The organism is Psychrobacter sp. NPDC078929 (assembly GCF_050267985.1).
Classification (GTDB): Bacteria; Pseudomonadota; Gammaproteobacteria; order Pseudomonadales; family Moraxellaceae; genus Psychrobacter.
Genome location: NZ_JBNNFX010000011.1, coordinates 1 through 108,119, shown reverse-complemented (window position 1 = coordinate 108,119; position 108,119 = coordinate 1). Strand labels below are relative to the sequence as shown.

Here is a 108,119-nt window from a genome sequence, read left to right as displayed (position 1 = left end):
TTTGCGATAATCTAGGGAGTAAGTCATGGTTATTTATTGTGGTAATCGTTTAGTTGATTTATTTTATAACATTTTTGTGGTCAGGTGACTATATTGGCTGAAGTGATAAATAGTTTTATAGCTTAAAAACTACCGATACGATTTTAAATCAAAGTGATTAATTAAACACACGTTTATTAAATTATTTTCTATACAAACCAAATTAATTATTGACTTTAATTTTTAAATCGTTATTATTATCTCATTGATTTATATTGCTTATCTTTCATAAGCGATAAATCGTTTCAATTAACCTGCTATTGTCGCCCTGACATTGGCCACAACCTATGGAGGAATCATCGTGTCCTATATAACTACCAAGACGTTTTTAGAGATTAAATGTGTAAACCACATGACAGCAATGACACCTTCGAAAAGGTTTGGCTAAATTTTTATATAAGCTATTGAGTGATATCCCATCTATCGATATCAACGAATAGCTTTCTGTATCTACTTGCGCTATCTCTTTTCTAGGTCTACTGTGCCAAATTTGCTTTGCGATTGTGCTAAGCTATATTGCACCTGCTGTTATCTGTTTACCTAACATTTTTCTTTACCGTTACTGCCAATGAATCGTTTCAGGCTATGATTTAGCTAAAGCTTTTCTATGCGTATAATATTTACGCTGTGGCCGACGGTTTTGATCTATATTATATTTCTTTAAAATGTCCATAATAAATTAGCCATGAATTTTTATTGATTTTTTAATTAATAAGAATACGGTTTTTTATTGCCTAAATTTTATAATTTCATTTCTTATTAAACGTTTCGTTTAATTGAGATAGATAAGTAATGTCTAAAAATTATAAAAAATGGTAATTATAAAAAATGCATGGTTATAAAATAATAAAATGGAAGAAATAAATAATGAGCATTCAATTAGTATTAAATAAAAATAGTAAACATGGCGTACCTGTCAAGATTTACACCTCTGATATCGAGCAAGGCGCGATGCAGCAATTACGTAACTTGGCTCAGCTAGAGTTTGTACACTCGCATATTGCGGTCATGCCTGATGTGCATGTTGGCAAAGGTGCAACCGTTGGTAGTGTGATTCCGACCAAGTCTGCCATTATTCCTGCGGCGGTCGGTGTGGATATCGGCTGCGGTATGAACGCGGTACGCTTGTCACTTACGGCAAGCGATTTGCCCGATAGTTTAAAATCACTACGTTTGGTGGTCGAGCAACAAGTACCAGTTGGCTTCAATATGCATAAGCAAATCCAAGCCAAAAATTCAACGCTTGATCCACTAGGTAAACGCCTAAAACCGATTACTGATAAACACCCAGGTTTACTTAAAATGCTTAAAGGTTTTGAGCGTACGTGGGCAAAGCAGTTGGGAACACTCGGCGGTGGCAATCATTTTATTGAGCTGTGCTTGGATGAGAACAATGATGTCTGGGTCATGCTGCATTCTGGCAGTCGCGGCATCGGTAATTGTATCGGACAGTACTTTATTAACCTTGCCAAAAAAGAATGTCAATCGCGCTTTGGTCATGTACCAGATCGAGATTTGTCTTATTTCGCTGAAGGGTCTGATAGTTTTGCTGATTATGTCGAAGCAGTGGGCTGGGCGCAGGACTACGCGTTAGAGAACCGCCGTGAGATGATGCGTCTTGTCATTAAGTCTTTACAGTCGCCACAAGCGGGATTACCACGGTTTCAGCTGACCAAAGAAGCCATCAATTGTCATCATAATTATGTCAATGAAGAGGTGCATTTCGGTGAGCAAGTCTATGTGACGCGTAAAGGCGCGATCAGTGCTTATGAAGGTGAGCTTGGTATTATTCCAGGCTCTATGGGCGCAAAGTCTTTTATCGTACGTGGTCTGGGCGAGGCGGAATCGTTTTGCTCATGTTCACATGGCGCAGGACGACAGATGAGCCGTGGTAAAGCCATGCGAGCGTTCACCATTGATGAGCTAAAAGCGCAGACGGATGGTGTCGAATGTCGCAAAGATAAAGGCGTCATCGATGAGATACCCGGCGCTTATAAAGACATCGATGAAGTGATGGCCAATCAAACGGATTTGGTTGAGGTGGTGCATACGCTTAAGCAGGTCATGTGTATTAAAGGCTAACGAATAAAAACATAGCGAGTCATGACGGTGTCAATCGAGCTAAATGTACTAAGTGTACTATTTGCGCTCGAGTTCCTAGTCGTGACCTCACTATGCTGTCATTCGAATATATAAAACAGATTTAGAGTTATTAAAAATATAGGCAAAAATATGAGCTTAAAACAAACCTTAAAAAAGGCCAAACAGATTGAACGACAGTTAGATCAACAGGCTGAGACAGGTGTACAGCAATCGCTAAGCACTATCAAGCCACGTAATTATTTGGCACTTGATCCACTATTAAGAAAAGGTGGTATTCACGAAAAGGAAGATATCGACATCGTCCGAAAAAAACGTCGCCGCGAGACCAAGCAACAGTTACGGAAGACAGATTGGTTATCAGAATAGTGATAGTTAATATTCACGCACAAAAAAGCCGTTCGCTATTATAGTGAACGGCTTCTTTATTCTTGCTCAAACTTATAACTTAACCATTGTTACCTTAACTACTAGGCCAATACTTCGATTAGCTCACCTTTCACCATGTGCGGACTGACGAAATCAGTAATACGTACGCTCACAAGTTTACCCAATAGCTCATCCATTTTCTCAACATCGTGAGGGAACATAACGGTACGAGTGTTATCTGCCGTACCGATTAAGCAGTCAGGATGACGGTTGGCAACTTGTTCAACCAAAACGCGAGTAGTGGTACCGACCATCTCATGCGTTTTGGCAAGTGTCGAGTCAATGATGACTTTTTGGAATTCAGCCAAGCGAGCTTTTTTGGTGGTGAAGCTCACATCATCTGGCAACTCAGCGGCTGGCGTGCCTGGGCGCTTAGAGTAGATAAAGCTGTAAGAGTGATCGAAGTTCAACTCTTTCGCCAAGTTTAAGGTATCTTGGAAGTCTTGATCAGTTTCACCAGGGAAGCCAATGATAAAGTCGCTCGACAAGTGAATATCTGGACGAATGGCTTTTAGCTTATTAATCTGATTGATATAAACGTCAATCGTATGGTTACGTTTCATCGCTGCCAAAATTGCATTTGAGCCACTCTGAACCGGTAGATGCAAGTGCGATACTAGCTCTGGCAATTGTGCATACGCGTCAATGATATCATCAGTGAACTCTAGCGGATGGCTAGTCGTATAGCGAATACGCTCGACACCGTCGACATGCGAGACATAATGTAACAGCTCAGCGAAACGGCAAATGCTGCCATCGTCTTTTTCGCCGCGATAGCCATTGACGTTTTGGCCCAATAGGTTGATTTCACGGATACCTTGGGCAGCGAGGCTGTCAATCTCAGCCAATACGTCATCAAGTGGGCGTGACAATTCTTCACCGCGGGTATAAGGCACCACGCAGAATGAGCAATACTTTGAGCAACCTTCCATAATAGAGACAAAGGCTTTGTAGCCTTCTACTCTTGGCTCTGGCAAAAAGTCAAACTTCTCAATGCTAGGGAATGACACATCAATCGTACCAATACGATTTTTAGGTGCGATTTCACGTTGCTCATTTGATTGGTCATATAGTTCTGGCAGGCGATGCAAGGTTTGCGGGCCAAATACCATATCGACATAAGGCGCACGCTTTTGAATATTATCGCCTTCTTGTGAAGCGACGCAGCCACCAACGCCAATGACAAGGTCAGGGCGTTTTTCTTTTAGTTTGCGCCAGCGGCCCAATTCCGAAAAGACTTTTTCTTGCGCTTTTTCGCGGATAGAGCAGGTATTCATCAGTAGTACATCGGCCTCATCGATATCATGAGTGACTTCCATACCATGCGAATCGCCGAGCACGTCTAGCATTTTGCCAGAGTCATAGACATTCATCTGACAACCTTGGGTCGTGACAAAGACCTTTTTTGTCGCTGCTTTTTCGACAGGCGCTTGGGCTGAACTTGCTCCTTTGAGTGCAGTGACAGCACGTGCGGTGACAGTCGTCTCAGCAACAGCATCGTCATCGATGCGGGGATTGAATACAGTAACACTCATAAGGATAAGTCCATGATTGACCAAAAATATAGCGGAGTAGCCGATTAACAGGTGGCGTATTTTATCACAACCCTGTGCCAATGTGAAAAATTAGCACGAGCGATAGGTCCTCAATATGATAAATAATTCATAGCAGTATCAATTATTTACTGTCGTTCGTATTACTATTCATAAAAACTGCGGCTCATTATCACTTCTATGTTACACCGTGCTGTCCTATTTATTAACAAAAGGTAAAGGAGATAGTTGAAAGCACAATGAGTATAGTATGATGATTGCTATACCCTTGGCGGTACTTAGCGAACCGTTATTCACATATTTGTAGAGATATCATAAAGAGAGTCAGTATGACAAAGTTGCGTGTTGCGCATAGCATCAAGGATGAAGAGTCTATCAGTCAAAAACACGCGTCAAAGCGAATCACAGTAGGTATGCTACGGTTGAGCGCGTTGAGCGTGGCAACAGCGGTCAGTGCACTTGGTGTGTCACAAGTCGCTTGTGCCGAGTTGACCTGGGGCGATGAGGAAAGCTATCAACAAGAAAGTAACTATCAACAAGATTATCAGCAAGACAGTAGTATTGACTCATTTATGGCAGCCGCTATCGCCGCAGATCGCGGTGATGTAAGTGCGCTCTATAACTATGAGCAAGTCATGAGTGGTGGTCTATTTGCCATGTATCCGACCTATTGGCGTATGAATCTAGATCTCAATTCACAAAGTTCAGCAGCTGTCTCGCAGTTTGTGCGTCAGTATCCAGATACGGTTATGGCTGAGAAATTGGTGGCTGATTTTGCGGAGACCAAAGCAGGATCGAATGATTATGCCTCGGTTAGACAGGTAGCCAATTTGATTACCAATGCCGATGCCAGTGAGCGCTGTGCGGTTGCGCTTGGGTTTAATAATGGCGGTGATACCATGCGTGCTATGGCAGCCAAATCTGATGTTTGGCTAACCACTAAAAAGCAAACAGCATTGTGCGATCAGCTAGCGATGGAGATGAACAACAACGCGCTGATTAGTAATCAAGATCGTGCAGCTCGTCTGAAACGTATGTTACGTAAAGGCAAGACAGGCGATATTATGGCATTGTCATCACGCCTTGGTACGCCAATTGCTTATTCGGCGCTCAGTGAAATTCAGCTAAACCCATCTTCTTTCTTTAGCCGTTTTGGTCGTGAGCCTGCTAGCCAAACCAATCAATACCTATATATGTACGCAATCGGCCGTATGGCTGATAAGTCTTATCGTGAGGCAGCGTTACAGTTAGACTTTGATATCAAACAAGACAATCAGCGCGCGGTCAGATTGTTGAATGATGAAACACGACGCTATGCTTATCGTACGCTTGGCGTTCAGCGTATGAATCATAACACTGACGATGGCTTTAACGCTGAAGCAGTGGATTGGTTCCGCAACAGTTTAGACAATGACTTTAATTTTGAAGAAGCTGAAGACTACGCGATGGCAGCGATTCGCTTTGGTCGTTGGGATGATGTGGTAGAAGCTATCTCAAAAATGGACGGCGAAACGCAAAAAGAAGCCCAGTGGCAGTATTGGCTAGCTCGTGCGTATGAGCAGTCAAGCGATAGTAGCAAGCGCAATACGTCCAAAAAAATGTATCAAAACTTAGCAAAAAGTAATGACTACTATGGCCTGATGGCAAAAGACAAAATAGGGCAGCGTTTCGATGCTAGCCGTTTAGGCGGTAGTAATTTGCCTAATGTCAGTACCGCTGACCGCACGCGCGTCATGCAAGATGCCAACTTTGCCCGTGCGTTTGCGTTATACAACTCTGAGGCCAGTCGTGCTTATGCCAACCGTGAGTGGAACTGGGCAGTGAAGCAAGCTCGTGACAATCGTGATGACAATTTAATTATTGCCGCTGCTCGTCAAGCCTATGATATGGGCTGGCTCGATCGCGCGATTTATGCGGTTGATAATACTGATAGAGTGGATAGCTTAGCACTTTCGCATCCGATGCCGCATCAAAGCGCAGTCGTACGTTATAGTGAGTCAGCGGGTATTGATCCAGCATGGGCATACGGTATTATGCGTCAAGAAAGCCGTTTCGTATCCTCTGCGCGCTCAAACGTAGGCGCGAGTGGATTAATGCAAGTTATGCCTGATACTGCAAAATATATCGCTCGTAACCTAGGTGAGACGTATAGTGCGAGCCGTGCTAACAGCGGTGATACCAATATTCGCTATGGTACGTGGTATATGGGTGATATTTTGGGCAAGCTTAATTATCAGCCAGTATTGGCAACCGCGGGCTATAATGCTGGTCCCAATAACGCCAAACGCTGGCAGCCAGTTTATGGCTCACTTGCCGCAGATCAGTATGTAGAGTCGATTGCATTCCCTGAGACACGTAACTATGTCAAACACGTGATGGAAAACGCCACTATTTATAGCAGTCTGTTGGGTCGTGGTCAGCCGATTACTCAGCGTATGGGTACGGTGCCAGCTGGATTTTAATCACTGAACTTGCATTTGATAAACCACTAATGATTTATTGTTAGTGGTTTATTTTTATCTGCTAATTTGCTTTGTCAATTGATCAACTCTGATGTGCTCAGGCAGCACTCATCTGGCTAAGACAAATTTTACAGTCTTTATCCTTCAGTGCTTTATCAACATTTATCGAGATTCCTGACGATGTCGTCAACGTTTACGTTTTTGCTATAGATTAAAAAAAACGTTTTGTTACCATTGCCTTAATGGGAAACCCTATTTTTCAGTCTTGTTCTTAGGTCAATACGTGTTTTATGTATCGCGTCTAATGATTTAAGTTATAGCCTATGTCTTATCATTGCTAACTAACTGCCTTCAGTCCTATGATCAAAAAATATTTTAGTCTGTCTACGTCGCCAAAAACCAAATATTCATTATCTAATCGGATATGCTTTTTATCGAAGGCAAATACAAAGACAGATACAAACCTGAGCAACAAGGCTGCTAACTCTATGATGCGATTGCGTGCAGGTTTGGCTAGCAAACACCGTGTAGGTAGTACTAAAGCAACGATGAGCTTCGGCGCTTTAATACTTATACAAGGCGTTATACTGCTACCAGCACAGGCGGCTAGCACGGTTAAGACTGGTCAGCGCGTATTGATGATTGAGATGACCCCAGCATTATGTAATATGCAGCCAACGCGGGCACGTATGCGTCAGTGTTTAGAAGGGTATTCATTGACCGTATCTGGTCTGGATATGGGATATGGCGAGCGCTGCGGTCGTGGTAGTGAGCCACGTCTCACCCCGCTACAACTAAAAGTCGTTAACCGAATCATGCCTGACACAACGGTACGTAGCCAAACGTGGCAACGTTACGGAGCCTGTAGTCCGCTTAGCGCTAGCAGTTACTTCCGCCAAATTACCAATTATGCAGGCGGATTGAAATTACCGAACGAGTTAAATACGGGTAATAGTTATACCGTTTCCAAATCACGATTTATCAGTCAAATGACCCGTCTCAATAGTGGTATGTCATCAAACAGTGTGGATCTCATCTGTCAAGAAGGCAGCCGTCGCCAATCGATACTTACTGATATACACGTGTGTTATGAAGGTAGTGATTTTGGCACTTGTCATGACGTTATAGACAGCTGTGGCAGTAAATTTATCATTTCAGGTGGACGATAGCCTTTACTTAGTTACCTGCTCAAACTTCTTTTTTGATACCATTTTTCATTTCACTTAGCCCAACTTAATAGTGCAAATTGCCTATTTTGACCATTGTATCTACGTATAATACAGTGAAAATATGCTTTAGTTATCATGTACTGAAACCCTCTAGCGCTTTATTCGTAAGCGCTTAGCCTCTATAGAGCTCCTCTCGTATAAAATGTAACAATATAATCCCTGACGGGTCTATGACTGTATCTAGACGGTCACTGCGATGAAGTGCTACACTAGCTCTCGGTTTATACATGCTGCTATGCGGCAAACAAGTCGATATCTAAAATGATAATCGTTCATTAGAATTATCTAATAATTAATTAGGGAGTATTCAATGTCAATGAAACAGCCTTTACGTGTTGCCGTCACTGGTGCCGCTGGTAATATCAGCTACGCGATGCTATTTCGTATTGCATCTGGCGAGATGCTAGGTAAAGATCAGCCAGTTATTTTGCAATTACTTGAAATTACGCCAGCTCTTGACGCCCTAAAGGGTGTGGTCATGGAACTAGAAGACTGTGCATTCCCATTGTTGGCTGGTATCGTCCAAACTGACGATGCTAATGTCGCATTCAAAGATATCGATTATGCTTTACTGGTTGGTGCACGTCCTCGTGGCCCAGGTATGGAGCGTAAAGATTTGCTAGAAGCCAACGCTGCGATTTTCTCAGCACAAGGTAAAGCATTGAACGAAGTCGCTAGCCGTGATGTAAAAGTATTGGTAGTCGGTAACCCTGCCAACACCAACGCACTTATCGCTCAGCGCAATGCGCCAGATCTTGATCCACGCAACTTCACTGCAATGACTCGTTTAGACCACAACCGTGCTATGGCGCAGTTGGCTGGTAAGACTGACAGCACTGTAAATGACGTGAAAAAAATGATCATCTGGGGCAACCATTCGTCAACTCAGTATCCAGATCTAACTGCTTGTACGGTAAACGGCAAGCCTGCTCTAGATTTAGTTGATCGTGAATGGTACGAAGCGACTTATATCCCAGAAGTACAACAGCGCGGTGCTGCGATTATTAAAGCTCGCGGTGCATCATCTGCGGCTTCTGCTGCCAACGCTGCTATCGCACACATGCGTACGTGGGCGCTAGGTACTGATGAAAATGATTGGGTATCTATGGGCGTTTACTCAAACGGCGAATACGGTATTGCTGAAGGTTTGATCTATTCATTCCCATGCACATGCACTAACGGTGACTGGTCTATCGTAGACGGCGTTGACGTATCATCAGATTTCTCGAAAGAGAAAATGGCTGCCACTGAGCAAGAGCTTAGTGAAGAGCGTGATGCGGTAGCACACTTACTACCATAAGTTTGCTTTGAGTATGATCAGTTCTTAGTCAAAAAAAGCCTTCTGAAATATGAGGGCTTTTTTGTGTCTGTCTGAACCAGTTTCATGATTTTTTATCGTGAATTGGCTAAATGGATAAAAATTTGCCATTAACACAATTGATAACGTTAGATAAACGTTGATTAACAGCTTTTTAAATAAAGCTTGCTACAATAATTAAGTCAATTTGAATAATAACTAATTCACAATATTTAAGGAAAAATTATGTTGGGTGAACCAGAATATAATATGAATGAGCTATTTGCTCAATTGGGTCTTGATAACACTGACGAAGCGATTGATAACTTTGTCGAAAATAACCCATTATCAAGCGAAGAAAAGTTAACTGAAGCAAGCGTTTGGACGGACAACCAGCGCATGTTTTTGCAAGAAGAATGGCAAAAAGACGCAGCATGGGTTGAAGTCATCGATGACTTGAACGTGCGTATGCATCCCGATGCCTAAAAACCTGTAATGTAACCAATGAAATATAATTAATAAAAAGCCCCATGATATTGATATTATCGTGGGGCTTTTCTATGCGGATGATGTGAGGTTAGCTAAACCTTAAGCTTGTTTTTTACGCCACTCAAGTAAATCAGCGACATCTTGATGAATACCAGCCTTTAACGCCTCTAAGCCTTCATAACGGCGCTCACCATGCAAAAAGTGTAAGAAGCGTACTTGCAAATTCAATCCATATAAATCAGCTTGCAGTTCTGGGAAATGGACTTCTAAGCGCCAATCACTGCCTTTATTCACCGAAGGTCTGATACCGACACTGGCGGTTCCAAACAAACTATGTGCTCGCAGCCCTGCAATACCTATCTTGTCGTCAGTTGCATGCTTGCTCAAACCATTCGCTATGACATTTCCATCGTCGTCTAGGCTGACCACATCGACTGCAAAGATACCGTGCAAAGCCGGTTTTATTCGCTGCAAATCGATATTGGCGGTAGGGAAGTTCATAGTACGACCTATCTGATCGCCACGGACGACGGTTCCTGTGATGGCATAGTCACGACCAAGTAACCTGTTTGCCGCTTGAATGTCGCCTGCCAATAATAAATCACGAACGCGAGTAGAGCTGATACGTGCAGCGTCGTTATCGATAATATCGATACTGCCGCTATCAATGCGATCGTTATTAGTATGACCATCAGTGACCGTATGCAGGTTAGTCACATCCAAACCATAATCACGCAAAAACTGACTGTCGCCAGTACGGTCATGGCCGAAGCGAAAGTCATCGCCCAGCACCAACGCTTTTACGTTCAAACGCTTGGCTAATATATCGGCAAATGCTTGTGCTGATAGCGAGCGAAATTCTGTATCAAAACCTGCTACGATCAATGTTTCAACACCATATTCTGCCAGCAGTGCTTGCTTCTCTGCCAGATTGGTCAGGCGTGCAGGCGCTTTAGCAGGTGCAAAAAACTCGCGTGGCTGCGGCTCAAATATCATGACCGCCGCACCCAAATTTTGGGTATGTGCAATCTCACGAACTTGGGCTAGCATGGCTTGGTGACCAAGGTGCACACCGTCGAAATTGCCGATAGTGAGCACGCAAGATGCCAACTCTACTGGGACAGTGTCCGTAGATGAAGAATGTGGCGACGAAATCAGTTGCTCAAGAAAATAGGTTTTCATAAGTTTTCAGCTATGATGAGACCAAATAAAAAACGAAAAAACACATCTATGCTTAAAATTGATGTGTCTAAAACCAGCCATTATAAAGTAAAATAGCCACACTAACATCCTATAGTCTACGTGTAATGCAAGTATGGCACGTAGGGTAGCTATTCTTTATTGCCAATGATGCTAATAGTAATCCTAACAACAATCTCGACAACGATGGAGATCTTATGTCTGCTGCTGCCTTGAATACCATACCAACCGACCTATCGACATATCAGCTTACCGATCAGTTCGTTGTGCAGCGTGCAAGTAAAGAAGATTTAGCAGAAGTCTTAGCCATTTATAATCAAAGCATACCGGGCAAACAAGCAACAGCCAATCTTGCATTGGTTACGCTAGAGGAGCGTGCCGCTTGGTTTGAAGAGCATTTGGATAGCGCAACCAGACCGATATATGTAGTCAAAGCACTATCATCAGATGATGTAGATCAAACAAAGGCACCGATAGTCGCATGGGGCAGCTTTAGCGATTTGTACGCACGTACGGCCTATCACATCAGTACCGAGATTAGCATCTATCTAAATCAAGATTATCAAGGCAAAGGGTTAGGCAGTTTGCTGACCCGTTGGATGTTGACGCAAGCACCAAGCCTAGGTATTCGAAATATCATCGCCCTTGTCTTTGCTCATAACCATCCAAGCTTAGGATTGTTCCGTAAGCTTAGCTTTGAACAATGGGGTTATATGCCCGAAGTTTGCGATATGGAAGGGTTTATCGCTGATGTTGTGATGCTTGGCAAAGCAGTCACGTCAGACGATATTTTAGATAAAGCACCTGAAACAATTTAACTTAAAACGCTCTAACCTAAAATCTTCCATTGACCTTCTATCTTCTGTAGCTGGTAGGTCAGTGGTGCAGGTTCGCTCTGTCTTTTTAGCATCAGCTCGCCAGTAATGGTGGCACGAGTTTTGTCATCATTGTATTTGGTATCAGTAATCGTAACGCCATCCACCGTTTGCTGAAACGCAGACTGAGTATTGGCAAGCTCTTCTTCGAAGTTTGCCATATCGACTTGGTAATATGACGCCGCATCTTTCACGTCACCGTAATATAAGCTGTTTAGGGCTTGCTTGACAGTATCTTCTGGCGTACCGGCTTGAGTCGGATTAGTCACTAGGCTTTTCTGTTTGGTCGCATCGGTGACTGGATTAATGTTATCACTATCAATTGCTGTCTTATTTTCAGCGCTATCTGTAATTTCGCCTGTTTCGCTAGCACTTTCAGCAATCTCTGCTTGGTCAGTCGTATCATTGTCCAATGAAACGTCTTCCGAGGTATCAACAGTCGCTGCCACATCTTCATTATCGGTAGCAGTTTCAGCCGACTCATTATTGCTACAGCCGCTAATAAGTAATCCAGTGCTTAGTACACCAGTTGCTAGCAAAATTGGTAAGCGCTGAAAGATTGGCTGTTTCGTTGTCATATCAAACCTCAAATGTCATTTATTCATTAATGATCTATTATGACAATTATCAGCAGCGAGCATTGTCATTTCTCATAACAGGCTTGTTTTGGTTTCGTAAGCCTGCCATGAGTTTGCTTATACTTTATCCTAGCCGTGCTTTAGCTGACGCGGACGGAACCCAGTTGCTAGCAATACAACACCGTAAACCAGCGCTCCGATGGCACACATAATGATCAGTGCGACGATACGTTGCCACTGAGCCTCATCGGTAGGAAAGTAAGGCAGCATAAAATAAAGCACGCCAATCATAGAGCCAGTCGAGATAGCAAATTGCGTAAATAGCTTTTTCCAATGTGGACCGAAACGGAAAATATCACGCTTATGTAAGAAGTAATATAGCAAGCCTGCGTTTACAAAAGCAGCGCCAGTCGTAGCCAATGCCAGACCACCATGTAGTGGTATCTCTAAAAAGTAAAATATCCCGATAAAAATAACACTAAAAATCATATTAGCGATGACAGAAATGATGCCGATTTTTACAGGGGTTCTGGTGTCTTGACGCGCAAAAAATGCAGGGGCAAAAATCTTAATGAGCATAAATCCTAAGATACCACCTGCCATACTACGTAAGGCCAGTGAACTCATTTGGGCATCACGTAAGGTAAACTCACCGCGTAAAAATAGTGCTTGCATCAATACATCTGCCAGTACAAATAAGGCAGCCGAGGCAGGCACACCGACCAAGATGATAAGACGTGCTGCCCAGTCGATGGTCTTTTTGAAACTGACATCGTCCTTTTGAGCTTCGCTTTTTGATAGGCTTGGTAATATGACGGTACCAATTGCCACACCAATCAGACCTAATGGTAGCTCGCTCATACGTTCAGCTGCATAGAGCCAAGAGACGGAACCGCCAATCATTAACGAGGCAAAGATGGTGTTTAATAGTAAATTAATCTGAGTAACAGAAACACCAAAGATAGCAGGTAACATCAACTTTAAAATCCGACGAACACCTTCGTGCTGAAAATCAATCTTTGGTGCGACAAGCAGCTTTTGTTGCCAGAGCTGCGGCAGTTGAATCAAAAACTGTAGCAAACCTGCGATAGCAACGGCATAGCCAAGCGCCATGATGGGTGTATCAAACATTGGCGCAAAAATCAGAGCACCACCAATCATACACAGGTTCAATAACACGGGCGCAAAGGCGGGTGCGGCAAAACGACCGTAGCTTTGTAGAATACCACTCGCAAAGGCTGTCATAGAGATGAATAGCAAATACGGAAAGGTAAGACGCAGTAATTCAGCAGTGATGGCAAACTTGTTGGGTTGATCGGCAAATCCAGGGGCAAACAATGTCACCACCCAAGGTGCGATTAAGATGACCACCACCGTAAGCATCGATAACACTAGCAATAATGCACCCGAGGTTCGACTGACCAAAATCTGCACTTGTTGCAAGCTGTACTTTTCTTTGTATTCGGACAGTACCGGCACGAAAGCTTGGCTAAACGCACCTTCTGCAAACAGTCGTCGTAAGAAGTTTGGGATTTTGAAGGCGACTAAAAAGGCATCCATCAAACCACCTGCACCAAAAACCCCTAGCAATACAACATCACGTACCAAACCTAAAATACGCGATAACATGGTCATACTGCTGACCACCATGGTTGAACGAAATAACCGACTTTTTGCCATGAGAACCTATCTTGCTAAGTTGTATATTGAGTTATGTGCCGATGTGATATGGATGAAAAACTGACGAATTATATCACTTTCACCATTGAGATAAATGGATTGAGTGTGGAAATCACTTATGTGACGGTGCATCGTTTTTCATTGCATCAGTAACTAACTGGCGCAACCTTGCCCATTCAAAATAATCACCAGGGTCAGTCTTACGCCCAGGCGCGATATCGCTATGGCCTGTCAAGTGGCGGCGTGTTTTGGGGTAGGCCTTATAAATGGCGGCAATTACTTTGGCTAGCTGCTCATATTGAGCAGAGGTGAAGGACACAAAATCCGACCCTTCGAGCTCGATGCCAATGCTATAATCATTACATTCAGGTCGACCCAAGTAGCTAGACCGCCCAGCATGCCACGCCCGTTCGTTGAAATTGACGAACTGAGTGATAGCGCCATCACGTTCGATAAATAAATGCGCTGATACTTCTGCACCTTTAATTGTTTGAAAGTAAGGATGAGCATCCCAGTCTAATTGATTGGTAAATAATGCTTTCACGTAATGCGTACCATTAGTGTCGCAGGCACCAAATTCATTCGGTGGTAGACTAATATTGTGTACGACAATAGCGTCAATACTTAAACCTTTTGGCCTTACATTGTAATTGGGTGAGGCCAGCCAAATGGCTGCCGATAGTAGACCATCTTTGATAGTCATTGACGACGTAGATGATGAGTTTGGCAATGATGCAGGCATAATGCTCTCTTTTTATACTAGTATTGATAATGGTGTGATAAAAATCTATCTAAATAGTTAAATGATAGTGGGCGACGTGTATGATTTTCTGACCCAGCAACTTTAATAACGCTGATAGCGTATGAATAATAACGTGCGAGATTTTACCTCATGTCTATAAAACTGACGTCCATACCTATCGATTGTACGCTAATGCCCATTGGCCTGCGAGCACGTCTACCATTGGCTGTAGCAGGGTTGCTGCTCTCGGCTCAAACACAGGCATTTCTACCAACGCCCCTGTCCGTCCTTGAATCAGATGCATTGTCACCTGACGCATCTAGCATAGCACCTACTAGCACAGCACCTACTTATTCTAATTCAGATGCATTATCCGAGCCGGATAATATTAATAGTGCTGAACCTAATATTCAAAATAGTACTTTATCTGAATCAAGCTTAAAGACAGAGCAGCTACTATCAACATGGCGGCAGCAAGTAAAAGCAGACAAGTTGGCACAGCATACAACATGGCGACGCTTGTTGTATTTTTACGATGATAAAAACAGTGTATTGGGTAAAAAGAAAACAGAGAGTTTGGTTGATGATTCGAGCTTTTTTTTAAGTAAAAATGGTCAACGAGATTCAGGTGCAGAGTTGGATGCGATGCTCGCAGCACTTGCACAAGAGTTGGCGTCATCATCAGCAACTGATAACGACCAAGCCAAAACTGATACCAATAATAATTCTGTCTTATGTCGTTTTCCAGCACGAGTGGCATGGTTGACAGAGGTGCTAGCGATCGATGCTGCAAGTCTCTCGTCTGAGTGTCCTGAGCTAGATGAGTGGATGTCGACATTGGCGCCTGAGCAGCTGTCTATCATGTTTGCGCAGGAGTACTTGGACAATCCGCTCTCTGCATTTGCTCATACATTACTACGCATTGACTCAAAAGCGAGTATCGCCAATCCAAACCAAATTGATAAGGCTTATGCGCTGAACTATACGGTAGACGGTGATCCAAACGACAGTTTTCCAGTCTATGCTACCAAGTCAATGATTGGTAGCTACAACAGCGCTATCGAAATTGACCCATATCCAGAGATGCTAGCGAAATACCTGCAAGATGATGAACGTGATACGTGGACATATCAGTTGAGCTTGACACCAGCGGAAGTGCAGCAGATTATGCGTCACGTTTGGGAAACCAAAGCGTTAAAGATGCCGTATTATTTCACTACGGATAATTGTGCTTCTGAGATTCTGCGTCTCATTGATGTTGTCCGCCCGCAGCAAAATCTATTGAGCCAGCTGTCTTATGCTGTCGTGCCTTCTGATGTGATTCAGCTATTAAATAATGAGCAGTTGCTGGCAAGTACCACTTATACGCCTGCTGATAATACTTTGCGTCAAGCTCAGCTCAATGAGAAAAAACAACAGCGCGCGCAGTTGGGCTATCATAATAGCGCCAAACAAACCGTGAATGAAATTAAGTCTGCGCAGCTCAACCCTGTATCGAGCATGTCAGATGATGGGCAAACACTACTCAAGCGTCAAATCGACGTATCGGATAATAATCCGATAGACAGGCATCCGCTACAGTTGGGCACGATAGGTATAGGGCAGCGTGGTGACAATGACTATATGGATATTGGGTTTCGAGCGGGATTTCATGATACGCTTGACCACGCTTCAGGGTATCCACAGTTTTTTAATTTAGAAGGGCTGGCTGCGACATTACGATTGTATGACACAGATGATAATAAGCCCAACCAGCCAGACAGTGTGGTCTTGCAAAACGTCACTTTGATTCGTGGCCGCTCTTTTAACCCTGTTAATGCTGCCAAAAAAGGCAAGATTTGGGGCGCAAGTGTCGAAGCGACGCGCGTGAATGATGGCTCGCAAGCCGAGGGTCGGGATCATTTAGTTGGGAGCGTTGGCTATGAAACTGGCTGGTCGTGGGCGTTCGGTACACCTAGTGCTGGTACTGGTGAGATGCCGCCACAGCTATGCTATGCCCTATTATCAGGGAAAGGGCAAGCCGGGCGCGGGATTAATAAAGGTTTTCGCGTAGGCGCAGGCGTGAATGCTGGCTGCCGTTATCAGATTAACAATCAGTTACGCGCGCAGGCTGAATTGCAATTGCCATATTGGTATCATGGCAGCAGTGATGACTCTAACGTTCGCGGTCATTACTGGCAGCCGATCTCAAGCTTAGGTCTGCAATACGATATCGATAAAAAACAAGCATTACGCATCAATGCCAACTACGATTGGCAAGATCGCGTCGATGCCAATGACGATGTGCAATTGTCATACAGACGCTATTTTTAAGGATATAAAATGAGTACGCAAAATTTACTGATTATCGGACAAGGTGATATTGGCCTACCAGTGACCAATAAACTCGGCCAAGATGGCTATTGTGTGACTGGGCTGGCTCGTAGTGAGCGCGAATACTATGATTTGGTAGATAGTGCAGATTTTTTGCAGGCTAATGCGTTGACTTTGACTGCTGAGCAGCTACAAGCATTTACTCATATTGCGATTATCGTCACCCCTGACGAGTATTCAACCAGCGGTTATCACGACAGTTATCTAGCGATTAGTCAGCATTTGGCAACGCTTGCGGATAAGCTAACCAGCCTTGTGCGCGTGGTTTTTATTTCCTCAACGGGTATTTACGGGCAGGATAGTGGCGAATGGATTGATGAAGATACTGTGCCTATTACCCCTGAGCGCGAAGCTTCCAAAGTGATATTGCAAGCAGAACAAGCGCTGCAACAAGGCTTCGGTGATAAAGCCATTATTATTCGCCCCAGTGGTATCTACGGTCGCGAGCGCTTAATGCGACTACGTAAGGCTCGTGAGCCAAATAAAGATCCAGTGCCAGCTGAGCATTGGAGCAACCGTATTATGGATCGCGACTTGGTCAATATCATCGCCAAAGTGTTGACGATAGAGACACCAAAACCTGTCTATCTAGCGACGGACTATAGACCTGTTACTACGTTTGAACTAGGGGTTTGGCTTAGTGAGCAGGTTGGCGAGACACCTCCTACTATTGATAATACAAAAACCTCAGTGACAGGAAAACGCTTGCACAGCAACATTCCGTTAGCTTGGCTTGATTATGCTGATTGGCAGACAGGCTACCGAGATATTTTGAATTATCAAGAGTAAGCCTTTAGAGCTGAGCCCTAAAGAGTAAAATAGTCCTTGGTATAATCGTTCTTATTTATTTTATAGTTTATGGAGATTTCATGTCCCAGCCTTCTACTTCTGATGACCGTTTGTCTCATGCTAATCTGGCAACAGAAGGCGGGCAGCTGGCAGAAGGTCACGTCCAAAAAAAGGCTGGTCAATCGTCTATGCTAGCTGATTCGCAGCAACCTGCGATCGTACATCCTAACTTTGATCCCAAACAATCTCCTCTTGACCCTGCCAGACCATTAAGTGATATTCCTGAGCCTGCTCGTCGCCTAAATGGTCAACTGCGTAGGCTCTACGGTAACTCGACTCGGTTCTATCAGCCCAATGCAGACAGTTTGTCAAAGTGGTCGCTGATTGCTTCAGAAGCGCTGGCTGAGCATTTATCATTGCTGAATGCGGCACAGCTTATCGAATTGCCGGATAGCTTTTATCAGAATCATAGTGAGCAGCCGTTAATATCGACATTATCAGATATGACATTATTAGATATGTCGGATATTCAACAGGCGATTCGCGCTTATCCAAAACTGAACCGTTATGGGTTTTTGCCTATTGATAACTCTACAGTGACTGAATCAGATAACGATTCAAACAACGATTCAAACAATGACAGCAAGGCTCAAAATTCTGCATTATTATCTATGCGCGCATTGACCAAACGCTATAATCCTGATGAGCTACTCAACAGTCTGTATGCCGATGATTGGCAAGTGATACTACAGCCGCAGCAGTTTGAAACAGGCGAGGGTAGTTTGGCCACGGATATTATGGCATGTAGCGTGGCTGTCCATGCGCTAAAGCAATGTAGTACCCGTAAGAGTATCAATCATAGTTATAGCGCCGCAGAAATTTGTCAGTATGTGCGTAGCTATTTGCTGAGTCAAATCGTTTGTGAGCCATCGCAGCGCCACGCATATCGTCAGATTCGACTATTTGCTGGCCATATTATTGTTGCCGCTTATCATTTGGGCTGGGAGATACAAGTCCGAGCAGATGGACAGAGCTATTTTAATATCTCGTCGCGTAGTGGTTTGCTGACTCGCTATGCCAATATGCAGGATTATGAGATCAATGGTTGGTCAAGCTGATCAATAATGCGTACAATAATGCAAATTTTTTGCCCCCTCTTTTTGCTGATAGGAATGTCATAATGTCTCATGTAACACGCCCTCAAGACCCTACATTTTCATCTCATCAATTTATTCAACTGGCTCTCGACAACCAAGTGCTAAAGTTTGGTGAGTTTGTCCTAAAGTCTGGTCGTATCAGTCCGTACTTTTTTAATGCAGGCTTGCTTGCGACTGGTGAGATGTTGTCACTGCTAGCACGCGGCTATGCAGATGCCTTAGCTGAACAAATAAGTGCGGCAAATAATGGCGGTAATGAGCAAGAACTGGTTATCTTTGGTGCGGCTTATAAAGGCATTCCTTTTGTCGCAGCGACGGCGCAAGCGTTATGGCTACATCATGGCATCAATGCCAAATGGGGCTATAACCGTAAAGAAGCCAAAACTCACGGCGAAGGCGGCAATTTGGTCGGTGCTGACGTAACTGGCAAGGCCGTTTGGGTGCTCGACGATGTCATCACAGCGGGTACAGCCATGCGCGAAGTGGTCGATATTTTAGAGCAAGCAGGCGCAAGCGTTGCTGGTATTCTCGTCGCACTTGATCGTAAAGAAAAAGGTCAAGCAGATCACTCTGCTATTCAAGAGCTTGCCGCGACACTAGAAGTGCCCGTACGTGCATTGGTTGATATTGATGACTTGATCAGTTATTTGGCCGATGACCATGGTGCACGAAACGGCCAGCATAAAGACGCGACCCAGTTAGCCAAAATGCAACACTACCGTGAGCAGTACGGCGTATAGTTGGGCACTGATGTTGTTTAGTAGGTGTGTTTCATATTAATAATATAACGTAAGTGAGTTTTATCATGAGCCAACAAAAACAAGAAAAGTCGCTAAAAATACTCGTTATTATGGATCCTATCGAGCGGGTCAATTATAAAAAAGACACCAGTCTTGCTATGATGTGGGCCGCTCAAGACCGTGGCCATCAGCTCGGTTATTGTCAGATTCATGACCTGTGGTTGGACCGTGGTCAGTTGATGGTTGATACGCAGCCACTGACAGTAAAGCGTGATCCTGCAGATTTCTATACATTGGGTGATAAAAGCACAGGGCCAGTCGCCGACTATGACGTGATTTTGATGCGCAAAGATCCACCGTTTGATATGCGCTTTATCTATGCCACTTATATGCTTGACCATGCCAAAGCAGCAGGCGTGCTCGTAGTCAATGACCCACAGGCGATTCGCGACTGCAATGAGAAGTTATTTGCGACGTGGTTTAGCGATTATATGAGCCCAACGATTGTGACTAGCAAACAAGCACACATTCGTAAGTTTATCGCTGAACAGCAGGACGTCATCGTCAAGCCACTAGATGGTATGGGCGGCACTGGTATCTTTCGTTTAACCGCTGATAGCCCAAACATCGGAGTGACGTTAGAGATACTGACTGAGCTTGAGACTTTGCCCATTATGGCGCAGCGTTATTTGCCAGAAATCAAAGAGGGCGATAAACGAGTATTGATCGTCGATGGAGTCGTGGTAGATTATAGTTTGGCTCGTATTCCAACCAAAGGCGAGACCCGTGGTAATCTAGCAGCTGGTGGTAGCGGTGTTGCCATGCCATTGACTGATATTGAACGTCAAGTAGCAGAAGTTGTGGCACCAATCGTCAAAGAAAAAGGCCTAATGTTCGTTGGTCTAGACTTGATCGGTGGACGTATCACTGAGATTAACGTTACTAGCCCAACATGCGTACGTGAGATTGATGACCAATGCGGTACAGATATCGCGACCGACTTTATCATGGCGATTGAGAATAAATTTACTGCGTAGCTTTAGCTATACTCAGGAAAGTTTTGAGTTCAGGAATATTTTGACTACGTAAAACCCATATTTTGAGGTATTGTTAGTCATTGGATTTTCTTATCGTTTACTAGTATTACACGACGCCAAGCTATGACCGATCATGGCTTGGATTTTTGTTATTTTTGCTGCATAAAGTACTGTATATAAGACAATGATTTCCTCTATACTATGCGGGCTTTGGCTAGGTCATTATTTTTCATAATTGTCACTGCAGCAGTGAGATAAACCCTTCATATAAATAAAGTAAAGATAGGCAGGCGTTCATGAAAACACCGCATATATTGATGATGGCAGCTGGTACGGGCGGGCATGTTTTTCCAGCGCTTGCAGTGAGCGACGAGCTGACCCAGCGCGGTGCGGTGATTCATTGGTTGGGAACGCCAAACGGTATGGAAAATGGTTTGGTTGAGCCGACAGGTTATCCCTTTCATGCTATTAATATGCAAGGGCTTCGTGGCAAAGGTGTTGGTCGATTATTGAAGCTACCAATGACTCTGCTAGCTGCGACGATGGCAGCCGTAAAAGTGATTCGCAGTAATCAGATTGACGTGGTCGTTGGGTTCGGTGGTTATGTCACTGCACCTGGCGGTATCGCTGCGCGTATGACTAATACGCCTTTGATTATCCATGAGCAAAATGCCATCGCTGGCATGAGTAACCGCTACCTATCTAAACTGTCGACCAAAACCTTACAAGCGTTTGAAAATACCTTTGCCGATAGTCAGCAAGATGCCAAGCTTGAGACAGTGGGCAATCCTGTACGTAATGCCATTACTGGTGTCGCAGAGCCAACCATACGCTACGATGTAAATGACAGTTCACCACTTAAACTGTTGGTAGTCGGCGGTTCACTTGGCGCTCAGGTATTAAATGATACAGTACCAAAAGCATTAGCATTACTAGATCAACCATTTGAAGTCCTACACCAGTGTGGACGCAACAATGAAGCAGCCACGCAAGCAGCTTATAGCGCACAAAACCTAAACAACCATCAGTTTACTGTACAGCCCTTTATCAATGATATGGCTGCAGCTTATAACTGGGCAGACATCATTGTTTGCCGCGCAGGTGCATTGACCGTGACCGAGATTCAAAACGTCGGCATCGCCGCTATTTTTGTACCACTACCGCATGCAGTGGATGATCATCAGACGGCTAATGCGCGCACGTTGACCTCTCATGATGCTGCAGTTTTATTGCCACAGTCAGAGCTAACTGCCAAAAGTCTCAGTGACGAGCTTGGCGTACTCAATCGAGAGAAGTGCTTGGCAATGGCTAAAAAAGGCCATGCATTGGCCAACCGTAGTGCGAGTAAGCAAGTTGCTGACATCATTTGGCAAGCGCTATAGTCTGTCGCTCATACCCCTTATTTGAATTTACTAAGTTTTATTGACCTTTAATAAAGAGAGATCCTTATGCCTACCTCTGCGAAAGCTCTACCTAAGCGTTTGATTGAAATACCAGAAATGCGCCGCATTCAGCATTTGCATTTTATCGGTATTGGTGGCTCAGGCATGTGCGGTATCGCTGAGGTGATGAACAATCAAGGCTATCAGGTCAGTGGTTCTGACATCGCAGAAAGCTTGGTGACTAAGCGTCTCCAGCAAATTGGTATTGAGATATCGATTGGCCATGACTCTAAAAATATTGCCAATGCTGACGTCATAGTTGTTTCATCAGCGATTGATCGTAGCAATCCTGAGGTAAAAGCAGCACTTGAAGCTCGTCTGCCAGTGGTACGCCGCGCCGATATGCTTGGTGAGCTAATGCGCTATCGTCATGGTATCGCGGTTGCTGGCGCGCATGGCAAAACGACAACGACGAGTTTGCTCACCACAATGATGGCAGAGGGACAGCTAGATCCTACTTATGTCATTGGCGGTAAGTTAAATGCGTCAGGCAAAAATGCGGCATTGGGTAGCAGCCGTTTCTTGGTAGCAGAGGCTGATGAGTCTGATGCATCGTTCTTGTCATTGCATCCGATGGCGGCGATTGTGACCAACATCGACCAAGACCATATGGAAACCTACGAGAACAGCTTTGATAAATTAAAAGCCGCCTATATCCAGTTTCTACAAAATATGCCGTTTTACGGTTTGGCAGTGGTCTGCGGTGACGACCCTGAACTATATGCAATGATCGATGATATCGGTCGTCCAGTGTTGACCTTTGGTCTAGAGCCGTTCAATGATGTGCAAGCTGTAGACTTGGTAACGGAAGGAACCAAAACTCATTTTACCGTACTGCGCCGTGACCGTGAGCCATTACGCCTAACGTTGAACATCCCTGGTACACATAATGTCTATAACGCTCTTGCTGCTATTACGATGGCGACCGATGAAGGCGTTGATGATGCAGCGATTGAGCGTGCCTTGCAGAAATTTGAAGGCGTGGGTCGTCGTTTTGAGCAGCACGCTTCTGTCGATATCGATGATGGTAATGTCTTATTGATTGATGATTATGGTCATCATCCAAAAGAAGTCGATGCGACCATCAAAGCCGCTCGTCAAAGCTTCCCTGATCGTCGTTTAGTGATGCTATTTCAGCCACATCGTTACAGCCGTACCCGTGATTGCTACGATGATTTTGTAGAAGTGCTATCGAGCGTTGATGAGCTATTATTATTAGATGTTTATTCAGCAGGGGAGAGTCCGATTACGGGCGCTGATACCAAGTCACTAGCGCGTAGTATCCGTTTGCGCGGTGAAGTTGAACCGACTATTATTGATAAAGACAATCTTGCACCTGTCATGCAGCGTTTATTGAAAGCCAACGACATGCTGATTACCCAAGGCGCTGGTAATGTCGGGCAGATTGCTATCGATTTGGCTGCCAATAACCTTTATATTAAGTAAGCTAAAATTTAGGGATGATCCTCATGACAACTGATAATAAAGACAATAATAGCATTCAAAATACAGCTACCAATGATACATCTGTAGACACGACGACTCATGTAAAAGATGCCAGTCAGTTTGGCAAAGTAGCCGTTATTTATGGTGGCAGTAGCAATGAGCGCAGCGTGTCTTTAGACAGTGGTGCGGCAGTATTACAAGCGCTCCAAAACCAAGGCGTTGATGCCACTCATTTTGATCCAAAGCATCAAGACATTACTGAGCTACGCAAATTCGACCGCGTGTTTAATGTGTTGCATGGTCGTGGCGGCGAAGATGGCTTGTTGCAAGGCGTATTACAGTGGTTTGATATACCGCAAACTGGTTCAGGGATTCTAGCGTCTGCACTAGGTATGGACAAAGTACGTACCAAACAACTGTGGCAAGGTTGCGGCTTATCAACTGCACCATTTGCATTATTGACGGCTGATACTGACTGGCAGCAAGTGGTTAACATGCTAGGTTTGCCACTTATCATTAAACCAGTTCATGAAGGTTCAAGCATTGGCATGACTAAGGTTAATCATCTTGATGAGCTGCCTGCCGCTTATGCAACTGCAGTGGAATGTGGTGATGCGGTAATGGCTGAGCGCTGGATTACAGGTCGCGAATTTACGATTGTTATTATCGATGACGAAGCCTATCCAGTTATTCGCCTTGAGCCTGCCGACATTACTAACTTCTATGATTTTGAAGCCAAGTATAATCGTAACGATACCAGTTATTACATTCCCTGTGGATTGAGCGCTGCTGATGAAAAGCACCTGCAAGATTTAAGCCTTGCAGCATTTCGTGCAGTAGATGCAAAAGGCTGGGGGCGTATTGACGCTATGCAAGACGAAGCAGGCAATTTTTGGTTGCTCGAAATCAATACCGTACCAGGTATGACCAGTCACAGTTTGGTGCCGATGGCGGCCAAAGCTCGTGGATTAGATTTTGATGCACTATGCTGGCACATTTTGGCACAAACGCTATAACTGTCAAATCAACTAAATTGAGCAGATAGTGATGACTCTTTGTGTCACTAGAGCTGCTATACCACAGCTTCATGTAAACTTGTGTAAATTCGCTGCTGCTAGTCAGTGTTTGGCTATTGTTTAACAATAAAATACGTTAATATTGTAAGAATAGGTCTATTTCGGTGATATTTATGTTGTTTTGTGAATACAACTGATAACTTATTCATAATTTAAGAAAAATGTTACGTTTAAATCAACGTAATCGCTGTATATAAGCTATATTTTTAATAAAATTTGATAACATATCGACTTAATAAGCTTCTGCCAAAAATACGCAGATTTATATCAATAAATAGCATGATCAGTTTTATGCAAATATAGGGACAAAGGTCGTTATGGCTCAAACTGTCAACGAGGTAACTGACTTGATGAGTGATAAAGCCGGTCGCCCAAAATCTAAGATCCAAATACCGGCAACGGTAAAGTATCTATTTATGATACTGGTCTTAGGTTTGCTAGTGCTAATATTAATGATGGGCGGCAAAGCGTTACGTGATGCACCGCCAGCAAATATTTATGTCAGTAATCAAGGTTTGTCTGCTGCTCAATATCGCTCATTGCAAGATGTGATGGAACAACAACAAGTAAGTAGCTTCTTTACTTCTGATTTGCAAGCATTGCGCGACATCACGATGGGCTTAGCTTGGGTAGACCAAGTGAGTATCTCTCGTGATTGGCAACGCGGCATCGTCATCAATGCATTACCCAAGCAAGCAGTTGCTAATTTTGGTACAGAACGTTTGGTCGATGCAAAAGGCGCTGTATTTGTTCCTGCTGATAGTAGAGATTTAACACAAGAACGTTTTGCGACCTTACAGGGTGAGATGTCTCAAGCGCCAGTTATTATGCAACAAATGCAGCAGGTCAATGATTGGTATGCACCGCTTGGTATGCAGGTCGAAGATATCATTCTGTCACCGAGAATGACTTGGCTAATCCGCTTTGACAATGGATTACGTGTGATTGTAGACAATGAAAATACGGCGCAAAAACTACTGAATTTAAGCCAGCTGCTTGGCAATCAGTTAAGTACGCGTCGAAATGAAATACAGTCTGTAGATTTACGATATAAAAATGGCTTTACCATCGCTTGGAACGTGACACAGAGTGCTGAATCAGAATAGCCTAAGTAAGCACTACATCTATAGATAACCGATGTGGTCTAATACGGTTTATTTAGTTTGAAGAAAATATATACAACATCATAGCGTATTAGTAACGCTTTTTTTAATGATTTAATAGAAGAGCATCACTTGCTCTTCTATTTAGCGATAATTTGTCTGGTACCATGAAAAATAATGAAAATCTGGTTGTTGTCCATCTAAGTGCCACGGCAGTATATGTCGTCATAGGCAATGTTGTCTCTGCAAAAGACATTCGTATTTTGGGCGTAGGACAAGTTAAAAACAGCGATTTTTATCAAGGTCAAATAAAGCATCGTGAACGTCTGCAAGGTGCTATCAAACAAGCTATCCAAGAAGCAGAAGACACCGCTAACTGCCGTGTACATAGTGTTTGGTTAACGCTTGCGACCCCTGAGCTATCTAGCAAAAACAGTGCTGGAGAGGTCAAAGTAGAAGATGAAGTTGTACGTGCCAAAGACATGGTACAAGCATTGGCCAATGCAAAGTCGCGTGATTTATCATCTGACTATTATTTGATGCATTGCTGTCAGCAAGGTATTTATGTCGATGAGCAAGACTTTATGGTGGATGATGTCATCGAAATGATGGCACACAATATCACCGTGATGTACCACATGATGATGATGCCTGTTGCCAGCCGTCAGAATATCCAAAAACTATTGCAAAGTTGTGACGTCGGCATTGATCATATTGTTTTTGATGCAGTGACCAGTGCTGAGTATAGTTTGATGACTGAGGAACGCCAGCAAGGCGTTTGCTTAGTAGATATCGGTGCTAGTACGACCAGCATTTGTGTGTATAAAGAGAATAAGTTGATTTTTACACACTGTATAGCAACAGGCAGTCATGAAGTGACAATGGATATTTCAGCTGATTTTGGTATTTCCATGATTGAAGCTGAAAAGCTGAAGAAGTCTCATGGTACAGCTGATGTTAATAGTGTCGATCCAAGCGCCTTCTTTTTATTCAAGCCTCAAGGCTCGGGCGACGAAATTAATATTGGTATCTATAACTTGGCACGTATTATTGAAGCTCGTTACGTTCAGATATTTACTGAAGTAGCGCGTCAATTACACGAAGCAGGTTTGATAGGCTATATCGATAAAGGGATTGTGTTGACTGGCGGCGGTAGTACGATTAAAGGTATGATACCCTTTGCCAAAAAGCTACTAAAAATGCCTGTCGTACTGACCAATACTCATCCTGCTATCAGTGCTTATAATCATTTTGATAATGATGAGTCGTTTAAGCTATTAAATAGTCAAGTGAATGACCGTGCTTATCAGACGGCTTTTGGCACATTGTTATATAGTCAGAGCGAGCAATTCCGCCGTAGCGAAAAAAGTGAACCTGAAGCGATTCAAAACAATCGAGTATCAGGCGTATTTCGGAGTGCGGGTCAACGGTTTGCAAATGTTTTAAAGAAAATACTATAGATTCGTTTAACCTCATATCTAGAGCATCCATACATTATGGAATGTCTCTAAGTTAGTTAAGCAAAAAAAATAGAGCAATATTGCGAATAAATTAGTTTTAAAAATAAAGTATTAAGTGATAATGACATATTATTGTCTATACTGATCGATTTTAGCCATACCCTGTTTTATTTAAATACATTTATATATAGTATGTCGATAGCGCGCCACATGAGTGCGTTACTATGTATCGACTTACACGCTATCTGCAACTGGAGAATCTTTTTTATGTCAAAATACACCATGCCAGATGATAATCAGCTTCAAAACAATGGCCAAGCAAGCTTCACTGTATTCGGTGTTGGTGGCGGCGGCGGTAATGCAGTTGAACATATGGTACAGCAAGGCATCAGAGGCGTAACGTTCGTTTGTGCCAATACAGATAAACAAGCGCTAGATCGTCTTACTGCACCGCACAAACTGCAACTGGGTGCAAAAACGAACCGTGGTCTAGGGGCAGGCGCAAATCCAGAAGTGGGTCGTGAAGCAGCAGAGAGCGAAGAAGAAGCGATTCGTGCATTGCTTGAGCACTCAGATATGGTGTTTATCACTGCTGGTATGGGCGGCGGTACTGGTACAGGCGCAGCGCCAGTTGTTGCTCGTATTGCGAAAGAAATGGAAGTGCTGACCGTTGCGGTTGTGACCACACCATTCAAATTCGAAGGTGGTAAGCGTATCAAAGCTGCTAAAGCAGGTATTGAGCAGCTGACTAACTTTGTCGACTCAATTATCACGATTCCAAATGATAAGTTGATGAGTGTATACGGCAACATCTCTATGCAAGATGCTTTCAAAAAAGCGGATGATGTATTGCTGCATGCTGTTCAAGGTATTGCGGAAACCATCGCTAGCGAAGGTATGATCAATATTGACTTTAACGATATCCGTACGGCGATGACTGCGAAAGGTCATGCGATGATGGGTATTGGCCGTGCCAGCGGTGATGATCGTGCACGTCAAGCGACTGAAAAAGCCATCAGATCACCACTACTTGATGATTTGCGTTTAGAAAATGCAAAAGGTCTACTGGTTAACGTTATTTCTTCAGAGTCATTGTCACTAGATGAAATGAGCAAAATCAGTGCAATAGTCGAAGAAATTACTGATATTGACGACGCTCATATTTTCTACGGTTCTGTGATTGATGAAAAAATGGGTGACGACTTACATGTAACTGTCATCGCAACTGGCTTAACGTTAGATGAAAACGCAGGTCAAGAGCCAGAAGTAGTAGAGCAGCCAGTACCTTCTGTTAATAGCACGCAACCTGTCGATCCTAATGTGCATACCAGCGCTTTAAACAGTCAGAAGCAGTCTCAAGCTCAGCAGTATCAAGATAGCGTTGCACGTCCTAGTGCAAGTGCACCTCAAGAGCAGCCTAAGACGAAAACAAACAGTATTCAGGACTATTTAAAGCGTCAACAGAATAAATAGTAATTCTAATTTACTGTAAGTAAGAAAGAGCCAGCGTTTCAACGCTGGTTTTTTTGTGTTTAAAGAAAGATGAACCGTTTCTATAAGAAAAGTCATGACAGTTTTCTATGTAATCTATATGTATATGACTGTCGAAAATTATGTGAGTCTCACTTTTTTATAGCATTAGATAGACCATATAAAGTAAAAATCAGCAATAGGAAGTTGACGATAAGTGTTATCAATCAAGGAGATAAGAAAATTAGCGCTTTTTATATATAGCGAATAAGGGGTCGGTAATGGTACACTATGTCAATTGTAACAAAATATGTGAGAAGACAACCATGAACCAAAGAACCATAAAAACAGCAATAGCCGTTACGGGTACTGGTCTACATAGTGGTCAGCCTGTTGACTTGGAGTTTCATCCACAGCCAATTGACACTGGTATTGTTTTCGAGCGCTCTGACATAGAAGGTAGTCAATCAATTCCAGCGAGTGCGTTTTTAGTACAAGACACGATGATGTCATCAAACTTAGTGTTTGGTGGTACGCGAGTGGGCACGGTTGAGCATCTGCTTAGTGCCATTGCTGGTCTAGGAGTGGATAACCTATTGATTCGTGTCTCTGCTTCAGAGATACCAATTATGGATGGTAGCGCTGCGCCTTTTGTTGCGCTCTTACTAGATGCAGGATTTTGTGAGCAAGAAGCGGCCAAGAAATTCATTAAAATTATACGGCCAGTACGAGTGAAGCTAGAAGATAAATGGGCAGAGCTACGTCCTTATGAAGGGTATGAATTAAATTTCGAAATTGATTTTGATCATCCTGCATTTGATAAGAACTTTCAGCATGCACAGTTGCAGTTCTCTACACAGAACTTTATCGAACAATTAAGCACTGCGCGTACTTTTGGATTTTTACGTGATATAGAAGCACTACGTCAAAATAACTTAGCACTTGGCGGCAGTATGGAAAACGCCATCGTTATCGATGATGCCAACATACTTAATGCCGAAGGCTTACGTTTTAACGATGAGTTTGTTCGTCATAAAATTTTAGATGCTTTGGGAGATTTACATCTGATTGGCTACCCAATTTTAGGTCGTTTTAATGCCTATAAATCTGGTCATGCTCTAAATAATTTATTAGTACGTGAAATACTGTCTAACGAAGATAACTTTGAAATTGTAACTTTTGATGACAATGTAACCTGTCCTATCGAGTATTTACCGCTTAATGATTTGGTTATTGAAGGATAAATACAGGAATATACAGGAAGTATCGAAACATTTACGCAATATTACATAGGAAGCCCATAATTACATTTATATAATATGCTATATTTTGAATATATTATCTATATGATTATATGAATTTTCTGTTAAGGCATATAATACCAAAGCTGTAGATGGTTTTTAAATCCTTCGTTAGCTATATCCATGATCTGGATGTAACTAACGGAGGATTTTTTTTATCTGATACATTACAAAAATCCATCTTTATCAATGCCATCACCTGCTCTTATTTACATAACTTTACATTTAATGGTCGGTATTTTTAATGATTAATCAAACGCAAAAGAGCTTTTTTGAGATTTTCATCAGTGGTGACATGCTCTGCGGCCTGTGATATAGTCCGTTTTGTGTTCTGGCTAAGCGCCTGATTTTCATTGGCTTTACGAGAATTTGGCAAGTGCAGTGATGATGTTGATGATTGTTTGGATGAATAATTATTGGCAGAGCTTTTAGCCACAACGACGCGAATTTGCTTGAGTTGTTTAAATGTAATTGACTGCTCTGTTAGTATTTGCAAATACGAGCTATGTAAATAGCGAATATGATTTGCTGCTGTCATTGAGTTAACACTTAATATCAACTGCTCAGGTGTTAAGCCTACAACCCAACAGGTGTTGAGTATTTCTTCAGGTAGGCAGTCTACCAATAGCTCTTTTATCTCGTTGGTTGCTTCTATATATAGTCGCATGTTGTTAGCAAGGGTTTGAGGTAGCGCGCTACCAGCAAATGCTTGATGATCTATAAGCTGGGCAAGCCGATTAGGTTGTTTTTTTGACATCGTAAGTACTCATCTAATAGGTGACAAACTCGATACTCATAACAGACATGCTAAAAGCAATATATAGCAGATGGCTTATAAGATAGTTGACTAGGTGGGAGGTACTACTGGCACTAGTCACTATTTGAAAAGAATGAACCGTTGTAATAGGGATTTTATCACGTCTATTTGATGATTATATCCTCTAAATTAATTGATGCTTCGTTACGGATGACGAGCAGACTTGTATTAACAATAGGTAGTAAATTTATGAAACAAGCTTTATTAATTTTGTCAGTATTGGGAATGGGTATCGCACAGACGAGTGGTGCTGCCGAAACAACCTTTCAACCAAATAATACCTTGAGTCATACCATCACAAATATTTCTACTTCTGCGAACTATGGTTCTAGTCGCAACATCTATAGCACTAACAGTGGTGCCCATGTATATAGCAACGATGAGATCAGTCAAGCAATTGACAACCTAAGCGCTCATGCTAAGCAAAAAGAATATCAGCTCGCTTCACTGACCAGTCGTTTGTCTTACGAACAGCGTCAGCAGCAAGCAAGCCGTGTACCTGACCGCAACTCTGCTCCTGCTATTGCAGCAGCAAATGCCTCTCGCGTCGCTCTATCTAGAAGCTCTGGTTACTGTGCTCGCTATGTACGTAAAGCATTACAATCAGCAGGTTATGAATTTACGCCTAACCCTTCAGCCTATCAGTACGCCTCTCGTGGCACGCTAGCCCAAGCTGGCTTCACCAAGATCAGTAACGACATGGCACCACAAGTTGGTGATGTTGTTGTCTATAACCGCACGTCAAGCCGTCCACACGGTCATATCCAGATTTTTGATGGCAATGATTGGGTATCTGATTTCCGTCAAAACAGCATCAGCCCATATAGCGGTAATTACAGCTATACGACATGGCGTGACTCGCAGTATGTTGATGATGCATCAGATCGTGGTATCTACCTTGCGATGGCTGACAAATAAACATCGGTTAAATGAAGTAGGTATCAGTTAAATAAGACTAAAGTTTTCTCCAAACTCAGTAATGCTCTTTATGACATTACTGGGTTTTTTTTGTGCTTGAAAAGGGGACGCCTAAGTGAGTACAGCTCATATAACCAAATCAAAGCTCGAAATTTGGCCAATAGTCGCGATTGTGAAAATCAGGCGGAGAGGCATGGCCTGACGCGAAGTATAAATCAGTTTCGCCAAACCATAAGATGACGCAAGGATGTATTTGTTCGATCCTCATGTTTGCAACAGCATATTGTTGATTCGGCAATTGAGTTATAGGAAGGCTAAAGCTACGCTCATAATGAGCAGGTGTCTGCACCACCGTTGGAGTGCTAGATAACGGGTTCTCCCCTGATCTATCTGCTAGCTCCTTACAGTTACGCCAATTAATAGATGCGCGTGTGGTGCCGTCGGTCTCATACAATGGTACTGGCGGTAGTGCCGCAGGGTTACGATAGCTCTCAAACTGATAAACAGCGTAACGACCATCAGGACTCGCATTAATCTCTATATAAGCGGTTGCTTGCTGAAGTGGTGTCTTGTGAGGTTCTATCTGGTCAGATGTCACGATATCTTCATTATTAACCTTACTACCATCAACCTCACTGCCAGCAATAAAACATTCAAGGCACGTTTCTTCCCATAGATAATCAGTGAAATTTACTTGAGTTTGTTGCCATATTGGCCAATTGAATTGATTGGCTAGAATTTGGCTATGCAGAGTCACTTGATAGGTCAGCACTAGTTGCAAAGCTGGTTGCTGGATGATTTCTGCACTTACTTCGATAGAGATATTCTCTAGTGCTTCTATAGACACACCTAATTGCTGAGCGTCTTTCGCTATCGTCTCGTTGGCTAGACGGAGGTTAAAAGATTGTTTCATTATTGATAAGTCTCAACGGTAATAATAAAGAGGTGATAGTAACAAGAGAAATCATACTGATTAAGGGCACCAATACTATATGGTAAATATAACCGAGACTATCGGAAAACATAAAAGCCGCGAGCAAGAAGCGTCGCGGCCTTTGTATTTCATTATCGTTTGGCTATGATATAAGTGAACATAAAAGCCAGTCACTTAATGCCAGTCTATCATGACATATTACTGTGCGTGACGTGCTAGGTTAGACAGTTTTGGGTTGGCATTTGGGTTTTTACGTAGTAATAATGCCATACGACCAATAGAGTGAACCAAAGACGCATTAGCCGCTTTAGCAAGTTCAGCGCCAACGATGTCACGCTCTTCTTTCGTGCCAGCAGGCAATTTCACTTTGATAAGCTCATGATCTGTTAGCGCGCGATCGATTTCTTCAGTAATGGTTGGGGTAATACCCTTGTTGCCGATCATAACGATAGGCTTTAGCTCGTGACCGATGCCTTTTAGACGTTTGATGGTAGCGTTATCGAGTTGCATAGAATTCCTAAGTGTTGGTAAAAATAAAAATGGTACTGTCAAAAACAGTTATTGATCATTATAGATAATCTGTGACCATCTTGCATGAGATCAGCAGGATTTTGCACGATTTTACGTGACGAAAATGTTAAACTGAATGTTTGGTACATTATAAACGCTACTGCCTTATAAAACAGTTATTTAACCAATAGAATTTGGTCAGTTTGCAACCAACCATGAATAAAAAATCTGATTAACACCGTATTTAGAATGATCCGCAACGGATTAATATCAGTTTGTAAGTAATAGAGCAATTAAAGCAGCTAGATTTAGTAAAGCAATAGGAGCAGGTATTTTGGCCACGCGTATCGAAAACAAAAAACTATCAAAGAGCAGCAGTGCTTGGATGAAAGAGCATATTGATGATCATTATGTACAAAAAGCTCAAAAAGATGGCTACCGTGCCCGTGCCGCTTATAAATTATTAGAGATTAATGAAAAAACCAACCTGATCAAAAAAGGCATGACGGTCGTAGATTTGGGCAGTGCGCCTGGTAGCTGGTCACAAGTCGCTGGTCGATTGGTAGGTGACGATGGTATCTTGATTGCCTCTGATATTTTGGCGATGGATACCTTGCCTGATGTGACCTTTATTCAGGGTGATTTTCGTGAAGCTGAAGTGTTTGACGCTATTATGGCAGAAGTAGGTGATAGGCAAGTCGACGTGGTATTGTCTGACATGGCACCCAATACCGCTGGGAACAGTGCTATCGATCAGCCACGTATGATGTACTTATGTGAGCTAGCAGTGGACTTCGCGCTTGCAACCTTACCAAAAGGTGGCGCACTTATTATGAAAGTGTTTCAAGGCGAGGGTACACAAGAATTACGCAAGCAGATGCAGCAGGACTTTAGTAAGATTCGTAGTATAAAGCCAGGTGCGTCACGACCACGCTCAAAAGAGATGTTTTGGATAGCGATTAAATAGTTTTAACATCAATAGGTTGCTGCTCTTGTAAGCGTGAGGGTAAACCACCATAAAGTGTTATTATCGCGATATAAAAGCTGCGTCAATTGTTAAATGAATAATCGTGAAACCTGCTTGAATTATGCGGGTTAGCACCACATATCATGGTATATTACCTTTGTTTTTAGCATACGTTTTAGGCAAAGTCGTCTGATAATAAGCGTTTTACAAGCTCAATGATCGTATATCTATGTTTATCTCATACTGATTATTTATAAAAACAATTTTTATGCTACCTATAAATCATATAAGTTTAATTTAGCAGCTTTTTATTATCGGGATATTCGTTAAAAATGAGCAATACGTTTATAGACGTCACGTGTTTAATAAACACACCAATAAGTAAGGGATGGGAATAACTAGTGAGCGACATGGTAAAAAATACCTTATTGTGGCTGGTGGTAATCGGCGTTTTAGTGCTGGTGTTTAGCGGCTTTGATCAATCATCTGAGCCAGATAACCTTAACTACTCTGAGTTTGTGACCGCTGTGTCAGAAAACCAAGTAGCCAGTGTCGAAATTGACGGCGAACAGATCACCGGCGAAAAGAAAAATGGCTCATCTTTTGAGACCATTAGACCAGCTGTGTCAGATGACCAGCTCATGCCAATGCTACGTGAGAACCAAGTCGAAGTTCAAGGAACTGCACCAAAGCGCCAAAGCGTATTAATGCAATTACTGATAGCCAGCTTCCCAATTCTATTGATTATTGGTCTGTTCTTATTCTTTATGCGTAATATGCAGGGCGGCGCTGGCGGTAAAGGCGGCGGTCCAATGAGCTTTGGTAAATCAAAAGCGAAAATGCTGACCGAAGATCAAATCAACGTTAACTTCGAAGATGTGGCTGGTTGTGAAGAAGCTAAAGAAGAAGTCGTTGAAGTAGTTGAATTCTTGCGTGATCCAGACAAATTTACCAAACTGGGTGCAACGATTCCTCGTGGTATCTTGATGGTAGGTCCTCCTGGTACAGGTAAAACCTTGTTAGCGAGAGCTATTGCTGGTGAAGCTAAAGTGCCGTTTTTCTCAATTTCAGGTTCTGATTTTGTTGAAATGTTCGTCGGTGTTGGTGCATCACGTGTCCGTGATATGTTCGAACAAGCAAAGAAAAGTGCGCCTTGTATCATCTTTATCGATGAGATTGATGCAGTTGGTCGTCATCGTGGTTCCGGTATGGGCGGCGGTAACGATGAACGCGAGCAGACATTGAACCAATTATTGGTTGAGATGGATGGTTTTGAAGGTAATGAAGGCGTTATCGTCATTGCCGCTACCAACCGTGCTGACGTACTTGACAAGGCATTATTGCGTCCAGGTCGTTTTGACCGTCAGGTACAAGTAGGCTTGCCGGATATCAAAGGTCGTGAGCAAATCCTAAAAGTCCATTTGAAAAAACTGCCAAACACAATTAGTGTAGATGCCAGTTCTCTTGCTCGTGGTACGCCTGGATTCAGTGGTGCACAGCTTGCCAACCTTGTAAACGAAGCTGCATTGTTCGCCGCGCGTCGCAACAAGACCAGCGTCGATATGAATGACTTTGAAGATGCAAAAGACAAGCTATATATGGGTCCTGAACGCAAGTCCATGGTGATACGCGAAGAAGAGCGCCGTGCAACTGCATATCATGAAGCGGGTCATGCGCTAGTAGCTGAGCTATTGCCAGGTACAGATCCGGTGCATAAAGTTACTATCATGCCTCGTGGTTTTGCCCTTGGTGTCACTTGGCAGTTGCCTGAGCATGATCAGACCAGTATGTATAAGTCGAAAATGCTGAGCGACATTGCTATTTTGTTCGGTGGTCGTATCGCCGAAGAAGTATTCATCAATCAAATGTCAACGGGTGCTTCGAACGACTTTGAACGTGCTACTAAAATGGCGCGTGCGATGGTCACGAAGTACGGCATGTCTGATGCACTTGGTATCATGGTGTATGAAGATGATGACAACTCGCAAGGATATTTCGGCGGTGGTGGTCGTACTATCTCTGAAGCTACTCAGCAGAAGGTTGATGAAGAAGTGCGTCGTATGCTAGAAGAGCAGTATGATATTGCTCGTGAATTGATTGAAGCCAACCAAGACAAAATGCATGCGATGGTTGATGCGCTGATGAACTGGGAAACTATTGATCGTGACCAACTGCAAGATATTCTAGCAGGTGAAGAACCACGTCCACCAAGAGTTTATCAGCATAACGAAGTAAACTTGTCGAAAAACGACGTTAAAACAACGGGTGCTACACCGCCACCACTACCAGCGATGTAAGTGCTAGCATATTCATGTTTTATAAAAAGTCCTTTATGATAAAGGGCTTTTTTATTGTCATCATTTTATGAAGGATTTAGAACCCTATAAGATTTACTGGTATCATAAGCGTAGATAACAATAATTAAAACTGCATTATAAACTTTACTTGCGATGGATTATTCATGTCATTATTCCAACCTTTATCCAACTACCAAGTGTCTAGCCGTGATAAGACCTTAGATTTGTCACAGCCACATATCATGGGCATCTTGAATGTAACGCCAGATTCGTTTTCAGACGGTGGGCAGTTTAACGCAGTAGATAAAGCCGTTGCGCACTGTCAGCAGATGATAAATGAAGGCGCTACTATTATCGATATCGGTGGTGAATCTACTCGTCCAAATGCGCAAACTGTGGCGACTGATGATGAGATACAACGAGTTGTGCCAGTGGTTCGAGCCATCCGTAAGTATTGTGGTGATGCTATTTGGTTATCGATTGATACTAGCAGCCCTGAAGTCATGCAGGCAGCATTTAATGAAGGTGCTGACATTTGGAATGATGTACGAGCACTAAAACGTACGGGTGCGGCAGAGCTGGCGGCTGAGCTTAATATACCTGTTATGCTAATGCATATGCGCGGTGAGCCAACGACAATGAATAATTTGGCGCAATATGACGATGTGATCGATGAAGTGCGTACAGAGCTGATTGACCGTATTAACGAAGTAGTTAGCATCGGCGTCAAACAAAGCAATATCATTATCGACCCAGGTTTTGGTTTTGCTAAGAACTATGAGCATCACTGCGCATTATTAAGCCAGCTGAGCAGCTTGCAAACATTAGGACTGCCAATGATGTTTGGCATTTCTCGTAAGCGGTTTTTAGCAGAAGTATTGACCAAAAGTGGAGCTGAAGCTGTGAGTACGACGCAAGCGCTAGAGCGTGATTCGGCAGGAACGGCAGCTGGACTGTTAGCCGTACAACAAGGCGCAAGTATCATTCGTACGCATAATGTGGCGATGATGCAGCAAGCAGTGGCCTTATGGAGTCAACTGTCAGCACATCGTTGTTAATGTCGCTTTATATATGCAGATGAGCAATAATATTTTTAGCCTATAAATATTCTATACGCTATGCTTAACATCTATTTCTAAACTATCTAAACCCACAAGACTATCCCATTTAATAAGAGTAAATCTATGACAAGCACAACTCAGCCAGAACCAACCAATGAACAGCGCCGTATCATTTATCAAGCTCGCCGCGGATTAAAAGAATTGGATTTTTATATTGATCCTTACGTCAAAGAGCTATATCTGACAGCAGATGCTACTGAGCAAGCAACATTTGCAGAAATGCTGACTCATGAAGACCCAGACTTGCTTGATTACTTTACTAATCAAAATCGTCCAGAAGAGGATGACATCTGGGCGTTGGTCAATAAGATAAAAACATGGCGCCATACCAAAGACTTGGTTTAGCTCTTAAAGAATGGATCGGCATAATATCTAACGTTTCCCATGGTACGCTTATATGACGCCAGTAACCTCGCTACGTATTGATACAGCTATCACGCCTGCCAGTTATTTACGCACGCTGCTATATGTAAGCTTGACTAGCGTTATGATGATATTGGCATGGTTTGCATCTTTGGCCTTATGGCAGTATTTACTAATCTTAATAGTCTCAGCAGCAGTTGCAAGTTATCTGATCATATCGAGACCGATACTATTACATATTAGTCAGCCATCGCTCAGTCAGCGTGTCGATAAAGAATGGCAATTACTGATACGAACGGGACGCGGCGATGAGTTATGGCAAGCAGAGTTAATCGATATCAATCGCTACCAGTGGGCGATGAGTATCGAGTTCAATATCGTTGAACCTTATCAAAGAACGTTTTCGACTACTATATTTCGCGACCAAGTAAATTACGAGCAATGGCGACAGTTAAATATTTTAACCAATATCAGTAAGGGTAATATTAGATAGCTGAGTATTTATTGGTCTTATATTTCTCCTTTTACGATGAGAAATCCCTACACGTCATAACAAAATAGCTATCTCAAAGGGCAAAGAGGTTTGTTATATTAAAATCTGTTATATTAAAAATAGAAAATAAAACTCGTAATTTTGCTGTCCCGTTATTAAAGAACATATAGGCAGATATGAGGTTTTATAAATTTTAGTAGTATTTTTGTACTAAACAATACGATAAAAAGAGGAATAGATAATGAGCTTATTAGGGAATTTAGTGAGCCAAGTGGCACGTAGTGCAATGAATCCAGACGACGCTCAGCGCAATCCAGTTAACCAACGTACTGAAACACGGCAGACTGGTGGACTAGGTGATATCTTAGGTAGTGTGTTGGGCGGTGGCAGTCAGGTAGGTGGTTATAGCCCTCAACAAAATAGTCGTCAAGCAGATAATGGTTTTGACTTAGATGACATCATTGGTGGTCTCACGGGCGGTAGTCAGCGCGGTGGTATGAGTTCAGGTGCTGGCGGACTCGGTGATATTTTAGGTAGTGTATTAGGTGGTCAGCGTACTAATAGTAGGTTTGGTGGTAAAGGTATGCTCGTTGCAGCATTGATGCCTATGGTACTTAGCTGGATCAAACGTAATGGTGGTTTGAGCGGGGCATTGTCGAAAATCACTGGTATGGGCTATGAAGGTCAAGCGCGCTCTTGGATGAGTAATAACGAAGCAAACGATAATTTAGATCCAAATGAAATCAACCGTTTGTTTGACGAAAACGAAATTCAGCAAGTAGCCGCTCATACTGGTGCTAATGAAACTGAGGTAAGACAGGGACTTGCTGAGCTGTTGCCTGAGGTAATGAATCAGCTAACCCCTAATGGCAATCTGGATAATGAGTCTGAGGCCAATGAAGAGATAGATCAAATCATTAGCCAGTTATCTAGCCGTCTTGGCAATTTTAAATAGTTTGTTCAAGTAGTTTAATAGCTTAAAATTCGAAAATTTCTAACTGCATATTTTAAAACTACGTAGATTAAAATGACTTGTAGCATTGATTAAAGAGCACGTTATATAACGTGCTCTTTTTTATGTCTATCACAAGAGTATGACTGTCGATAAATACCGTTTGGCAGCGACAGTGATAGCGATAGTAAGCCCTTAAAATCGCTCGTCTAACGACTCTGTAGTATGATTAAGTGCTGCAAAGCAGATATCGGTGTTAAACCCTCTATACTGTAAAAAACGTAGCTGCTTAGCTTTTTCTTTTTGCTCAACTGGTATCTCATTACCATATTTTTTGGTACGAGCTATCACCGCCAGTTTTAGCCAATCTACACCGTCTACTAAGTTGTCTGCATCATTATCTACAAACTCGCTAAATTCATCAGACTCAGTATTTGCCATATCGATTAGCTCATCGATGTTACCTGGCATAGCAATCTTCTTACGATAGAATTCTTGTTTAATCCGACCACGTCCGCGACCTTTACGGATATTCTCACGTATTAGCATTAAGGTAGTGCGGTAGTCACTTTGATACCCTTTTTCTTCAAACTCATCGAGCAGGGCATCAATTTTCTCTGGGTCTTGTTCTTTGTCGATCAGCTTTTGCTTTAGCTCAGCCTTACCGTATTCACGGCGTGATAAATAATAAAATGCGAGCCAACGCAATCGACTTTCTGCTTTGATCGCATCGATTTCTGCTTGTTTTTGTTCAGGGGTTCGTAAGTAAGCTTTGAGCGCGGCTGGTATGTTATCGTTTTGGCTGTCTGTTTCACTACCATTGATAGCAAAAAGCTCAGCTTCATTTTCTGAGTTTTTGGATAGTGGCTCAGTGCTATCACTAGAACCAGTTGTCAAACCATCACTAATTTCGTCATTATGAATGTCGAGTTTGACTTCTGCCAGCATCTCTTTGATGGTTTGCGCTTCAGGGGGTTGATATGTAGGGGTATCAATAGGCTCAGCGGTAAAATTGGCCGCTGGGTGGAAACGCTTTTTACGTTTTTTAGATTTAGAAGTTTTCTTTGACTTAGGAGAGGAGTCTTCAAAAAACGCTGTATCAATAGTAGCGTCATTTGTGACTGAATCATCTTTACTTGAACGGATAGTCCGTTTACTGTATTTCTCTGGTTTTTTAGACTCTTTCGTATGAGAATTCTTGGACGGTTTTTTTGATTTGCTATCAACAGAACTAGCTGAGTCGGCACCCGACTCAGCTAGAATTTCAGCTAAGGTTTTAATTTTCATAATGAATCATAGTGACTGACAACGGTTAAGCGTTAAACCATTATTGTACAGGTTCAGAAGCCTGTTCTGCTTCTTCAGTTTCGTCGGCTTTGCTATTTTTCTTCGTACCAAGCTTTTCGTCACGGATCTTATCTTCGATTTCTTGGGCAATGGCAGGGTTCTCTTTTAAGAAAAGCACAGAGTTGGCTTTACCTTGACCGATTTTTTCGTCGCCATAGCTGTACCACGATCCTGCTTTACCAACCGCTCCAATCTCCACGCCTAAGTCGATGACTTCGGCTAAATGGTTCGTACCTTCACCGTAAGTAATTTCGAACTCAGCTTGGCGGAAAGGTGGTGCCATTTTATTTTTGATGACTTTGACACGGGTCTGGTTACCGATGATTTCATCACCGTTTTTGACCGCACCAATACGGCGAATATCCATACGTACAGAGGCGTAGAATTTCAGCGCATTACCACCAGTCGTAGTCTCAGGGCTACCGAACATAACACCGATTTTCATACGAATCTGGTTAATAAACACCACCATACAGTTAGAGCGTTTGGCGTTACCAGTGATTTTACGTAGGGCTTGGCTCATAAGACGCGCTTGTAGACCCATGTGTGAGTCGCCCATTTCGCCTTCAATCTCGGCACGTGGCGTCAAGGCGGCTACTGAGTCAATTACGATCATGTCAATCGCGCCTGAGCGTACCAACATATCGGTGATTTCAAGTGCTTGCTCACCATTGTCAGGCTGAGAAAGCAATAAATCATCAGTATTTACCCCAAGCTTGCGTGCATAAACAGGGTCAAGCGCATGCTCAGCATCGATAAAGGCACAGGTACCGCCTTGCTTTTGACATTCTGCAATAGCTTGCAGGGTCATTGTCGTCTTACCTGAGCTTTCTGGACCGTAAATTTCAACGATACGGCCTTTTGGTAGACCGCCAATGCCAAGCGCAATGTCTAATCCTAGAGAGCCTGTAGAGACCACATCGACATCCATAATGGCCGAGTCATCGCCTAGATGCATGATGGTGTTTTTACCAAATTGCTTTTCGATTTGACCTAATGCCGCTTTGAGGGCTTTGGCTTTATTGTCGTCCATATTGGATTCCTTGTTTTCGGTAGTTAAGTTGATGCTATAAATAAAATATTGGTACTGTTAAAACTTTTGGCAAACGCATACTGACTGTTATGAAATCGGCAATTATTGTTTGGCTGTTTTATCGAAAAATAGGTTGTCACGTGACTGGTATAGGTAGTAGTATCGAATGTATCGTTCTACTATACAGTAAAATTAAATAGCGAGAGAAGTAAAAATAAGTCCGTAATATACTGTTATGATCCTTGTTTTTAAGTCAGACTTGGCGTGCTGATTACTTGACTCAACTTCTTAACACTGTTGATTTGATAAGGTAATTATAACAAAAGCAAAGCACTATAATGAGCGTTGAGAGATGCTAGACGACACTATCTGTCGTATGGTATGAGGCTGAAAACTTATAGAAACGATGCGATAGGTTGCTGTTGTTTTGAACCTGATAATGACTATGCTTGTCAATAGAGTTAGGAGTTGTCCACAACAAATAAAAGGCTTATTTTTACTGATTGTGAAACATTATGAATAATTAAATTATTTTAGAAATTATTTAAAATAATTTTTTATGTGTAAGAATTTAATATAAGTTATTGATTTCAAAGGTTTTATAAATTGTACAAAAAATGAACGATTTTACCTTATCCTTTAAGTTGCTTAGCTATAAAGTTGTCAAGTAGTGACTTATGCACAGGGTTATCCACAGCTTATGGGGAGAACTCTGTAAAGCCTTATAATACATAAGTTTAAGTAGATAATTAGTATGAGGAACGGATTCTATATTTTGTTTCTAACTACTTTACAGGTATTATTTTGTCTACAAACAACGCTATAAGCGCTATGTTTCACAAATTATAAATTTATCTTTTTTTATGCATAATCATACTATAGGCATTAAAAGTCAGGAGTATGACTCAAGATATACACTTAAGATATCAGCAGACATAGTTATGCATAGGATGTCTAGTATTTTTAGAAATATTTTCTACAGCCTATAAAAGGCCACAAAAAAGCGGCTACATCAGATAGCCGCTTTGTCAAAACACTTAAAAGTAGAGCTGTATTGATCAGTCTTTGATATAGATCAAATCCCAGACGCCATGCCCACGGTCGAGGCCACGACGCTCAAACTTGGTCATTGGACGAAAGTCAGGACGCTCAGTGAAATTACCTGTACCTGCTTTGTTGGTCAGTCCAGCGAAACCATCCAATACTTCAACCATCCAAAATGCATAATGCTCCCAGTCAGTTGCTGTATGGAACCAGCCGCCTTGTTTTAAGCTGCGCGTGACGATGGTCATACGTTCAGGACTGACAAAACGACGCTTATAGTGGCGCTTCTTTTGCCATGGGTCAGGGAAGTATAGCTGAATACGGTCGATATGGTTTTCTGGTAGTTGCTTGAGCAATTGAATGGCATCACCGTTGATGATTTTTACGTTGCTCAAATTTTGGGTGCCAGCCATATAAGCACATTTACCAATACCAGGCTCATGCACTTCTACACCGACAAAGTTACGAGTAGGGTCAGCGGCCGCCATTTCAATAAATGAATCACCCAAGCCAAAACCAATCTCTACCGTAAGCGGCGCATCTGGACCGTTAGGGCTATCAGCAAATAACGTACGTAGGTTATCAATACCGGTAAGATCGCCATCACCAAAACTGTTATTGACCAAATACTCAGAAAACTCTGGAGCAGTTAATGCAAGCTCAGCGTTTTTGTTCATGTGCGTACGGCGCTTCATAAACGTATTGACGATGCGGATATGCTTGTCAGAGGTCGGCTCTATCTCTTGGCTAGTGCTGTTATCGATATCGATAGGCTCACTTGTGCTATTAAGGGTTTGCTCATCAGTAGTATCGGTACTATTGACGTTGTCATTGATATCAGAATGTTGACTCATAGGATTCGTAAGGCTTAATTAGGTGGGTGATGTTTGCTTATTATAAGTCAAATCCATACAACTGTGAACGGACAATCCTATTTTCGCGTATTTGCTGATCGGTGCTATGGTTTCTCTATGTTACACATGGGTTTTGGCATTATCATATAATGGTATCTTTTAAATGCTTTTTCTAAGAGTCAGTAAGTAGAGCGTGTTGCCATGTTATTTATCGAGACAGATTCACCGCCACCATTTTATCAAGAGTCGTTAACACCTGCTAAACGTAAGCAGTTAGACAAGTGGTTCATCGGTAACCGTACCCAGCGTTATTACCTTAAACGCTTTGAGCAGTTTGATCAGCAAGGTTATCTGTCGCCAAAATGGCATTGGGCTGCGTTTTTTATCACTTTTCCTTGGTTGCTATATCGCAAGCGCTATATGGATGCGATTGTCTATAGTGTCGCAGGGTGGTCTTTTATTCAGCTTAATGTCGCGTTGGTGCTAGTCGCCTTTGAATTTATAGCGATGTCCTATGTACCAGATGCTTATCAGATGGCAACACGTATCGGTATTGCTGCTGTTATTTGGCTGTTTTGGTCGTTTATGGTGGCACGTTGGACGGATGCGTATTACTACCGAATGGCAAGGCGTGAGATCGCTGATGCGATAAATGACTATCCGCAAGATGAGGCAGCACAGAAAGCGCATCTGCAAAGAGAGGGCCGTGTTAGCTTATTTGGATTAGCATTAGGGTTTGGTTTTTTTGCGTTTTCGCTATTGGTGATTAAGGTGCAGTTTTTACCGATTATTGCCAAGCCAAAAGCAAATGAAGTATTGTTTGACGCTTATGATATTGCAAAGAATGCTCAAAACCGAGTGGCGTTGATTTATCAGCAGACAGGGCAGTGCCCAGTAAATCTGCCCCTGAGTACCGAGCAGCAGCAGATACGCATGCATGTCGATACTCAGGCCGCTGGCGTGCTAGAAACTGACTGTGCGGTAGTGGCAACGATTCAGAACGTGACGTTTCCGTTACGCTATTTAAATGAGCAGACGCTGGTCTTTTATCATATACCAGACAATGATAACTGGGATTGCACCAGCTCACTGAATAAAAAACAAGCCCCTAAAAACTGCATAGCTGATTAGGGGCTGTATTTCACGAGTGTTTGTAGGGGTTGGTAGTGCTGAGAGCCACGGCTTAGGGTTAATGCTTAGAATCCGTTGCAGTATCATCCTTTTCCTCAACTGGTGTTGCTTGGCTTTTTAACGCCTCATAAAAGTCGGTCAAATCCATTTTACGTGCTTTACCAATATCTTCATCAAACAAGCTTTCGAGCTCAGCCATTGATGATTGCGCGGATTCAATCATGCTAGCTTCATCATCGTAGATAGCTTGTTGGCGTTCGATCAAGTCATCATCATAGTCACGGAATGTTTTTACTGTTTCTCGCGCTTTTTCTGGTGAGATGCCTAATAACTGTAGTGATTCGCGTGACATGTCCAAAGATGACAAATAAGTCTCACGCCAGATGTGCCGCACACCAACCTCACGCAAACGATAATAGTGCTGACGATCGCGCGCTCTTGCTAATACAATCAGTTCAGGATAATTCTTACGAAGATACTGAGCGGTGGTGATAGAACGCTCTAAATCGTCAATGGCAAGAATAAACACCCGCGCTTTTTGAATACCTGCCGCTCGTAGAATTTCGGGGTTCTTTGGGTCACCATAATAGACTTGGTTACCGAATTTTCTTACAAAATCTACTCGGTTTGCAGAGCGTTCGATGGCGGTAAATTCGATATTATGCATGCGCAGTACACGACCAATAATCTGACCGACGCGGCCAAAGCCTGCAATGATGACCTGATGCTCATGATCAGGAATAGTATCGTATTCGCGACTCGGTTTACTCTTGGCAAATAACGGCTCACCTACTTTTTCTAACAATAAGAATGCCAGAGGTGTTAGCGCCATCGAAATGGTAACGACAAGGTTAAGAGTATTAGCAAGTTCAGGACGCAAGACATTTTGGGCAGTGGCGACACTGAATAGGACAAAGGCAAACTCACCACCTTGAGCCAAGGTCACGCCCAATCGGATACTGGTAGGCCAGCGATTGCCCGATACTTTGGCAATCCCTGCAATCACTGCAAACTTGATAAACATCAAGGCGAGGGCGCAGCCAATAATGAAGATGGGTTCTGCCAAAATGAGTTTGACGTCGGTAAGCATACCGACCGACATAAAGAATAGACCTAATAGCAACCCTTTAAAAGGTTCGATACTGGCTTCTAATTCGTGACGATATTCGGAATCAGCGAGCAACACACCTGTCAGAAATGCACCCAATGCCATTGATAGACCGATTTGACCCATCAAGATAGATACGCCCATCACGATAAATAGGGCGACCGCTGTCAATAGTTCCGACGCACCACTAGAAGCCACAAATTTGAAGAAGGGTCGAACCACATAACGGCTAGCAAAAATCAGACCGGCAAAGACAGCAAATACTTTACCAAAATAAATCAAATCGTAGCTTTGTTCACGCACCCCTGATAAGAACGGAATGACTGCTAATAATGGAATGACCGCAATATCTTGGAATAATAAGATAGTGAAGGCTTCTCGACCATGAGTGCTCGAAAGCTGCTGTTTTTCAGTCAGTATCTGTAGTACAAATGCGGTAGAGGATAGCGCTAAACCAAAACCAACTATAAAGGCAGTATCTAGTTGTAAGGAGAAAAACTGATGTAGGAGCCACATCAGTAGCGTACCAGTTAAACCGACTTGCAAACCGCCCAATACAAATATAGAGCGGCGCAATGCCCAGAGCCGCGAAGGCTGGAGCTCAAGCCCGATAATAAACAGCAGCATTACCACGCCAAACTCTGAAAAGTGCAATAGACTTTCAGCGTCGCCTGCCACATCCAAGCCACTTGGGCCCAATATAAGTCCAGTGATGAGGTAGCCTAAAACCGTTGCAATACCAAAGCGTTTACCGAGAGGGACAAAGAGCAATGCTGCTCCCAAAAATATAGTGGCTTGCAACATGAGATTTGGTGAGCCGGCGGCGGCAGCAAACATCTGGGCTCCTTAAAAATTTGAATAAAATACAAAATACAAAATACAAAATCAATGTGACTAAAATCAGTATGGCTAAAACGATATCGCGCTAGTATCTATTATTTTTTGCGATAAATTTTCCACACACCATTGTCTGCAAGCGGATTATTATAAGCATCGTTGCGGCGTTTACGCGGTGTCTGGCGACTATCAACAATCTTAAAGTCAGGCAGAGCATGTACAATAAGACCGGTACGGTAAAAGCGTACTCGCTCAGGCTCTAGCATCTCGCCCTTACTATCGCGACAAAAAACATAAGCACGCAGATCGATAAATTCACGATGCGCTACCAGTCGCGCTTCGTCATCGTTGTCTAACACTGCTGTCATACGCTCAATTTCATCATCCGTATATTGACCACACTTATCGGTCAGAGCACCTACTGACCCAAAGCTTTTGGATTCTTTAGCGCGTGTCTTAGTTAAGTGTAGACGCTGAACGTGATAGATGAATTGCGGTATTTCAAGGCTGGCAGGGAGCGGTAGATAGTCAGGCGGCATATTGGCCGCTGGATAAAAATCCTTTGCACGCTCAAGCAGATTTTGCCAACGTTGTTGATAGGTTTGGACTTCGGCTAAGTTGCCTTCATAAATAGGCATATCACGAATCTGGCACAAAATATCAGGTGGAAACTGTTCATTACGAAAGTTTGCAATGTCTTCTTGCAGCGTTGACAACAAAACTTTGGCATGTTTTTTGCCATCTTTTGATGCAGGATCATCGATATAGTCTGGGGCGACAAAGGGTGCTGAGCGTCTAGACATAGTGTTATATCATCAATAGATAGAGTGAAAATACCAAAAAGTATGATTATAAAAATTAACTGGGGTGCTAAACAAAACTTTATAATAGTTATTATAACCACATAAGCCGATTTGGACTTAAGTTTTTTGAATGGAATAAAGCAAAAGTTTGTTGCAAATCACGACTGTCTTAATGTGATCTAGATTCTAGTTTTAATTCCACGTAACTTTTAGTATGAATCAGTATCAGATACCTATACTTGTATTTTCTAGGTCGTGTTTCAAGTTACTGACTTCTTTATTCAATCACTTAACTGAAAATGTATCGTTAATGGTTATGACCAATATGACTGTTGCCAGCAGGTACTTGTCCCGAAATATCACAGACCAAGGCATCGCTATGTGAGATATTCTGCGGATGAGATGAGCTTTCGACCTGAATAGTAGCATGGTGAATACCAAGCTCTAGCAGTCTTTGTTCTAGACTGGCAATTAGAATATTTGATTCATGGATACTCATTTCACCATTGACCACCACGTGACAAGAGAGTGCATTAAGTCCACTAGTAATACTCCAAACATGTAGGTCATGTACTTTTTGTACTTTAAAGTCTTCGAGTAATTTTTGCTCCACATCGACTAGCGATATATTGGCAGGCGTTCCTTCCATCAATATATGCACAGAATCACGTACGACGCGGTAGCCACTGATTAAAATAAGCACGGCGACGATTACTGATGCCACTGCATCTGCCCATACCCAACCAAAACCCATCATAAGTAGTGCAGCGATAATCGCAGCTACTGACCCTAATAAATCGCTCAATACGTGCAAATAGGCGCTTTGCATATTGAGGTTAACGGGTTCTGCATTACTAGGTTTCTGCTCTGCGATTTGGGCATCATCTGTACCATGATTATGACTATGGCTGTGTGACTCGCCACCTTGACTACCTCGGTGCATTAGCCAAGCGACCAGAATATTGATCAGCATACCGATAGTCGCCACGATAAGCATGCCTTGGGTTGCAATTTCTGGTGGTGAGTTAAAGCGTTTAATCGCTTCATAAAAAATCATCAAAGCAATTATGACAAGTGTCGCGCCATTTACCGTGGCAACTAATATCTCAAAGCGCTTGTAGCCGAAAGTTTTCTGATGGGTAGCTGCTTTTTCGCCAATTTTAAATGCGACTAAAGTGGCACCAAGCGCTATCGCATCGCTTAACATATGCCCTGCATCAGATAGCAGAGCCAAACTACCAGTGAGCCAGCCACCAATGGCTTCGATAAACATGTAACCAGTAATGATAATAAAGCTGAACAGCAAGGTGCGCTGATAGCCTTTGGTATCTCGTGCTGTGGTTGTTTGCTCTAGATGCTCATCATGATCATGATGGCCTTGGTTTTCCTGAGTGTAGTTATTTTCTTCATCTTCGCGAACGTACTTAGGCACATTCGTACTATCATGCGGTTGGCTATGATTGTGCTCGTCAGAGTTTGGATTATTTGGATTCATAATAATACTCAAATTCGCTGATAATTGCGTTCGATAGATGATATTTACTGATATGACGTTTACTAATAAGTGATGTTTGCTATAGGTAGAGTAGGCGTAGAGCCTTTACCGCATATCATTTATGGTTATAAATTTAACATAGCCAAGCATGAGAAGCTGTAACGACGAAGTAAACATGATGAGGAGATGAGTAGAAAGATATACACCCATTTGTTGAGAACTAAGTGAGAACTACCAACCGACAGGATCAATGTCCAAAGTAAGCTTAAGGTATTTAGCGCTTGGTAGGGCAAGCACTGGCTGCCACCACTGTCCCAACACGTGGTGCAATTGACGACGATCTTTAGCCAATAGCAAAAGCTGTGCATGGTAGCGGCTGTTCTTTTTACTCATGGGCGCATCAATAGGACCGAGAACAGCGAGGTTATGAGCATTCGGCAAATGCGCAATAGCATCCTTGAGCGCTTGAGTGGTGGCTGCCAATGTTTTGCCTTCACAGCGTATTAAGGCAGCATGTCGATGAGGAGGTAAGCCCATCATTTGACGCTCTTGCAGTAACTCACGTGCAAATGACAAGTAGCCGTCTTTGACCAGTTTTAATAATAACTCGTTATCAGGCTGCAACGTTTGAATCAATACACGGCCAGCTTTATCACCTCGACCAGCACGGCCTGCCACCTGAATCATGAGCTGTGCGGTATGCTCTGGTGAGCGAAAGTCTGCTGATAAAAATCCGCGATCAGCATTGGGTAAGCAAACCAACGTGACATTAGGGAAATGATGACCTTTGGCGACCATCTGTGTACCGACCAATATGGCCGGGTTGCCTTTATTAATTTGCTCGTAAATATTTTCCCAGCTGTCTTTGCGTCTTGTGGTATCACGGTCTATTTGAATAATCGGATAGAGCTCTTTGCTAGTTTGAGGATTAGCAAAGATTGCGTGTAGATTTTCGCTGAGCCTTGTCGTTCCCATGCCTTTGGCATCCAAATTTTGACTACCACAATCAGGGCATACGGTAGGGATATAGGCTTGCCAGTCGCAATGATGGCATTTCAAATAAGAGTTGCTTGAATAACTGTTTCGCTGAGCTTGGCTATTATAGTGAACGGTCAGGTGCGCGTCACAGCGCGGACAGTCAGCTTGCCAGCCACAAGCCTCGCATAAGAGAACAGGCGCATAGCCACGACGATTCAAAAATATTAGTACTTGATCACCGGCCTCTAGCGTTTGCCGTATCGCCCCGATCATGGCGTCCGTCAGCCCTGTATCATAGCGCGCACCGTCATCTTGTGCTTGTTGATGGGTGCTTTGCAAGCGAGCATCGATCAGTTGCATAGTTGCAGGTTTGGCATTGCCCGGACGAGTAAGCAGTTGGTATTCTGCTAGTTTGCCATCATCGACCAGTTTTAAATGCTCAAGGGAAGGTGTAGCAGTACCAAGTATCACTGGGATTTTGTACTGCAAACCTCGATAGAGAGCGACATCAGCGGCATGATAACGCAATGTGTCTTGCTGCTTATACGAGCCATCATGCGCCTCATCAACGACAATCAGGCCTAAATCTGCAAAGGGATATAGCACAGCCGAACGTGTACCGATCACGATTTGTGCGTGACCCGTGCGGCAGTCTTGCCAACCTTGTAAGCGATGAGTGTTAGTCATGCCAGAGTGTAATAGCACAATATGGGCGGCAAACCGACTGGCAAATCTTGCCCGCGTTTGCGGTGTGAGACCAATCTCTGGTACCAAAATCAACACCTGTTTGCCAGCCTCTAATACAGCTTGCATCGCTTGCAGATAGACTTCGGTTTTACCACTCCCAGTAATGCCGTTGAGCAAAAAACCAGTATAAGTATCGGATTCGTGTGCAGCAATAATAGCGTCGACAGCAATTTTCTGCTCATTATTGAGATCAAGTGGCATTTTTGCCAGTTTGACTGGAGTAGGTGCTTGTTTTGGCTGAATATAGCGCTCGACTAACCCTTTATCTTCTAGCGTCTTTAAAAATGCTCGTTGCATACCTTCTAGTAGCAATACATCTTCACTTGCGCCGTGCTGACCATGTAGCTTTAGCATGTCGAACTGCTGCTTTTGTTTTTTAGCATTGGCTCGAAAATCATCATCAGTGATATGAGGCAAAATGCGCCAATGGGTAATCAGCAAGTCTAATGGTTTGCCTTGACGGACAAGGCTTGGCAGGATAACTGCTAACACGTCGCCAAGCGGATAGTGGTAATAGCACGCCAGCCAATAGGCAAGCTTGAGCATGTCCGAGTCCAAAATAGGCTCAGCATCTAGACATTTATTAATAGGTTTGATTTTATTGACAGGTACGCTGCTATCGTCTTGTGAAATATGAGCAATTACAATACCAATCAGAGTCTGACGACCAAACGAAACCTCAACGCGGCTGCCGATTTGCGGTATCGCACTGTCTGGCAAAGCAAGCATATCAGCTGGTAAGCTATAGTCAAACACCCGATAAAGGGGAACGGGCAGAGCAACTTGTACCAACATAAACGGCTTCGCAGTCTTATTAGGTGAATATGAGATCAGAATAATAGAACGGAGACCAATAAGCTTAGCATGATGCTAAGCTTATTGTGATATGACTTATAGGCTGTTGCTAAAATTAGCACTTAATACTAAGCATTCAATATTGTCTTATTCGATATAAAGAATAGACTCAATTTCTACCACGCCACCTTTAGGTAGAGCAGCTACTTGGACGGCAGCGCGGGCAGGATATGGCTCGCTTAGATTGGCGACAAACACTTCGTTCAAGACAGCAAAATCACTCAAATCAGTCAAAGATACATTGAATTTAACCACGTCATTTAGACTACCACCAGCTGCTTCACAGATAGCTTTGATGTTTTCAAATACTTGCTCAGCCTGTGCTTTAAAACCTTCTCTTAGTTCCATCGTGTCAGGATCAAAACCAAGCTGACCTGAGATATAAACAGTGTTGCCGACTTTTACAGCTTGAGAATAAGTGCCGACCGCTGCAGGTGCTTTATCAGTTTGGATGGTTTGACGAGTCATGGGGTGTCCCTTTTATATTTTATGTGAGTGATTCATGGCTACTAGAATAGCAGTTCTATTTTAGCTGTTTGCATCACGACTATATCAGTGATGCAAATCAGCTTATTATAATTGATATAACCGTATAATGTTAGGGAAACCTAGCAGCGAGCGTAGTTCACGGATACCCTGTGCTAAATGGTTGCGACTACGTACCACGATATGAATGATGGTATCAGTATTGCGAACATCAACGGTTTCAACCCCCATATTGAGCTGGCGTAAGTGATAAATAACTTCACTAATTTGCTCGTCACTAAGCGCAATTGAGAGCTTTAAATAAGCAGGAAAACGAATCTTACCGCTGTTTTTTAGATCGTGCTCACCGATGTCGCCTTGTTTGACTGCATTGTCATTGCGCCAACGTAATTGGATCACCTGATAAGGATTGTCTTTGCGGATATCGTCCAGTGAGAAACACTTATGTCGATGAACGACCAAACCATGACGCGATAAATGCCCTACGATAGGATCGCCATATATCGGATGACAGCAATTGGCAAAATCAAGCTCGACGCCAGCAGCATTAGCGATCAGCTGTTGCGGTTGGGTCATGTCGTCGCTATGTACTTTTGCCTGTAGATCGCTCAGCTCATCGCTAAATAAACGTGTCACGACTAGCTGAGGAAGTAGCGTACCTGAGCTTATTTGTTCAAATAACGCATCTTTTTCTGTCAGACCGCGCCATTCAGTCAGGTCTTTCCAATCAGCATCTGTCAAATCATCAAAACTTTTCTGATGCGTTCTGAGCGCACGATCTAATGCTTGCCTGCCATGGTGTTGTTTGTCAGCGACAGATAAATCTTTGAACCAACGTAAAATCTCTTCACGGGCTTTGTTAGTCACTACAAATCCCAACCACTCAGCTTTTGGTTCTGAGTGGCTGTTCACTTCTATCTCAACGGACTGTCCATTTTTTACCACGGTACCGAGCTTTGCAGCTTTACCATCGATATTTGCACCAACGGCAACGTTACCAATCATAGGCCCGACCGCGTAGGCAAAATCTAGCGCCGTTGCACCCTGTGGAAGCTCGTAAGCACGCCCTTGAGGACTGTAGCAAATTATTTTACTAGAGTGCAGGTAATCCATCAGCTCATTAATAGTAGAGACTGCTGCTGAAAAATCAGGACTGTTTTCATTCAGATTGTCTTCATCGACCAAATCCTTCATGTTGCGCAATGACGCTTGGATAACCGACTGACTGACATCAGATGCGTGCTCTGCGCCGATGACCCCAAGTCTTGCAGCGCTCTGCATTTGCTTAGTCAATATAGTAACTTTTACCACGTCATTATCACGCTCATAGATGAGGGTGAGGGATTGGTTACCACCTGGCAGCGGACGACGAATATTATCCGCAATATGGGTATCATCAATCTGATATTTTTTGATTAGATAATAGGCTAGCTTGTCGCAGGCTTCGATATTGTCGAGGACGATTTCAAACGCATAGTGACGTAGTAGCGCATTAATCTCACCGCGATTGCGGAAAAACTGACGATATATGACCACACGATTGTCTAAGACTTTGACCAGACCATTGAGATCCAAGTTGTTTAGCACGATACTCAAATAACGATGAATCGACTCTCTTTGAAAGTTTCGTCCAAGCCCATGTTGTAACAGTTTATCAGACAGCTTGTTGTACATATCAGAGTCTAAATTGCGATAACACAATACTTCGATATAGTCAGCAATATCATTCAGACCCATTAATCGGGCAAATGGCACATAAAAATCCAAGGTTTCTTGAGCTGTGGTGCGTTGCTTCTCAGGACGTACCGCGTCTAGCGTAGACATATTATGTAGACGGTCAGCAAGCTTGATAATGAGTACACGCGGATCAGCGAGAGTGGCGGTTAAAATTTTATGAAAGGTGGCCGCTTTATTCTGCTGCTTGTTATGTGAAGAGGACTTTAGCTTGGTCACACCATCGACCAATCTTGATACAGTTTCACCATAACGCTGCTTGATTTGCTCATCACTAACTTCGGTGTCTTCGACCGTATCATGCAGGATTGCTGCAATGATGGTATCTCGATCTAAGCGAAAGCCCGCTAGTATCTCAGCGACAGCGATTGGATGCGTGATATAAGGTTCCCCTGATTTGCGCTTGTCTTTAATGTGCGCAATATCTCCGAACTCACAAGCATCAACAATATCACGGCGCTCAGCAGCAGTGAGATAACCTACCGAACGTAGTAAATTATATTGAGCATCATCGACGAGGTGATGACTGAGTTTGGGTAGGGTTTGACTCATAAAATAATGATCCTATTTTCCATGACCTACTTATTGGGCCACTTACCGAAGCAAATGGAGGCTAAATAATGACCTACCATACAAAACTTAAGGATGAGTACGCCATTCTCTAATTAATCGCAAATCGCTTTCAATGTCAACTGATAAGCGTGTAGGCGATGAAAAAATTTCACTCAGTGGTCTATTTTGGAGATAAATGGTGACCAAAATAGCCAATGCATTATTATTACAACCAAAAAACCACAGCCTATGCTGTGGTCTCTATAGTTGATCAAGATGTGTATTTATTTTATAAAAAAACTATTGGCTTTATAAAATACATCTTATCAAAACAGCTTATTAGAAGCTGTGGTCGCCTGACAATGCTAAATCTAATGAGCTAGTAGCAAAATTATGCTCTGGCTGATTTAGGATATCGCGTGTGATTTTGCCAGCGGCAATTTCACGTAATGCCAATACTGTAGGCTTGTCGTTATCAACGTCAACCAACGGCTCGGCAATACCTTTGGCCAATTGACGGGCGCGTTTGCTTGCGACCAAAATTAGCTCAAAGCGATTATCAACATTATCCAAACAATCTTCAATCGTCACTCGTGCCATAAATAGCTACCTCGGTTGTTTTTATTAGTAACGGACCTTGCCCGCCACTCAATAAAAATAATATCAAAAATATAAAGGGGGATAGCTAAATATTATAGCATTTTTTGCCAAGTCGCGTAGTTGCTTTTTATATCTACTTACGAGATTAGCTGCTTGTGCTTAGTTTACTCTTCTACCTGAGCGTTTAGCAAGTTGCTAATCGTACGATGATAGCGCTGCTGCTGACGACCAAGTGTCTGCCTGTCGGCCACGATGATGGCTTTTAGCTCAGCTAAGGCTACATCAAAATTATCATTGATCACTACATAGTCGGCATTCACATATTGTGTCATTTCGGTGACCGCGCCAGCTAGACGGCGCTCTATAACTTCTACAGAATCCTGCGCGCGGGTTGAGAGACGTTGACGTAATGTCGCAATGCTAGGTGGTAGAATAAAAACCATAATGGCATCGGGAAAGATATTTCTGATTTGCGTCGCCCCTTGCCAGTCAATCTCCAAAATAACGTCAATACCCGCCGCTAGCTGGGTACGAACACTTTCCTCTGACGTGCCATAATAGTTACCAAATACTTCAGCATGCTCTAGAAATAGACCTGCATTGATACCATTGGTAAAACTATCGGTATCTGTGAAATGATAGTGCTGACCATCAATCTCGCCTGGACGTGGTGCGCGAGTGGTATGAGAGACGCTGACAGTCAAGTCATTGGTGGTCGCAAGCAATTGCTTGACCAGTGAGGTCTTGCCAGTACCTGAAGCGGCAGTAACGATGAATAATGAACCTGTCATACAATTTATCCTAATAGAAGGTGTCTTAGTAACTCGTAAAATGTATTGTAATAAATGCGTGTTGATAAAAAGTTAAGCAGTGCCTCAGTCAAAAACAAAGACTGGAAAAAATAAAAAACGCCATCATGTATGGCGATAGAAATTATAATAGATGCATTATTATAAACTGCTTTTATACAAGTTAAAGCTGGTTTTGCAATATGTCGTAAGCATGCTGAGATTTGCCTATAAAATATTGCTATGAGTAGACAGCTATTTTAGAGAGCGACAAAAGCAAATTATGCTAAAGTAGAGCATTGATTTCGCCCCAACTTTTGAATAAAAAATTCAAAAATACGTTTTAACTATAAATTATCCAATGATAGGCCTTTTTATGCAAATTTATCTTGCCAATCCCCGTGGATTTTGTGCTGGTGTGGACCGTGCAATTGCGATTGTTAATGAAGCATTGACACGTTTCGAGCCGCCTATTTATGTCCGTCATGAAGTTGTGCATAATAAGTTTGTGGTGTCAGACTTGGCCAATCGTGGTGCGGTATTTGTTGAAGAGCTTCACGAAGTGCCAGATGGCTCCATCGTTATTTTCTCCGCTCATGGAGTTTCAAAAGCAGTTGAAGATGAGGCTGAGCGTCGTGATTTGACGGTGTTTGATGCAACATGCCCTTTGGTAACTAAAGTGCATATCGAAGTGGCAAAGTTTGCGCAAGATGGCATGGATGCCGTGTTAATAGGACATGCAGGACATCCGGAAGTCGAAGGCACGATGGGGCGTTTCAACCGTCGCCATGGTGGGCAGATTCATCTGGTCGAAGATGAAGGTGATGTGGCTGCATTGACTGTACAAGATGCTGAACGCTTGGCATTTGTGACTCAGACAACCTTGTCAATGGATGATACTGCTCGCGTTATCGATGCGCTGCGTGAAAAATTCCCTAGTATCCAAGGCCCTCGTAAAGACGACATTTGCTATGCCACACAGAACCGCCAAGATGCGGTAAAAGATTTGGCCAGTCGCTGTGAAGTAGTCTTGGTAGTTGGTTCGCCAAACTCATCAAACTCCAATCGCTTGCGTGAGCTGGCTGAGCGTATGAATTGCCGAGCGTATTTAATCGATAATGCCAGTGAGATGGACAAGCGTTGGTTAGATGGTGTGCAGAGTATAGGCGTGACCGCTGGTGCATCCGCGCCCGAAGTGTTGATCCAAGAAGTATTGCAACAGTTGCAAGACTGGGGTGGCGATCTACCTAGTGAGCTATCTGGTATTGAAGAAAATGTGACGTTTAGTTTGCCGAAAGCGTTGCGGATACCTGTTACTCAGGTTGGTAAGTAACTAATATTCGTGTTTGTATTTGTATGAACCATCATTGATATGGATAAGGTCGCATGAAAGAACCAAAAGCCAGATTTGTATTGGCAGAGGCCACGCTCGCTGAAGTCGATAAGCAACTAAAACTCAACATGCTAGTGATGGCAGCAGTGGTTTTCGTATTGTTTATGAATATCATGAAGTTTATGGCAGAAAAAAGCTTTTTCTACGCGATGCTCGCAGTAGTCATGGTCTGTTTATTATTTTTCATACAAAAGGCTCGCCGTATTCTCACGCTAAGAAAACAAGAGCTTATTCATTAATAGAAAGTACAAGCCTAAATAAAAAATACAGATGAAAGTACCAAATATAGGATAGCTATGACTGCTTACTACAAATTTGTTAAACGAGAATTACAAGAAGACGGTGTCAGTGTGGCGCATTATCAGCCAACCAAGCATGCTCAAGGTGCTTGGAATGAGCATGAGCAGCACATGGCGCCAGCAACAGGCCTACTGACAGCTGAGATCAATAGCTTTGCGCCGCAGCCTAACACCCGTATCGCACGTGTGAGCCTTGATATCTTGGGGTTAATACCGCTTGACGATTTTACTATTACTACTCGCTGTATCCGACCGGGCAAGACTATTGAGCTGGTCGAAGCGGTCATGAGTAGCCGTGGCCGCGATGCCATCATTGCAAGAGCATGGCGACTTATTACTCAAGATACCAGTGAGATTGCTGGACTTGAAGATCAACCAGCAGAGTATAAACCTGAAGAGTTGCCAGTTTGGGAAGGTATGAAAGGCTGGCCGGGCGGCTTTATTGAGAGCGTACGTCTAGTAGCAACAGAAGACCGTCGTGCTGGTCGCGGTATGGTATGGATTACCAATGATCTCGACATGGTAGAAGGCGAGCCGACTGATGACTTGGTGCATCTGTTAGGTATGGTCGATACTGCCAATGGTGTTGTACCAAGATTGGGTCTTGGTTTATCTAAGTTAGAGTGGATGTTCCCCAATACTGATTTGCAAATCCATATGCATCGCTCGCCAAAAGGTCGCTGGCTCGGTATCGAGGCTGTACAACAATATGGCGATGATGGTATCGGATTGACCAGTGCGGTACTGCACGATGTACATGGGCCTTTTGGTCGTAGTGAGCAAATCCTTACTATTCGCCCGATGCCACGTTAAAAGGCTAAGAGTCAGTCAGCTTATAATTTTGAAAAATAAAATAATACGTTGTAGTCAATTAATTATACAAATAATAGGGAAATGGTTTTAATAGTAGCTAACAAGACAATATTACTAAAAAGATAATATTATTAACAAGCCGATATTAATCGACATAGAGGTTACTATGAAAACTCATACTCAATTTTCAAAAAAGCTGACGACTCTCTGGGATATATTGATAGAAGCATATTCAGAATAGTTGCTGTTATTTGCGCGTTGATTATTATATCAGAAAATAACTGAGCAATTAAATGACGAAGCAAGTGAATAACTGAGTAAGTAAATAACTGATACCAGAGCACCGCCTTGATGAACAAGCGCGGTGTTTTTTATTGAATAAAGATTTTGAGCTTGAATTTTTTCTCAATGCCCCTATTAGTATAGACAGTTTAACGGTATTGCATACGGTAAGTTCTCTAACATTATGAGAACGGCTTTAGTGAGTATATCGTTATCTGATAATAGGTCTTTCATAGAATTTAAAGGAGTTTTTATGAGTGAAGCAACTCAAGCTGAAGGTCTGAATCCAGAATTAAAAAAACATACGTTTGAAGCGGAAGTGGCGCAGTTACTGCATTTGGTAACGCATTCACTATATTCTAACGCTGATATTTTTGTCCGCGAGTTGGTATCTAATGCGTCGGATGCTTGTGATAAGTTGCGTTTTGAAGGCACAAATGATGATAGCCTTTATGAAGATGATGGCGAATTAAAAATCCGCATCGCTGTTGATGAAGCTGCCAAAACTATTACCTTTACCGACAATGGTATTGGTATGAACGAAGCCGATGCAATCGAAAACTTAGGTACGATTGCTAAATCAGGCACCAAAGCATTTTTGGACAAATTGTCTGAATCACAGAAACAAGACGGTCAATTGATTGGTCAGTTCGGTGTTGGTTTTTATTCAGGTTTTATCGTGGCTGATACCATCAGTGTTGAATCACGTAAAGCGGGTGAGCCTGCGGATAAAGGCGTGCGCTGGGTATCAGATGGTACTGGTAGCTTTACTGTTGAACCTATTACCAAAGACACGCGCGGTACGGCGATTACTTTGCACCTAAAAGAAGAATATAGCGAAGGCGAAGATAGTTACTTAGATCGCAGCAAAATCAAGCGCTTGGTCAATAAATACTCTGACCATATCAGCTTGCCGATTCAGATGCGTAAAGAGATCTGGCAAGAAGATGTAAAAGAAGACGAGAATGACGACACGCCTACTGGTGGCCAGATGGTACTCACTGATGACTGGGAAACAATCAACAAAGCCAGTGCACTATGGACTCGCTCAAGCTCTGAAATTGAAGATGATGAGTATGTCGATTTTTATAAAAATATCTCTTATGACATGGATGCGCCGCTTACTTGGACGCATAACCGTGTAGAGGGTCGCGTACAGTATACGCAGCTACTATATATTCCTAAAAAAGCGCCAGTCGATCTATACACTCGTGAGCAGCAGCATGGTCTAAAGCTGTATGTGAAGCGCGTCTTTATCATGGACGAAGCTGAGCAATTGCTACCGATGTATTTGCGTTTTGTGAAAGGTGTGATCGATTCAGCAGACTTGCCATTAAACGTGAGCCGTGAGCTACTACAAGAGTCACGTGATGTAAAATCTATTCGTGATGGTAACGCTCGCCGTATCTTAACCTTGCTCGCAAGTCTTGCTAATAGCGAAGACAATGACAAGCAAGAAAAATTTGCACAGTTCTATGCAGAGTTCGGTGATGTCATCAAAGAAGGTTTAGGCGAAGACGTAGGCAATCAAGAACGTATTGCTAAGCTATTGCGTTATGCAACTAGCACCCAAGACGGTTTGGTAACAAGCTTTGAAGACTATAAAGGCCGTATGAAAGATGGCCAAAAAGCCATCTACTACCTCACAGCTGATAACTTAGCCGCTGCGAAAAACAGCCCGCAACTTGAATTATTCAAGAAAAAAGGCATCGAGGTTATCTTGATGACTAGCCGTGTTGATGAATGGGCAATGAACTTCTTGACCTCATTCGATGAGACACCGCTGCAAAACATCGCCAAAGGCGCAGTAGATTTAGGCGACTTGCAAGATGAAGCAGAAAAAGCGGAAGCGGAGAAAGCCCAAGAAACGCTAAAGCCTGTTGTTGATAAATTAAAGGCTGCATTGGGCGAGCGTGCTAAAGACGTCAAAGTGTCTACTCGTTTAGTCGATAGTCCAGCTTGCTTGGTTGTAGGTGAAGGTGAGTTATCGCCACAAATGATTCAGATGCTACAGCAAATGGGTCAGGACGTACCAGCAAGTAAGCCAACGCTAGAAGTAAACCCTGACCATCCACTCATCAAAAAGCTTGAAAGCAGTGAGCAGTTTGATGATCTGGCGCAAGTCATTTTTGATCAAGCATTATTGGCAGATGGCGGTCAGCTAGATGATCCAGCCGCTTATCTAAAACGCGTCAATGAGCTATTGATGAGATAATGTTTAGTAATTAGTAAAAAAAGGAGGCTTTATATAAGAGGCCTCCTTTTTTATTTGAATTTTTGGCAAAATTTGAGTGAATTTTACAAATCAGCCTTATCCTCTTAACCGACAATCCGTTACAATCGCGATAGATTAGCGAGCTAAAATATTAGGCAATGCTAGTCATCTTCTATAATCACTCCATCGTGAATTCAATATAAATCGATGTCTGCATGCTGTACAAAAAATCGTCAATTGATTGCACCGCGCGGCTGTTACATTAAGATAATTATCATTGAGTCATTTTATTTTTCTCGACTGGCTAGAGGTCTAAGTCTTTGTCACTTACGTCGTTAAAAACCGTCTCGCTTCAGCGTTTTTCGCTCAATTTCGCTGCCAATATTATTGCAACCTTATGGATGCTGGTGGGCTCAACACGGGCTTTTTCTTGGGTTAAACCTACTTTTGTACAGTTTGCCGTATTTGCACTATTGGCGCTTGGTAGTAATGTCTTATTTTCATGGTTAGCTGCTGAAAGTGGCAGCATATTCAATGAGCAAGGATTGGTCAGCTATTTGATCTGGCCGATGATTATTTTGCTTGGTGGTATCATTTTGGCTCGGCGAGCCAGCAACCAAGCATTGGTATTTGTACCAGTAGTGCTGTGGTTGGTCGCTGATACATTGTCAGCCCTATTACAGAGCTTGGTGCAGTTTTTTGGTAGCTATGGTTGGTTGCCAAATTGGAGTTATTCGTTCTTACCAGTACTGTTTTTAGTATTGTTCTTATGGCAGACGCTAGCTCTATTGTGGATTTTCTCCCGTCGTCTGCGTATACCATGGTGGGAGCGAATCATTGTATTGGTCGGCGCGGTTGCGTTGCTGACTATCTGGCAGCGTAATGTTGCTGATCAGCCGATCTTTAAGCAAATACCTGTAGAGCCTGTATTAGAAGAGGCGGCACTGTATCAGCAGCCACGCCTATTACAGCAAGCATTGGATAGTATAGACCCAAGTATCGATGGCAAAACCGACTGGTACTTTATGGGAGTTGCAGGATTCTCTGATCAAAACGTTTTTCGTTCCGAGATTAATAAAGTGCGCGAGCTGTTTGATGTACGTTTTGGTACCAGCGGGCATTCACTATCGCTGATCAATAATACTTATAGCTGGCTCGATGAACCAATTGCTACTAAGACTAGCATTTTGCGCGGCCTAAAGAAAATCGGTCAGCAGATGAACCCTGATGAAGACGTGTTGTTTCTAACGTTGTCTTCACATGGTAATCAGGATATCGTCCAATTAGCAAATCCGCCGCTTGCGATGGATAATTTAGATGCCACCTGGTTGCGTGACGCGTTAGACGCATCTGGTATCCGCTGGCGTGTGATTGTGGTGTCTGCCTGCTACTCAGGTTCGTTTATTGACGAATTGGCATCGCCAACCACGGTAGTGATTACTGCATCAGCCGCTGACAGAGCATCGTTTGGCTGCACCAACACAGCTGAGATGACCTATTTTGGTCAAGCATTTTTTGCTGAAAGCCTTCGAGGAAACACCAGTTTTGAGTCGGCTTTTAAGGATGCCAGTATACGGGTCAATGAGCGTGAGAGCGCCATGGGCTTTGAGCCATCAGAGCCGCAAATGGTGATTGGTAGCTTAATGGAGACAGCATTGCCTGCGTTTGAGCAAGTATTGTTTGATAAGGCGCGCCCATCCGTTGCTAGTATTACAAATAATGCTACTTCTACAACGGTTAATATTCTACCTGACAATGCTACTAATATATCGGTAGACGAAGTAGAGATAGCCGCTGAATAGCTAAATAAATATAAAGTATGATTTGGCATTTTATAAATGCCAATATCAGATTTACTATTAGATGATGAGTATTTATTAAACATCGTCATTGGTTCTATTTTGAATAAAAGGATATCACTCATGCAAAATTCCTATAGTCATAGTTTATCTACCAATAAACAGCTTACTCAAAAAAGTGTGAATCGTTGCTTTAACGGTGAGCAGCATTATTATAGTCACGAGTCGACATCTACCAAAACCTCTATGACGTTTAGTATTTATCTACCTGATGAAGCTTTGGCTGGACGACGTTGTCCTGCGATATTGTACCTATCAGGTTTGACATGCAATGCTGATAATGTCACTCATAAAGCGCATTTTCAGCAAAAATGCAGTGAGCTTGGTATGATACTTATCGCACCTGATACTTCACCCAGAAGTAGTGAAGACAGCGATGTACCAAACGACGATCGCTATTTTGTCGGTCAAGGTGCAAGCTATTATGTTGACGCGACCCAAGCGCCTTGGTCAGACAACTTCAACATGCAAAGCTACATCGTCGATGAGCTATATGACTTACTACGTTCAGAGTTTCCTATTCACAGTATCGGTGTCACAGGACACTCAATGGGTGGTCACGGCGCATTATTGCTAGGGTTCAAGTTCCCAAGTAAGTTTGTCAGCGTATCGGCTTTATCGCCAGTATGCGCAGCCAGTGAGTCTGCATGGGGGCAAGCTGCTTATACAGAGTACTTCGGTGATGATAAGTCTCTATGGGCACAAGCGGACGCCTCACAAATGATTGAAAAGGTCGGTCAGCAGTATTCGAGCATTTTGGTTGATCAAGGCGCAGCTGATAACTTCTTAGCAGAAGGTCAGCTACAGACCTCTAAACTACAAGACGCTTGTGCAAAAGCCAAACAGCCCTTAACATTACGCTATCAAGCGGGGCATGACCACAGCTATTATTTTATCCAAACGGTGATTAATGATCATATCGAACATCATTGGCATATGGCTCAAATGAGCTAAGATGTTGTTCAGATGACCGTGATACATTTTTCGCTATTCCATTCATGCTCAACAGGTGATTTTTATGGCAAGTTATCAAGATTTGACAGCTTTTAATTCAAAGAATAAGTCAGCAGATACGAGCTCTACAAAAGCGACTATGCAGGCTGATATGGATGCTGCTCTACAAAATAAACAACGTAACATTGATTATAGTGACGAAGTATCTCAAGTTAAGTCAGACGAGCTGATTGCAAAAACCGTCAACGACGCTGGCGATAGAGTACTTGATGATGTGCAGATATCTCGTGTGATAGAGATGGCGTGGGAAGATAGAACGCCATTTAGGGCTATAGAGCATAGCTATGGTCTCGATGAGACTGGGGTTATCAAACTCATGCGTCAAGAGTTAAAGCCGTCATCTTTTCGCTTATGGCGTCAGAGAGTGAGCAATCGCGCCACCAAACATGAGGCAAAGCGCTCTTTCGAAGTTGGCCGTGCTTATTGCAAAACTCAATACAAGCAGCGTTAAATAATTAAGTATTTAACATCAGTACATAAAGGGCTTGCAGTATATGTGAGCCGCTTGAAAATTCCTTTTTAATTTATCAATATCTTATATAAACATGAATTAGGTAGCTCAATTATGAACAGTCCTGCTAAACCTTATCTTATTGCACCGTCGATACTCTCAGCTGATTTTGCGCGGTTGGGCGAAGAAGTGGAGAAGGTACTAGAGTCGGGTGCCGATGTGATTCATTTTGATGTAATGGACAATCATTACGTACCCAATTTGACGTTTGGTAGCATGATTTGTAAGGCATTGCGTGACTATGGTGTTGAAGCGCCAATTGATGTACACCTGATGGTTTCACCTGTCGATAGTATGATTGAGCAGTTCTTGGAAGCGGGTGCTAGTATCATTACCTTCCATCCTGAAGCCAGCGCTCACATCGATCGCTCACTTCAACTGATCAAAGATGGCGGTGCAGAGTGTGGCTTGGTATTGAACCCAGCGACCCCGCTACATTATCTTGATTATGTTATGGATAAAGTAGATCAGATTTTATTGATGAGTGTGAACCCGGGCTACGGTGGACAGTCGTTTATCGATAGTACTTTAGATAAAGTCCGTCAGGTTCGTCAGCGTATTATTACCAGTGGTCGAGATATTCGATTGGAAGTTGATGGCGGTATCAAAGCCAGTAATATACGTGCGATTGCTGAAGCAGGCGCTGATATGTTCGTTGCGGGTTCTGCGATTTTTAATCAAGAAGATTATAAAACGGCTATCGATGAGATGCGCGCAGAGTTGTTATTAGCCAACAACAGCTAGCGAGTGTTGTATGGTTAATAAACGCTATTAGCCATGCCATAATAATATTAAAATGTGCTGTATAACTTATGACTCTATATAACGGTCAGTCACGTAAAGGTGAAATATGGACACAAACAACTCTAGCAGTTCAAAAGAACCTTCTGTGCAAGCAAATTCTCATGAAGCGTTGAACCAGCAGGCTAGGCAATCACTTGAAAATGAAACACCGCAGCGCAGTTTAGTACCGAAAGGTATTACCATTGGCTTGGCGATGTTTGCACTGGTACTTAGTTTGGAAGGTTATGGCTTTCGCCTGATGGTGGGTGATGATGTTGAAACAGTGCTACGTCATGCTGCAGTCATTGTGCCTGCATTTATGCTAGGCATTCCGCTGTTCTTTTGGGTAGGCTCTCGCATACTTAATAAAGTTAAAGGCCTGCATATCGAAAGTTGGAATGCGATTAGTTTGGGTTATTTGACCTCTTGTATATCGATGCTATGGCTGATGGGTACTTACAGTTAAGTAGTTTCGCTGTAAATATAAGTCTTTTTCGCGCCTGTATCGTTTATTCGCATCTATATTGTTTATTCACGCCTATACAGTATCGTAATATTTTACATTTTTAATCATTAAGCCATGTTCTACAAGCATGACTGGAATTTTATATGAGAATCGTACCAGCCAGTATTGCTAAAATTATCTATCCTAAAGACTTACCAAATGGCTTATTTACCAGCTTAATTGTCGCTTGTTTATTAATGGGATTGGCGTCACTACGTCACGGAACCGATTTACAAGGTTGGCTAAATGTCATTGAGAACTGGCTACTCATGCTGCTGATATTGCCCACTGCGACGGCCACCGTTGCACTACCATTTAAATACCGTGATCCTAGCCTTGAGCTAAAGCTGGTCTATTACCTTGGGATGTTTGTGGCTTTCTTATTTACATTAGCCAAACTACGTTATTGGCGCTAATTTATATAAACGTTATAGCATTCAAGTTGTATTTATAACGAAGACTTGTGCGGTAGCCCTTGAATTCGAGTGTTAAAGCGTCCATTGTATGAGTAAGACAGATTTACCCGCGTTACTGTAAGACGATAGATTTGCCAGTGAGTTTACTTTTAAGAAATGACTACTTTGCAATGACCAGTTTCTCTACCAGTACTAAACGGGATAATAAGGAACACATTAATGCCATACGATATCGATAATGATATAGAAGTAGATAACGAGAGTAGCGATCAGTTTGCAGGATTTGCCAAAGAAACCACGTTAGAATTGGTGGAAGCAGATGATGGTAGGTTGTTATTGCGTGATGCTGAACAAGACGAAGCGCCGCTGATGACTATTGATTTTTCTGACAAGCTAAAAGAACTACTTGGTAGCGATACTCAAGCCATTGGTCAACATATGATTCATGCTGCGATTCAGGTCATTATGCAAAAGCAAATGAGTAAATGGCATGCGCATGTGTATGATAAAGAACCAACACACTACAGCTAAGCTTTGGTTGTTTTTGAGCGCCAGTCAAAGCGAATGACTGAAGATATAGCTTAGTAACATCAAGCTACAGCCATAAATAAAGGGTTTATCAATTGATAAACCCTTTATTTGTTCAAATAGTACCATTTATAAAATGGAGATTATTTGATTTTAGCTTCTTTAAAGATCACATGCTGGCGTACTTTTGGATCAAACTTTTTGATTTCCATTTTGCCAGGCATAGTGCGCTTGTTTTTAGTAGTGGTGTAGTAATACCCAGTACCAGCTGTTGATACTAATTTAATTTTATCTCTCATGATAGCTTTCCTGTAAATGAGGGGTCTTCAAACGATAGGTACGTGTCTCAAAGAATGAGTTGCCACAATTAATGTAGCAAAACAGCAGCCTAAATGATGAGAGTCATCACCCAGCTGCTATTTTTAACTTAAACTTTTTGACCTTGTGCGCGTAGATCCGCTAACACTTTATCGATACCAAGTTTGTCAATGATGCGCATACCTTTGGTAGACACACGTAGACGTACAAAGCGGTTTTCAGACTCTACCCAAAAACGATGGTTGTGAAGGTTTGGTAGAAAGCGACGACGGGTTTTGTTGTTTGCATGCGAAACATTATTACCCACCATAGGGCGCTTTCCAGTCACTTGGCAAACTCGAGACATGGCGAACTCCTAATCTATGAGGTATGAGTTTTTCTCATACCAGTCTGGGCAAGTTGCACGTTTTTGCGGCATGGACACAGCAAGCGGCAGCTTTGCACCAAACAAAACTATATGAAGGTTGAGCTGGTTTTGCTGCTATCTAAAGGCAAATAACAGGCTGACCAATTCAGAAAATTTTAAAGCCGACATTTATACCATAAAACAGATGAATACTCAAATATTTTTACAATAACTGTCGAATTAAAGGAGGGCTATTATACCCTGAAATGAGCGCTCTATGTTGTTGATTGTTTAATAGTAAAGATTAATTTTTAGTTGTAAGTTATAACAAAAGTTAGTAAAGTTGCTGTTATATATTTAATACAATCTGTTAATACACCAGTATTACTGTAAATCTATGTATCATTACCAATCTCTTTTGATTCTGGATAATGATTTTTTGCTTATTTGCTCAGATAAATTACTGCTCATGCGGAGTCAAAAAATGTCATATAGCTCTCTACCCCTCACTTCTAAGTTGTTTCAGCTTACTTCTTTGACTTGCGCATTAGCATTAGCAGGTTGTGGTGGAGGCGGTGATGGTGACACTGTAGACTCTGTCGCACCTGCACCTGATTTAGGTGTTACTCAACCTGGTACAGGTGGTGGTACTGGCGATAATGGTAATACTGGTGGTGGCGAACAAGTGCCAGAGATTGAGCCAGACTTCTTTATCCAAAAACTGAGCACAGCACCTACTATTATTGAGTTGTCTGATGATCAAGCAGCTTTTAGTGTTACGGTTAAAGCTGTTGAAAAAGTATCTGGTGGAGCTATGGTCGGTAAAGCCGTGACTCTAAAAGTAGTGGACTCTGAAAATAACGGTATCACTATTGAAGGTCAGAGCACCCAAACTACGGACGATGATGGGAATGCGGTATATGCATTAAAGCTCAATCCGCAAGCAGTTGCTGATAAAGATGAGCTGATAGCCAATGGTTTTACTCTAGTGGCGACTGCTAACAAAGCAGATGGCACTGCAGTCGCACCGCAGGAATTAAAGGTTTCTGTCAGTAAAAAAGGCAGTGGTGATGGCACACAAGTTACGGAAAGCAAGCTTGATATTACCTCTTCATTGAAAACAAGCTCAGTCTCTAATAACGCTCTAAACCCTTATGGTGACAGCGCTCAATTGACCGTCATTGCTAAGAACAACAAGGGTGCCCGCGTTCAGGATGTTAAAGTTGGGCTGGGTATTGATAATATAAAAGGCATCTCTATCGTAGGTGGCAGTAGTAAAGTCACAAATGCGGATGGTATTACAACTTTTAACATTAAAATAGATGAAAATCTTTCGAAAGCTGAGCGTGATGCACTGTTGAAAGGTGAAGGTATTGCATATGCAATCAGTATCCAAGAGCAGAATGGCGCCACCAAGCAAGAAACAGATACTTTAACTGTGGCCCTGCCTGTCTCTGATTATGTCTTAGATGTGAAAGGTAGGGACGTAGTGCTTAATGCCTATGGAGATGAGAAGCCGCTAACTATCACAGCAACGGCTAAAAACTCTAAAGTGCCAACCGTTATTAATGGGGCAAAAGGCACAATCAAGCTTAACAATGCAGTTACTGGTGTTAAGCTTAGTACAGAGAGTTTTACATTTGATGCAACAGGAAGTGCAGTTGTTAGTTTAATTGTAGCGCCTACGCTTACTGCAGCTCAGCGCAAAGAAATTGTAGAAAAAGGCGTCAGCTATACGGTGGTTTTATCAGAGCCAAACCGTGCAGTCACGATGGATACATATGGCAACGAAGCGTATATCCCTGAATCTCAGTATCAAATAAAGTTTGCGACGAAAAATAAAAGTAGAATCTCTAGTTTCGGTAGTGAAGCTATTATCAGTTTCCGTGTCAATGATAAAGATGGCGGAGCAATTGCCAATCAAAAAGTCACTGCCAGCTTGCCTCAGGATCTAATTAAAACTGGACTCTTAAACTTAGATAGTGCTGCTACTCAAGTAACTGATGGTAAAGGCATGGTGAATTACAGTGTGAGTGTGCCAGCAAGTTTGACAGCCGCTCAAAGAACAAAGTTAGAGAGTATCGGTGGCTTTGTCTTAACCGCTAAAGTTACTGAAGCTTCAGGAGCTAGTAGTAGTATCAATAGTGAACGTATCAAAGTAACTGCTGAAAGTGAAACGATTCTAAATGTAAAAAACATTCCTAGCGCTGTAAACATCCTAAAAAATCAATTCCAAATTCAAGTTGCAGGTAAGCGCCCGGATGGTAGTGCTGCAGCTGGCAAAGAAGTTAAGTTGGCTATTAGTAATGTCACAGGCGTGAGTATTCAAGGCAGCCAGCAAACGACAGATGCATCAGGCAACGCAGTATTTACCGTCAACTTAAGCCAAGATTTGACAGAAAAGCAACGTCAAGATTTGGTGAAGTCTGGTATTCCTTATACCGTGACTTTGACTGATGAAGATGGCGTGGCTACGAATAAGTATAAGGCACCAGTTATCATTCCAGTGGCTGAATATAAGCTAAACTTTGGCAGCAGTAGTACTGATAAGCTGTTGAGTACAGGCGGTGTAACCACTTTAAGTTTCCGCGTTAATGATAAAAATGGCGGCGTAATAGCCAACCAAACTGTAACAGCAAGCTTACCAAGTAGTTTGACTCAAAAAGGGCTGATAACGCTTGAAAGTGCAGCAAACCAAGCAACTGATGCTCAAGGTAATGTCAGTTATACGGTTCGTATTCCTGCAGGGCTATCTCCTACACAAAGAGCAGAACTTGAAAAAGCAGGTGGGTTCGTCCTAAATGCCCGTTTGGTAGAAGCCTCAGGTGCAAGTATCAATACAAGCAGTAATCGTATTCCTGTGACTGCAGACCCTAGTAGAAGTCAAACCATCCTGAATGCAAAAACCACTCCTAGCATCGTAAACGTTTTAAAAGACCAGTTTACGATTCAAGTATCTGCTAAGCGTCCGAATGGTAGTGCTGCTACAGGTAAGCCTGTGAAGCTTGCAATTAACAATGTCAAAGGCATTAGTATCGAAGGTGGTGAACAAGTCACTAACAGTGCTGGTAATGCTGTGTTCACCGTAAATATAGACCAAGCATTGACTCTAGAACAACGTAAGGCATTTGAAAAAACAGGTATTGCCTATACTGTTGCATTGACTGATGAAGATGGGGTTGCCACTGAAAATTATAGTATTAAAGCATCTGTGCCTAGTGCTGCATACAAAATCAATTTTGGTAGCAGCAGCAATGCAGAGCTCTCAAGCTCAGGTGGCAGTACTGTCATTAGTTTCCGAGTTAATGATAAAGACGGTGGCGTTATAGCCAATCAGAAAGTCTCGGTAAGCCTGCCAAAAGCTTTAGTGGATGCAGGATTGTTGACCTTAGATACTGCTGCTAATCAGACAACAAATGATAAAGGTATCGTGAACTATACCGTTCGTATTCCGACTGGGCTATCACCTACACAGAAATCAGCATTAGAAAAAGCCAGTGGATTTATCTTGAGTGCTAAGCTGACTGAGGCATCAGGAGCTACTACTAGTGCTAATAGTACGCCTATTAACGTCAGTAATAAAATACAGAAAAGCTTAACGGTCTTAACATCAGAGACCAATCCTAAAGTCGTTAATATTTTAAAAGACCAGTTCACGATTCAAGTATCAGGTAAACGCAAAGATGGTAGTGCAGCAGCTGATAAAGTCGTCAAGCTAAAGCTTACTCAGATGACGGGTATTACTGTTAAAGACGATGAGAAAAAGACTGATTCATCAGGTAATGTGACATTTATCGTAGATATAAGCCCAGATTTAACCCAAGCCCAACGTGAAGCACTAGTAAAGTCAGGCGTTACTTATACTGCAACCTTAACTGACAATGATGGTGTCACTGCCAGTAGTTATAATGCCTCTGTGGTTATCCCTGCTGCACAGTATCAAATTAATTTTGGTAGCAGTGATAAAGTTCAATTATCAAGTTCAGGTGGTAGTGCAGTCATTAGCTTCCGTGTGAATGATAAAAATGGCGGGGTTATTGCTAACCAAAGCGTCACAGCAATGCTACCGAAAGCTCTAATTGATTCTGGCTTACTGACTCTAGATAGTACTGCGACCCAAACGACCAATGCTCAAGGCGTAGTCAGTTATAAAGTTAGTGTTCCTGCAGGTTTGGCTAAATCACAGAAAGATAAGCTAGAGGCACAAAAGGGTTTTGTGTTAACTGCCAAAGCTGTTGAAGCCTCAGGTGCAAGTAGTAGTATCAGTAGTTCAGCTATAAAAATCAGTTCAGAGTTAGCCAAAAGTGATATTAAACTTACTTCGATTAGCTCTCCTAAAGTGGTGACTGTCACAGACAAGCAGTTTACTATTCAAGTATCTGCTAAACGTCCTAATGGTAATGTTGCAGTAGGGCAAAAAGTTAAGCTTGAGATCAGTGATGTCGCAGGCGTCAGTATCCAAGGAAATGAGCAAACAACCAATGAAGCTGGCAATGCAGTATTTACTGTTAACCTTAGTCAAGATTTAACACCAGTACAACGTACAGCACTAATTACATCAGGTATTAAATACAATGTTACTTTAACGGATGATGATGGCACAGTCGCTAAAATTACAGATGCAGTTGTCAAAGTGGTACAGCCAGCAACGAGTTTAGAGTTTGCTTCTATCATCACACCTTCTATTAGCGAGCTTGGTGGTCAAGGTACTATCAGTATTAAGCTATTGACCAAAGAAAACCAAACACCAGTTAAAGGGCAAGAAGTCACTATCCAGTTAGGTCAAGCAGCGATTGCTTCTCGAGTTACAGTCAATCAAACGACGGCGACTACCGATTTTAGTGGTGAGACAACGTTTATAGTTACTATCCCAGAAGGACTCACAGCAGAAGAGCGTAATGAGCTTAAGCGTACAGGTATTAATTATCAGCTGTCGTATGTCGAAAAAGGCGAAACTTATACCTCTGCTATAACAAAAGTAGATATTCTAACTCCAACTGTTGATTTGACAGTACTAAATCCGCCGAACCTTATTAATAACCGTCCTTTTTATACATTGAACGGCGAAGGTGATACGGTGACTGTTAATGCGGCATTAAGTACTCGAAACACTAACCTTAGTATCAGCGATCAGCCTATTAAATTAGATTTTGCTAACAAAGAACTAGCAGCATTATTAATTGTAAATGGTAAGTCAGGATCATTTGCCAATATTGTTCCTACGGACCCTAACGGGGCGGCAAGCTTTACAGTTACTGTGCCAAGCTTAACAGCAGAGCAACAAGCGGCACTCTTAGATCAAAAGCTAACAGCTATCTTGACTGAGACGTTGACAGGTAAAAAACAAGAGATTCAGTTTAATATACAGTCAACCAAAGCGGCTATTGATTTGATAGCTATCACACCAAAAGCACTAAATCTAAACGGTGGTGAGACTCAAGTTGAGGTAATAACCAAAGACAGCAAAGACAATGTCATTGCAAATAAACAAGTTTACTTGGCGCTCCCTGCTTCGGTTGCGGCTCAAGGGGTTAGCTTAGTCACTAGTGGCACGCAAACTACAAATGATTCAGGAAAAGCTAGCTTTACGCTTGCTGTGCCAGCTGGTCTTACCGATGCGCAAAAAACAGCCATTGGTAGTAGCTTTGCAGTTGTATTCTCAGCAACCGATGAGAATAACAATATTGCCACGAAAACCAGTACTGTTAAGACAGCTACTCCTGATCTAAACGGTACACAAGAAAGTATAACAATCGGTGCAAATAAAGTCGTTAATACGAAGGGCGATACATTTAAAGTATTTGTGCGTGTAGAGAATAAAAAAGGCAGTATTGCTAATCGTGAAGTGCATTTGAATGTTGATAATCCTATCAAAACTGGCGTGACGGTTAGTAGTAATACCGCTATGACCAATGGTGATGGTTTAGCAACCTTTGACCTAACACTTACAGACGGTGCTAACGTCAACCAAGCTATCTTAGAACCAGGTATCAAGCTGACAGCTACGACGACGACTGCAGAAGGTGTAGAGCTACCACAGACCTATATCGTTGCAGTAGATACTGCTACGATTGATAGTTATCAGCTCATAGCCTCCTCTGATAAGTCTACGTTGAATACTGGTGGTGATCAGACCAATGCTACCTTCCGTGTGACTGACAGCAAAGGCGGTATCTTGGCAGGAGTACCTGTACAGCTAAGTATTGAAAACTTAGAGGCCAGTGGTGCGGCATTAACCACACCAAGTATGGTAACCACTGATGCTAATGGTCAGATCGATGTCGGCGTCATCTTAGCAGCCAACTCTATCAATTCGCGTCTAAATCATAGCGTAGTGATTAATGCTAAAATCGTTACACCACAATACGATGCAGATGGCAAAGTCAGCATGCAAGTGCGTGAAGAGAAGTCATTAAGCTTATCAGCTATCGGTACAGAGATTACTATTGCAGCTACAGAAGCCAATCTAAAAGATGGTGCTTCTACTACTATCACCACCACACTGGTGGATGGTTCAGGTCGTGCTATTGCCAATGCTGGTATGGAGTTAGTCGATGCAAACGGTGATATTATCCACTCTAGTGCAACTGCTGTTAGCAATGCAGATGGTCAAGCAGTATTTAATATTAACGAAGCTGATTTGACCTTCGATAACAATGGTAACTTACGTGTATTTGCTCGTGCTTTGGGTGAAAACAGCATCAATACTCAACGCAGTCTAAATAGTATTGAGCTGATTAAGGTTTCGCAGGCAGGTATTAGCTTTATTGATATCGAAGACGTTTATGATGTCAATAAAGCACAGACCATAAATATTCAGATACGTCGTGATACAGCTGCTCAAGCAGCAGAATTAATCGGTAAGCAAGTTGAAGTACAAACGACTATTGGTACGTTTACTGATAGCAACGATGTCATCGTCACAAAACCCATTACCGCTGCTAATATAAACGGCAATATCGTTACGATACCTGTTACCTTAACATCAGAGCTGGCTGGTATTACTGCACTACAAGCAACGGTATTAGGTGAAACACTACCAAACGGTGAGCCGCGCTATCGTGCGACAGTAGATGCACGTTTCCGTGCTACGACACCTGCTAAAATGCTGTTCCAAGCGGTGAAGTCTGTTATCACTCCTGGTGGTAGTACTGAAATTGTCGCTACGGTAAAAGACAAAAACGATGTACCAGTTGAAGGTCAAACAGTGGTCTTTGGCCGTGCATCGGACTCGTCAGCAGGGCGATTGTCTGCGGCAACGGCTATCACTGATAGTAAAGGTGAGGCGCGTGTGGTCTATAAAGCCAATGCCAGCTCTCCTATCGGTGGTGTGGTTATCAATGCACGCCTGCTCAATGATCCATCCAGTATTGGCACCAAAACTACTAATATCACCGTATCTGAGGAAGCGGTATATACCACTTTAGCATTTGCCAATAAGTTATCTTCTGATGATATTTACTATACTGTTCGTGGTTCAATTTCTGTCATGGATGGTTCAGGTCGCGCTGTCCCGAATCAAGAAGTTTCAATTAAGTCTTATGCTACACAATACGCTCAAGGCAGAGTCTGTTTACTAGACAGCACCGTGACTCACCAAGCGGCTGATATTGAAGAAGTAAACGATAAGGGGGAGGTGACTACAACAACACCTAAGCCACAAGTATTCTCTGAAAAATCGCCTATTTTCTTACAGTCTCGCTGGATTACTACAGAAGATGTAAACTATAACTACACTTTGGATAAAGAACCCGGCTTTACTTTAGTCAAACCTGAAGATGTCAATAATAATGGTACTTTAGAAGCTATCAATCCAGTTGCGATTATTGGCGGTAAAGTATCAGATGATGGCTATACTTTCGTCACCGATGAAGAAGGTCGCGCTGATTTTGAGATTCGCTATCCAATACGTTACTCACATTGGGTTAAAGTGCAGTTTGATGCCTCTACCTTTGTGAACGGTAGTGAAAACACACAAACTATTAATTATCAATTACCTATTCAAGCTGGAAGCGTGTCAGTAAGTAATTCGAGCTTAGTTAGCCCTTGGCAAGGTAATAGCATTGCGCATGCTAGCCCATTTGGCACAGGTGGAGCTGCTTGTATCAATAGTATGAGCGTTAAAATTGACGAAAATGTACCAAGTACTTCTGTACAACTATTATCCTCACCTTCAGAAAGTGCAACAAAATATACTGTTTCCATTGATGGTGAAAATAAGGTAGATTCAGGCACAAATCATCCATTTTACTCTGTTAACTTCAACCAAGCGTTGCTAGGTTCTATTGTTACAGTGAGTAATAGTAATGCCAAGTTCTCTAGGGTTCTTAAAGTTGAATGATGACTCATAACTCTTATGTATAAGATTAGCATTTTATAAACCCCCAAACCTCGTGTTGGGGGTTTTTGCATTTGTAATCTCAATAATTAAATACAAGCAACTCAATCAGCAAAGTTTTGCAAAAGCGATTAGAATAGTCAGTTTCCTATGCTGCTAACCATATTCAAAGTAAGCGGCACGTTTCATTTTTAATTGGGCGTACTATGTCAGACAATACCACGACTGCTACAGCAAGCATAAAGTCGAGCAAAACTTCTCAAAATGTACTATCTACCGATGTTATTGATACCGCGACGCTACTGATTAAGTGTCGTGATCAAGCGGGTATCGTACAGGCCGTATCTGAGTTTATACACCGTTATGGCGGTAATATTATTACGCTTGATCAGTATTCAACGGCTCATGAAGGTGGGCAGTACTTTATGCGTTTGGAGTTTGCGTTAGCAGGCTTGAGCGAGATTATGGATAACTTTGAAGCCAGCTTTGGTCATACGGTGGCCAAGCGTCACAATATGGCGTGGCGCTTGCATAACAATGCGATTAAAACCAAGGTTGGCATTTTAGTGTCAAAGTTCGACCATGCGCTATTAGATTTACTGTGGCGTCATCAGCGCGGATTACTCGATTGCGAGATTACATCTGTTGTCAGTAATCATGAGGATTTGCGCCAAGCGGTAGAGAACTTTGGCATACCTTTTCACTATGTACCAGTGACCAAGGATAATAAGGCAGAAGCGGAAGAGCAGATTCATACCTTGATGGCAGGCAATGATTTGTTGGTATTGGCGCGTTATATGCAGATATTATCGTCTGATTTTGTCAAACGTTGGCCGATGCAAGTTATCAATATTCATCATTCATTCTTACCTGCGTTTGTGGGCGCAGATCCTTATCGTCAGGCTTATGATAAAGGCGTTAAGCTTATCGGTGCAACTGCGCACTATGTCACAGCTGAGCTTGACCAAGGGCCTATTATTGAGCAAGATGTACACCGTGTGACGCATCGCCAAGGGGTGACAGAGTTGCGTGCTATCGGCCGTGATATCGAACGCAACGTATTAGCACGTGCTGTAAACTGGCATGTACAAAACCGTGTGATTGTGGCGGGTAATAAGACAGTGGTATTTAACTAAGAAAAATGAGTAGTGAGTCGGCTAGAAATATAAAAAAGGCGGTCAGTAACTAGTGTTGCTGACCGCCTTTTTCTGAATATATATTTTATAGGAGCATTTCTAAGACGAACTTGCTACCAACAAAGCCAATGGCTAATAGAATAAAGGCATAAATAGTGATATTGGCCGCACGTTTGCCTCGCCAGCCTGCACGCCAATTACCGAATAGTAGTACACCAAATAATAACCACGACAGCAGACTAAAAACAGTCTTATGCACGATATGTTGCGCCATCAAGTCTTGTACATAGATAAACCCAATCCCCAGTGCGATACTGAGCAATACAAAGCCCACCAACAGCATATCGAATAATAAACTCTCCATACTTTGCAGGGAGGGTAGCTTATTGACCCAAAAGCGGTGAATGGTATGATGCTTGAGCTCACGTATTTGTAGACGTAGAAATAGCGCTTGTACCGCCGCCATCAACAGCACACAATAGGCAGCTAATGATAATATGATATGAATTTCAAGCCCAATACTGACATCAGTTAGTGGTTGATAAGGGGCACGGCCGACATAGCCGATAGTCATACCTATTAGCGCAGTGGGTGCAGCTAAAATACCAAGGCTAAGAATAGGGCGATATAAACAGAACAATAGATAAAAGAATAAGAAAAATAAACTGGTCAGACTGATGATATTAAATAAGTTGAAATTCAAACCATACAGCGTCACAACATATGGATATAGCAGTGCCGCATGTGCAGCCATACCGATGAGCAATAAGCCCAAACTGAGGCTTTTGTGAATAGGTTTGTCCTGAGCCAGCGCCCAACCAATATGGATGCTGACTAAGATATAAGCCATGCTAGCAAGTAAGAATGCAAAGTGCACAGATAAAAAGCCTCATCTTATACTGAGCATAAACTGCCGCTCAATGTGTCGCTAAAGTGGTATTATCAGAATGATTAGAATAATCGTCCAATTTATCATAAAATGGGTGCCAATTGAGCACCATCTTGCTTATAACTTATAAATGATCGGTAGTGCTGCATAGCGCCAAACATAAAATATGTTATCTATAAAAAGTTAACTACAATTATAAGCGCTGTGTCCTTTGCGAAACGACTATAAGTTTTGAGCCGTGTTAATGCTATAGTATTGATAATATAATTCTTTTATCATGTCCCTTGTCATGCAATATCCTAATATCTTATAGCGTATCCTAATATTATTTATGAACCATTTTAATGGTTTGATTTAGAGTTATTTTAATTGCGTATTATTTAATTGAAAACCATTTTAATTGAGAGTTATTTATGTTTGATACCTTAACAGAACGCTTATCGTCGAGCCTACGTAACATCGTCGGTACTGGGCAGTTGACCGAAGACAATATCAAAGACACGCTACGTGAAGTGCGTATGGCGTTGTTAGAAGCTGATGTGGCGTTGCCTGTCACTCGTGATTTTGTAAAACGCGTCAAAGAACAAGCGCTTGGTGCTGAAGTGCTAAAAGAGCTAGCGCCAGGTCAAGCCTTTGTCAAAATCGTACACGACGAGCTGACCGAAATGATGGGCAGTGCCAATCAGCAGTTAGAGATGACAGGTAAGCCGCCCGTTGTCTATTTGCTAGCAGGTTTGCAAGGTGCGGGTAAAACGACTACAGCTGGTAAGTTGGCCAAATATCTACAAGAGCGTCAAAAGAAAAAAGTGATGCTGGTATCGGCTGACGTTTATCGTCCAGCGGCTATCAAACAGCTTGAGCAAGTAGCCGGTCAGGTGAATGCTAAGTTTGTGAACTCAAGCACAGATGAGAATCCAATTGATATCGCAAAGCGTGCGATTGAAGAAGCCAAAATCCAGTATCAAGATATCCTGATTATTGATACTGCTGGTCGTCTACATATCGACGATACCATGATGGATGAGATTAAGGCGCTAACTGCTGCGGTTAACCCATCTGAGACGCTATTTGTCGTCGATGCAATGACGGGTCAAGATGCCGCCAATACCGCAAAAGCTTTTAATGATGCGTTGCCGTTGACGGGTGTTATCTTAACTAAGACTGACGGTGATGCTCGCGGCGGTGCGGCGCTTTCTGTACGCGCTATCACCGGTAAGCCAATTAAATTCTTGGGCCGCGGTGAAAAACTAGACGAGCTAGAGCTGTTCCACCCTGAGCGTATCGCGCAGCGTATCCTTGGTATGGGTGACGTACTGAGTCTGGTCGAAGAAGTTGAGCAAAAGATTGACCGTGATAAAGCCGAAAAAATGGCGAAAAAGATGCAAAAGGGCGGTGACTTCGACCTTGAGGATCTATTGACTCAGTTCCAGCAGATGAAGAGCATGGGCGGTATGGCAGGCTTCTTGGATAAGATGCCTGGTATGGGCGGCTCAGACATGCAAAAAGCCGTCGAAGATGCCAAACCAGAAGAAAAAGTACGCGAAATGGAAGCATTGATCAATTCAATGACGCCATTTGAGCGTAAAAACCCTGATAAGATTAACCCAAGTCGTAAGCGCCGTATCGCTGCAGGTTCAGGACGTGAGATTCAAGACGTTAATCGTTTGCTTAAGCAGCACAAGCAAATGGCAAAAATGATGAAAATGATCTCAAAGCCTGAAGGCATCAGTAAAATGATGAAGTCTATGCAAGGCCTTATGGGTGGCGGTAGTGCTGGCGGCGGTGGCGGTCCATTATTTGGCGGTGGCGGTCAGCAAGGTGGCGCTAAGGACGTGAATCCAGAACAAATGGCCAAGCAAATGGGACTGGATCCAAACAATATGCCAAGCACTGAAGAGATGCAAAAGCAAATGCAAGAAATGCAAAACCAAGCACCAAAGAAGTTCAAAACCCGCTTTTAGATAACGGTTAGTTATTTTTAAAATGTTTGATCAAAGCCCCGAAGCCAATGAAGCTTTGGGGCTTTTTATCGTTAGCAGTTGCAGATAAACACTGATGGATAAAGTGTGAAAAATATAGAAATTAATAAAATTCGTGTACCCTAAATGCTATGATAGGCGCTGCTTCATTCTGTCAGTATTCTGATAGCGCATGAATGATAGATCGTTATTAAAAATTATTAAAAGCTGACAAATCAATTTAGAACGCCAAAAGTAAAAGCCGAGGTTGTGATGTTTTTAGCAATGGATACCGTGTTCGATCAGTGTTCGATCGCGATTTTAGATTCGAGCGGACAGGTATTGTCGAGCCATACCGAAACAGGAAAGCGTCAGCAGACTCAACAGATTTTACCCATGATTGATGCTGCATTGTCTGAGGCGCAGTTACGTCTTGCTGATATACAGGCTTTAATATTCAATCGCGGGCCGGGTGCGTTTAGTGGTATCCGCATCAATACCGCAGTGGTGCAAGCGTTGTCTGTCGCGCATGATTTGCCTTGTGTTGGCGTCTCAAGCCTGCAAGCAATCGCACAATGCGCGTATCAGAAGTATGGGCTGACACATCTATACAGCGCCCTTGATGCTCGTATGCAGCAAGTCTATTTCGGACAGTATGAGTTGGTAACTGATGACCAATTAGGTCATAGCATTATGCAGCCAGTCTTGGCTAATGGTGGCGATAGCACTGAGCAGCTATTGGATTATGATCGCCAAACCGCACTTAGCCTACCTATCGTGGGTAATGGCGCGCCGCTATTGGCAAGACATGATCAGCAAGACTGCCATGAAGATGTTTGGCCAGATGCTGTTGTCATTGGGCAGCTTGGTATTGCTCAGTTTGCAAACGATGGTGGTACAGAAGCGTCACAAGCATTACCAAAATATCTACGTAATCAAGCTTGGAAAACACTTAAAGAGCAAGGTAAAGCATAGCTTTATAAATATGTTTTTTGCAGCGTCAATTGCTGTCACTGGTTATGATAAATACTTTAACCATAACCAGTTTAACTCAATTGATAGCAGCTAGCTTTTTAGTGTTTAGCAAGCGCATACCAATATAAAATCAACGTTAATATAGGACAGCCAATCGGTCTGTTTTTAGGCCAGTTTGCTTTTAGGCCAGTCTGTTTCTAGGAAAGTCACTGTGGATATAGTTTTATTTGTTCAAGCTGTCATCATGGGTATCGTTGAAGGTATCACTGAATTTTTACCCATCTCTAGTACAGGATATTTGATCTTATCAGCAGATGTGATGGATTTCTGGACTAAAGAAAAAGTTGATTTATTTGTCGTGGTGGTACAGCTTGGCGCTATTTTGGCAGTGATTTATGACTATTGGGGTAGATTGTGGCAAGCGCTGATGGGCTTGCTGACTGGCAAAGCAGAGGGCATGACCAATCCTAGACAGCTGGGACTGAGTCTGATTGTCTCTACTATCCCTGTGATGATTGTTGGCTTTACCTTTGCCGATGAAATCAAAGCTTATTTGTTTAATCCTATTGTCGTTGCCATTATGCTCATCATCGGTGGTCTACTGATATTTTACGTGGAAAAGCGTCCTAAAACGGTCATTGCAAAAGAAGCGGAAGATGTCAGTATAAAAACTGCGTTAATGATTGGGCTATTCCAATGTTTAGCTCTAATACCAGGGACATCACGCTCAGGTGCCACGATTATTGGTGCGCTGTGGTTAGGTGTCTCACGTAAGGCTTCTGCTGAGTTTTCTTTCTTTTTGGGTATTCCGGTTATTGTAGGGGCAGCACTGTTGGATTTAGTCAAACATGGTGACGTACTGACCAACAGTGAAGACTGGCTGGTGCTAGGTATTGGAACCATCGTATCATTTGTGGTGGCGCTACTTTGTATCCGCTTACTTGTGGCATGGGTAAGTCGCCGTGACTTTACTATTTTTGCTTGGTTACGCATTATCACGGGTGTTATCGTGTTGGTCGCCGCTTGGGGCTTTGGTTATCAAATGGCTGGCTAGATTTGCGTTATGATTTAACACGCCAGTAATTTATAGTGAAAATAAGCAGCAAATAGGATGATGGTTATGACCGATGTGCCCCAAACGTATGACGAGACAGGTGCTGTTGTACATTGTCAGCTATTCTACGTCAATGACAGCCAGCAAGCACAGGTTGAGAGCCTACAGTCATTGATAGCTGAGCATACATTACCAATTATCTTAGATATTAAAGTTGCTACAGAGAAATTAACTCAAAAGCGCCGTCAGCAGTTGAGCCAAGCATCTACTCAGCTTATTTTATTATTAGATGATAAAGACAAGCTATCATGGCTAAGTGATGGGCTTAGTGTGGCACCTGAATGGGACAAGTTGCAGCGCCGTATAGTGAGTGCTGGTCGTAAGTCTGAGCTGCTATTACAAGCGTCCAAAATCACATCAGATAGTCACGTTATTGATGCAACCGCTGGCTTTGGGCATGATAGTTTGATATTGGCCAGTACTGGCGCCCAAGTCACTATGCTTGAGCAGCAGCCTTTGATAGCATTGCTGTTACTTGTAGAGCAGCAACGTATGAGTGCGCTACCCAATTGGCAAAAGCTCATGAGCCGTCTACAGATTATTAACACTGATGCGCTCAGTTATTTTGCGAATCTAGAGGCTGGTACCGTAGCCGATAATGCTACCACAATCGATATCGTCTATTTGGATCCGATGTTTCCAGAAGATAGTTATCAAGATAGTAAGACAGGTAAAGGGGCAAAAGTTGGTAAGCATATGCAAGCACTGCATCAATTAGCTCGTCCACCAACGTTAGATGAAGAGCGACAGCTACTAAGTAGTGCACAGGCCGTTGTCAAACAAAGTACGCAAGGCCAAGGTCGCGTGGTCGTAAAGCGTCCACAGTTTGCACCGCTGCTTGCTGATGAGCCAGCTAGCGAAAGCTGGCATAATGAAGCCGTACGCTTTGATGGATATTTTGTCTGATAGCTGCTGTTGATAATGAATGTACGAGTGTAAATGTACGCAATTAATCAGCGTATATGTTCAAAGTTAATGGATTTAGGAGCAAGGAATGTCAGCGTTAATCATTTGGGTTATGGGTGCAGTTTTACTGTTGATTAATATCATGCTGCGTACTCGCATTCTTCGGCTTGAGGCACGGTTAAAAGAGCTAAGCAATCCACAAGAGCAACTGGCATTTTTGCGTCAACAAGCGAAACAGAAAGACAAAGTCCCAGCGTTAAAAGCTTTGCGCAAGCAATATTCTGAGCTATCACTGATCGAAGCGAATAAATTGTGGCAACAAGTTCAGTAACCAGTCCATTAAGCTTAGTAATTAGTCTAATAAAACTCAGTAACTAGACCCTTCAAAAGTTAAGTTAGTTGTTCTGAGCTAAATATATAAGCGCACATAAAAAGTATCCAGTTAATGATAATAAAAAACCATGACATTTAAAGACAAGCTACAAGCCTACATCCAGCTAACCCGTTTTGATAAGCCAGTCGGCATTGAGCTGCTCTTATGGCCAACGCTTTGGGGCGTACTACTTGCTGCAATGGGTCAAGCGCAGCAGCAAGGAATGACGGCAGCGTTGCCAAGTATCAAGGTGTTCGCGATATTTGCCCTTGGTGCAATATTTATGCGAGCGGCTGGTTGTGCTATCAATGATTTTGCCGATCGCAAAGTAGATGGTCATGTGACTCGCACTAAATGTCGCCCGTTAGCAGATGGACGCTTATCTGGCAAAGAAGCTGTTGCTGCATTTTTAGTACTGGTGCTGTTAAGTGCCAGTCTGCTATTTTTCTTACCTATAGCTGTATTCTACTGGTCGCTTGGTGCCGTTGTATTGGCGTTTATTTATCCATTTATGAAACGCTATACGCATCTGCCGCAAGTATTTTTAGCAGCTGCTTTTGGGTGGGCGATACCGATGTCTTATGTGGCGGTGCAGGGCACTCCTGATATTTGGTGTTGGCTGCTATTCTTAGCTTATATGTGCTGGACAGTGGCCTATGATACCCAGTACGCCATGGCTGACCGTGAAGATGATTTAAAGATTGGCGTGAAATCAACGGCGATACTATTCGGTCGTTATGATGTGATTATCATCTCAATATTACAGATGCTATTTTTGCTAATGATGGGCGTAGTTATGTGGCATTACTTTGCCCCGACCACATTAGGCGTAACGCCAGTATTTGGGTTGGCGCTTGTTGCGATGATGTTTGCCAAACAAAATAGCGCTTGTGCCAGTCGCAATCCTTTGGCTTGCTTTCAGGCGTTCTTGGCCAATATCTGGGTAGGGCGCTATGTCTTTGCGCTCATCGCAGTTACTTGCATATGGACGACGCTAAATGGATAAGTTCGATAAATTTCCGAAATTCAAATCAAAGAAACCGCCTGATACGAATGCGTCAGTTACGGACTATCAAGCAAAACTTGCCGAACATGGGCTGACTCGCGAGCAAGTTATCGCAACTGAGCGTAAACTGGCAAAATTTGCTAACACCATGGATTCACTAGTACGAGTGCCTTTTACCAAGCAAGGAATGGGTGCGGATGCGGCGCTTTCGACCATCCCACTAGCAGGAGATTTGGCAGGATTGGCATTAACCAGTTATGCATTTATATTAGGACGTCAGTTGGGTGTGCCCGCTCATAAAATGACGCCAGCGGTTAGATTGGCACTTATTGATATGGTCGTTGGTATCGTACCTGGGATTGGTACGCTATTAGATATTTTCATTCGTCCTAGCCGTAAGACACTGGGTATCGTGCACGAGCATCTACACCATGAATATGGTATTACCGAAACCATGCATATGGATCGACCGTTTTTGCACCAGTCATTAGAAGACAAACAACAGCAAAGCCGTTTTGGGTTTTTTTGGCGCAATCCAATCGTTGCTTGGCTGTATTTGCATATCCCTGATTTTCTTGGACTGCTAGTCATTGTGTTTGTCGGTTGGGGGCTGTGGACAGTGATAAGCTGGTTGATCGGGATGTTTGGGCAATCGACTGGGTTTGGGTAAATACAATCACTCATTATACAGCTCAGTAAAGACAAGTCAGTACAGAGCAATACACAGAAACGAAAAAGGCGGCAACGATAATAGCGTTTGCCGCCTTTTTTATGGTTTTAAATAGGGCATTGAAACAGAAGGTGGATTAGGTTTTATTCAGTGATGACTTCTGCTTCAGCACTAACAGCATCAAAGCTAGTCACTTTATTGTTTCGGATAAGGTCGATAGTACCACCACCAGCATGACTGACCAGTTGGATACTACCGTCAGCTGATTGATAGGTAGGATTATTGCCTTGGCCTTCGGGTGCGCTTAAGGTCATTTTTGGCTGGTTGGGACGAGTAATGATAGCGTTAAGCATACCAGCTGCCGACGTCTCAAAGACCACAGATAGACTCTCACCTGCTGCATTTTTATAACGGACATCAGTGATTTGTGCGCCTTTGATAGCTTGCTCTGGATTAGGTTTTTCAGCGCTATCATTTGCCGTGGACGTAGTATCACTAAGATCTTTATCTAACTCTGTTAAGCTCATATCACGTTCTGAATCAGTATCGGTCTGCGCTACATTTTGAGCATCATCTGCATTGCTATCTTTAGCTTCATCAACGTTGATATTGGTCGTTACTGGCGTGGTTTGCGTTGAGGTCTCAGCTGTAGTTGTATCAGTTGCTTCAGGTTCTGGATCTTTTTGACAAGCAGTCAGTAGCAACAGACTGAAGAAAATAGCAGGAGCCGTACGATAAAGCAGTTTAGATTTTCGTAAGTTTAGTTTTTTTGAGAGAGAAGTATTCATAATCAGCTTTATCCGTTAATGGCGCTCTACGTAAATGGGGCAATTGGCAAGGGTCAACCTGCTATTTATTTACAGTATATTATTACGTATTTACCGTAATCACCAGCTTACGTTGTCCGCCATATTCTTGCAGGTTTCTATGCTCACATAAGTAAATACCTTGCCAGGTACCCAGTCCTAACTCACCATCCACAAGCGGTATAGTCAAGCTTACCCCAAGCATCATGCTTTTGAGATGCGCTGGCAAGTCGTCTGAGCCTTCTAAGGTATGGCGATACTCTGGCTGATCTTCTGGTGCGATTTTATTGAGCCAATCTTCTGTATCTAGTCTGACATCTGGATCGGCATTTTCATTGATCGCAAGACTGGCTGACGTATGCAGCAAAAACAGATGAACCAACCCTACCTTGGCAGAGTGAGGTAACAGCTGAGAAATCGCTTCTTCAACCTTCGGAGTAATGATATGAATGCCGCGCGCATAGGCGGGTAGAGTAAGGGTTGTTTGGTGATAGCTCATAGGATATATCTCATTATTAGAGTCGACATCAAATTAAGATATCATAAGACAGAATAAACCGTAGAGAGCGTTGCTGTTATTTACACAAGAGCCATTTATTCTTAAACAAGCGGCGTCTGTAAACGTGTACGATTGGGTGATAAGCGTGCGAGCATTGCCTCTGACAGTGGTGCAAATGACCCTAGCATCATATCTGCCAATGCTTCAGCGCAAATAGGTGCCAATGCATAACCTTTTGCACCCATCGCACTCATTGTCCATATCCGCTGACTGTTTGCCAATTGTCCAACGATAGGATGGTAATCAGGCGTTTGGGTGCGAATGCCAGCTCGTCCCCGCCACAGACTCGTATCCGCCGGAATAATAGATGCCATTTCAGGAATGGCAGTGATGAGCTTGTCTCGGCTAATTTGATGCTCTTCAGGACGTATATCGGTATTTGTATCATTGCGGATAAAACTCGCGCCGAGCAATAAATAGGGCTCGGCAGCGACGACTGTATTTAACTTGTCATCTCCACTCTGTGCGTTGAACCGCGCACAGTAACCACTATATTTAAGCGGTATTTTAGGCAGTCTTGTTAGTTGTTCAACCGTAGGCGTAAACCAAGACAGCTGCCCGCGAATTTTACGGCAATCAAAAATACGCTGATCCAATTGATGACTTTCAAAAGCCGCGCAAATGATGATATTATCAACAGTCATAGTGACAGTGTTAAGGTTTTCATCGATACCTTCGATACGAACTTTCTGCTCAGTCTCGTTGATTTTATTCACTTCTAATTGCTGAAAGCGAATGAGTGGATGAGTCAGTATGATGTCTTTTAATGCTTGTGGATTGACCAGACCAGACTGCGGTAAGTACAAGTTCTCTGATAAGTTCTGCTCTTTTAGGCCACTAGTAACCTGTGCTTGCTCATGCGATAGGGTGGTCGCCATCTCATCAGGATAGTCGGCAATTTGTTCTGTACCGATATTGGCTTTTATAAGCAAATCAAGGGCGCCAGTCAGTTCAAGGATCGGTGCTGTATTAAGCTGTACGGCTGTTTGATTAAGGTCTCGATATAGCCTGCTGCTATGGAGATAGCCTATGGTATGCAGATGCTCATCGACATGGTGAATCGGTGTCATTTTGGGCGCAAGTAACGCTCTAGGATTACCTGATGCACCTGCCAAAGGCGCTGATTTATCTAATAAGATGACGGTAATACCGCGACTGGCAAGCGACCAAGCTGTGAGCAACCCTGAGACGCCTGCACCAATGACGACAGTATTATCGAATGTGCTGTAAGTTGTTTGCTGCTTTGCCTCGTGGCTTTTATTATCACAACTTTTATTATCGCTAGTAAGGTCACTACTTTCTGCATTAGCCATAGTGGCCGTTAGCATTTCTCGCTTTCGACCAAAACCTCTGACTTTCTTAATTTGAAAGCCATGCTCTCTTAGTCCACGCTTGACGATACCTGCACAGCTATAAGTAGCGGCAGTCGTATGAGGGCGTGATAGGCGCTGCATTTGTGCAAAGATACTGTCCGCCCACAAGGTACTATTGCAAGAAGGCGCAAAACCATCTAAAAACCAAGCATCAATATAAGGCGTATGCTGGTTAAAGTGGTCTAATGCCAGTTTGCTTAGACTTTCCGCTGCATCACCAAGCCACATATCGACGGTTAAGTTATCATAAGAAAAATTCAAACGATGACAGCCTGCAATCAGGGGTGGATATGCAGCCAAAAGTGGCTCAATAAATGCCATTAGCTCAGGCGCACGCTCACCCCATAGCGCAAGTATCTGGTTCAAATCTGCTAGCGGTATAGGGAACCTCTCAGTAGTGATAAAGTGCAGACGAGCCGTTGCTAATTGCGGGTTGGTTTCACGTAATTGTCGCCACAATTGCCACGTTGCTAGTAGATTAAGCCCAGTTCCAAAGCCTAGCTCAGCAATCGTAAAGCATTGCTTTGGTGCCAGGTGTGCCAAACGCTCTGGTAACTGATTATGCTCTAGAAACACATGACGCGTCTCTGCCAAACCATCCGCATGAGAAAAATACACATCCCCAAACTCACCTGATACTGGCACCATATTGCCAGTATCATCCATTTGCCAGTCAATCTTGGCAGGTGTGATAACGTTTAAATGTTCAGGGTTTTGATAGTTAGCGATAGACATGAGGCACTTCTTAGAAATATCAATAACGGTAGCTAAACGATCAGTTATTACGAATCAATGATATCGACATTTGGTCAGACACAGCGAAGTAGAGTAATGCAAGTCAGTGCGAGCACAGCTTACGCTACCAGCGCTCACGACGGACAAATACTAACCACGAGACAAAAATACCGACTAATAGACTGATCAGAACGGTAAACGCACCGTATAGAAATAACTGTCCTTTACTTTCGTAGACCAAGACATTTACTTGAGTCTGTAAGTCGTTCACTTGACGCTGCAATTGTGCATTACGGCTAAGCAGTTCTTGATTGGCAGCTGACAATGCTTTAGTAGATGGTTGCAGCTGTGCCGCCAAGGTATCATTGATATCTAGCGCTGAGTTTTTCGTTGGCAAAGCGCGCGCCGCTACTGGGCCAGTCAACGGCATCATTGCTGTCGGATCGGTTGCCTCGACAGCAGGTGTTATGGACGCAGCGGGTGCAGCCTGCGCTGAAACGACTGTCGCTAACATGAGACTAATTAGGGCATTTTTGTAGGAGCAGGTAGGTGAAAAAGAGACTCTCTGGATCACGATGCAGCTACTTGATTGTTGCTATCAGTTGGTGCTGGCAATGCTTGAACAAATGGTTTGATATCGACATGACTATACACGCCATCACGTAAATAAGGCTCATCGTTTGCCCATGCTTGAGCCGCTTCGATAGAGTCAAAATCCGCAATGATTAAGCTGCCTGACATATCACTTTTGCCATGCTCGATAGGCGTTGGACCTGCGATAACGAGGCGTCCCTCTTGGTGCAGTGCTTTTAAGCGTTCAATATGTTCAGTACGAGTGATCAGACGTTGTGCACTGCTATTAGCCACGTCATGACCAATGATGGCAAATAAAGACATGAGACTTCCTTAGTGAATAATAAAAAAGTAATGATGAGCTTAGTATAAACGTCATAGCAATAAAATTGTTATTGCTACTATGACAAGGCAACAGAAACTATTTAGTGGCTTTGTCTGTTAGGGCAGGGTTGAGATGCTTTTTCAACACGGCAAATTGAGCTACGACAAACACCAGCATAATCGGAATCCAGCCATAGGTCTTAAAGTTGATCCATGCTTCATCTGACATTGTGAACGCTGTGATATAATGTAGTACAGCCATTAGGGCAAAAAACAATGCCCAAGCAACGGTCAGTTTTTTCCAGCCGCTAAGCGTCAGGGTAAATACCTCTTTCATAGCAAGCTGCATCAATGGCTTATTAATAGCGGCACTGACGAATAGCGTCAATGCAAAAATACCATTGATAATGGGCGACTTCCAGCGCAAATAAATATCATCACGCAACAGTAATGTGCCGCCGCAGAATAAAATCGTTAATAATAAGACAACCCATTGCTGCTTATCAAACTTACCTTTTTGACGAATAAAATGAATGGCGTAAACGATAATAGTGGCGACGAGCAAAGCCCCTGCCGCTGCTAAAATACCGTTATAACGCGCCGCGATAAAAAAGGCAATTAAGGGAATAAAGTCTAATAATGCTTTCATAGCAAAGGGTATGTCCAACAAAAACGTATGGGGTAGTTTACACGTCTACCGCACCAAAAAAAAGCAATCAACACGATAATCATGCGATATACGCGACCTACAGAGTAATACTTTATCATTGCGCCTGATGACCATGCTACTGGCCAAATATAAACACGAATACAGTAACGATAACTGCTAAATCTACAGAATCATCAAGACAAACTACAACGCCCATAATCGTAACAATGACTGTCTGCTCACTAGCTTTTATTCTACTTCTATTTTATTTAATACTTTAAGGCTCAGCTTATGAAAATTGACTTACATTGCCACAGTACTTGTTCAGATGGTACCTACCCACCGACCGAGGTTATACAGCGTGCCCATGCAGCGGGCATCAACGTATTGGCATTGACTGACCATGACACGCTGGCAGGAATTGACGAGGCGAGAGACGCTGCCAGTGCCTGCGATATGCAGATTATTAATGGCGTTGAAATCAGCTGTGAGCATACATTAAGCGGTGGTTACGGAAAGAATAAATCCACTAATAAAATTATTCACGTACTTGGATTGGACTTTACTGATCGCGAAAAAATGCACGCAACGCTGCAGCAACTACAGGACAGTCGAGCCACTCGTGGTCAGCGTATCGCTGAAAAATTGAGTGAATTATTAGATATTAATTATGATGAGCTATGGCAAGCAGTGCTCGATAAAGCAGGCGGTAACCCTCAAGCAGTCGGGCGCGCCCATATTGGACAGGTATTGTTTGAGCGCGGTGAAGTCAAAACCGTTCAAAAAGCCTTTGATAAGTACCTAGCAGATAACAAACCTGCTTATGTAGCAATCGAGGCATTGACGATGCAGCATGGTATCGAGCTGATTCACGCTTGCGGCGGCAAAGCGGTGCTCGCACATCCCACGCGATATCAACTATCAGCGACACGCGTGCGTAAATTGATCGAAGAGTTTGCGCAGCTTGGCGGAGATGCTTGTGAACTACCAGCCACTAGTGAGCCAATTAGTACTCGCAGAATGGTTGATCGTAGCCTCGCTGCGCATGGTCTTGCGGCATCTATTGGTAGTGATTTTCACGGTAGTAACATGCCTTGGCGACGTTTGGGCGATGTCCCTATTTTAAATGATGATCAGCAAGGGGTTTGGGAGTCTTTTACAACGCTTGCTTAGTGAGTGAGATTTACCTTTTTACAGCTGCTTCTAATAAGGTTATTTTCAGTAGCGATAGGGCCTTATTTATCATGATGAATAAGGCCAAAAATAGCTACATAAACATAATTACATTCATAGAGAAATTATTGGGAAATAAATGCGTAAAATAGATTGATAATAAGGCTAGAACTTGTAACACTTGATATGGAAGTTTCAGAGCGAATAGTATGCTTTGGCTTTGATTCTAGCGCTTATATATTCAACGCACTTACACCTTTTAATGTATTTATACTCTCTGCGGTAGCCCTTCTATGGCTGTATCGATATCCCATCTAGGTTACAACAAAATCTCTCAAATGATCTTTGAGTGGCAGGCTGCTGACCGAACATCGCTGATGGCCTTATTTATCGTGTTAGAAGTGTCATTGCATTGGTTCTGGTGCTTGTATGTCTGGTGGCAGCAAGATGCGTTAAACACCTATGTGAACATACATTATTTATATCCATTATGGCTTGGGATTAGCTTCGTCGGACTGTTCTTTTTATGCATGGTCAAAGGCTTATTTCACTCAAGCAACGACAACGAAATTGTTTTAAGTCGATGGCAGATAGCTTTGGTTTTGGTATATACCGCCTACATTTCTACTGTCATTGTGATGATAGGATACAGTAGTTTGTTTGCAGGCGTGTCGCTTGTTGGCGGGGCTATGCTTGGTATGATGCTAATTAAGCGCCGCTATGCTTGGCGTATGTTTTGGCTACATATTATCTTGATGTTATTGGCTATTATGTCTCCTTACTGTGGTATTAGCCTACCTAATCTACGCCAATTGACTGTCATCCATCCCATGCTTGAGAGCCATAATTATTTAACTTACAACGAGATTATGGCTGCTGAAAATGCAGTGGCTGCGTTAGCTTTTGAGAACAACGTCTTAGATTGGGACAGTATCAGCGAGCTACAGCGTTCATCCACGTTTTTTTGGCGATCGACTCATTTATATTTAGCATTGCCAAAAGCGATTTTTATCGTTTACATGTTTCGTGCTTTGCTATTGGTATTAGATGATAGTCGGTTTGAGACTCTAAGGCATGCTAATCAAGACGAGCTTACTCAGCTTAAAAACCGCCGCTACGGTCTGAAAAAGATGAAGTATGCCTTGGCTACTGTGCGAGAATATCAAGACTTAAGCGTCATGCTGTTAGATTTGGACTGGTTCAAACAGATTAACGATAATTATGGACACGATGTAGGTGATCAGGTTCTGATTGAAATCTCGCAGACGCTATCGCAGTCGTTAACAGATAAGACTATTATCAGTCGCTATGGCGGCGAAGAGTTTTTAATTGTCCTACCAGACACGAAGCATGATAGCGCTATGATGATTGCCGAGCAATTACGCCTCAATATTGCTGAGCATGTCATGAAGATTGAAGGTCTGGCTGATTTTAATGTGACAGCAAGCTTTGGGCTATATACCTTAACTCATGAAGAGCGAGATTGTATCGCGCAAGGCTATAAAACGATCACACAGCAAAAGACTGTCGCTCGAACGTCACCTCTTATCAAGCCAATTGCTACTCAGCGCGCGGAAAGCCAAATAGCCTCAATGCAAAAGCTGCCTAGTGATATCTGCCAACGTCTGATTAGTACAGCGGATAAGGCCTTATATGAAGCCAAGCACCGTGGTCGCAATCAAGTTGTCAGTGCAAATGAGATGTGGGCTGAAAAAGAAGGCGGTAAGCAATTGCTTTACAAAAGTCGTTAGCCATTAATTATTAGCGATCAGCCATGCCGCTAAGATTGTGTAAGTATTATCGGTATGGCTGATATTCTATTGATTAGTCCAATTTAGATGCCAGTTTCATTAATCCCTCCAATCAAGAAGCTAATTGCTGTACCAAGCTTGCGAGCACACTTGTGGCAAAGCTACCCGTCGTCAAAGTAAAGTTTAATACCAGCGTCTGATCGTCCGACCATTCCCAGCTTAACGCCTCAATCGGTAGACGTAGCGCTCGTCTTTGCGCCTTAATATCGCGCTGCTCTAATCCAGTTGCCAGTTGCATGAGTAGGGGGCTGTGTTGTACTACCTCGGTCTCTAAATCTGCAGCGCTACCGGTGACTTTATCGTTACCCGTGCCCCATAGCACGGCAGTTGGATGAATATCGCCACTGTCAAGACGAGCATGCAACGTATCATCTAGTGTCTCACTAGTAAATATTGATCCTGAACCATCCAAATTAAACACTTCACCTGCTAGGCCAGTGTTCCAGCTACCATCACGTACCCGTGCTGCCAATATCTCATTAAATATCAAGCTACGTGCAGCAGACAATTCCATCGTATTTTGCTCGCGCGGGGCACGCTTACGTTTGCTCTTTTTTGGCTGCGGGCGAGGCTCTCGCGGCGGACGAGCAAACAGTGATAATGCCTCTCTGACGTTATTACCCTGACGACCAAAACGCTGTGGACCAAAATAATTGGGTACGCCGTTTTTGCCAATGCGTGTTAAATGCTGCTCGACGGCCTCTTTTGCAGATAGTAGTTGCTCGGGTGATGCGTTACTTCCGTCATCAACATTTTCGTCACTAGCGCTCACAAACTGGATATCACGTAAAGTAATAACAAACTGATTGGCACGGTGCGTACCGCGATTGAGTTTTTTATTGTGCCAGTGCTGCGCAAGGATAGTGACAGTCTCATTTTCGCCGATGTCTACTGGTGCAAACTCAGTAGGCGGTAATTGTTTTTTTGGTATACGCAAACTGAACCATTGGGTCGTCAACGCATGACGGTCTTTCAAGCCTGAGTAGCCAACATCACGCAATGGAATGTCTGCCCACTCTGACAGCAGTTTCGCCAGATAAGCAGTATTCATGCCTGATTTTTCGATATGCAACCATAAATGCTCACCTTCACCAGTGAAGTCTAACGGCAATAGCTCATTAACGATAAAGTCAGTCGTATTGGCTTTATAAGTCGCTTGCTGTATTGGCTGTAAACTTGGCTGTGGCAAATTTGCAGTATCTGTAATAGTGGCAATATCAATATGAGCTAGGTCAATTTGCTCACTGGCTGTTCGTTCATTAGCGTTTTGATCAATAGCTGTTGGATCAATAGCAACAGCTTGGCTATCTAAACTGTCTTGAGCAGTAGTAGTTATTTCGTTTTGGTTGTCTTGAGAATTCATAAGGTTGTCTTTTATTTTGTTTATTGATAATGATTAGAAGTAAAAAGAGTGCGGAAAGCAAATTTGCATAATTACGTTTTGCAACGCAGCAAACATACAAAAAAACATCGTGTGCGAGGCGCTCTTGCTACTATCAATGCATAGCATATTAAAAATAATAGGATAAGTTGAATTTGTCTGGTTGGTTACGGTCATTTTCAACCTGCTGTCATTAGACATCATTATAACTGTTAAGGAAGCATTATGACCGACGCAACGATCAACACAGTCACCATCAGTAAAGCGGATATCCCAAGCGGTGGTATGAAATCATATAAGCAAGAAGACGATAGTATCATTTTAATCACTCGCGATGACGATGAGTTCCGTGCATTCGATGGCAAATGCCCACATGCGGGTGCAGATTTGGGTAACGGATTACGCTGTGGCAATCGGGTAGTTTGTCCTTGGCATCATGCGACTTTTGATAGTCGCGATGGCACCCTATTAGAGCCGATAGCGACTAAAGGCTTGACCCAGTATGAGCTGATTCATGATGGTGATAATTTGACAGTCGATACCTCAGCTCAGGTAACGGGGCAAGTTGAAAATAATAAATTAACTGATACTCATACCATTATCGTTGGTGGTGGCGGTGCAGGATTTATGACGGCCGACCAGTTGCGTCAGGGTGGCTATGGCGGCAAGATTACGTTGATTAGTAAAGATGATAAAGCTCCTTACAACCGACCTTTATTATCCAAAGCATTTTTGGCAGGTAAGATGGACGAGGATAAGCTGCTGTTGGGCGGTGCTGACTGGGCAAGTAACAACAATATTGAATTACGCCTCAACCAAACGGTTAGCGAAGTGCTACTCAATGAAGCGACCGTCGTCATCGAAGATGATGATGGCAACAGCGAGCGACAAACCGCAGATTTCTTGGTTGTCGCCACTGGCGCTAAACCAAGCTTGCCACCTATTACAGGTGCTGAGATAGATGGTGTATATACGCTACGTAGCATGAGTGATGCCAAATTAATTAAAGCGGCCAGTCATGACCAGCGTGTGGTGATCATCGGTACAGGTTTTATCGGTATGGAGACCGCTTCGGCATTAGCACAAGCAGGCACGACAGCTTCTATCACAGTGATTGGGCAAGGTAGCCGTGTGATGGGCAGTATTGTCTCTGAAACGGTGAGTAATGCCTTAATTAAATTGCATGAAGAGAAAGGCGTTAACTTTGTGTTTGACGCAACCGTCAATGAAATTACTAAGGTTGACCGTCAAGTGGACAAGGATGGAGATAACCAAACTTTTTCAAATGTAGGCGGTGTCACGCTGGCGAATGGCGAGCATATTGATGCCGATATCGTGATATTGGGTACTGGCGTGTCTCCACGTACAGAGATATTGAGCGAAGTTAACGATCCAGATGGTGTACAAGTCGATACGCATCTACAGCTGCGCGATGGCGTCTATGCGCTAGGTGATATTGCAAAAGCCACCAATCAGATGGGTCGCATGCGTATCGAGCATTGGCGCGTGGCACTGCAGCATGGCATGGTCACAGCAGCTGCGATATTAAATGACGACAGTGTTGACTCATTAGAGGCGCGTATTCCTTTCTTTTGGACCATGCAATATGGCAAGAGCCTACGCTATAGCGGTCATGCCGAGACACCAGATCACAATATCCTACTCGGTACGCCAGATACGCATGATTATATAGAATACTATTTCGATGATGAAGGAGAGGATACACGAGCTAGTGCGGCAAGTACGCTTGGACGTGACAAAGAGCTGGTTGCCTTCTCTGAGCTATTACGCCGTGGTCATGCGCCGACACGTGCGCAGCTTAATGCAGGGCTCGATATTATTGAGCAAGCGCATGTATTATCGCGCTAGTACTGTAGACGGATAAGTATTAGTATCTGGGGCATGTCATCAATTAGAACATGAACACATTTAGTGGTCTTAAAATGGCTAAATTTTGCTAAACATCGTCAGAAATTTTGTCAATATATTCATATTAACGGCAATTTCTTCCTTGTTTATCTACAATTTTTCTCATTTTATGCCTCACAATCTAATTGATGAAATGCCCTAGACTGGCTTAGGGATCTAAGCCAGTTTTTTTATACATGAACAAAAAAGGAAAATTATAATATGAGCGAAAATACTATAAATAAGAGCACTATAAATGAAAACCACTTGAGTAAAAACTCTGTATTTTTACGTGAAGCCACATTAGATGATATTGACGCTCTTGAGCAGCTAGTGAATTGCTGCTATCGCGAGACCGCAGGTTGGACTAACGAGGCCGATTTGATTGGTGGTATTCGAACCACATCAGCCGAGCTTGCTGCCGTGATTAATGATCCCAATCACTATTATTTTGTCTATCCAAAAACGACCACGGGCGACCGTGATGCAGAGGAAACAGGTGAGATACTTGGCTGTATCGCTGTCGATATTAAAACCAATGCTGACTCGAATAAAAAAGCTTATATCGGTATGTTTGCGGTACATCCTGTGCTACAAGGGAAAGGCGTTGGTAACGTGATCCTACAAGCGGCTGAGACTTTTGCAGATAGACACTTACAGTCACAGAATCAGCCGAGCCGTTTGACCATGTCTATCCTAAGTCATCGTCCTGAGCTTTTGGCTTACTATCAGCGCCGTGGGTATCAGTTAAATGGTAATAAAATGCCGTTTCCCAATGATGGCAATAATGGCGAGCCAAAGCGCGAAGACTTAGAGCTATTAGAGCTAGAAAAAATGGTTGGCTGATAATGTAGGTCTAGTAAAAAGACATTCAGAACTAGGATGTTTTATTTAACCCCAAAAATATCTAAAAGTCATAAACAGACCCATGCTCAACAATAAAAATGCCACGATGATTAAGCGCTTAAACCAATTAAATGCTGGCAAGCGCGTGGCATTATCATCAGACATAAGATAAGCAAATAAACAAAGCAAGCTTGCTGCTAACGTCATGATCCCAAGACCAATCGGTAATATAAATAAATACACCTGCCACACAGTCATCTCTCAACGGTCAGTATTAAATGCATGATAGCAGCATCGTGATTGCGCTGTCAGTATGCCTTGCTTTAAATTCCTTAATACAAATAATGATTAGAAAAATACAGTAATCATCAGGGCGATATAAAAGTAATGAGTCAGTTTTAGACCTACGGAGCTATATGCTTACGTCATGACTGACAATAAAAAAGGACGCTCAAATGGTATCCTTTTTTATAATAGCTAAGAATAAGAGAAACGTTAAACAGTGAGCTTAACGCATCGTCACAAACTCTTCCGAACCAGTTGGATGAATGGCAACGGTATTATCAAAGTCTGCCTTAGTCGCGCCCATTTTAATCGCAACAGCAAAGCCTTGAATCATCTCATCAACACCAAAGCCAATACCGTGCAGGCCAATGACTTTTTCGTCATCGCCCAAACATACTAGCTTCATGGTGCATTTTTGACGATGCTGAGTGACTGCGCTATACATATCGGTAAAGCTTGAGGTATAACACTTGATGTTTTCTTTGCCGTAGCGTTCCACCGCGTCGATTTCAGATAGCCCAATCGTACCGATAGCCGGATGAGTAAAAATTACGGTCGGTATCAATGTATAGTCTAAGTGCTCATTGGGCTTATTGTTAAACAAACGCTCAGATAAGCGGCGACCAGCGGCAATCGCTACAGGCGTTAAATCTACGCTGTTTTCGATGATATCACCGACTGCATAAATACCATCGACATTGGTGTTTTGGAATTTATCGACTTTGATTTTACCTGTCTCAGTCGTCTCAACCCCTGTCACTTGCAGATTGATACCGTCTGTCGATGGCGCGCGACCAATCGCCCATATCAAGCAATCGACAGTATCGATACAGTCTTCACCGCCATCGTTGGTGGTCAAATCCAGGCTGTCATCGTCATTTTTATTGACTTCACTGATCACCGTATTGGTGTGTAATTTAATGCCAGCTTGTTCCATTTCTATCAGCAAAGTCTCTACGATAGTATGGTCAAACGTACGTAGTGGCGAGTGTTTGCGCACATACAAATGCACATCGGCACCCAGACTGTTTAACACGCCTGCGATCTCGACAGCGATATAGCCAGCACCTACAATCGCCACGCGTTTTGGCAAGTGATTCAACGCAAAAAAGCCGTCAGAGTCGATGCCGTATTCTGCACCTTTAAGGTCTGGCTGAATAGGATGACCGCCCGTAGCAATCAAAATGTGATCAGCGGTAATCAGCTCGCCATTTACTTCTACGGTATTGGTATCGACAAATTTGGCAAAGCCTTTGATCACTTCGACGCCGTTTTTTGCCAAGTTATTGTCATAGGCGCGGTGAATGTTTTCGATGTATTGTTGGCGGCTCTGTACCAGTTTTTGAAAGTCAAAACCTTTTAACTCAACATCGAAACCATAGTCTGGCGCATATTTATGGATGGCTTCAGCCACTTGCGCGCCATACCACATCACTTTTTTGGGAACGCAGCCCAAATTCACACACGTGCCGCCCAATTGGTTGGCTTCGATAATGGCGCATTTTTTGCCATAGTTGGCTGCACGGTTGAGTGAGGCGATGCCGCCGCTACCGCCGCCAATAGAGATATAGTCATAATGTTTGGTCATAATACGGTCTCTTTATTGAGTTGTTATTGGTGCTGTTTCTGACTCTACTGTAATGGGTCTTATCATCCATCTTGCAAGTTTTTTATGGTTAAGATGTGTTGAATCGCTTGAGTATAAATGGTGTTTGATTAAGAAAAGCCTAGCATTTAGATATTTAAGATCATCTATACAATAGGACGACGTCTATAAAATAACAACCCCGGAATGGACAAGCCGAGCACCAATCCTGAGGTGACAAATAAAGCTTCGAACAAATACACCATCATTTGGCTAAATAACTCATCTGAAAAGCCAAAGTAACCAATCTGTACCATACTGACCATCGCCTTATAGGCGGCGATACCAGGCATCATACAGATGACACTGGGTGAGATGAGCGCTTTTGGCGGCAGAGTATATTTCTTAGAAAAGTACACACCCAAAAAGCTGGCAAGCATCGCCCCAAAAAAGCTAGCAACCACGATATGAATGTGTTGATAAACGAGTGCTGTCTTTAGTCCAAAGCCAAAGGCAGTCATCAGCAAACACGGCAAGATATAGCGTTTAGGTACGCTAAACATCAGCGTCCAGCCAAGGGTGATGATACAAGACAGTATGACGGTTTTAATAAACCACATTTTAAAACCCCCAATGCTGTATGCGAAGTAAAACCAGCGCCATCACGATACCGACGCACGCGGACAAGGTCAGCATATAGGTAAAGACCGCACGCCCAACGCCAATATTGACATAGCCTTTTAAGATATCGGATAAAGAATTAATCAAAGGAAAGCTGGGCACCAATAGCAATACGCTGGAGGCAACAGCGATATCCGCATTATTCCCAATATCAAAATAGTAGGTCGTTGCGCCAATCAGTGAAGCGATAAATGCCGTTACAATGACGGTGATAAAAGGGTTAAAGTGGTGCTTGGATAAATAGATACGGGTAAACATCGCTACCATACCCGCGATGAATGTCACCGCCGTGATCGACCAACTGCCGCCATTCAAGTAAGCAAATGCGGCACAAGATGCGCCAACAAACACGCTTACTAACCATGTTGGATATACGGTCTTATCCAACTCATCAAAGGCAAGGGTAGTGCGGTCAATCAAGTCATTATGATCGACAGTGGCTTCGGTTTTATTGACGATTTGCTGGATTTGTACCAATAAATTGACATTGATACTCTGATTGATCGTGTCTCTGGTAGTGGTGATACAACGCTCGTCACAGATAGTCGTCAAGGTGATAGCATTAAAGTTCAGCGAACATTCGACGCTGTTCATTCCCAAGGCAAGCCCCAAGCGCTTGGACAAGTCCACCACCACGGCAGACTCAGCGCCATACTGCATAAGGAGTAGTCCGCAGCGCACGCATAGTCGAGTAATGCGCTGCTGCTTTACGTAGCTGATAGAGGTCATGGTTGAGATACGCAGGTTGGTTGGTATTGATACGCTATTATAAAGGGTATGGATGCTGACGCGCAGACAATATCAGCCATTATCGAATATTATATTGGATGCTATTATAAAATTTTTTGGCAAGGAGCATAAAATGCATATCGCTATTTCGACGCTGGCGTTTTCATTGCCTGGCTGTAGCTCGTTAAAAGAGAAACGCCACCGTATGGGCGGCTTGCACGCGCGCTTTGGCAATACGCCAATTATCGCGGTATGTGAAAGCGGGGAGCGTGATCGGCATGACGCGAGCGAATGGACGTTTGTGATCGTTGGACTGTCAAAACGTGAGGTTGAGTCGCAATGTAGTCAAATTGAGGAAAAGCTAGAACGTACGGTAGATGCACGAGTGATGAATGTTGAGAGGGAGTTTGTTTAGGATGGTTTTTGTAGAAAGCCAATTCTGATTTCCGCTCATATCTTGGTCGCCCACTATAGCGGTGACTAATAGCCAGTAGCATTCCTGTTGTCTTGATATTGCTCCCAGCTAAGTCACCGCAATCTAGTGGTTAATCAAGGATAACCGCTACAATCGGGGCTAAACCGCACCTCTAGGCGACTTTCATAAATTGATAATACTGTGTGGTAAGATGAAATGATGCTTATTAGAAATTAATATTTTTTACATCATCAATTAGCTGAATAACATCATCCGCTGTTTCGGCCACCCACTCTTCGCGACTCTTCTCATTGATAATATCGAAAAAGTTATCGTTAGGGCTTTTAAAGTTAATTGATCGTGGTGGGTAAACTTGCCCACCCAAATTTTGCTTCTTATTTTGATACTTCCAATTTTTAGGTAGTTTCTCAACTGCTGCTTCGAAGTCTTGCATATTGCTTGGACATTCTGATAGACGTCCATCTTTGTCTACTAACGTTATGCTGTAATATAAACGATGGTTTAACTCAATATAACAATAAACTCCTACATTGTGTTTTTCGGTTATTTTATAGCATAGACCATACGCCTTAGCTTTACCTTTCGTACCACCACCTGAAAAATATTGCTTTACTGCTTTTTCTTGGCTATAGGGAGACAACTGATTATCACAAAGAGTGAAATTTAAATTTTTTTTATTGAAATAAGCCAATAAACTATTCCACATCTCATTCTGAATATTCTTTTGAATGGTTTCAAAGTTCTGGCTTAGTTTGTATACTGTCTTAAAGTTATTGTCGTCTGCCAAAAAATCTACATACTCTTGCTTCATTTTCGCATTCCTTGTTTGACCTGTAATTCTAGCAACGGTATTAATGTATTGCTCGATAGTCTGCTCTATATGTGGATAATCTGCTACCTTTTGCTTACATAGCGTCAAAAAGTTAAAGATGTCTTCTTTATAACTAATTACACCATAGTCTTCATTATTAATACTACCCTTGCCATAGTGTGATACGTCATCACCAAAACGATTTAAATATACTATATAGATATTTTTATCGTCATAACCCATTTCTTGGCAAGCTTTATAATATCTTGCCAGTTGGTCTTTTTGATCTGTGGCATAAATCTTATTTTCGATAACAATGACATTTTTTTTGATCTTATTGTCTTTGCCTTCAAAAATAATATCTGCTATTCCATGACTTGAGTTATGGAATCTATATTCAACTTCACAACTGTAAACGACCTTTGAGTCTAGTTTTTCTCGATTCCACTCTTGTGTCGCTATGGCATTATTTAATACCGTTTCAATGAATAGTTGTTGGAAATCTGCTATTTTATGACTAGCATTGGGATTCAGTAGTTCAGCAAGAAAGCGAGAATGTAAACCAACTTCTTCACCTGTCTTACGTAAGATCGTGAATATATTAAAGTCTAGTTTTGACTTATCATGTTTTTGCTGGAATTCCTGCTCCTTTTCTTGTAAAACTAAAATATTCTGTTTGAAACTATTACTAAGCATAGCCATCTTTCCTAGTGGTTTTAAGTTAGTTCCTGAAGTTAAGTCTATCAAACTAACATAGACCTTCATGCTTTCCAAAACATGACAAAGAGTTAACTATTATGAGCAGTACTTCTAAATATATAATGAGTGATATTCCTAATTACAAAGAACCTAAAGGATTTATGCTCGTCATAACAGGTCAAATAACTAAGAAGGTAGCGCAAGATATTGGTAAAGATCGGTTTAATAAAGCCTCCAATAGATATTTAAAACTCGGTATTCATGATTCAGATTTTAAAATAGTTAATTTAGATGATTTAAAGAATATGACTGAAGTCGATAGAGATCAGCAACTTGAAAGTCAGAAAGTCATAGTTTTTTTAGTTGAACATGAGGCTAGCTTTGATAGTTTATGCACCTTTCAAGAAGAAATAGCTACTATATCAGCACTGACTTTTGTAATTTCCCCTTCAACCATAGATGAAATAAGTAGTTTCAAGACTAAATCCGAAAATGCTTTAAGGGATAAGTGGAGCACACTATCATCTATCCCTACTTTTGCTATACCTTTTACCACATCACAAGCAAAAAGCGATTTTGTAAACGATATGAGCATAGAGAGTTATAACTTTTATTACTCCTTTATAGATTCAGTTGTAACTACAGTTTGTAGCGTTTACAGGCAGGACGACTCTATGATTGGCTATGACTTTAATGATTGGAAACATGTATTCAGCGGTAACAGACTACTAAATATACTTCCAACAATTTACGCAAGCGAAGATAACGAAGCTAATTTCAAGAGTAATTATTTAGAAGGGTTAGATAAAGCTGGGATTAATCTGACTGACATCAAAGATATGATCTGTGTAATGAGTGCTAGTAGACCTCCTAGCTTAGAACAAACATGCGAAGTAACCGAGGCTATAGAGGATGACTTCGCTATTTTTTGTACGACAACTATGAAGCTTACTCAAGATTTAGCTATTTTTGAAGACCCAAGCATAATAAGTGTCAATATCTTAGTAAGTAGGCATTGTGAAGATGGACAATTGGCAGTATAGAGTAGATTAAGTACGACAACCAATTTTCAGCCAATAAAAAAGGCCACCCTATAAAGAGTAGCCTTTTATCAATTATCACTAAGGGTATTAGCTGACTTCTTTCATGCTTTGTTCAAGCATCGGTTTTAAGAATATGCCCGTGTAGGATTCTTTGACTTCAGCCACTTCTTCAGGCGTACCTTCAGCGATGATCATGCCGCCACCTTTACCGCCTTCAGGGCCTAGGTCAATCACCCAGTCTGCCGTTTTGATAACATCCAAGTTATGCTCGATGACGACGATAGTATTACCTTTATCGCGTAGGGCATGCAGGATATTGAGCAGCTTATCGATATCATGGAAATGCAAACCAGTGGTTGGCTCATCCAAGATATATAGCGTCTGTCCCGTATCACGTTTGGCAAGCTCACGCGCCAGTTTGACTCGCTGTGCTTCACCACCTGATAGCGTTGGGGCAGACTGACCCAAGCGGATATAGCTCAGACCAACATCCATCAACGCTTGCAGGCGACGATAGATGGCTGGTATCGCTGAGAAGAACTCAACGGCATCTTCAACCGTCATATCAAGCACGTCAGCGATGGTTTTGCCTTTATAGTGAATCTCTAAGGTCTCGCGGTTGTAGCGCTTGCCCTCACAGGTATCACATGGCACATACATATCAGGTAGGAAATGCATCTCAACTTTGATAAGACCATCACCTTGACACATCTCACAGCGTCCGCCTTTCACGTTGAAACTAAAGCGACCAGGCTTATAGCCACGGGCACGCGCTTCTTGCGTCTGGGCAAACATCTCACGCACAGGGGTAAACACACCTGTATAAGTTGCTGGGTTTGAGCGCGGTGTACGACCAATTGGACTTTGATCGATATCGACCATTTTGTCCAAATGCTCAAGACCGCTGATGCTTTCAAATTTATCGGCAATCAGCGTTGAGGCATTATTCAACTGAGTCGCTGCCAATGGCATAAGGGTACGGTTAATCAAGGTTGATTTACCCGAACCTGAGACACCCGTCACACAAGTCATGATGCCAACAGGAATGGTCAAATCCACATCGTGCAGGTTATTGCCTGACGCGCCTTTTAGCTCGATGGTCATCGGTACTTTTTTGGCTTTGGCCTTACCTTTGACTTCCACATCGATGGTTTTGGCTTTATGACGCACAGTTGGAATCTCGATTTTCTTCTTACCAGACATATATTGTCCAGTGAGCGATTCTTTATTTGCCATGATGTCATCGACCGTACCTTGAGCGATAATATGACCGCCATGTACACCGGCACCGATGCCGATATCGATGACGTGATCTGCTTGGCGAATCGCATCTTCATCATGCTCTACGACCAGTACCGTATTACCCAAATCACGCAAGCGCGTTAGGGTTTTTAGCAAGCGATCGTTGTCACGCTGATGCAGACCGATTGACGGCTCATCAAGTACATACATGACGCCCATCAGACCAGCACCGATTTGACTAGCCAAACGAATACGCTGCGCTTCACCGCCCGATAACGTCTCGGCAGAGCGGGCGAGTGTTAAATAATCAAGCCCGACGCTGACGAGAAAGTTTAGACGCTCATTAATCTCTTTAAAGATTTTTTCAGCGACTTCACCTTTGTGACCGCCAATCTTTAGCGTTTTATAATAGTCAGCAGCGTCCCCAATAGACAGCTTAACGATTTCTGCAATGGTCTGATCATCGACACGGACATTACGTGAGATTTCATTCAGACGTGCACCATCACAAACGTTACAAGTAGTATCAGCCAGATATTTGGCCAGCTCGTCACGGACGAGGTTACTTTGTGTCTTGGCATAACGACGCTCTAGATAGGGAAGCACGCCTTCAAACGGTACCGTCTTATTCGTCTTGCGACCGCGCTCATCGGTAAAGTTAAAGGTCAGCTTTTCTTTACCAGAGCCATGCATGATTAGATCTTGCTGCTCTTTTGACAGATCCTGCCATGGCGCATCCATATCGATTTTGAAATGCTTACAGACAGTGCTAAGCAAACCAAAGTAGTACGCATGACGCTTGTCCCAACCATTGATTGCGCCTTGGTTAAGTGACTTCTCATGATGAGTAATCAGTTTTTCAGCAGCGAAATATTGGCGTTTACCAAGACCATCACAGCTTGGGCATGCGCCATATGGATTGTTAAAACTAAACATACGTGGCTCAAGCTCAGGCACCGCGCGATCACAGACAGGGCATGAATGCTTGGCTGACATCACTTGGTTTTCATCACCGCCTTCTTTTGGATTACCATCCATAAAGTGTAGCGTGACCAGTCCTTGGCCTAGACGTAACGCCGTCTCTAAGCTCTCAGCGACACGGTTGCCCAAGTCATCACGAACTTTAAAGCGATCGACCACCACTTCGATGGTATGTTTTTTCTTCTTATCCAACGTCGGTAGCTCGTCGGTGTCATAGACATCACCGTCGACGCGCACACGGACAAAACCTTGTCCAATCAGCTGCTCAAGCAAGACGGTATGCTCACCTTTACGCTCACGAATGACCGGTGCCAAGATCATAATCTTAGTATCATCTGGCAAAGCCATGACCTGATCGACCATCTCAGTGACCGACTGCGCGACCATTGGCTCACCGTGCTCAGGGCAATATGGCGTACCGATGCGTGCATAGAGCAGACGTAGATAGTCATAAATTTCGGTAATCGTACCGACGGTCGAGCGCGGGTTATGGTTGGTGGACTTCTGCTCGATAGCAATTGCAGGGGATAGACCCTCGATACTATCGACATCAGGTTTCTCCATTTGCGAGAGGAACTGACGAGCGTATGCGGATAAACTCTCGACATAACGACGTTGCCCTTCGGCATACAGAGTGTCAAATGCCAATGAAGATTTACCAGAGCCAGATAGGCCAGTGATTACCACGAATTTATCTCGTGGAATGTCTAAATCGATGTTTTTTAAATTATGAGTACGTGCGCCGCGTATTGCGATATGGTCATGTGCCATCGGTTACAGGTTTCCTATTTGCTAAAAGGGGATTGGGAAATATCTCAAGTCAAAAAGTAAATACAGATCAGTAAAATAGCTGGTTAAAAGGTGAATAATTCTAAATTTATGATGTTGTTATAAGTAGTGTTGTTATAAAAGATATCGTTATAAATAATACCGTTATGAACAGTGTCGTTATAAAAGGTACATACATTGATAAGGTAAAAGTTAAGCCAGCCTAGTTGTTCATTTTCTATTATTGTTTGACTTTATGTTGCTTGTCGTTCTTATGATGATTTTTATAGGACTAAGCAAATCTAAATCAAATCAGTGTTAAGTAACAGGCATCGTTTGTTATGGTTTTGACCAAAAATGTCATTTTATAGAAGCGTTCGTCGTTACGTAGATATGGTGAGTGAGCCATTAATTGTGCTGACAACGTTTTACTTTATTGTCATGGTGACAGCATTATTCAAGGTGTCACTGTGCATCTGATGCACTTGGTAACAAAATAATCTCGTAATATGAATGGCTTGGGTTAAGGGCGCATACGTTACTGCACCAGTAAGACAAAAGTCTCGGCAACCAAACGGCGAATGTCTTATACTAGGGGGCTTGATTTATAGGCCAATGCCTTGATAAACCAGTAGTGATAAATCATGGTATGGCACAGTGTTAGTCGTGAAAGATAGCAATGAGCAACCAGCAATGATCAACCAGTGAGGCAAGTATGAATAGCGTAGAGAAACGGGCAATCCTCGGAGTCGGTGGCATCTTTGCCTTACGTATGATTGGCTTGTTTATGATTGTGCCGGTATTTTCTGTTTATGGTGACAATTATGCACACGCGACGCCGTTTTTAATTGGTTTGGCCGTTGGTATTTATGGCTTAGGGCAGGCCATCTTTCAGATACCGATGAGTTTGGCTGCTGATAAATTCCCGCGTAAGCCTATTATCTTTTTGGGATTGATACTGTTCGCTGTCGGCGGCATGATTGCAGCAAATGCGACTGATATTTACGAAGTGATTATTGGTCGAGCGCTGGCGGGTAGTGGTGCGGTCTCTGCTGTGCTTATGGCATTATTGGCTGATGTGACGCGTGAGGAAATGCGTACCAAAGCGATGGCCACGATGGGGCTGACGATTGCGACCTCTATTATGCTGGCCTTTGCTTTTGGTCCATTGTTAGTCGGCTCGCTCGGTATCTCTGGACTGTTTTGGTTGACTTCAGGGTTTGCTATATTGGCGATGCTGCTATTGGTGGTAGTACCGACGCCTATGCGCGTGCTTAAGCATAATTTGGATAACAAAACCATTGGTCAACAGTTAGCCACTGTCCTTAAGATTGGCGATCTTAACCGCTTACATATCGGCATCTTTGCGCTACACCTAACAATGACGGCGATATTTGTGATATTGCCGCACCAGCTCAGTGACGTACTTGGCTTGTCAGTACGTCAGCAAGGTATGGTTTATTTGCCGCTATTGTTTATTGGCTTCGCCATCGCGATACCGTTTATTATCATCGCTGAAAAGAAACGCAAAATGCGTCAGGTTTTTTTGGGTGCGATTGCATTAATGACCGCCGCTTTAGCCATACTCGCGCTTGGTAGTCAGGTCGGTGTTGGTATCATATTTGGTTTGCTGCTGTACTTTATGGGCTTTAACTTGCTTGAGGCGACGATTCCCTCATGGATATCTAAGCGCGCACCAGTCGCTAATAAAGCGACCGCGATGGGGCTTAACTCTTCTAGTCAGTTCTTTGGTGCATTTGTAGGCGGGGCAATGGGTGGTCTGTTATTAGGCCAGCCTAATTTGTTGGCGTGGGGCATACTGGCTATTATTATGGGTGCCGCACTGCTTATCATTATTCCCATTTCTCAGCCACCTTATCTATCGAGCACAACGGTTACTATTCCCAAAGACATCAATATCCAAGACTGGTCACGACAGATGCTGGCAGTAGATGGCGTTGACGAGCTGGTCGTAATGGCAAAAGAGCAAGTCGCCTATTTAAAGTTAGATAAGACACAGTTGACGGATGATTCACGTCAGCAGCTATCGAGTTTGGCGCAAAGTCCGCTAGATATATAGCAGCTTTATACTAGGGCGTGTTGAACATTCATAATTTGAGCCAGATATAAGCACAAGCAAGAGCGACTGTATTTTCATAACTCTGCTTGAGCTTATCAAATCTAGTGGCAACCGCCCTATACTGTTTTAGCTTAGCGAAAGCGTTTTCTACTAGATGTCTGGC

The 108,119-nt window shown here is 42.8% G+C and carries 90 protein-coding genes; 54 read left to right on the top strand and 36 right to left on the bottom strand.

The window, feature by feature from the left end; all coding sequences use genetic code 11:
• Positions 1-906 precede the first annotated feature (906 nt).
• Both ACQKCG_RS08115 and ACQKCG_RS08110 read left to right on the top strand, forming a co-directional pair.
• Entirely contained in the window at positions 907-2,121 is a 1,215-nt protein-coding gene (locus tag ACQKCG_RS08115) for an RtcB family protein (protein WP_101205756.1), read from the top strand.
• Between the two features lie 150 nt (positions 2,122-2,271).
• On the top strand, positions 2,272-2,508 hold the full coding sequence (locus tag ACQKCG_RS08110; protein ID WP_101205757.1) for a hypothetical protein: 237 nt from the start codon (positions 2,272-2,274) through the stop codon (positions 2,506-2,508).
• Between the two features lie 101 nt (positions 2,509-2,609).
• Here the strand turns inward: ACQKCG_RS08110 and miaB are convergent, their stop codons facing one another.
• On the bottom strand, positions 2,610-4,103 hold the full coding sequence (gene miaB, locus ACQKCG_RS08105; protein WP_101205758.1) for a tRNA (N6-isopentenyl adenosine(37)-C2)-methylthiotransferase MiaB: 1,494 nt from the start codon (positions 4,101-4,103) through the stop codon (positions 2,610-2,612).
• A 431-nt stretch (positions 4,104-4,534) separates the two neighbouring features.
• On the opposite strand from miaB, the gene ACQKCG_RS08100 reads away from it, so the two are divergent.
• The 4 genes from ACQKCG_RS08100 (at position 4,535) to ACQKCG_RS08085 (ending at position 9,595) form a co-directional block, all read left to right on the top strand.
• Positions 4,535-6,583 carry a lytic transglycosylase domain-containing protein gene (locus tag ACQKCG_RS08100; protein ID WP_404944625.1) on the top strand — a complete coding sequence of 683 codons (2,049 nt, stop codon included), beginning with the start codon at positions 4,535-4,537 and terminating at the stop codon, positions 6,581-6,583.
• Positions 6,584-7,071: 488 nt separating this feature from the next.
• Positions 7,072-7,752 carry a hypothetical protein gene (locus ACQKCG_RS08095; RefSeq protein WP_227522950.1) on the top strand — a complete coding sequence of 227 codons (681 nt, stop codon included), beginning with the start codon at positions 7,072-7,074 and terminating at the stop codon, positions 7,750-7,752.
• A 370-nt stretch (positions 7,753-8,122) separates the two neighbouring features.
• A complete protein-coding gene (locus ACQKCG_RS08090; RefSeq protein WP_179797575.1) occupies positions 8,123-9,112 on the top strand; it encodes a malate dehydrogenase in 990 nt (329 codons plus the stop codon).
• Positions 9,113-9,355: 243 nt separating this feature from the next.
• Positions 9,356-9,595 carry a DUF2789 family protein gene (locus tag ACQKCG_RS08085; RefSeq protein WP_101205760.1) on the top strand — a complete coding sequence of 80 codons (240 nt, stop codon included), beginning with the start codon at positions 9,356-9,358 and terminating at the stop codon, positions 9,593-9,595.
• Between the two features lie 102 nt (positions 9,596-9,697).
• Here ACQKCG_RS08085 and ribF read toward each other — a convergent pair whose 3' ends face one another.
• Positions 9,698-10,780 carry a riboflavin biosynthesis protein RibF gene (ribF, locus tag ACQKCG_RS08080; protein WP_101205761.1) on the bottom strand — a complete coding sequence of 361 codons (1,083 nt, stop codon included), beginning with the start codon at positions 10,778-10,780 and terminating at the stop codon, positions 9,698-9,700.
• A gap of 215 nt (positions 10,781-10,995) precedes the next feature.
• On the opposite strand from ribF, the gene ACQKCG_RS08075 reads away from it, so the two are divergent.
• On the top strand, positions 10,996-11,616 hold the full coding sequence (locus tag ACQKCG_RS08075) for a GNAT family N-acetyltransferase (protein ID WP_101205762.1): 621 nt from the start codon (positions 10,996-10,998) through the stop codon (positions 11,614-11,616).
• An 11-nt stretch (positions 11,617-11,627) separates the two neighbouring features.
• Here ACQKCG_RS08075 and ACQKCG_RS08070 read toward each other — a convergent pair whose 3' ends face one another.
• The 3 genes from ACQKCG_RS08070 to ampD all read right to left on the bottom strand — a co-directional run bounded on the left by ACQKCG_RS08070 (position 11,628) and on the right by ampD (position 14,673).
• Complete coding sequence (locus ACQKCG_RS08070; protein ID WP_101205763.1) at positions 11,628-12,251, bottom strand: hypothetical protein; 624 nt, start codon at positions 12,249-12,251, stop codon at positions 11,628-11,630.
• Positions 12,252-12,380: 129 nt separating this feature from the next.
• Complete coding sequence (gene murJ / locus ACQKCG_RS08065) at positions 12,381-13,931, bottom strand: murein biosynthesis integral membrane protein MurJ (RefSeq protein WP_101205764.1); 1,551 nt, start codon at positions 13,929-13,931, stop codon at positions 12,381-12,383.
• Between the two features lie 112 nt (positions 13,932-14,043).
• Positions 14,044-14,673, bottom strand: a complete 630-nt coding sequence (gene ampD / locus ACQKCG_RS08060; protein ID WP_101205765.1) for a 1,6-anhydro-N-acetylmuramyl-L-alanine amidase AmpD — start codon at positions 14,671-14,673, stop codon at positions 14,044-14,046.
• 150 nt (positions 14,674-14,823) lie between these two features.
• Between ampD and ACQKCG_RS08055 the strand changes: the two genes are divergently transcribed.
• From ACQKCG_RS08055 to lpxC, 12 genes are all read left to right on the top strand, one after another.
• Positions 14,824-16,986 (top strand): DUF4105 domain-containing protein, encoded by a 2,163-nt coding sequence (locus ACQKCG_RS08055; RefSeq protein WP_101205766.1) that lies wholly within the window; start codon positions 14,824-14,826, stop codon positions 16,984-16,986.
• A gap of 9 nt (positions 16,987-16,995) precedes the next feature.
• Positions 16,996-17,835 (top strand): SDR family oxidoreductase, encoded by an 840-nt coding sequence (locus ACQKCG_RS08050; protein ID WP_101205767.1) that lies wholly within the window; start codon positions 16,996-16,998, stop codon positions 17,833-17,835.
• Between the two features lie 80 nt (positions 17,836-17,915).
• Positions 17,916-18,953 carry a hypothetical protein gene (locus ACQKCG_RS08045; protein ID WP_101205768.1) on the top strand — a complete coding sequence of 346 codons (1,038 nt, stop codon included), beginning with the start codon at positions 17,916-17,918 and terminating at the stop codon, positions 18,951-18,953.
• Between the two features lie 62 nt (positions 18,954-19,015).
• A complete protein-coding gene (gene pyrE, locus ACQKCG_RS08040; RefSeq protein ID WP_101205769.1) occupies positions 19,016-19,732 on the top strand; it encodes an orotate phosphoribosyltransferase in 717 nt (238 codons plus the stop codon).
• Positions 19,733-19,797: 65 nt separating this feature from the next.
• Positions 19,798-20,769, top strand: a complete 972-nt coding sequence (gene gshB / locus ACQKCG_RS08035; RefSeq protein ID WP_101205770.1) for a glutathione synthase — start codon at positions 19,798-19,800, stop codon at positions 20,767-20,769.
• A 296-nt stretch (positions 20,770-21,065) separates the two neighbouring features.
• The gene (gene murG / locus ACQKCG_RS08030) at positions 21,066-22,151 is read left to right on the top strand and encodes an undecaprenyldiphospho-muramoylpentapeptide beta-N-acetylglucosaminyltransferase (RefSeq protein ID WP_101205771.1); all 1,086 of its coding nucleotides are present in this window, start codon (positions 21,066-21,068) and stop codon (positions 22,149-22,151) included.
• Between the two features lie 66 nt (positions 22,152-22,217).
• Complete coding sequence (gene murC / locus ACQKCG_RS08025) at positions 22,218-23,657, top strand: UDP-N-acetylmuramate--L-alanine ligase (protein ID WP_101205772.1); 1,440 nt, start codon at positions 22,218-22,220, stop codon at positions 23,655-23,657.
• 23 nt (positions 23,658-23,680) lie between these two features.
• A complete protein-coding gene (locus ACQKCG_RS08020) occupies positions 23,681-24,673 on the top strand; it encodes a D-alanine--D-alanine ligase (protein ID WP_220455997.1) in 993 nt (330 codons plus the stop codon).
• A gap of 377 nt (positions 24,674-25,050) precedes the next feature.
• Positions 25,051-25,839, top strand: a complete 789-nt coding sequence (locus ACQKCG_RS08015; protein WP_101205773.1) for a cell division protein FtsQ/DivIB — start codon at positions 25,051-25,053, stop codon at positions 25,837-25,839.
• 164 nt (positions 25,840-26,003) lie between these two features.
• Complete coding sequence (gene ftsA, locus ACQKCG_RS08010; RefSeq protein WP_057761435.1) at positions 26,004-27,296, top strand: cell division protein FtsA; 1,293 nt, start codon at positions 26,004-26,006, stop codon at positions 27,294-27,296.
• A 267-nt stretch (positions 27,297-27,563) separates the two neighbouring features.
• Entirely contained in the window at positions 27,564-28,769 is a 1,206-nt protein-coding gene (gene ftsZ / locus ACQKCG_RS08005) for a cell division protein FtsZ (RefSeq protein WP_057761433.1), read from the top strand.
• Positions 28,770-29,092: 323 nt separating this feature from the next.
• A complete protein-coding gene (gene lpxC / locus ACQKCG_RS08000; protein WP_166739242.1) occupies positions 29,093-30,010 on the top strand; it encodes a UDP-3-O-acyl-N-acetylglucosamine deacetylase in 918 nt (305 codons plus the stop codon).
• A gap of 298 nt (positions 30,011-30,308) precedes the next feature.
• Here lpxC and ACQKCG_RS07995 read toward each other — a convergent pair whose 3' ends face one another.
• The gene (locus ACQKCG_RS07995; protein WP_101205775.1) at positions 30,309-30,824 is read right to left on the bottom strand and encodes a hypothetical protein; all 516 of its coding nucleotides are present in this window, start codon (positions 30,822-30,824) and stop codon (positions 30,309-30,311) included.
• 249 nt (positions 30,825-31,073) lie between these two features.
• Between ACQKCG_RS07995 and ACQKCG_RS07990 the strand changes: the two genes are divergently transcribed.
• Positions 31,074-31,802 carry a CHAP domain-containing protein gene (locus ACQKCG_RS07990; protein ID WP_057761430.1) on the top strand — a complete coding sequence of 243 codons (729 nt, stop codon included), beginning with the start codon at positions 31,074-31,076 and terminating at the stop codon, positions 31,800-31,802.
• Between the two features lie 139 nt (positions 31,803-31,941).
• On the opposite strand, the gene ACQKCG_RS07985 is transcribed toward ACQKCG_RS07990, so the two are convergent.
• Complete coding sequence (locus tag ACQKCG_RS07985; RefSeq protein WP_101205776.1) at positions 31,942-32,715, bottom strand: hypothetical protein; 774 nt, start codon at positions 32,713-32,715, stop codon at positions 31,942-31,944.
• Between the two features lie 219 nt (positions 32,716-32,934).
• Complete coding sequence (locus tag ACQKCG_RS07980) at positions 32,935-33,246, bottom strand: YhbY family RNA-binding protein (protein ID WP_057761426.1); 312 nt, start codon at positions 33,244-33,246, stop codon at positions 32,935-32,937.
• 334 nt (positions 33,247-33,580) lie between these two features.
• On the opposite strand from ACQKCG_RS07980, the gene ACQKCG_RS07975 reads away from it, so the two are divergent.
• The 6 genes from ACQKCG_RS07975 to ACQKCG_RS07950 all read left to right on the top strand — a co-directional run bounded on the left by ACQKCG_RS07975 (position 33,581) and on the right by ACQKCG_RS07950 (position 39,442).
• Positions 33,581-34,213 carry an RlmE family RNA methyltransferase gene (locus ACQKCG_RS07975; RefSeq protein WP_101205777.1) on the top strand — a complete coding sequence of 211 codons (633 nt, stop codon included), beginning with the start codon at positions 33,581-33,583 and terminating at the stop codon, positions 34,211-34,213.
• A 401-nt stretch (positions 34,214-34,614) separates the two neighbouring features.
• Complete coding sequence (gene ftsH, locus ACQKCG_RS07970; RefSeq protein ID WP_057761422.1) at positions 34,615-36,510, top strand: ATP-dependent zinc metalloprotease FtsH; 1,896 nt, start codon at positions 34,615-34,617, stop codon at positions 36,508-36,510.
• Between the two features lie 164 nt (positions 36,511-36,674).
• A complete protein-coding gene (folP, locus tag ACQKCG_RS07965) occupies positions 36,675-37,568 on the top strand; it encodes a dihydropteroate synthase (protein WP_101205778.1) in 894 nt (297 codons plus the stop codon).
• Between the two features lie 126 nt (positions 37,569-37,694).
• Positions 37,695-37,976: a succinate dehydrogenase assembly factor 2 gene (locus ACQKCG_RS07960; protein WP_057761419.1), complete on the top strand. Its 282-nt coding sequence runs from the start codon at positions 37,695-37,697 to the stop codon at positions 37,974-37,976.
• A gap of 52 nt (positions 37,977-38,028) precedes the next feature.
• Positions 38,029-38,487 carry a hypothetical protein gene (locus ACQKCG_RS07955; RefSeq protein ID WP_101205779.1) on the top strand — a complete coding sequence of 153 codons (459 nt, stop codon included), beginning with the start codon at positions 38,029-38,031 and terminating at the stop codon, positions 38,485-38,487.
• A 241-nt stretch (positions 38,488-38,728) separates the two neighbouring features.
• Positions 38,729-39,442 carry a YidB family protein gene (locus ACQKCG_RS07950; RefSeq protein ID WP_101205780.1) on the top strand — a complete coding sequence of 238 codons (714 nt, stop codon included), beginning with the start codon at positions 38,729-38,731 and terminating at the stop codon, positions 39,440-39,442.
• 192 nt (positions 39,443-39,634) lie between these two features.
• Here the strand turns inward: ACQKCG_RS07950 and ACQKCG_RS07945 are convergent, their stop codons facing one another.
• The 3 genes from ACQKCG_RS07945 to trmB form a co-directional block, all read right to left on the bottom strand.
• Entirely contained in the window at positions 39,635-40,726 is a 1,092-nt protein-coding gene (locus ACQKCG_RS07945; protein WP_101205781.1) for a regulatory protein RecX, read from the bottom strand.
• 40 nt (positions 40,727-40,766) lie between these two features.
• A complete protein-coding gene (gene recA, locus ACQKCG_RS07940; protein WP_101205782.1) occupies positions 40,767-41,819 on the bottom strand; it encodes a recombinase RecA in 1,053 nt (350 codons plus the stop codon).
• A gap of 1,058 nt (positions 41,820-42,877) precedes the next feature.
• Positions 42,878-43,717 (bottom strand): tRNA (guanosine(46)-N7)-methyltransferase TrmB, encoded by an 840-nt coding sequence (trmB, locus tag ACQKCG_RS07935; RefSeq protein ID WP_101205783.1) that lies wholly within the window; start codon positions 43,715-43,717, stop codon positions 42,878-42,880.
• Between the two features lie 201 nt (positions 43,718-43,918).
• Here trmB and ACQKCG_RS07930 point away from each other — a divergent pair, with 201 nt between their 5' ends.
• Entirely contained in the window at positions 43,919-44,848 is a 930-nt protein-coding gene (locus tag ACQKCG_RS07930; RefSeq protein WP_101205784.1) for a DUF2628 domain-containing protein, read from the top strand.
• Between the two features lie 58 nt (positions 44,849-44,906).
• On the opposite strand, the gene ACQKCG_RS07925 is transcribed toward ACQKCG_RS07930, so the two are convergent.
• The 8 genes from ACQKCG_RS07925 to gmk all read right to left on the bottom strand — a co-directional run bounded on the left by ACQKCG_RS07925 (position 44,907) and on the right by gmk (position 55,834).
• Positions 44,907-46,793, bottom strand: a complete 1,887-nt coding sequence (locus tag ACQKCG_RS07925) for a monovalent cation:proton antiporter-2 (CPA2) family protein (protein ID WP_057761405.1) — start codon at positions 46,791-46,793, stop codon at positions 44,907-44,909.
• Positions 46,794-46,891: 98 nt separating this feature from the next.
• Positions 46,892-47,596 carry a hypothetical protein gene (locus ACQKCG_RS07920; RefSeq protein WP_101205785.1) on the bottom strand — a complete coding sequence of 235 codons (705 nt, stop codon included), beginning with the start codon at positions 47,594-47,596 and terminating at the stop codon, positions 46,892-46,894.
• Between the two features lie 307 nt (positions 47,597-47,903).
• On the bottom strand, positions 47,904-49,091 hold the full coding sequence (locus ACQKCG_RS07915) for a cation diffusion facilitator family transporter (RefSeq protein ID WP_101205786.1): 1,188 nt from the start codon (positions 49,089-49,091) through the stop codon (positions 47,904-47,906).
• 231 nt (positions 49,092-49,322) lie between these two features.
• Entirely contained in the window at positions 49,323-51,611 is a 2,289-nt protein-coding gene (locus tag ACQKCG_RS07910) for a primosomal protein N' (protein ID WP_101205787.1), read from the bottom strand.
• Positions 51,612-51,758: 147 nt separating this feature from the next.
• Positions 51,759-52,139, bottom strand: a complete 381-nt coding sequence (locus ACQKCG_RS07905; protein ID WP_057761400.1) for a RidA family protein — start codon at positions 52,137-52,139, stop codon at positions 51,759-51,761.
• A gap of 105 nt (positions 52,140-52,244) precedes the next feature.
• Positions 52,245-54,443, bottom strand: coding sequence for a RelA/SpoT family protein (locus ACQKCG_RS07900; protein ID WP_101205788.1), 2,199 nt, complete (start codon positions 54,441-54,443; stop codon positions 52,245-52,247).
• A 339-nt stretch (positions 54,444-54,782) separates the two neighbouring features.
• A complete protein-coding gene (gene rpoZ / locus ACQKCG_RS07895; protein ID WP_057761396.1) occupies positions 54,783-55,043 on the bottom strand; it encodes a DNA-directed RNA polymerase subunit omega in 261 nt (86 codons plus the stop codon).
• Positions 55,044-55,207: 164 nt separating this feature from the next.
• Positions 55,208-55,834 carry a guanylate kinase gene (gene gmk / locus ACQKCG_RS07890; RefSeq protein ID WP_101205789.1) on the bottom strand — a complete coding sequence of 209 codons (627 nt, stop codon included), beginning with the start codon at positions 55,832-55,834 and terminating at the stop codon, positions 55,208-55,210.
• A gap of 373 nt (positions 55,835-56,207) precedes the next feature.
• Here gmk and ispH point away from each other — a divergent pair, with 373 nt between their 5' ends.
• From ispH to ACQKCG_RS07835, 11 genes are all read left to right on the top strand, one after another.
• A complete protein-coding gene (ispH, locus tag ACQKCG_RS07885; protein ID WP_057761392.1) occupies positions 56,208-57,164 on the top strand; it encodes a 4-hydroxy-3-methylbut-2-enyl diphosphate reductase in 957 nt (318 codons plus the stop codon).
• 53 nt (positions 57,165-57,217) lie between these two features.
• The gene (locus ACQKCG_RS07880; RefSeq protein ID WP_101205790.1) at positions 57,218-57,463 is read left to right on the top strand and encodes a hypothetical protein; all 246 of its coding nucleotides are present in this window, start codon (positions 57,218-57,220) and stop codon (positions 57,461-57,463) included.
• A 57-nt stretch (positions 57,464-57,520) separates the two neighbouring features.
• Complete coding sequence (locus ACQKCG_RS07875) at positions 57,521-58,336, top strand: thioesterase family protein (protein ID WP_101205791.1); 816 nt, start codon at positions 57,521-57,523, stop codon at positions 58,334-58,336.
• Between the two features lie 535 nt (positions 58,337-58,871).
• Positions 58,872-60,833 carry a molecular chaperone HtpG gene (gene htpG, locus ACQKCG_RS07870; protein ID WP_101205792.1) on the top strand — a complete coding sequence of 654 codons (1,962 nt, stop codon included), beginning with the start codon at positions 58,872-58,874 and terminating at the stop codon, positions 60,831-60,833.
• 320 nt (positions 60,834-61,153) lie between these two features.
• The gene (locus ACQKCG_RS07865) at positions 61,154-62,635 is read left to right on the top strand and encodes a C13 family peptidase (protein WP_101205793.1); all 1,482 of its coding nucleotides are present in this window, start codon (positions 61,154-61,156) and stop codon (positions 62,633-62,635) included.
• Positions 62,636-62,755: 120 nt separating this feature from the next.
• Positions 62,756-63,646 carry an S-formylglutathione hydrolase gene (gene fghA / locus ACQKCG_RS07860; RefSeq protein ID WP_057761382.1) on the top strand — a complete coding sequence of 297 codons (891 nt, stop codon included), beginning with the start codon at positions 62,756-62,758 and terminating at the stop codon, positions 63,644-63,646.
• Between the two features lie 229 nt (positions 63,647-63,875).
• A complete protein-coding gene (locus ACQKCG_RS07855; protein WP_404944626.1) occupies positions 63,876-64,157 on the top strand; it encodes a TIGR03643 family protein in 282 nt (93 codons plus the stop codon).
• A 114-nt stretch (positions 64,158-64,271) separates the two neighbouring features.
• Positions 64,272-64,961 carry a ribulose-phosphate 3-epimerase gene (rpe, locus tag ACQKCG_RS07850; protein WP_101205795.1) on the top strand — a complete coding sequence of 230 codons (690 nt, stop codon included), beginning with the start codon at positions 64,272-64,274 and terminating at the stop codon, positions 64,959-64,961.
• A 106-nt stretch (positions 64,962-65,067) separates the two neighbouring features.
• Positions 65,068-65,466, top strand: a complete 399-nt coding sequence (locus tag ACQKCG_RS07845) for a hypothetical protein (protein ID WP_101205796.1) — start codon at positions 65,068-65,070, stop codon at positions 65,464-65,466.
• Positions 65,467-65,609: 143 nt separating this feature from the next.
• On the top strand, positions 65,610-65,921 hold the full coding sequence (locus tag ACQKCG_RS07840; protein WP_101205797.1) for a hypothetical protein: 312 nt from the start codon (positions 65,610-65,612) through the stop codon (positions 65,919-65,921).
• A gap of 219 nt (positions 65,922-66,140) precedes the next feature.
• Positions 66,141-66,452, top strand: coding sequence for a hypothetical protein (locus tag ACQKCG_RS07835; RefSeq protein WP_101205798.1), 312 nt, complete (start codon positions 66,141-66,143; stop codon positions 66,450-66,452).
• Positions 66,453-66,592: 140 nt separating this feature from the next.
• Here ACQKCG_RS07835 and rpmG read toward each other — a convergent pair whose 3' ends face one another.
• Complete coding sequence (gene rpmG / locus ACQKCG_RS07830) at positions 66,593-66,748, bottom strand: 50S ribosomal protein L33 (RefSeq protein ID WP_010201403.1); 156 nt, start codon at positions 66,746-66,748, stop codon at positions 66,593-66,595.
• Between the two features lie 128 nt (positions 66,749-66,876).
• Positions 66,877-67,113 carry a 50S ribosomal protein L28 gene (gene rpmB / locus ACQKCG_RS07825; RefSeq protein WP_057761372.1) on the bottom strand — a complete coding sequence of 79 codons (237 nt, stop codon included), beginning with the start codon at positions 67,111-67,113 and terminating at the stop codon, positions 66,877-66,879.
• Positions 67,114-67,597: 484 nt separating this feature from the next.
• On the opposite strand from rpmB, the gene ACQKCG_RS07820 reads away from it, so the two are divergent.
• Both ACQKCG_RS07820 and purU read left to right on the top strand, forming a co-directional pair.
• Positions 67,598-75,454 carry a carboxypeptidase regulatory-like domain-containing protein gene (locus ACQKCG_RS07820; RefSeq protein ID WP_157822738.1) on the top strand — a complete coding sequence of 2,619 codons (7,857 nt, stop codon included), beginning with the start codon at positions 67,598-67,600 and terminating at the stop codon, positions 75,452-75,454.
• Between the two features lie 203 nt (positions 75,455-75,657).
• The gene (gene purU / locus ACQKCG_RS07815) at positions 75,658-76,587 is read left to right on the top strand and encodes a formyltetrahydrofolate deformylase (RefSeq protein ID WP_101205800.1); all 930 of its coding nucleotides are present in this window, start codon (positions 75,658-75,660) and stop codon (positions 76,585-76,587) included.
• Between the two features lie 85 nt (positions 76,588-76,672).
• On the opposite strand, the gene ACQKCG_RS07810 is transcribed toward purU, so the two are convergent.
• Positions 76,673-77,437, bottom strand: coding sequence for a cytochrome C assembly family protein (locus ACQKCG_RS07810; RefSeq protein ID WP_101205833.1), 765 nt, complete (start codon positions 77,435-77,437; stop codon positions 76,673-76,675).
• Between the two features lie 452 nt (positions 77,438-77,889).
• Between ACQKCG_RS07810 and ffh the strand changes: the two genes are divergently transcribed.
• The 7 genes from ffh (at position 77,890) to ACQKCG_RS07775 (ending at position 84,478) form a co-directional block, all read left to right on the top strand.
• Complete coding sequence (ffh, locus tag ACQKCG_RS07805) at positions 77,890-79,437, top strand: signal recognition particle protein (RefSeq protein WP_101205801.1); 1,548 nt, start codon at positions 77,890-77,892, stop codon at positions 79,435-79,437.
• Positions 79,438-79,707: 270 nt separating this feature from the next.
• A complete protein-coding gene (tsaB, locus tag ACQKCG_RS07800) occupies positions 79,708-80,409 on the top strand; it encodes a tRNA (adenosine(37)-N6)-threonylcarbamoyltransferase complex dimerization subunit type 1 TsaB (protein WP_101205802.1) in 702 nt (233 codons plus the stop codon).
• 211 nt (positions 80,410-80,620) lie between these two features.
• A complete protein-coding gene (locus ACQKCG_RS07795; RefSeq protein ID WP_101205803.1) occupies positions 80,621-81,463 on the top strand; it encodes an undecaprenyl-diphosphate phosphatase in 843 nt (280 codons plus the stop codon).
• A 66-nt stretch (positions 81,464-81,529) separates the two neighbouring features.
• The gene (locus ACQKCG_RS07790; RefSeq protein WP_101205804.1) at positions 81,530-82,429 is read left to right on the top strand and encodes a class I SAM-dependent methyltransferase; all 900 of its coding nucleotides are present in this window, start codon (positions 81,530-81,532) and stop codon (positions 82,427-82,429) included.
• 88 nt (positions 82,430-82,517) lie between these two features.
• On the top strand, positions 82,518-82,760 hold the full coding sequence (locus tag ACQKCG_RS07785; RefSeq protein WP_101205805.1) for a hypothetical protein: 243 nt from the start codon (positions 82,518-82,520) through the stop codon (positions 82,758-82,760).
• 130 nt (positions 82,761-82,890) lie between these two features.
• Positions 82,891-83,808 (top strand): 4-hydroxybenzoate octaprenyltransferase, encoded by a 918-nt coding sequence (ubiA, locus tag ACQKCG_RS07780; protein WP_101205806.1) that lies wholly within the window; start codon positions 82,891-82,893, stop codon positions 83,806-83,808.
• The gene (locus ACQKCG_RS07775; RefSeq protein ID WP_101205807.1) at positions 83,801-84,478 is read left to right on the top strand and encodes a DUF4112 domain-containing protein; all 678 of its coding nucleotides are present in this window, start codon (positions 83,801-83,803) and stop codon (positions 84,476-84,478) included. The genes ubiA and ACQKCG_RS07775 overlap by 8 nt, the downstream gene beginning before the upstream one ends.
• A gap of 143 nt (positions 84,479-84,621) precedes the next feature.
• Here ACQKCG_RS07775 and ACQKCG_RS07770 read toward each other — a convergent pair whose 3' ends face one another.
• The 6 genes from ACQKCG_RS07770 to ispZ form a co-directional block, all read right to left on the bottom strand.
• The gene (locus tag ACQKCG_RS07770; RefSeq protein ID WP_101205808.1) at positions 84,622-85,266 is read right to left on the bottom strand and encodes a hypothetical protein; all 645 of its coding nucleotides are present in this window, start codon (positions 85,264-85,266) and stop codon (positions 84,622-84,624) included.
• An 82-nt stretch (positions 85,267-85,348) separates the two neighbouring features.
• On the bottom strand, positions 85,349-85,783 hold the full coding sequence (locus tag ACQKCG_RS07765) for a secondary thiamine-phosphate synthase enzyme YjbQ (RefSeq protein ID WP_101205809.1): 435 nt from the start codon (positions 85,781-85,783) through the stop codon (positions 85,349-85,351).
• Between the two features lie 101 nt (positions 85,784-85,884).
• Complete coding sequence (gene mnmD, locus ACQKCG_RS07760; RefSeq protein WP_101205810.1) at positions 85,885-87,951, bottom strand: tRNA (5-methylaminomethyl-2-thiouridine)(34)-methyltransferase MnmD; 2,067 nt, start codon at positions 87,949-87,951, stop codon at positions 85,885-85,887.
• A gap of 124 nt (positions 87,952-88,075) precedes the next feature.
• Positions 88,076-88,465, bottom strand: a complete 390-nt coding sequence (locus ACQKCG_RS07755; protein ID WP_101205811.1) for a hypothetical protein — start codon at positions 88,463-88,465, stop codon at positions 88,076-88,078.
• 56 nt (positions 88,466-88,521) lie between these two features.
• Positions 88,522-88,848 carry a YciI family protein gene (locus ACQKCG_RS07750; protein WP_057761353.1) on the bottom strand — a complete coding sequence of 109 codons (327 nt, stop codon included), beginning with the start codon at positions 88,846-88,848 and terminating at the stop codon, positions 88,522-88,524.
• Positions 88,849-88,945: 97 nt separating this feature from the next.
• Positions 88,946-89,497, bottom strand: a complete 552-nt coding sequence (ispZ, locus tag ACQKCG_RS07745; protein WP_101205812.1) for a septation protein IspZ — start codon at positions 89,495-89,497, stop codon at positions 88,946-88,948.
• Between the two features lie 291 nt (positions 89,498-89,788).
• Between ispZ and ACQKCG_RS07740 the strand changes: the two genes are divergently transcribed.
• Together ACQKCG_RS07740 and ACQKCG_RS07735 are read left to right on the top strand one after the other, a co-directional pair.
• The gene (locus ACQKCG_RS07740) at positions 89,789-90,670 is read left to right on the top strand and encodes a PHP domain-containing protein (RefSeq protein ID WP_101205813.1); all 882 of its coding nucleotides are present in this window, start codon (positions 89,789-89,791) and stop codon (positions 90,668-90,670) included.
• A 293-nt stretch (positions 90,671-90,963) separates the two neighbouring features.
• Positions 90,964-92,421, top strand: coding sequence for a GGDEF domain-containing protein (locus ACQKCG_RS07735; protein WP_101205814.1), 1,458 nt, complete (start codon positions 90,964-90,966; stop codon positions 92,419-92,421).
• A 112-nt stretch (positions 92,422-92,533) separates the two neighbouring features.
• Here ACQKCG_RS07735 and truD read toward each other — a convergent pair whose 3' ends face one another.
• Positions 92,534-93,844, bottom strand: a complete 1,311-nt coding sequence (truD, locus tag ACQKCG_RS07730) for a tRNA pseudouridine(13) synthase TruD (RefSeq protein ID WP_101205815.1) — start codon at positions 93,842-93,844, stop codon at positions 92,534-92,536.
• A 243-nt stretch (positions 93,845-94,087) separates the two neighbouring features.
• Between truD and ACQKCG_RS07725 the strand changes: the two genes are divergently transcribed.
• Complete coding sequence (locus ACQKCG_RS07725; protein WP_220455996.1) at positions 94,088-95,731, top strand: FAD-dependent oxidoreductase; 1,644 nt, start codon at positions 94,088-94,090, stop codon at positions 95,729-95,731.
• A gap of 261 nt (positions 95,732-95,992) precedes the next feature.
• Complete coding sequence (locus tag ACQKCG_RS07720) at positions 95,993-96,616, top strand: GNAT family N-acetyltransferase (protein WP_101205817.1); 624 nt, start codon at positions 95,993-95,995, stop codon at positions 96,614-96,616.
• Positions 96,617-96,661: 45 nt separating this feature from the next.
• On the opposite strand, the gene ACQKCG_RS07715 is transcribed toward ACQKCG_RS07720, so the two are convergent.
• The 4 genes from ACQKCG_RS07715 to ACQKCG_RS07700 form a co-directional block, all read right to left on the bottom strand.
• Positions 96,662-96,874: a hypothetical protein gene (locus ACQKCG_RS07715; protein WP_101205818.1), complete on the bottom strand. Its 213-nt coding sequence runs from the start codon at positions 96,872-96,874 to the stop codon at positions 96,662-96,664.
• Positions 96,875-97,124: 250 nt separating this feature from the next.
• On the bottom strand, positions 97,125-98,489 hold the full coding sequence (gorA, locus tag ACQKCG_RS07710) for a glutathione-disulfide reductase (protein WP_101205819.1): 1,365 nt from the start codon (positions 98,487-98,489) through the stop codon (positions 97,125-97,127).
• 164 nt (positions 98,490-98,653) lie between these two features.
• Positions 98,654-99,106, bottom strand: coding sequence for a threonine/serine exporter family protein (locus ACQKCG_RS07705; RefSeq protein ID WP_101205820.1), 453 nt, complete (start codon positions 99,104-99,106; stop codon positions 98,654-98,656).
• Position 99,107: 1 nt separating this feature from the next.
• Positions 99,108-99,896: a threonine/serine ThrE exporter family protein gene (locus tag ACQKCG_RS07700; protein WP_101205821.1), complete on the bottom strand. Its 789-nt coding sequence runs from the start codon at positions 99,894-99,896 to the stop codon at positions 99,108-99,110.
• A gap of 133 nt (positions 99,897-100,029) precedes the next feature.
• Here ACQKCG_RS07700 and ACQKCG_RS07695 point away from each other — a divergent pair, with 133 nt between their 5' ends.
• Positions 100,030-100,311, top strand: coding sequence for a DUF503 domain-containing protein (locus ACQKCG_RS07695; protein ID WP_101205822.1), 282 nt, complete (start codon positions 100,030-100,032; stop codon positions 100,309-100,311).
• Positions 100,312-100,537: 226 nt separating this feature from the next.
• Here ACQKCG_RS07695 and ACQKCG_RS07690 read toward each other — a convergent pair whose 3' ends face one another.
• Positions 100,538-101,890, bottom strand: a complete 1,353-nt coding sequence (locus ACQKCG_RS07690; protein ID WP_157822739.1) for a PD-(D/E)XK nuclease family protein — start codon at positions 101,888-101,890, stop codon at positions 100,538-100,540.
• A gap of 50 nt (positions 101,891-101,940) precedes the next feature.
• On the opposite strand from ACQKCG_RS07690, the gene ACQKCG_RS07685 reads away from it, so the two are divergent.
• Positions 101,941-102,885: a hypothetical protein gene (locus ACQKCG_RS07685; protein WP_101205824.1), complete on the top strand. Its 945-nt coding sequence runs from the start codon at positions 101,941-101,943 to the stop codon at positions 102,883-102,885.
• Positions 102,886-102,972: 87 nt separating this feature from the next.
• Here the strand turns inward: ACQKCG_RS07685 and uvrA are convergent, their stop codons facing one another.
• Positions 102,973-105,879, bottom strand: a complete 2,907-nt coding sequence (gene uvrA / locus ACQKCG_RS07680) for an excinuclease ABC subunit UvrA (RefSeq protein WP_101205825.1) — start codon at positions 105,877-105,879, stop codon at positions 102,973-102,975.
• 712 nt (positions 105,880-106,591) lie between these two features.
• Here uvrA and ACQKCG_RS07675 point away from each other — a divergent pair.
• Positions 106,592-107,956 (top strand): MFS transporter, encoded by a 1,365-nt coding sequence (locus tag ACQKCG_RS07675; protein ID WP_101205826.1) that lies wholly within the window; start codon positions 106,592-106,594, stop codon positions 107,954-107,956.
• Between the two features lie 28 nt (positions 107,957-107,984).
• Here the strand turns inward: ACQKCG_RS07675 and ACQKCG_RS07670 are convergent.
• Positions 107,985-108,119 (bottom strand): transposase (locus tag ACQKCG_RS07670; RefSeq protein ID WP_427584962.1); only part of this gene is annotated, 135 nt, incomplete at its 5' end.

Coding starts and splice junctions, on each gene's coding strand:
- ACQKCG_RS08115 (WP_101205756.1), top strand. CDS start 907: ATGAGCATTCAATTAGTATTAAATAAAAATAGTAAACATGGCGTACCT.
- ACQKCG_RS07845 (WP_101205796.1), top strand. CDS start 65,068: ATGGACACAAACAACTCTAGCAGTTCAAAAGAACCTTCTGTGCAAGCA.
- trmB (WP_101205783.1), bottom strand. CDS start 43,717: ATGAGTCAACATTCTGATATCAATGACAACGTCAATAGTACCGATACT.
- ACQKCG_RS08085 (WP_101205760.1), top strand. CDS start 9,356: ATGTTGGGTGAACCAGAATATAATATGAATGAGCTATTTGCTCAATTG.
- ACQKCG_RS07995 (WP_101205775.1), bottom strand. CDS start 30,824: ATGTCAAAAAAACAACCTAATCGGCTTGCCCAGCTTATAGATCATCAA.
- ACQKCG_RS08050 (WP_101205767.1), top strand. CDS start 16,996: ATGAGTACGCAAAATTTACTGATTATCGGACAAGGTGATATTGGCCTA.
- ubiA (WP_101205806.1), top strand. CDS start 82,891: ATGACATTTAAAGACAAGCTACAAGCCTACATCCAGCTAACCCGTTTT.
- ACQKCG_RS07700 (WP_101205821.1), bottom strand. CDS start 99,896: ATGACCTCTATCAGCTACGTAAAGCAGCAGCGCATTACTCGACTATGC.
- ribF (WP_101205761.1), bottom strand. CDS start 10,780: ATGAAAACCTATTTTCTTGAGCAACTGATTTCGTCGCCACATTCTTCA.
- gorA (WP_101205819.1), bottom strand. CDS start 98,489: ATGACCAAACATTATGACTATATCTCTATTGGCGGCGGTAGCGGCGGC.
- rpmB (WP_057761372.1), bottom strand. CDS start 67,113: ATGTCTCGAGTTTGCCAAGTGACTGGAAAGCGCCCTATGGTGGGTAAT.
- ampD (WP_101205765.1), bottom strand. CDS start 14,673: ATGCCTGCATCATTGCCAAACTCATCATCTACGTCGTCAATGACTATC.
- ACQKCG_RS07755 (WP_101205811.1), bottom strand. CDS start 88,465: ATGTTAGCGACAGTCGTTTCAGCGCAGGCTGCACCCGCTGCGTCCATA.
- htpG (WP_101205792.1), top strand. CDS start 58,872: ATGAGTGAAGCAACTCAAGCTGAAGGTCTGAATCCAGAATTAAAAAAA.
- ACQKCG_RS07990 (WP_057761430.1), top strand. CDS start 31,074: ATGAAACAAGCTTTATTAATTTTGTCAGTATTGGGAATGGGTATCGCA.
- uvrA (WP_101205825.1), bottom strand. CDS start 105,879: ATGGCACATGACCATATCGCAATACGCGGCGCACGTACTCATAATTTA.
- ACQKCG_RS07740 (WP_101205813.1), top strand. CDS start 89,789: ATGAAAATTGACTTACATTGCCACAGTACTTGTTCAGATGGTACCTAC.
- ftsZ (WP_057761433.1), top strand. CDS start 27,564: ATGTCAAAATACACCATGCCAGATGATAATCAGCTTCAAAACAATGGC.
- truD (WP_101205815.1), bottom strand. CDS start 93,844: ATGAATTCTCAAGACAACCAAAACGAAATAACTACTACTGCTCAAGAC.
- ispZ (WP_101205812.1), bottom strand. CDS start 89,497: ATGAAAGCATTATTAGACTTTATTCCCTTAATTGCCTTTTTTATCGCG.
- ACQKCG_RS07685 (WP_101205824.1), top strand. CDS start 101,941: ATGAGCAGTACTTCTAAATATATAATGAGTGATATTCCTAATTACAAA.
- ACQKCG_RS08090 (WP_179797575.1), top strand. CDS start 8,123: ATGTCAATGAAACAGCCTTTACGTGTTGCCGTCACTGGTGCCGCTGGT.
- murJ (WP_101205764.1), bottom strand. CDS start 13,931: ATGGCAAAAAGTCGGTTATTTCGTTCAACCATGGTGGTCAGCAGTATG.
- gshB (WP_101205770.1), top strand. CDS start 19,798: ATGAGCCAACAAAAACAAGAAAAGTCGCTAAAAATACTCGTTATTATG.
- ACQKCG_RS07775 (WP_101205807.1), top strand. CDS start 83,801: ATGGATAAGTTCGATAAATTTCCGAAATTCAAATCAAAGAAACCGCCT.
- ACQKCG_RS07715 (WP_101205818.1), bottom strand. CDS start 96,874: ATGACTGTGTGGCAGGTGTATTTATTTATATTACCGATTGGTCTTGGG.
- ACQKCG_RS07675 (WP_101205826.1), top strand. CDS start 106,592: ATGAATAGCGTAGAGAAACGGGCAATCCTCGGAGTCGGTGGCATCTTT.
- ACQKCG_RS08045 (WP_101205768.1), top strand. CDS start 17,916: ATGTCCCAGCCTTCTACTTCTGATGACCGTTTGTCTCATGCTAATCTG.
- recA (WP_101205782.1), bottom strand. CDS start 41,819: ATGGACGACAATAAAGCCAAAGCCCTCAAAGCGGCATTAGGTCAAATC.
- ACQKCG_RS07770 (WP_101205808.1), bottom strand. CDS start 85,266: ATGAATACTTCTCTCTCAAAAAAACTAAACTTACGAAAATCTAAACTG.
- ACQKCG_RS07915 (WP_101205786.1), bottom strand. CDS start 49,091: ATGAATCCAAATAATCCAAACTCTGACGAGCACAATCATAGCCAACCG.
- ACQKCG_RS07905 (WP_057761400.1), bottom strand. CDS start 52,139: ATGACTCGTCAAACCATCCAAACTGATAAAGCACCTGCAGCGGTCGGC.
- ACQKCG_RS07820 (WP_157822738.1), top strand. CDS start 67,598: ATGTCATATAGCTCTCTACCCCTCACTTCTAAGTTGTTTCAGCTTACT.
- ACQKCG_RS07810 (WP_101205833.1), bottom strand. CDS start 77,437: ATGGCTTATATCTTAGTCAGCATCCATATTGGTTGGGCGCTGGCTCAG.
- ACQKCG_RS07880 (WP_101205790.1), top strand. CDS start 57,218: ATGAAAGAACCAAAAGCCAGATTTGTATTGGCAGAGGCCACGCTCGCT.
- ACQKCG_RS07790 (WP_101205804.1), top strand. CDS start 81,530: ATGACCGATGTGCCCCAAACGTATGACGAGACAGGTGCTGTTGTACAT.
- ACQKCG_RS07835 (WP_101205798.1), top strand. CDS start 66,141: ATGCCATACGATATCGATAATGATATAGAAGTAGATAACGAGAGTAGC.
- ACQKCG_RS07900 (WP_101205788.1), bottom strand. CDS start 54,443: ATGAGTCAAACCCTACCCAAACTCAGTCATCACCTCGTCGATGATGCT.
- ACQKCG_RS08075 (WP_101205762.1), top strand. CDS start 10,996: ATGTCTGCTGCTGCCTTGAATACCATACCAACCGACCTATCGACATAT.
- ACQKCG_RS08015 (WP_101205773.1), top strand. CDS start 25,051: ATGGCTCAAACTGTCAACGAGGTAACTGACTTGATGAGTGATAAAGCC.
- ftsA (WP_057761435.1), top strand. CDS start 26,004: ATGAAAAATAATGAAAATCTGGTTGTTGTCCATCTAAGTGCCACGGCA.
- purU (WP_101205800.1), top strand. CDS start 75,658: ATGTCAGACAATACCACGACTGCTACAGCAAGCATAAAGTCGAGCAAA.
- ACQKCG_RS07720 (WP_101205817.1), top strand. CDS start 95,993: ATGAGCGAAAATACTATAAATAAGAGCACTATAAATGAAAACCACTTG.
- ACQKCG_RS08095 (WP_227522950.1), top strand. CDS start 7,072: ATGATGCGATTGCGTGCAGGTTTGGCTAGCAAACACCGTGTAGGTAGT.
- ACQKCG_RS07985 (WP_101205776.1), bottom strand. CDS start 32,715: ATGAAACAATCTTTTAACCTCCGTCTAGCCAACGAGACGATAGCGAAA.
- ispH (WP_057761392.1), top strand. CDS start 56,208: ATGCAAATTTATCTTGCCAATCCCCGTGGATTTTGTGCTGGTGTGGAC.
- ACQKCG_RS08100 (WP_404944625.1), top strand. CDS start 4,535: ATGCTACGGTTGAGCGCGTTGAGCGTGGCAACAGCGGTCAGTGCACTT.
- ACQKCG_RS07725 (WP_220455996.1), top strand. CDS start 94,088: ATGACCGACGCAACGATCAACACAGTCACCATCAGTAAAGCGGATATC.
- tsaB (WP_101205802.1), top strand. CDS start 79,708: ATGTTTTTAGCAATGGATACCGTGTTCGATCAGTGTTCGATCGCGATT.
- ACQKCG_RS08070 (WP_101205763.1), bottom strand. CDS start 12,251: ATGACAACGAAACAGCCAATCTTTCAGCGCTTACCAATTTTGCTAGCA.
- ACQKCG_RS07705 (WP_101205820.1), bottom strand. CDS start 99,106: ATGTGGTTTATTAAAACCGTCATACTGTCTTGTATCATCACCCTTGGC.
- miaB (WP_101205758.1), bottom strand. CDS start 4,103: ATGAGTGTTACTGTATTCAATCCCCGCATCGATGACGATGCTGTTGCT.
- ACQKCG_RS07930 (WP_101205784.1), top strand. CDS start 43,919: ATGTTATTTATCGAGACAGATTCACCGCCACCATTTTATCAAGAGTCG.
- ACQKCG_RS08110 (WP_101205757.1), top strand. CDS start 2,272: ATGAGCTTAAAACAAACCTTAAAAAAGGCCAAACAGATTGAACGACAG.
- ACQKCG_RS07695 (WP_101205822.1), top strand. CDS start 100,030: ATGCATATCGCTATTTCGACGCTGGCGTTTTCATTGCCTGGCTGTAGC.
- ACQKCG_RS07750 (WP_057761353.1), bottom strand. CDS start 88,848: ATGTCTTTATTTGCCATCATTGGTCATGACGTGGCTAATAGCAGTGCA.
- folP (WP_101205778.1), top strand. CDS start 36,675: ATGTCATTATTCCAACCTTTATCCAACTACCAAGTGTCTAGCCGTGAT.
- pyrE (WP_101205769.1), top strand. CDS start 19,016: ATGTCTCATGTAACACGCCCTCAAGACCCTACATTTTCATCTCATCAA.
- lpxC (WP_166739242.1), top strand. CDS start 29,093: ATGAACCAAAGAACCATAAAAACAGCAATAGCCGTTACGGGTACTGGT.
- ACQKCG_RS07910 (WP_101205787.1), bottom strand. CDS start 51,611: ATGTTGGTACAAGTTGCTCTGCCCGTTCCCCTTTATCGGGTGTTTGAC.
- ACQKCG_RS07785 (WP_101205805.1), top strand. CDS start 82,518: ATGTCAGCGTTAATCATTTGGGTTATGGGTGCAGTTTTACTGTTGATT.
- ACQKCG_RS07950 (WP_101205780.1), top strand. CDS start 38,729: ATGAGCTTATTAGGGAATTTAGTGAGCCAAGTGGCACGTAGTGCAATG.
- ACQKCG_RS07960 (WP_057761419.1), top strand. CDS start 37,695: ATGACAAGCACAACTCAGCCAGAACCAACCAATGAACAGCGCCGTATC.
- rpoZ (WP_057761396.1), bottom strand. CDS start 55,043: ATGGCACGAGTGACGATTGAAGATTGTTTGGATAATGTTGATAATCGC.
- mnmD (WP_101205810.1), bottom strand. CDS start 87,951: ATGTCTATCGCTAACTATCAAAACCCTGAACATTTAAACGTTATCACA.
- ACQKCG_RS07765 (WP_101205809.1), bottom strand. CDS start 85,783: ATGAGCTATCACCAAACAACCCTTACTCTACCCGCCTATGCGCGCGGC.
- ACQKCG_RS07735 (WP_101205814.1), top strand. CDS start 90,964: ATGGCTGTATCGATATCCCATCTAGGTTACAACAAAATCTCTCAAATG.
- ACQKCG_RS07840 (WP_101205797.1), top strand. CDS start 65,610: ATGAGAATCGTACCAGCCAGTATTGCTAAAATTATCTATCCTAAAGAC.
- ffh (WP_101205801.1), top strand. CDS start 77,890: ATGTTTGATACCTTAACAGAACGCTTATCGTCGAGCCTACGTAACATC.
- ACQKCG_RS08055 (WP_101205766.1), top strand. CDS start 14,824: ATGTCTATAAAACTGACGTCCATACCTATCGATTGTACGCTAATGCCC.
- ACQKCG_RS07875 (WP_101205791.1), top strand. CDS start 57,521: ATGACTGCTTACTACAAATTTGTTAAACGAGAATTACAAGAAGACGGT.
- ACQKCG_RS07980 (WP_057761426.1), bottom strand. CDS start 33,246: ATGCAACTCGATAACGCTACCATCAAACGTCTAAAAGGCATCGGTCAC.
- murG (WP_101205771.1), top strand. CDS start 21,066: ATGAAAACACCGCATATATTGATGATGGCAGCTGGTACGGGCGGGCAT.
- ACQKCG_RS07945 (WP_101205781.1), bottom strand. CDS start 40,726: ATGAAAATTAAAACCTTAGCTGAAATTCTAGCTGAGTCGGGTGCCGAC.
- ACQKCG_RS08020 (WP_220455997.1), top strand. CDS start 23,681: ATGACAACTGATAATAAAGACAATAATAGCATTCAAAATACAGCTACC.
- ACQKCG_RS07955 (WP_101205779.1), top strand. CDS start 38,029: ATGACGCCAGTAACCTCGCTACGTATTGATACAGCTATCACGCCTGCC.
- rpe (WP_101205795.1), top strand. CDS start 64,272: ATGAACAGTCCTGCTAAACCTTATCTTATTGCACCGTCGATACTCTCA.
- fghA (WP_057761382.1), top strand. CDS start 62,756: ATGCAAAATTCCTATAGTCATAGTTTATCTACCAATAAACAGCTTACT.
- murC (WP_101205772.1), top strand. CDS start 22,218: ATGCCTACCTCTGCGAAAGCTCTACCTAAGCGTTTGATTGAAATACCA.
- rpmG (WP_010201403.1), bottom strand. CDS start 66,748: ATGAGAGATAAAATTAAATTAGTATCAACAGCTGGTACTGGGTATTAC.
- ACQKCG_RS07925 (WP_057761405.1), bottom strand. CDS start 46,793: ATGTTTGCTGCCGCCGCCGGCTCACCAAATCTCATGTTGCAAGCCACT.
- gmk (WP_101205789.1), bottom strand. CDS start 55,834: ATGACAGGTTCATTATTCATCGTTACTGCCGCTTCAGGTACTGGCAAG.
- ACQKCG_RS07920 (WP_101205785.1), bottom strand. CDS start 47,596: ATGTCTAGACGCTCAGCACCCTTTGTCGCCCCAGACTATATCGATGAT.